Origin of the sequence: Methylocella tundrae (assembly GCF_901905185.1) — a bacterium.
Lineage (GTDB): Bacteria > Pseudomonadota > Alphaproteobacteria > Rhizobiales > Beijerinckiaceae > Methylocapsa > Methylocapsa tundrae.
Genome location: NZ_CABFMQ020000076.1, coordinates 1 through 115,343 on the forward strand (window position 1 = coordinate 1; position 115,343 = coordinate 115,343).

A 115,343-nucleotide genomic window follows, 5' to 3' on the forward strand; every position below is an offset into this window, starting at 1 on the left:
GGATGGGGCGGCGTGGTGGCGGCGGGAGAAGGCGCCTCCGCGGCGCCATGATGCGCGGGGGTTTGCGGCGCAGCCTCATCGGCCGCCGCAAAGGATGCGGCGGCGAGGGCGCTGAAAAAAAAGGCCGCGAAGAGCACAGCAGGCGTCCCCGCACGCCGAGGCGCGACTAAAAAAGAGAAAATCACGATTGGCTGTCTCCTCTTGCGGTCTGCTCCGGGCGATCAGATCCGGCGCCGCGCAATGAAATCATGCGCGACCTTTGTTGGATATTTTGCCGGACGGGCGTCGAAGAGCGGCGACGCTTGAAGAAATCCGATGATCGCTCCGGCCAGCCGGGCGGCTGCCAGCGACCCCTTGCCGTTCCGCCGCGACGGCGCCGCCGTTATTGTCGCTTTTATCCGCGCCTCGCGCAAATGGCTTTGCACAAGACCGTGACGCAGGGCTCAAAGCCACGACGGCATGAAAACTCTTTCGAGCGATTGGAAACCGGCTCAAACTCGACAGTTCAAGACTCATGTCGATCAGATCGAACCGATCTTACCGGAACATTCCCTAAGCTGCCGAATGCGCCTCGCGCCGGGCGCGCCGGCGCATTCTGGCGGCGGTGAGTTCGGCCTCCGGGCTGATGCTCGGCTCAATGACCCGCCCTGGTGGAAAAATCACGATAACCTCGGTGCCTTCATGCACTTTTGATTTCAGCGTGAATGTGCCGCCATGCAGTTCGACGAGGCCCTTGACGATCGGCAGACCAAGGCCCGAGCCTTCCTCGGCGTTCTTTTGTGCGAGCGCGCCGCGGCCGAACGAGGACATGACGATGGGAATTTCCTCATCTGGAATGCCTGGGCCTGTGTCGCGGACGGCGAGATATTGGCCGCCGGTCGTCGTCCAGCCGATGCGGATCTTGATGGAGCCGCCATGCGGCGTGAATTTGATGGCGTTCGAGAGCAGGTTCAGCGTCACCTGCCGCAGCGCCCTCTCGTCCGCCCAGATGCGGGGCAAATTGGCTTCGATGGCCTCGTGGATTGCGATGTTGCGCTTTTTGGCGCGCAGCATCAAAAGGTGGCGGCAGTCCTCGACGATATGATCCAGCGCGACCGGCTCTTCCTTCAGTTCGAACCGGCCGGCCTCGATGCGCGACAGATCGAGAATCTCGTTGATGAGCATCAGAAGATGATGGCCGCTGGAATGAATATCGTTTGAATATTCCTTGTAGGACGCGACGATGTGCGCGCCGAAGAGCTCGCCCTTCATGACTTCCGAAAAGCCGAGGATGGCGTTGAGCGGCGTTCGCAGCTCATGGCTCATCGTGGCGAGGAAGCGCGATTTGGCGAGATTGGCCTCTTCGGCGCGCCGCCGCGCGAGATCGCTGTTGGCTTTTGACTGTTCGAGTTCAGCGATCAATTCGTCCTTTTCGCCCTGGAACGACAATGCTTCAACCGCGGCCGCGTAGAGTTTTCGCGCCAGCAGGATGAAGTAGAGCTGCGCTCCGCAGGCGAGGATGATGAGCTGCATGGTTCCGTCGGCAAGGCTCGCCTGACGCGTGAAGGTGAGGATCGTCAGGGCGATCGGAGCCATGACGCCGAAAGCTGCGGCGGGAATGCAGGGGCTGATGGTGGCGGCCATGGCGGCGACGAGAAGCCCCATGACAACCGCGCAGGCGACGGCGGCGGGATCGCCCGATTGACCGACGAGTTCGACCAGCATCGCCCAGATGACGCCCTGCACGGCTTCCGCGACGATGAAGTCGCGCCGCCAGCGTAGCGCCGAGGCGCTTGAGCGGGCGGTCCGCGGAAATCGCCGGGCGATCAACTGGGTCACGGTGAGCGCAGTGAGGTTGAGGCAGAGCCAGATGATCACGGCGTCGACCGTGAGCCACGCCAGCGCGATGGCGGCGAAAATGGCGCCGAGGGCGGCCATTGCGACGGCGCAGGATCGCTGGCCCTCGGCGAACAGCCCGAGCAAATCGGCGTCGAAGTCGCGCGGATCGGCCGCGCTTGCGTCGGGCGCGGCCCGGCTGCCACGAAATCCGACGGACAGAGCGCGGGACTTGGCGGCGATAGGGGAATCGCCTGAGCCCATCGCGATCATATCTGCGGAGATTTCTGTCATCGTTGGCCGGATCCGCGCTCGTCTCGCGTCGATTTGGTGTCTGGTCGTCGGGAACGGTGCCCGAAAAAGATTAATGACAGCCTCATTCAGCCTGTCGCATTGTTGGTGTCTGGAGCTGGATCGGGGCTGACCAGGCGCAGGCCCAAAACGGTGGAAAGCGCGGGCGCTGGCGCGGCGACGACACCTCTGTGCGCCAGCACACATTGCGGACCGGCGCGCCCACTTAGCGTTCCGCCCATGTCGATTTCAGGCGTTCCCTATCGGGCCGTTCCATCTTTCTTGACGAACGAGTATTCAAGCTTGCGAAGATCGGCGCATCCGTCGCGGGGCCGCGGCGGCGCAACAGGACGCGCAGGCCATCGCCTTCGCCGCAAAGACGAGCAGGGAACTGCGCAGTGACGGAAACGGGCCGCCAATGAAAGTTACGGTTGTCGGATCAGGAGATGCGTTCGGAACGGGCGGACGGTCTCATACCTGCTTCAAGATCGACTCCGGCGAAGCCGGCGCGCTGGTCGATTTTGGCGCGACCTCGATCGCCTCCTGGAAGAAACTCGGCCTCAGTTTCGATTCGATCGACGCGATCGCCATCTCGCATCTTCATGGCGATCATTTCGGAGGTCTTCCCTTCCTGCTGCTCGATTGCCAATTCGTCGAGCGCCGGACCCGCCCGCTGCTGCTCGCAGGGCCGCCGGGGCTAAGGGAAAGGCTCTACGATACGCTCGACAACTTCTTTCCAGGGGTCAGCAAGCTGAACTGGAGCTTTGCATGGCGCGTCGAGGAGATTTCGCCGGGCAGGCCGACGAAACTCGGCGGCTTCAGCCTCGAGACTTTTGGCGTCATCCATTCCGCCGGTTCGATTTCGACGGGACTGCGGCTCAGCGACGGTCAAGCCGTCTTCGCTTATTCAGGCGACACCGCCTGGACAGAAGCCTTGTTTGAGATCGGCGCGGGCGCCGACCTTTTCGTCTGCGAATGTTACTCTGGCGTTGAGCCTATCACCGGTCATATGGATTGGCCGACCCTCAAGTCGAATTTGGGCGCATTCTCGGCGAAGCGCATGGTGCTGACGCATATGGGCGCATCGGCTTTGGCGCGGCGCGCCGAGATGGAGCTCGCAGGGCTGACGCCCGCCTATGACGGACAAATTTTTGAGGTCTGACGTTATGGCGGAGTTCGCGGCGGATTCCGCCGATGTGGCGGCCCGCATTCGAGCATGCCGCCTCTGCCGCGATGCGCCCCGCGGCGCAAGCCTGCCGCACGAACCGCGTCCGGTGCTGCGGATCTCGTCCACCGCGCGTCTTTTGATCGCGGGCCAGGCGCCGGGCGTGCGGGTGCACGTCAGCGGGCTGCCGTTCAACGACCCATCGGGCGATCGGCTGCGCCAATGGATGAATGTCTCGCGCGACGTTTTCTACGATGAGCGGAAAATCGCCATCGCGCCGATGGGATTTTGCTTTCCCGGCCATACGCCCGACAAGGGCGACCTGCCGCCGCGCCCCGAATGCCGCGCCAATTGGCACGACGAACTTTTTCACGCGATGCCGCAAATCGAATGCATTCTGGCGATCGGCCGTTATGCGCAGGACTATCATTTTGCGCGCCTCGGGCGCCCTTTGCCGAAAGGCGCGCTGCTCCACGAGCTCGTGCGGCGCTGGGCGGAGTTTTCCGGCGGGCATCCAAAAATCATCGCGCTGCCGCATCCCTCCTGGCGCAACAGCGGCTGGCTGAAGCGCAATCCCTGGTTCGAGGCGGAGGTCCTGCCGGCTCTGCGCGAGGAAGTCGCGCGAATGATCGTCTGAGCGCAGGCCGAGGCGAAGGGAAGGCGGATGCGCCTCTTCATTCCCGGAAGGCGACAAGGCGCGGCCTCGCGCATCATCGCAATCTCCGCGTTCAGCCAATGTTCAGCCGCAATGCTCCTCTCTAAGGCGGAGGTCGCTCAAGCGTTGCTGAGGTTGGTTGATGCTCAGATCGGTCCTGTTTCGGTTGTTCGTCGTGGCCGTCGCATTTTGCGCCGGCGCGGCGCAACCAGCCAGCGCCCAGGGCGGCGAGCCCCGGCTCGCGCTCGTTATCGGTAATGCGCAATACGCCGATCCGCTGGCGACCGCCGCCAATGACGCCGGGCTCGTCGCCGAGACGCTGCGCGGAGCCGGCTTTGATGTCGTCGGGGCGGCCAATCTCGATCAGGACTCGCTTCGCCGCGCGTTCCGCGACTTTCTAGAAAAGGCGACTGAGGCGGGGCCGAACGCTATCGTCTTCGTCTATCTCGCCGGACGCGGCCTTCAATATGAGGGCGAGAATTATATCGCCCCGATTGACGCGGTGATCGCGCGTGAGGCGGATATTCCCTTGCAGGCGCTACGGCTTTCGGATTTTACGCGGGCGCTGGCGGGTCTGCCTTTGCGCGCCCGCATCATCGTTGTCGACGCGGCGCGAGCCAATCAGTTCGCGCCCGGCGGCCATCTCGCCGGCGGCTTCGCGCTGGTCGACGCTGAGCCCGGCTCGCTTTACGCCTTCAACGCGGCGCCGGGCACGATCGCGCCGGACGAGCCCGGCCCCTATGGCGCCTATGCGCAGGCGCTATCGGAACTGCTGCGTCAGGGCGGCGTTCCGGTCGAGGTCGTGTTTTCGCAGGTGCGGCTGCGCGTCAACGAGATCACCAAAGGCGCCGTCACGCCCTGGGACGCCTCGAATATCACCCCGCCGCTGGTTCTTCTGGAGGGCGCTCCGAACGCGGCCGCGGCGCAGGATTATGCTGCTCTACAATCCCGCCCGGTCGGCTCGTTTCCGGCGAGCGAGGCCTATGCCGCGGCCCTGGAGCGCGACACCCTCGAGGGCTATCAGGAATTTCTCATCGCCTATCCGCACGATCCGCTCGCCCGTCGCGTCCGCGCGCTGCTGGCGGCGCGGCGCGAAGCGCTGACCTGGCGGCGCACGATCGAGGCCAATACGCCGGACGCCTACTGGAGCTATCTGCGCCGCTATCCCAAGGGACCGCATATCTATGATGCGCGCCGGCGGTTGAGCCTCATTTCGGCTCCGCTGGAGCCGTCGCCGCGCTTTGAGCTTTATGATTTCGGCGGCCTGCCGCCGCCGCCGCAGCCAGAATATGAGATCATCGACCGGCCAGCGATTATGTTCGATCGGGATGATTACCCTCCGCCGCCTCCGCCGCCGGTCTATTTTCTGCCGCCGCCGCCGCGGGAGTTTGTCGACTTGCCGCCCCCGCCCGCGCCGAGCGGCCCCGGTTTCCTGCCGATTCCCATTCCTGTCCCTTTGCCTTTCGGTCGTCATGAAGGTCCGCAGGGGAGATTCAATCAGCCGAATTTCGGCCAGCAGGGGCCGGTCGGACCAGGCGGCGGCGCCCAGGGCGCTCCAGCTCAGGGCGCACCTCAAGGCGCGCCTCAGGGCGCTCCAGGCCAGGGGATTTCGCCGCAGGGAAGGCCGGGTCAAGGCGCCGGGCAGCCGGGCCAGCCAGTTCCAGCCCGCCCGCTGCCGGGTCGGGCGGCGCCTGTTCCCGCGGCTCCGGGCCAGCCGACGCCGCAGGGGCATCCCGCGGCGCCGCTGAATGCTCGTCCCCAGGGACCAAATGGCGCCCCCGTGGGCGCGCCCACCCCTGCGCCGCCTCCAGCCGCCGCTCCTGTCGCAGCTCCCGGCCACGCATTGCCGCAGGGCCAAAGCCTGCCGCCTGTTCCGCCAGCCGCCCGGCCGCCGGGAGCGCCAGCAACGCCGCCGGCGCCCGCTGCGCCCATTCATCCAGCCCCCGGCGCAGCCCCGCCCCATCCGGCTGCGCCCGGCGCGCTCGCGCCGAAAGCCCCGACGCCCGCCGCGCCTGCGCTGGTTCGGCCCGAGACGCCGCATCCGGTCGCGCCACCGCCGCAGCCGCAGCCGCAGCATCAGGCGCCGCAACCACGACCGCAGCCGCAACCTCAGAGGCCGCAAATACAACCGCAGCGGCTGGCGCCGCCCCCGGCGCCGCAGCAGCCTCAGATCCAGAGGCCTCAGCCGCCGCAGGCCCCGCAACATCAAGCGCCGCCGCAGCCCCCAAGGCCGCAGGCTCCCCCGCAGAGGCCGCAGGCGCCGCCGCCCCAGGCGCAAAAGCCTCAACCGCAGCAAAGGCCAGCGCCAGGCAAGCCGGGCGAGGAACAAAATCACCCTTGAAAGCAAAGGCGCCGCGCCGCGTCCTGGCTGGCGGCGCTTGGCGTTTGATCAAGCCATTGTTACACTGTGCGTCAAAGCAGCGGAGTCACTCCGGCCGCATGGGGAGTGGGCAGTGGGACCATTGGAAAGTTCGGAACTGGCCCTGACTTGCACAGGCGGCGCGCCAGGTTCCAGCGCTTGCGGCCCTTACGCCGCGGCGGCAGATGACGGAAACGGCGGCGGTAAGAGGCCCGATCGCGGTGCGCAATGGCGCGGGGAAAGCGGGGCGCGGATCAAGCCGTCGGAGCAGGAGCAAAAGACGTTGCGCGACGCGGTTTACGCCGCGCTTGACCTTGGAACCAACAATTGCCGGCTCCTCGTCGCGCGGCCGGCGCCGGCTGATGAAGGATCCGCCGGGTTTCGCGTGATCGATTCGTTTTCGCGCATTGTCCGCCTGGGGGAGGGGCTGTCCCGCACCGGCCGGCTCAGCGCGGCGGCGATCGACCGGACGATCAGCGCGCTCAGGATATGCCGCCACAAGATCGAGGCGCGCGGGGTGACGCGCGCGCGGCTGATCGCAACGGAAGCCTGCCGCTCGGCCGAGAACGGCGCTGAATTTCTGCAACGGGCGAGGGACGCGACCGGGCTCGAACTCGAGATCGTCGATCGCGAGACAGAGGCCCATCTCGCCGCGGCCGGCTCAGCCTGCCTCGCGGACTCGGCCGCCGCGAGCGTCGTTTTGTTCGACATCGGCGGCGGTTCGTCCGAGATCGTCTGGCTTGGGCGATCGGGCAGAAAGCCGTCCGGCGCGACGCACCACCTTGATGGCGCGCTGCGGGAGCGGGTGCGGTTCTGGGTGTCGCTGAAACTCGGCGTCGTGACGCTGGCGGAAAAATTCGGCGGCCTTGAGGTCTCCGACGCGATCTTCGAGGCGATGGTGGAGCATGTTTCTGAGGCTTTGATGGAGTTCGTCGCCAAGGTCGGGGCCGAACACCGTTGTCGCAATTTTCATTTGCTCGGGACGTCTGGAACGGTGACGACGATCGCCGGCGTCTACCTCGGCCTTGCCCGCTATGACCGGCGACGCGTCGATGGTCTTTGGATGTCGAGCGAGGAGGTCAATGGCGCCGTCGCTTCATTGCGGAAAATGAGCTATGCCGAGCGGGCCATGAATGGTTGCATCGGCGCTGGCCGCGCCGACCTCGTGCTCGCCGGCTGCGCCATCCTCGAGGCTATCCGGCGCGCTTTCCCCGCTGACCGCGTGCGCATCGCCGACCGGGGCCTTCGCGAAGGAATTTTGATGCAAATGATCAATGCGGACCGGGCTTTTTCGCGGGCTTCGCGATGACCGGAACCAAGGCGGCTTCGGGCCGCGAGGGCGGCCGTTCGCTGAAGACGCGCGTCAAGACGGCGCGCAAGCGGTCGCTCTCCTCGACGCTCTGGCTGCAAAGACAGCTCAACGATCCCTATGTCGCGCAGGCCAAGCGCGAAGGATTTCGGTCGCGCGCCGCGTTCAAGCTCATCGAGATCGACGAGCGTTATCATTTTCTCAAAGCCGGCCAGAAAATCATCGATCTTGGCGCCGCGCCCGGCGGATGGTCGCAGGCGGCCGGCGCGCGGATCGGCGCCGCCGAGGGCAAAGGCAAGATCATCGGCATTGATCTTCTGGCCATCGATCCAATGCCCGGCGCCGAGTTCAAGGTGATGGATTTTCTCGACGCCGAAGCGCCGAAGCTGCTGATCGAATGGCTGGGAGGCAAGGCGGACGTCGTGCTCTCCGACATGGCCGCCAATGCGACGGGCCACAAGAAGACCGATCATCTGCGCATCGTCGGGCTTGTCGAACTTGCCGCCGATTTTGCCTGCGAGGCTTTGGCGCCCGGCGGCGCCTTTCTCGCCAAGGTTTTTCAGGGCGGCACGGAAAATGAGGTCCTCGCGCGGCTGAAACGCGATTTCGCCGTGGTGCGCCATGTCAAGCCGCAGGCGAGCCGCGCCGATTCGTCCGAGCTCTATGTTCTGGCGACAGGGTTTCGCGGCCGGCCGGGGGCTTGATCAGACCCGGTGCGCGGGTTCGGCGGCGGGAGCTTTCTTTACGGGCCGCGCGGTCAACTCCGCTCCGGCGTCGGCCGGCAGGCGCAGGAAGATCGCGCTTGATGCGATGCACAAAAGCCCCATCAGGATGAAGGCAAACCGGAAGCCTTCCGGCGAAAACACGCCCTCGCCCGGATTGAGGCGGCTCCATCCCTGCAGCGCCGCCGCCCCCGCCGCGATGCCAAGGCTCAGCGACAATTGCTGTGCGACGGAGGCGAAGCTCACGGCCCGGCTCATATCCGGATTGTCGATTTCCGCATAGGCGATGGCATTGAGACCCGTGAACTCCAGCGAGTTGACGAAGCCGCTGACGAGCAGGACGCCCATTATGACGAGGCCCGGGGTCGCCGCGGTGAAGAAGCCGTAGCTCGACAGGAGCGAGCCGCTCAGCATGGCGGCGAGCGCAAGCACCCTGCGAAAGCCGAAGCGGCGCAGGATCGGCGCCGCCGTCGTCTTCATCAGGAGCGCTCCGGCCGAGGCGACGAAGGTGATCGCGCCGGATTGAAATGAATTCCGCCCGAATCCCATCTGCAGCATGAGCGGCAAAAGGAAGGGAATCGAGCCTATGCCGATACGAAACAAGGCCCCGCCGGCGACGCTGGCGCGAAAGGTATGCAGCGACAAAAGCCGCAGGTCGAGGAGCGGAAAGGCGATCCGGCGCGCGTGCCGGACATAGGCCGCGAGAGCCAATGAGCCAAAGCCGATCAGGGCGATCGTCACGCTCAAGGGCGCAAGGCCGCCGCCCGCGACGGCGAGGCCGAAGAGGAGAGTCGACAGCCCGACCCCGGACAGGACAAAGCCGGCGACGTCGAGCGGCCCTGGATTGTCCTCCCTGACGTCGTCGATGAAGATGGTGGCGAGAATGATGCCGATGACGCCGATCGGCGCATTGACCCAGAAGATCCAGCGCCAGTGGAAATAGGTGGTGATGAAGCCGCCGACGAGAGGGCCGACGACGGGGCCGAAAAGCGCGGGAACGGTGAGATAGGACAGCGCCCGCACGAGGTTGCCGCGCTCGACGGAGCGCATCAGGAGAAGGCGCCCGACGGGCACCATCATCGCGCCGCCGAGGCCTTGCGCCAGACGGCCGGTCACCAGTTCCGGCAAGGTGCTCGAGAGGCCGCAGCCGATCGAAGCGAGTGTGAAGATCGAAATGGCGACCCGGAAAATCAGCCGCGCGCCATAGCGGTCCGCGACCCACCCGCTGGCTGGAATGAAAACGGCGAGCGAGACCAGATAGGAGGTCAGCGCGAGCTTGAGCGAAATTGGATCTTCATGAAGGTCGAGGGCGATGGCGGGCAGGGAGGTTGCGATCACCGTCGCGTCAAGCGTCTCCATGAACAGGGCGCAGGCGACGATCAGGGCGGTCACTACGTAGCGGGGCAAATTCATGTTCCTGGCGCAACCGCCGGCTTCGCCCGGCGAACGCCGCGATTGATTTCGCTTTTTTTTCGGGCGGAATCAGCGCCGCGGGACCCGCGCCGCCCCGAGCCTTGAATGTCTGACTGAATCTTCCGCCCGTCGCGCGGTCCGGCGTGCGTTCAGAACACGAGCTTATAATCGCCTTTGTTCGCCGGCTCCAACTCCCCTTCGCCGGCGGCGGCCTTCCGCTGGCTTTCGACCGCCTGTTTCGCCGCGCGCAACACAGCGTCGAGCTTTGCCTTGATAAAGTCCGCGTCCGGGACGGCGGCTCCGGCCAGATTCTCCATTGTCTGGAGATGCGGCTGAAATTCGATGCGGCAGGCAAGTTCCGAGCCTTCATCCGTTTCGAAAACCTGCAATTCGCCGTGATAGGACTCGCGTTCGAGCGAGCCCCAGGACATTTGCATCGCATCCGCGTCGATGTGCAGCCGTCCGTCGACCGCATAGGGGCGTCCATTCGCTGCTCCCTCGAGATGCACGCGATCTTCGCCGCTCCAACTGGCTTTCTCCACGGTCGGCAGATAGCGCGGCATATCGTTAACGTCCGAGATAAAGGCGAAAACCTCCGCCGCGGGGGCTTTTATCCCGATCTGAGCTGAAAATCCTGGCATGGCGCCCTATATCTCCGTGAACGCCGTCGGCAACGCGTCAAGCGGGCAGGGGTTGCAGCTCTTTATGATCGGCGCGGCGCCCCTTTGTCCAGCCGCCGCCGCATTTGATGGTCTCCCGCCTTTGCGCCGGACGATCTCCGTGCTAAGAGCCGCCCGCAACTCTTGGTCGATGCGAATCTTGAACTTCGAGGTTCGCTCCCGCAGGAACTTTCGCGGCTTTGCCCTGGCGGCAATTTTGGAGTTGGCACTTTGGCCCTTATTACGCGTCCCGCGCTCAGCGAGGCCCTTACCTTCGACGACGTATTGCTTTTGCCCGGCCATTCCGAGGTCATGCCGAGCGGCGTCGATCTGCGCACCCGCCTGACCTCGACGATCAGCCTGAACATCCCTGTCATCTCGTCGGCGATGGACACTGTGACCGAGGCGAAGCTCGCCATCGCGCTGGCGCAGGCCGGCGGCATCGGCGTCATCCATCGCAATCTCGAGCCGGCCGAGCAGGCCGAGGAGGTCCGCAAGGTCAAGCGCTACGAGAGCGGCATGGTGGTTGATCCGATCACCATTTTCCCTGACGAAACGCTGGCCGACGCGCTGGCGCTGATGCGCCGCCACGGCATTTCCGGCATTCCCGTGGTCGAGCGTGGCCCCGGCGGCAAACCGGCGCGGCTCTGCGGCATTTTGACCAATCGCGACGTGCGTTTTGCCGACAATCCGCTGGAGCCGGTCTCGCATCTGATGACCAAGAGCCTGATCACCGTGCGGGAAGGGGTGAGCCAGGATGAGGCGCGCCGCATGCTGCACCAGCATCGTCTCGAAAAGCTGATCGTCGTCGATGAGGATTTCCGCTGTGTCGGCCTCGTCACCGTGAAGGACATGGAAAAGGCGACCCTGCATCCGCTCGCCTGCAAGGACGCCGAGGGGCGGCTTCGCGTCGCGGCGGCCTCGACCGTCGGCGACAAGGGGTACGAGCGCGCCGAAATGCTGATCGACGCCGGCGTCGACTGCGTCGTCATCGACACCGCGCATGGCCACTCGCAAGCCGTGCTCGATCAGGTTACGCGCCTGAAGCGCATCTCGAACAAGGTATCGCTGATCGCCGGCAATGTGGCGACGGCGGATGGAACGAAGGCGCTGATCGACGCCGGCGCTGACGGCGTCAAGGTGGGCATCGGCCCCGGCTCGATCTGCACGACGCGCATCGTCGCCGGCGTCGGCGTGCCCCAGCTCACCGCCATCATGGATTGCGCCGAGGTCGCGCGCGGGCAGAACATTCCCATTATAGCCGATGGCGGCATCAAATATTCGGGCGATCTCGCGAAGGCGGTCGCGGCGGGCGCCGAGAGCGTCATGATCGGCTCGCTCTTCGCTGGCACCGATGAGAGCCCGGGCGAGGTCTATCTCTACCAGGGCCGTTCTTTCAAATCCTATCGCGGCATGGGTTCGGTCGGCGCGATGTCGCGCGGCTCGGCTGATCGTTATTTCCAGCAGGACATCAAGGATCACCTGAAGCTCGTGCCGGAAGGGGTCGAAGGGCAGGTGCCCTATCGCGGTCCGGTCAATGCGATCGTGCATCAGCTGGCCGGCGGCCTTCGCGCCGCCATGGGCTATGTCGGCGCGCCCGACATTCCAACCTTTCAGGCGCGCGCGAAATTCGTGCGCATCTCGGCGGCGAGCCTGCGCGAAAGCCATGTCCATGACGTCGCGATCACGCGCGAGAGCCCGAATTATCCGACGGGGACATGAGCCGGCGCATTTTGCAGCGATGCAGGCGCCGGTTCGCGTTGAAGAGAATGCGCTAAGACAATAGACAAAGATTGTTCCGGGTCCCTCGACAGCGCGAGGCCCGGCGCTCTTTTCGGTGAGGCCTTGTGTCCATACCTTCGATCCTTCTGCCCGTGTTCGTTCAGGTGGCGCTCATTTTCGCGCTCGGCTTCTGGATGATTTTTGCGCGCGACTCGCGGCTGAACGGCGGCGTCGACGCCGGGCGCGCAGATCTCGCGGGGGATTCGTTCAAGAATCAGTTCGAGATTCCGGTCCTGTTCTTCGCTCTGATCCCGCTCGCCATTTTGACGCACAAGGCGGACTATCTGTTTATCGTCATGGAATGGATTTTCGTGCTGTCGCGGCTGGCCCATGCGGCGATCCATACGACCACGAACAGGCAGCCCGCACGCGGCGCATTCTGGTTCGTCGGCGTGCTGACGTTGCTGCTGATGTGGCTGATCTTCGCCATCCGCATCCTGTTCCCGCCGACTCTGAGTCCGCTATGATCGCCGGCGCGCGCATCGCCGCGGCGATCGAAGTTTTGGAGGATATCGACGAGCGTCGCCGTCCCGCCGCCGACGCCCTGAAGGATTGGGGCCTCGCGCATCGCTTCGCCGGATCGAAAGACCGCTCGGCGATCGGCTCGCTTGTCTTCGACGCTTTGCGCCGGCGCGCGTCCTCCGCCTTCGTCATGGGCGAGGCGGGTCCCCGCGCCGTCATCCTTGGCGCTTTGCGCCTTGTGCGCGGATTGAGTCTTGAGGAGGCGTCCGCGCTGTTTTCCGGCGAGGCCCATGCGCCGGCTCCGATGAGCGAAAAGGAGCGGGAGCTTTTCGCATCGGCGAGCCTCGAAGGCGCGCCCGCCCATGTCGCGGGCGATTTTCCGGCCTGGCTGGAGCCCTCATTCGCCGCTGTTTTCGAAGATCGCCTGATCGCCGAGACCTCGGCGCTTGCTGAAAGAGCTCCGGTCGACGTGCGCGTCAATACGCTGAAGTGTTCGCGCGATAAGGCGCTTTTGAGCCTTGCCCATCTCAACGCCGCGGTGACGCCGCTGTCGCCGCTCGGGTTGCGCCTGCCTCTGACGCCGGAGGGCCGCAATCCGGCGCTCGCCGCGGAGCCGGATTATGTCAAGGGCCGCGTCGAGGTTCAGGATGAGGGCTCGCAGCTCGCGGCCATGCTCGCCGCCGCCAAACCCGGCGAGCAGGTGCTGGACCTTTGCGCCGGAGCAGGCGGCAAGACCCTTGCCCTCGCCGCGCTGATGCAGAACAAGGGCCAGATCTACGCCAGCGACAGCGACGGGCGCCGGCTGATGCCGATCTATGCCCGGCTCGAACGCGCGGGCGCCCGCAATGTGCAGGTGCGGGCGCCACGGCGGGGGGAGGGTGGCCTTGCCGATCTCGTGGGGGCCTGTGATCTCGTGATGATCGACGCGCCCTGCACCGGCACGGGCGCGTGGCGGCGTAATCCCGACGCCAAATGGCGGATGCGGCCGGGCGCGCTCGAGCAGCGCATCGCCGACCAGGATCAAACGCTCGCGGCCGCCGCGCGCTTTGTGAAGCCGCGCGGACGCATTCTTTATGTCACCTGCTCTTTGCTGCGCGAAGAGAATGAAGACCGCATCGCGGCTTTTCTGGCGATCCATCCAGATTTCCATGCGGTCGGCGCGCAGGAGATGGCGGAGAATGCCGGGCTGCCCCAGCTTGGCGCTTTTGCCTCCAGCATGGGGCCGGGTGTGCGGCTGTCGCCGGCGACAACGGGCACGGATGGATTTTTCATCGCGCTGCTGACGAGGAGCAATCTTTCATAGCCAAAATCAGGCCGATTCCGTGCGCAGCCTGTCTCGCACGAAAAGGACGGCGAATCGCCGCCGGCGCCTGTTGTTGCATGATTGAGGCGTTGCAGTTCTAGCCCAAAAGGCCTATTTCGCCAGCGGCGGCGACGGGCTATTGCGAAAGACGCTGGCGCCGACTTTGCTTTGTTCCCATTCCGGATGAAAATTGCCTAAGCTTGAGCTTTGTGCGCCGGGATCAGGATTTGAGGAGACGCGAGACAAGTCGAGGACGCACAAACTCGAGGAAACGAGAAGCTGATGGCTTACGCGCAAATCGGAAAGATAAGCGTTGCGACCGTTCTGAAGGACTTCATCGAGACTGAAGCCTTGCCCGGCACGGGCGTTGCTCCGGAGCGGTTCTGGACTGGACTTGCGGGACTGATCCAAGATTTCACGCCGCGCATTCAGGCGCATTTGCGATTCCGCGACGAATTGCAGAGCAAGATCGACGCCTATCATAAACAGCAAGCGTCGAAGCCGATCGACATGGCGGGCTATGAGGCCTTCCTGCGCGAGATCGGCTATATTGTTCCGGAGCCGGACGATTTCACGATCCGCACCGAAAACACGATGGAAGTCGCGCGCGTGTCCGGACCGCAGCTCGTCGTTCCCGCCTCCAATGCGCGATTCGTGCTGAATGCCGCCAATGCGCGTTGGGGCAGCCTCTATGATGCGCTTTACGGCTCCGATGTAATCCCCGAGGCGGACGGCGCGGAGCGCGGCAAGGGCTACAATACGGTGCGGGGCGCGCGCGTCGTCGAGTACGCCCGCGTCATCCTCGACGAGATCGTGCCTCTCGCGAAAGGGAGCCACAAGGACGTCATCAGCTATAAGGTGGCGAACGGGGAGTTGGTGGTCGAGCTCGACAACGGGATTCAGACGCGCTTGCGCCATCCCGGCCGTTTCGCTGGCCACAGAAAAACGGGACCCGGCTCCTTCGTCGTGCTGCTGCGTCAGAACGGCCTGCACATTGAACTTGAGATCGACGCTTTGACCCTGGTCGGCGCCGAGAGCAAGGCGGGGCTCTCCGATGTCATTCTCGAAGCGGCGCTGAGCGCTATCGTCGATCTTGAAGATAGCGTCGCCGCGGTCGACGCCGAGGACAAGGTCGGCGTCTACGGCAATTGGCTTGGGCTGATGAAGGGAACCCTCAAGGCGACCCTTGAGAAGAAGGGTCTCATCATCGAGCGGCGGCTCAACCCCGACCGCGCCTATATCGACCGCGACGGCGCGCCGATGTCTTTGCATGGCCGCAGTCTGCTGCTCGTGCGCAATGTCGGTCATCATATGTTGACTGATGTCGTGCTCGACGCCGAAGGCCGCGAAGTTCCCGAAACGATCGTCGACGCCGCTATCACCGCCCTGATCGCCGTCCACGACCTCAAAAGCTCGGGCCCGCTGCACAACAGCCGCAGCCATTCGATCTATATCGTCAAACCGAAGATGCACGGACCAGATGAGGTCGCGCTCGCGAATGATCTGTTCGCGCGCGTCGAAGATATGCTGGGCCTGCCGCGGTTTACGATAAAGATGGGGATTATGGACGAGGAACGGCGCACCACCGTCAACCTCAAGGCCTGCATTCACGCCGCGGCCGACCGGGTCTTTTTCATCAATACCGGATTCCTCGACCGCACAGGCGACGAGATCCATACCTCGATGGAGGCGGGCGCCATGATCCGCAAGGACGAGATCAAGGGCACGCCCTGGATCGCGGCCTATGAGAACTCCAATGTCGATGTCGGCCTCGCCTGCGGTCTGCCCGGACGCGCGCAAATCGGCAAGGGCATGTGGGCGGCGCCGGACAATATGGCCGAGATGGTCGAAAAGAAGATCAACCATCCATTGGCGGGCGCCAACACCGCCTGGGTGCCTTCGCCGACCGCTGCGACCCTTCATGCGCTGCATTATCACTGGGTCGACGTCGCGGCGAGGCAAGCCCTCTTGCGCAAGCGTCCGCGGGCGAAGTTGAGCGACATATTGACCATTCCGCTCGCCAGGACCAATTGGGCGCCGGACGACATCAAGCAGGAGCTCGAAAATAATTGCCAAGGCATCCTTGGCTATGTGGTGCGCTGGATCGATCAGGGAATCGGCTGCTCCAAAGTGCCTGACATCCATGACGTCGGGCTGATGGAGGACCGCGCGACCTTGCGGATTTCGAGCCAGCACCTCGCCAACTGGATCCATCATGGCGTCGCGACGAAAGAACAGGTGCTCGAGGCGCTAAAGAGCATGGCGCTCGTGGTCGACCAGCAGAATGCGGCGGACCCGCTTTATCGGCCGATGGCGCCCGATTTCGGCGGGCCGGCGTTCAAGGCGGCGTGCGATCTGATTTTCAAGGGCCGCGCCGAGCCGAACGGCTATACCGAGGCGCTGCTCACGGGATGGCGCCGCGAGGCGAAGGCGCTGCACGCTTCCTAAGGCGGAGCAGCCGCCCACTCGGTTGGCCGCTTCGGCGCGCGCCAGAAGAACCGGCCGAACAGCGGTCGCGGAGCTTAAGGCGCGCCGCGATCGCGTTTATTGCGGCTTCCAGAGCGCCGGGATGATGCTAGACTGGCTGCGGGAGCCGCCGTCTGGCGGCGGGAGGCAGTGTCGAAAGGAGCGCTTCATGGTCGAGCGGGTCGTCGCGACTGAAAAGGCCGTTGAGCTGATTGGCCGTCTCAAGGCGGCGCATGGCGCGCTTTTATTCCATCAATCCGGCGGCTGCTGCGACGGCAGCTCCGCAATGTGTTTCCCGCTCAATGAATTCCGCACGGGGCCGAGCGACGTCCTGCTTGGCGAAATCGCCGGCTGCCCGGTCTATATCGGGGCCGAGCAATTTGAGCTCTGGTCGCATACCCAGCTCATCATCGATGTGGTCAAGGGCCGCGGCGCCGGCTTTTCGCTGGAATCGCCGGAAGGCGTGCGGTTTTTGACGCGGGGTCACGTTTTCACCGAGGCTGAAACGAAGGAGCTTGCCCCGTTGCAGCCTCACGCCGCGGCGTGAGGCAAGCCGCGGCCCGTCCCGCACTGCCAGCGGGAGAGCATACGCTGCGCAGGCCGGCCGGCGCTGATTTTGCTTAAGGCTGAGCTGGCTCCGGCGCAAGAATTGAGAAAGATCTAGCTTGGTCCGCCCCCGCCTTTCCCCGGCGCCGCGAATCCCATGAAGTGGCTCGCCCATTCGGCGGCGCGCCATCTCATTCTTGGCGTCGTCTTCGTTCTGCTCGTCAGTTGCTTCGGCATCCTTGGCTACATGCACAATGGATGGAGCTTCGGCGACTCTCTCTTCATGGTTGTGCTGACGGTTTACACGGTTGGCTATCAAGAGGTCCATCCGCTCGATACGGTCGAACTGCGCGCGATCACCATCGCGGTCATTGTGCTCGGCTGTACCGGCATCATTTATCTCACCGGCGCGCTGGTCCAGTTCCTCACGCTGACGCAAATCCAAAAGATGCTGGGATTGACCCGCATGCACAAGCAAATCGAAGATCTGCGCGACCACATCATCATCTGCGGCTTCGGCCGGACAGGCAGCATGCTCGCCAAGGAGCTGCAGACCGCCAAGGCTAAATTCGTCGTCATCGAGCCCGAGCTGAACCGTTTTACGGAGGCGAGGGAGCTTGGGTATCTCTGCATCCATGCGGACGCCGCCGAAGAATCGGTTCTGAAGCAGGCCGGCATCGAGCGCGCGCATGCCCTCGCCACCGTCGTCTCCTCGGATCCCGTCAATGTCTTCATCACCTTGAGCGCGCGCAGCCTCAATGGCGCGATTCAAATCATCGCGCGCGGCGAGGAGCCGTCGACGGAGAAAAAGCTGTTGCAGGCCGGCGCCAATTCGGTCGTGCTGCCGGCCCATATTGGGGCTGAGCAGATCGCCTCGATGATCCTGTTTCCATCAATCGCCGGGGTTATCCAGTCGGCGGAGCGCCGGCGCCAGATGGACCTCGATCTGCGTACGCTCGGCCTTGAAATCGAAGTCGTCGTCGCGGCCGAGGGCAGCCTGTTCACCGGGCTCACGGTTGAGGAAATCGAGAGGAAAGCCGAACGCAGCTTTTTCGTCATCGCGGTTGAGCAGGCCGGCAGTGGAAGAGCCGAGCGCCCGCTGCCCGGCACACGGATCGCCGCCGGCGACGGCGTCACGATTTTGGGCCGGAGCGGGCGCGCCAATATATTGAACAAATTCGCGGAGGCGGCGCGGTAGATCCTGCCCGTTGCATATTTCCCGCCAAAGCTGAAACGAAAAGAGAGCCAAGATAAAGATCAGGGCTGCGTAAGTTTTCGAGTTTAATGGCTTCATTGCCCGGCGCGCCTGCGCTGATCGTCAGACGCTCATCGCGCGGCAAAGGATGGATCATGGAGCTCAATCTCAGCTTCCCGCAGCTTCGCGCCCTGATCGATGGGCTGCCGAACAAGGTGGCCGCGGCGGCTCTGCCCATCATGGCGCTCGCCATTCTCGCCGAAATGCTCGTTATTCAGGCGCGCGGCGGACGCTACCCGTGGCAGGGCAGCCTCGTCTCCGTGACGATTGCAATAGGACACGCCATCGCACAGGCCATCATCAATGGTCTGATTTTGGGAGTCATCGCGGCGACGGTCTACCAGTTCCGTCTTTTCACCATCGACGTCTCCTTCAATAACGCGCCGGCGCTTGTCTCGCTCTTCCTGTTGGCCGATTTCGCCTTTTACTGCGAGCACCGCTGCGCGCACCGGATTCGCTTCCTGTGGGCCTCGCACAGCGTGCATCATAGCGTCGACCATATGGTGTTCACCGCCGCTTTCAGGCTGGCCTGGACGCCGGTGCTCTCCGGCGTTTTTCTCTTTTATCTGCCGATCGTCTGGCTGGGCTTTGCGCCGCAGTGGGTCTTCGGCATGGCGTCGGCGAGCCTCACCTATCAGTTCTTCATTCACACCGAATTGGCGCCTCGGATCGGCTGGCTTGAATGGGCGCTCAACACGCCTTCGGCGCACCGCGTGCATCACGCCTGCAACAAGGAATATATCGACAAGAATTTCGGCGGCGTCCTTTTGATATGGGACCACCTCTTCGGCACCTATCAGGCCGAGCGCAAGGACATCGACATCATCTATGGCGTACTCCCCGCGCGCTCGAAGCCGGCGAATCCTTTGGTCATCGCCTATGAGGAGCTGTGGGATATGGCGCGGGACGTCCTGCGCGCCCGCAGTTGGCGCGAGCGCTGGGGGCGCATGTTCGGGCCACCGGGGTGGACAGCGTAACGCGCCTCTTTTGATCGGCGCGCGCCTATTGGTTGTCGCGTTTGGCCTGCATGTTCCTGGTGTGCTGGCTGACCGCGCCCAGCTTGGCGCGGTCGCGCTGTTTCGTCCGGGCGCTGTCCTTCGCTTGCATGCCCTCGTTCGGCGTGCGGCCGGCGGCTGGGCGCGCGGCCCGCGCTTCGCGCTTGCGGCGCAGTTCAAGCGCGCGGGCGACGCTGTCTTTCATGGCGTCGCGCGCCGCCCTCGATTCGCGCCGCGCAGCCTCCTTGTTGATCCGCTGCATGGCGCCGGCGAGCACGTCTCTTTTCGCGCGCGAGCCCGCATCCTGCGTCACGGCGCGCGCGCCCCGTGGGTCGGCCTTGCCGCGAATTTCGCGTCTCTGGCGGGCGGCGATGTCGCGCGCGCGATCGCGCCTATCGCGCACGAGCTTGCGAAGCTCTGCGAGATCCTTGTCCGACAGGGCGGCGAGGCCTGGATGGTGGGAGGCCTCGACGAGCGAGATCTCGTCCGTATTCAGGACCTGCCGTTCGTGCCGAAGGCTTCGACCCATGTTGTCCTCCCAGAAAAAAGACGGCTCTCGACGCAAATTGAGCCAAGGCGATCTTTGCCGCGCTCCGATCGCGCTGGCAAGACCGCTCCTTGTGAAATGGATCGGTCCAACTTCGCATCAGGCTCGCGACAGGCGAATCAGGCAGCGAAGGCGACATGGCGCTTTTTCACGGCTCCCCTCTCCTCGGTCTCGCCCTCGTTGCGATCGCGGTTTCGGCCTCGGAGCCGACGCCGATGGTTCACTATGCCCCGGCGGAAAATCTTGAGCGCATCGACGTCGCGCTGATCGATCAGGCCAAAACCAGCGTCGATATGGCCGCCTATGTGCTGACGGACTGGCCGGTGATGCAGGCGTTGAGCCGCGCGGCGCGCCGCGGCGTCAAGGTCCGTCTTTACCTCGACAGTGGCCGCATCGGCGAGCGCGAGCCAACGCCCCCCTTCGACGATCTGCTCGATAATCCCGACGTCGAGATCGGGCTGAAGCGCGCCGGCGCGCCGCTGATGCATCTGAAAAGCTATCAGATCGACGGTCGTATTTTACGAACGGGCGCGGCGAATTTCTCGGCGTCCGGGCTAAAGCGGCAGGATAACGACCTGATCATCATAGAAAATCCGGAAGCCGCCGCCGCTTTCACGCGGCGCTTCGAAGCGATCTTCGCGCAGAGTGAGCCGCTGCCGTTCGACGGCAAGATGCGGAATAGACCAGTCCAGTCTCGAGGAGACTGATGTCTAATGACAATGCAATCAAAATAAAAGAAGATATTTATGGTATTGTGATCTATAAATAATCAAGCAGTGTTGCATTTTAACACGCATTAATTAAATTATTATCTAATTATTATAAGAGCTTATATTGTTATTTTATTTAAGATAATTGGATTATCCCGTCCGCCAGTTCTTCGCTGAGTTCTCCGATGACGACGCTTGCCTGAAGCGAGTCATGGAGGTTCGCTACGGCCTTCGCCCTACGTGCGGCAAGTGCGGCGTCGTTGACGTGACCTTTCACAAGATCAGCGGTCGCCGCGCCTATGCCTGCGCCGCCTGGCGATCACGTTTATCCCTGCGCCGGAACGATCTTTCGGGATAGCCGCACGCGCTGCAATCATGGTTCTATGCGATCTATCTCTTTATCGCGATGAGCCACGGCGTCAGCGGCACGGAGTTTCAGCGGTCGCTTGGCGTGACCTATAATAGGCGAGACGCCCCGCGCTTCCTCTTGGACGATAAAATCGCCTAACTGTCCTTCCCGCACAGCGTCCGACAGAGATCGAAATTCTATCATCCTGTTTTGACCAAAAACCGGCGGAACTGGTCATTAGCGGCGTCCATTTCGATGATCGAAGAAGTCGATGGGGATAGGACGCCCAAATAGTTGCCGAGCAACGCAGTTTTTCTTACTACCGCAATGCGGTTCGGCGCTTCTTCAAGCCGGGCTATATCCCCCAATTTTGCCGCAGCCCCTACAACCGAAATGTAGTGCGGCGTAACCGCCTCAAAAATAGCGCCATTAGATTTGTCCCCGACAAGGACGGAAACCTTCCACCGGTGCGTTGAAGCACCAGCAAACGGGGCGTCCTTCTCGACGCTCTCGCCAGCGAAAATTATGCGCAGCCGGTCAAATAATTCTTGCTTAACATCATCATCCTGACGATCAGAAATCCTCAAGAAGACCGTTGCGGCGGCGCGTTGTGAGCAATTTGCAACGGCGACCATCGCGGCTGGCAGCTTAGACCGAGGAATATTTTCTAGGTAAAATGATCGCCCGTTGCAAAGAACTGATGAGGCGCTTGCCATCTCGGATGCGATCTTCTCGAATTGCCGCGTAGCGCCAACCATATCGCTCTCCTGATATGCAAATCCCATATCAGAAATGACGCAAAGATCAGCCGCCGCCTCAGTAATTTGTACTACCACGGACGCGCCACTAGGGTAACGCAACGGCAGATTGACCAAGGATGCCCCGGCAAAATGCTCTGAGCAGGCGATACGGCGAGTCGCCGCGTCAACCGCTTGAGCCAGCGTGAGTTCTTGCGTCTCAACCATCTTAAACCTGGAATAGGTCGCCTTGCCACTTTGGTGGGGGTATCAGCCCCATATTCGCAATATTAAACCGTTTTGAACATAAATCAAGGAAATCTTCAAAAGAATTAGGGTCTGGATCAATAGGTCTAGCTACAGGTAGGTTGCCAGACCGCATCCGATTTTCTTGCTCTATGAAGTTAAACTCAAATGGATGATCGTGAGTTCCTTTAATTTCTAGCCAATGCAACTCAGGTGGCCCGAAATCAAGATTGTGATGTGTCCTAAATGGTCTGTATTCAATCCTGAACAGCGGGGTTCGTTTCTTTCCAATTGGAAAATGCTCAAGTTGGAACATAACATTCCGATTTTCTACAGTTTTTGATGCGGCTCCTCTTAGTTCTAGGCCACCGATCACGACGCCGCCTATACTTAATTGCGCCAGAAATTTTAATAAAGTTGGGTGCGCATCTCTGTCCCACTCAGGGCGAGATTCCAGCGCCTTGAAAGACGTTACGAGCGCGTTCCATTCTATCGACATGCACGATATTCACGCACATCGAACGGCCCCGATCAAGGCCGGGAATGCCGAAGTTGTCTCAAGAGATAATTCCCTAAGCGCTTATCTGGATTGAGGGGATGAGGCCAACGTGAAATCCCTGCGTGTGAGACAGTGCACAAGACCGGGTGCGATCAGCGGAAAGTCTTCGACATTCGGGCCATACTCTAGCCTTTGATTTCCAAGACCCCGCCATGGGCGGCTGACCATTCGGCAGGCGCGCCCAGGAATTTTTCAACTTCGTCCAGCGTCTGCGATTTGAAATAGGTGTTTTCGCGCGCGGCGGCGAGGACATCGCGCCAGGTGACAAGATAATGCAAGGTGACGCCGATATCCGCCATGATCGAGGCCGTTTGCGGAAAGATATCGTAAAAAAAGAACACGAAGGCATGGTCGCAGCTCTGGCCGGCTTCGCGCAAGGCCTCGCAAAAGCTCACCTTGCTGCGCCCGTCGGTGGCGAGATCCTCGACCAGCAGGGCGCGCCCGCCCTCATGCAGGTCCCCTTCGATGCGGGCGTTGCGGCCAAAGCCTTTCGGTTTTTTTCGGATATATTGCATCGGCAGCATGAGGCGGTCGGCAAGCCAGGCGGCATAGGGGATGCCCGCGGTTTCGCCGCCGGAGACGACGTCAAGGCGCTCATAGCCGATCTCGCGCTCGATCGTCGTGACCGCGAAATCGATGAGCCGCGTGCGAAGGCGCGGATAGGAGATAATCTTGCGCATGTCGGTGTAGACGGGGCTGGCCCAGCCGGAGGTAAAGATGAACGGCTTTTCCGCGTTGAACAGAATGGCCTCCACCTCGATCAGCATTTTGGCGGTTTCCCGGGCGATGATTTGCTTTTCGGGCGAAGGCGCGTTCATCAATTCCATTCCTTTGCGGTCGATCGGACCGCCCTGTCCTAATTTATTTGCGCTGATTGGCAAGGGCGAGGTCCTGCGAAAGGGCCGCCCGCCGCGTCTCATAGAATAAATCTAATATCACATGCTGAAACAAAGAGATGCGTTATGTGATGACATAAAAATTGCGGTATTTCCGTCGCATTTATGCGTTGAATCAAATTAAAACTGGCGTAATGGGTCGAAAGAAACGGGCGGGATTTGCGCTTGGCCTTGGCCGCGGGATAAACGGAAGGACAAACTATGATGACGCGCCTTCAAAAGGATGCACGACGTGACTGAGTTGAATGGCTCCCTGCCTTCGTGGCTTCCGCTTTCTGTTCTGACCTTTGCAGTACAGATGGTCGTCTATCACGGCGTCGGCCTCTGGTTCGAATGGTGCGACCGCACGGGCCGGATGCGCGCCTTCAAGATGCGCGCCGTGGAGCGGCAAAGCTATTTCGAGCTTCTGCCGCGCGTGCTGATCAACCAGTTCTTCATCCTGCTGCCGTCGATGATGCTGGTGCAATTTGCCGGCCTTGCCTTCGTCGGCGCGCCGCATCTGGGCGTCCTGCATTTCCTCGCCGCCATGATCTTGATGGGGGTCGGCCACGACATCGTCCAGTATGCCGCCCATCGCTTCCTGCTGCATCGGCCTGGCATGATCCGCAAGCTCGGGCATAGCGTGCACCACTCGACGGGAGCGAGCAGGGCCATCAGCGCCTGCTATATGGGCTATGCCGATTTCTTCCTTGAGATCGTACTACCTTATCTTCTGCCGCTCATTGTCGTCGCGGCCGGCGCGGACGTCTCGTTTCACCTCCTCGTCGCGAGCCTTGGCGCGATCGGCGGCCTTTACGAACATTCAGGCTATGATTTCTCGGCCCGTCTGCCGCGCGGCGTCAGCGGCCTCAAGGGGCGACTGATCGACGCGCTCGCCGCCGCGATCACAAGTAAGGCGCATGCGGAGCATCATCGCCGCAGCAATGTCAGCTTCAGCGACGGTTTTGGCAGCCCCGGCATCTGCGATACGTTTTTTGCAACTCGCTGGGATCTTGTCGGCGATCGCGGTCAGCCGAAGCAAAACAGCGGACAGGCGCAGAACGAGGCGGCGCACTAACAGGCTGCTGAAAAGCGCCCTGATTTCGGGAGCTGCTTGGCTCTCGACGGAAATTTTCGGGAGCGATCAGGGGATTTTCTCCGCCGGTTGGGCTGGGGTGGCTGTTTAGCTTCCTGGCGCGCGGGCGCGCCGGGACGGCGGCGAGAAACTTCGCGCCGCTATGGCCCCTTCCAGCAGACGGTCGCGGTTTTTCGAAAATACCGTCGGGCGCCACATCGGATCGTCGACGCCGAGCCCGACGAACCAGCGAAACAACAGGTCGGTGTCGAGCCGTTCCATCAATTGCCGCTCGGAGCGCAGGGAATAAAAGGCTTGCAGCAGCATCGCGCGCAACCAGCCGTTCTGGCGCGACCAAAGGCTCTCAGTCCTAGAGACTGACCGCACGAACAACCATTCAGGCGGATGTCAACGGACGAGCAAAGGCGATCCTGGACACTAACGCAGACAAAATCCAAATGTTTTCAATGATATCTGGCCAATTATCGACGCAGCCGGATGATAATGTGGTGCCCAGGGGCGGAATCGAACCACCGACACTGCGATTTTCAGTCGCATGCTCTACCAACTGAGCTACCTGGGCGTCGCGCGGCGGGCCGCTGACGAGAGGCGTCTTATAGAGGAGCTTTCCCGCCGTTGTCCAGCGCCTCGACGCCGGAATTTGCCGGTCTGGCGGCGGGCTGCTCAAGACGGCTGCTGTTCGAGGCGATGAACGGCGGAACCCCGCGGGCGCAGCCGGGCGGCTCTGGCTCAGGGGCGGCAGGTTCTCAGGAGGCGCACCCCTCGCGACGACTGGACAAAATGCCGGAGCAGAGATCCGAGATCCCATACGGCTTGCCATCACGAGATCAGACGGCCTTGACGTGGATGCGTGCGCGGAGAAAGCGAGATAGCCCTTGAAATTCCAGCGGCCGTCCGGAAGCGCCGGCCGCGTTTGCCCGGCGGGTCCGAGGCGCGAACCGCCAGCTCGTGATTGCCTTTGGGCAACTCGATGTCAATTTCCCAGAATGTCCAACTCGATCGCGTCTCGGGGTCATGCTCCAACCCGGCTTGCGCCCGGTTCCTTCCGGCGGCCGGAAACCGCGAAATTCGAGCAACGTTCCAGAGCCGGCGGAATCAAAAAGGCCTCCTCGCAAGCCGTTGACATAGGGCGCGGGGGACGGCGGCGTTGAATGTCCGAAATCGGACAAAAGCGCTGCGCGATTCCAGACGATCAGCGCCGCCGCGTCAATGCAACGCGATTCCCCTTGCGGCGCGGCGAGGCGGCTCCCCTGACTGGCATGCTTCCTGCTGTATTCATCTTGATTTCGGAACATCCAGCCGCTCGGCGCAACATTGTCGATTGGCCTGTTGCATTCATGACAAGGGCAAACATGACCTTCGATCTCAAGCAAGAGTGGTCCGCGGCCGAAGTCAGCGCGCTGCTTGCGTCCGTCGAGGACGATCGGAGCTGGCGCCTCGAAGTGACGGCGGACGGGATTGCTCAACTGAATGATCTTACCACGGTTCCTGACTTGGCCTACGAAGACGCTCTCCATTGCTGTTTCGAGGTCTGGGATCAGGGAACCGATTTCGTGGGTCCTGGAGCAGCGAGCGACAAGAGCCTGTGCAAGACGCTCGAGCGGCGCCTGCGGGAAAATTATCCCGCACTCCAGGGAGCAAAGACTCTTTCGGCGCTCTGATGAGCGGAAGTTGATTTCCTGGGATCGGGCTCCGATCGGATGACGCGGACGCTTGAAACGAAGAGGCAAGAGACATGGCATCAAACGACATCGACGTCTTCGTCATCTGCGAGGCGGAAACCATCGCGCCAGGCGCCGCCAAGGCGTTCAGCCTGTCCCGCATCAATGACGCCGGCGACCCCGAGACGTTTCCGATCTTCGTCATCCATACGGCTGCGGATGAATATCTCGGCTATGTGAATGCCTGTCCGCACAAGGGCGTGCTCCTCAACAAGGGCCCGGGAACCTTCTTTACTCAGGATCGAAAACTTCTCGAATGCGGCCAGCATGGGGCCATGTTCGACATCGACACGGGCCTGTGCGTCGACGGACCCTGCAAGGCGCAAAGCCTCGAGCCCGTCGCCCTCGCCGTGATCGACGGGGACATCTGCCTGTGCGGCGTGAAGCTGGTCGAGGATGACGGAATTCCTAATCCCTTTGAAATGCCGGACGACGGCCCTGTCGTGCTGATCGATTCCGACTGATTGCTTCCAAACCGTTGCTTAGCCGCACTCGTCAGGAAAGCATATGCGGCCAGACTGTCGTCGAGACAAAGGCGGCGGTTTGATCGCGGCGTTGTGACGCCGATGTCTGACAGGCAATAGAGTCATGAGAAGCGCGCATCAAAAGGCGCGACAAGGAGTAAATGATGGCGGCGGAAACGCACCATAACCATCGGTTTTTTGTTTCCTACAGTGGCGTCAAGCTGCCGCTCAACCTGGTCAATCCGATTCCTGAAGCGGGGCTGTCAAACCGCAACACCTTCATTCACGCCTATTTCGATGAAGCAGGTTTGTTGATTGGCTTCGACAAAGTGGTCTATGGAGAAGTGGAGCTCGCCCACCGCTATGAATATCACGACAATGGCCTGTTGAGCCGCGCGGAGATCAACATGCTTGACGAAGACGCTGTGACCCTGCGCTTCGATGCCGCCGGGGTTCAGATTTCTGACGCGTGATAATTGGGCCATCGGATATGACAGTTGCTCAGCTCCTCGAACAGCTCGCCAGAATGCCGGAGGACGCCGTCGTCCTGATGGAAAATGGCGCGGGGCTGTCGCTCGTAAGCGGCTTGGATTTTTTTGAGAGCCAGGGTCCCGGAGCGCCCGCCGAGGTGGTCCTCCTGCCCAATATGAATGAATAGATTTCGGATTGGTTCGCGGGGCCGGGAAGCTCGTAGCGCTGCAAATTGAGGAGCAATGTCATGAGAGAGCGTATGCCCTTCCGGCGAATTGGCGTCGAAGACGCGCAGGGTCTCCTCACGCAAGGCGCCCTCGTCCTCGATGTTCGCGACGCGGACAGCTTTCGCAGAGCCCGCATCGACGGCGCCCATAATGTCTCGACCTTCAACCTTTCAACCGTGATCGAGACCACGCCGAAGAACAAGCCGGTCCTGATCTATTGCTATCATGGCAACGCCAGCCAGGAATATGCGCGGATCCTCTCCGACTTTGGATTTCTTGACGTCTATAGTCTTGATGGAGGATATGAGGCGTGGAGGGAAACCCTGCGCGCGTCGCCCGGCGTTCCCCTCGATGATGCGGTGCGGCTCTGGCTCGCTGAAAATGGATTTCCGGCTGGCGGCGTGAATGCCGCGATCGACAACGGCTCCACGCCGCTGATGAAGGCAAGCCACAAGGGTCGGTGCGACATCGTGCGCCGGCTGATCGCTACTGGCGCCGAACTCGGCCTGAAGAATAACGATGGCAATAACGCGCTGTGGCTTGCATGCGTCGGCGCGCATCTTGATGTCATCGACGCGCTGGTCGAAGCAGGCGTTGATATCAACAACCGAAACGACAATGGCGCGACGTCGCTGATGTATGCCTCATCGACGGGAAAGGCGCCCGTCGTCGAGCGCCTTCTTCTGGCCGGCGCCGACATTGCTGTCGAGACGCTGGACGGCTTCAGCGCGCTCGACATGGCGGCGACGGTCGAATGTCTTACCTTGCTGCGGGCGGCTGCGCGTCTGCGTGACGCCGGCGCCGCGACCCTGGCGGCGGGGCATCGCGCGTAGCGTAATGGTCCAAACGACGGGACGCTGCAGCGGGTTGCGCCGGCTCTCGCTTCAGTGAACCTTGCGGTAGAACTCGATGGCGTCGTCGAGGTCGCCGAAGGCGATCAGCTGGCCGCGGTGAAGCACCAGCCCTCGTTCGCAATAGGCTTTGACGGTGCCGATATCATGCGACACCATGATCATGCTGCTGCGGCCGCGCTTTTCGTCAAAGGCCTGGCGCGCCCGCAACGCGAAGCGCGAATCGCCGACGGCGGTGATTTCATCGACGAGATAGCACTCGAAGTCGATCGCCATCGAAAGGCCGAACGCCAGCCGCGCGCCCATGCCGGACGAGTAGGTGCTGACAGGCATGTCGAAATAATTGCCGAGTTCGGCAAAGTAATCGACGAATTCGATCACGCGCTGCGTGTTGGCGCCATAAATTCGGCTGACGAATTTAACGTTCTCGCGGCCCGTCATCGCTGGATGAAAGCCGCCGCCAAAACCGAGCGGCCAGGACACTGTGATGTCGCGTTTGACATGGCCGGAGTTGGGCAGCTCCGTGCCCGCGATCAAGCGCAGAAGCGTCGACTTGCCGGCGCCGTTCGGGCCGAAAATGCCGTAGGAGTAGCGCGTGTCGAAGGTGTAGCTCACATTGTCGAGCACAATCTTGCGGTGGTTCTCCGTCTTGTAGATTTTTGTGACGCCTGCCAGCCGGATCATCTGCGCCTCATACTCCATATTTGCGCTGCGCCGCGCGCCACGCAGCCATTCCGCCGACATAAAGCAAAGCCGACGCGGCGAGGCTGAGGAGACTGAAAAGGAATCGGTGCGGATAGGTCGTATCGCGCGCGAGAACCGGATGGACGAACGTCGCGAGATAGACCTTCTTTCCTTCAGCATTGACGCGCGCTCGTTCGAGGGCGGCCGCGGCCAGGGTATATTGCTTTTCGGCGATCTGACGTTCGAGCTCCAGCTCGTCGAAGCGGGTGATCTTGCCGGACAGCGTTTCGCCTTGCGATCCGTCCTGCGACGTCACTTTTTCCTCAAGGCTGGCGATCTGCTCGCCGATAATGTCGAGGCGCGCCCGCATGATCTGCACCTGCGGCGCATTGGCGTTGACATTGCCGCGTTCGGCGCCCGTTATATCCTGCTCGAGATGAATTTTCTCAAGCCGCAGCTCCGACACCAGTTTGGCGATCCCCTCGGCTGTGCGGCGCGGATCGAGGGTCGCCTGCGTGTTGCGAAGATCCCGCAGCGCCACGCGCGCCGCGCTGAGGCGCCCTTCCGCGCGCGCCAGTTCGCTCTCGGCCTGGCCGACAGCGTCTTTAAGCGCGCGAGTGGAAAGCCCGTTGACCAGACGCTCGCTCAAATCGACCGTCGCATTGGCGATCTTGAGCGTTTCGTCCGGCGTGAAGGCGCTGATCTTGACGGTCACAATGCCGGATGGCGCTTCGACCGAGACCTTCATGTGAGAGAGCCAATATTTGACAAAGTCTTCGATCGAATCATCGGCGTTGAAGCGAGAAAGCCAATCGATCGAATGGTTGGAATAAAGAGCGCGAAGATCGACGTCCTGTTCGAGCGCCTCGACGATGGCTTGGCTTTTCAGATAATTGACGACGATCAGGGAATCCTGGACCTGCGTGAAGGAGGCAAGCCCGGTCAGCGCGGAGATGGCGTCGGTTGAGACGCGCTCGCCTCCCCTCACCGCAAAACGCGCCTCGGATGTGTATTCGCTGGACGCGATCAGCGAGAAATAGGCGACGGAGGAGACCGCGGGCGCGACGAACAGAACGAAAAATCCGATGAGCGCGCTGCGCGACCGGCGCACCTGAGCGAAGCTGTGGTAGCCGATTCGTGCGCCAACGGCCCAAGACGGCCGGGCGACCCGTCTGCCTTTGGCAAGACGAAGGCTTCGCGCTGCGCGCCGCCATTCCTCCGAAGCGCTCGCCGCCTTCTCGAGAGCGGCGGCATGCGCCTTTGCGAGCGCGCCGGCCTTGATGTCGGCGGCGTCGGGATCCGCGGCGCTCAACTTAAGCTTGCTCCATAGGGTGTTGGTTTCGCCTTCTGCGATGGCCTGGACGTTATCCTGCCGCGAATTCCCCGCACGACATCGGGCGTCGCTAGCAGATCAATTTGTCCAAACAGCGTCGACGGATACAGGAAAACGAAGCGCCAAGCCAGCGTCAAGCCCCCGGAAAGCCGGCGAGGATGGCCGGGATTCACGCGCGCGCATCAAGTCGAGGAGCAATGCGAGCAAAATCCTAAAATTTATATTTGACGCCAACCTCGGCGCCGGAGCCGAGAGACTGGCCGTTCACGGTCTCGTTATAGCGCTCGATCACGCCCGATGTGCTCACGCCGCCATAAATTGGCTCATTGTTCGCCTTCCAGTTCATATCCACGCTGAACGGATCGTCTCGCCCGGAGGAGTCCTTTTTCGATAGGCTGGGCTCTGCCGGATCGGCAGGACGAGACGGACCGGCGATCGCGGCCGCGGGCGTCGCTGCTTTGTCTTTTGACGCAATTCTTTTGGCTAAATGAGGCTTCTTGATAACCGGCTTTGGCCGGGAAGGCGCAAAAGCCCCGTCGATTTCCGGCGGCGGCTGGATCAAATCGCGGGCGAGAGCGGGCTCAAGCGACAGCGCCGCCATAATCAGCCCGGCGAACAGTCCTCCTTTGGCCACCGCGCGCTCCTCCATCACAATGCGACTCGCAGGGTGCAAGCGAATTGCAGCACCATCTTGACCGGCGCCATCTCCGCGGCGATGTGATCCGGCTGGGGGAGCGCCGTGCGCGGCTTGGAAAAATGCGATATGCGAGGGGAGACACCCGAGGACCCCAAGCGGAGAAAGCATATGTACATCGCGATGAATCGCTTCAAAGTTCTTAAAGACGAGCAAAAGGCCTTCGAAAATGTGTGGCTGACGCGTGATTCGCGTCTCGACGAGGTTAAAGGCTTCATCGAATTTCATCTGCTGCGCGGTCCGGAGCGCGAAGACCACGTGCTCTATTCATCGCACACGATCTGGGCGAGCCAGGAGGATTTTCTAGCCTGGACAAAATCCGAACAGTTTCGCGCGGCGCATCAGAACGCTGGCGAACGCAAGCCGCTCACACTGGGCCATCCCGAATTCGAGGGGTTCGAGGTGATCCAGACGGTCGAAAACCCGAAATTGCGCGGCTGATCAAAGGGCGGCGCCGGCGCCCGTTGGCGCGCCGAACGCCGCTTTCGTGTTCGTGTTGGCGCATGATGCCGAAAAGTTGGAGACTTTTCGGACCCGCATCATTCGTTAAAACAAAAGCTTAACTACAGACGATCCAATTCGGTCGGTTTCGGTGCGGACACACCGAACTCTGATCTGGTCAGCGCTTCGACAGTTTGATGCCCCGTTGGCAAGGACGCCGTCGTTACCGCGCGTCGCGCGCGCCGATGAGCATAGGTCCGTAGCTCAGAACGAACCCTCCGAAGGCGGCGATCCAGAAGCATGCCGAGATGATGAGAAGCGGCATGGTCCAGCCCGCATGGAAGGCGGCGGCGACGCGTGTGATCGCGGCGAGGCTGACAAGGATATATATCAGGCGTGTGGCGCTATCCGCCGCCAGATCGCGTCCGGTGTGGCCGCGCGTGGCGCGCGTCATCACCGCCAGAATCATTGTGCCGATCGCCCCCGCCGTGAGGGCGTGAATGGCGGCGCTTTGCGGCAGATCGGCATCGAGCATGGAAAGACCGAGCAAGGCGGCGCCGAGAACCAGCCACGCATAGCCGATATGGAGAATGAACAGCAGCGGCTCCCCGCTCGTCGCGCCGCCGCGCCAGCGCAGCAGACGCCAGAAATTGAGCGCCGCGCCGAGCAGAAGCACAAGGCCGATCGCGCCGAAAGTCGGAAACAACGCCCAGCCGAACAGGCCCGCATGCAGGACGCCGAGGGAGGCCCGGTCGATGCTCTTGGAGACGGCGGGGAGGTTGGCGCCCGGGCGCTTGGCCAGCCAGTTGCGGGTAAAGCTCGGCACGATCCGGCCGGCCACCACTGAAACCAGCACGATCACGGCGGCAAGTCCGAGACGCCATCCGAGCCCTGTCGGGACGGCGACGCCGGCAGCCTCAAGGTGCATCAAGAGATTGGCGACGCCGAGAACGGTCACCGGCGCGACCATCGGCAGATTGCGCCAGTTATGGCCGGCGACGATCTCGCGAGCGGCGACCCCAACCAGAAGCGCCGGGAAGGACAGATCCGCGGTGATGGCGACCCACGCCGGAACGAGCGATGAAACCAGACAGGCGATGCGGCCGAGCAGCCACAGCGCGGCCAGCAGCGCCAGCGGCGCGCCGCTGACGGGAAGCCGCCGGGTCCAGTTCGGGATGGCGGTGAGCAGGAAGCCTGCGATGGCCGCCATCACGAAGCCGAAGAGCATTTCATGAATGTGCCAGTTGAGCGGATCGAAGCGGCTCGGCGGCGCAGATCCCGTGACAAGCATGACGATCCAGAGCGCGAGCGCTACCGCCGACCAGAGGCCGGCCGCCAGAAAGAATGGCCGGAAGCCTTGCGTCAGAAGGGCCGGCGTCGCGCGATTCACCGGGTCTTTTGCGGCGACGTTCATGGCGCGTCTAGAGGTGCGATTTTGAACGGCTGCCAGAAGCAGTTCTGCCGGCTCATCGTCAGGCCTTCCTGTCTTGAAAAGGCTTGATCGGCTCAGGACCGTCGATGAGCGGATCGAGCGGGAAGCGGGCGCGGGCCGCGGCCGCGTCTTCGATGTGCAAGACGTCGCCGCGGATGAGCATTCCGAACTTCGCCATCCCGGCCAGGGCGCGCGAGAACGTCTCGCGCGTCATGCCGAGCTGCGAGGCGATGAGGCGCTTCTCGAGCGGTAGCCGGACGGCGATGTCTTTATGAGATTGTCCGAATAGCGCGACGAGATAGCAGCCGACCCGCTCTTCCGCGGAGCGCAGCTTCAGGTTTTTCTGCATGCGCACCTGGCGCCGGAACTGCGCGGCCTGCCGGCCCAGAATCGCGCGGCAGAAGGCGTGATCCGACGCGATGGCCTCCCGGAACGCTTCCGCGCGGATCAGAAGAAGGTGGGCTTCCTCATAGACGCGCGCCCGCATCAGATAGGGCTGATCGCCGATGACGGCGGCGGGAATGACGAGATCGACCGGCAGCAACAGTTCGATAAGGGTCTCGACCTGATTGCGTATGCCTAAAAGCTCGATGCTGCCGGCGAGGAGAAACTGCGCAAAGACCGGCGTCTCCGCTTGCTCGAGCAGCACGCTTCCGGCTGGCACGCGATGCAGCAAAGCCTCCGCCGCCAGCGCATCCAGCGTTTCAGGCGGAACCTCATGCAGCCAGGCAATCTCCTGGAGCGCCTCACGCGCGGAAGACCAAGACGCCAGATCTGGAGCATTTGCGGGCGCGACAGTCGGGGCGACGCCGTGCGGTCGATTGGATGGCAGATCCATTTCCATTCGGCTGTCTTCCTTCCCCTGCCGGGGCCAGAATGCATTCTAATGTGACTTATATCACGTTAGTATCGAAATTAAATCATTTATTGCATTGATCGAAATCAATGAGATCATGCATCGGGATCTGCAGGATCGTCCAGCGGCCGCCATCCCTGTCTTGCGCAGGACCGGACATCACAGAGAAAACCATGAGTTGCTTGGTCGCCACCAAACAGCAAGCGTATGTGCGCAAACATGAGAGGGTCCTGTTCGCATTGAGGCGCTGGGGCGGCCACTCGCTGACGCCGCAGACGACAGCGGTGGCGCTGGCCGAGCACGGCGAACGCGGCGCATATCTGCGAGCCTCTGAGACGCCAGCCACCGACTTCGGCGCGCCAAGGAGAAGCTGTGCGTGCGCGACGCCGCGCAGGTGGCGCTCGGGCGTCCGAAAAGTCGCCTATGACCTCCGGTCGCGCGCGTCCGCGATGAGAATAACGTCCAGCCCCAGGGCGTCGCCGGTTGGCTGGCGGGCGGCGGACGCCGGAGGTCTCCAAATGGCGTCAGCCGGATGTGGCGCCGAGCAGCGTATTGCTCCGCGCGCCCCCGGCCAGCGCGAGGCGGCCGACTATCTCACCGGCGAGACGCTGCGCCTCCGCCACGACCCGCTCGTCGTCCGCCCGCTCAACGATCATGGCGTACCGGTCGAAGCTTTCCTCGAGCAATCGCAGCCCGTCCGCGGCGCTGCGCAGTCTCGGTACGGTCGCGGCGCCGGCATTGTCGCCGCCCTCCTGTTCGGCAAGGCGCCGGAAAATTTCCGCATCCGCACTCTCGCCGGCCTCGTCGAGGGCCTTGGCGAGCGCCGCGTGGGCTGCCGAGGCCTCACTATCCCAACGCCTTGCGAGAATACGCAGGGCGTCCACGCTCGCCACATGTTCGATGAAGACCGGGCGGTCGGCATGGAAGGCGCGGCGCCGGCAATGACGCAGCAGGGCGGCATGCTCCAACTCGTCGCGCGCCAGTTCCTCGGCCAGCGCGCGGAGGTCGGGATGTTCAGCCTCGGCGGCGACGTAGGTGTAGAAGGCGAAGGCGCGCTCCTCGTTGCGCACGGCGAAGGCAAGCGCTTGATAGGCGCTAAGCGAGGCGCCGCTCGCTTCTTCCTCGTCGTAACCGGTCGGCAGTTCCCAGCGCGCGCAGGCGGGGTCGGGCGCGTGACCCAGCATCGTTCTGCCCCGATCTGCGACATGGGTTGCATGGCGCTCCTCGATCCCGGCGAGAAAATCGAACCGCGCAGCCATCTCGGTGTCGCCCTGCCGCGCCATGCGCGCCGAAAGGGCGCGGTAGCGCGTCGCTGCCTCCTGCTCCAAAGCCTCAGCCACCGCCAGGAGTTCATCGACCGACTTTACCGGCGCGGGCAGCTGTCCCGTTCTGCTCATCTTCCATCCCCCCGAAACCGATCCGCCATGCCATTATCGGCGCATCCTAAGCTAGATCAAAATACGCGCTCTGTTTGTGTCATAATACGGAGCACGGAATATTATAAATATTATAATGGTAGAGTAGCCGTTAATCGGGTCGCCAGCGTCAAGTTTATGTTTTCTCGCACGGGGAATATGCTTTGCTAATACCAGCAATCCGTTCGTGCATGGTGCTGTTGTTGCTTTCGATAGCGGCTGCGATCGGACCATGCCGCGCCGCCGACAGCCGCCTGACAGAGTTCATGAGCAAGGTGCCAGCAGGCGAACTAGTGCCCGGCGCGGATCACTATGCCTTGCCGCAGGGAAATCCACCGGTCGCGAAGGTGCTGGCGGGCGAGCGGCTTGTCGGCTACGCCTTCGTCAATGCCGACTGGGTGAACTCCACCGGATATTCCGGCCAGCCGATCCAGATCCTGGTGGGGCTGACGGTAGACGGCAAGATCGCCGGCGCCCGGTTGATGGCTCATCACGAGCCAATCGTGCTGATCGGCATTCCGCCAGAGCGCATCGCCGCCTTCATTCAAGGCTATGTTGGACGTGACGTGCTGCGCCTCGCCACGGGGGGGCCATCCGAGCGCCCGCCCGTGGATATCGTAAGCGGCGCGACCGTGACGGTGACCGTGATCGCCGAGAGCATGATCCGCTCCGGCATCAAGGTGGCGCGCGCGGAGGGCGTGGGAGGACCGGCGCAGGCCACGGCGGCGGCGTTGCGTGAGATCGATCCGTCTCACGAGGCGCCGGCGGACTGGACCGGGCTCCTCGGCGACGGATCGGTGCGGCGGCTGTCGCTCACGGTCGGCGATGTGAATGCCGCGTTCGGCCGCGCTGGGAAGCAGCACGCGGAGGATAATCCCGAGTCCCCCGATCCGAATGACAGTTTCATCGACATGTATTTTGCCCCCGTATCGGTGCCCGCGATCGGGCGGCGCCTGCTGGGGGATGTCCGCTACGCGGACCTGCAACGGAGCCTCAAGCCTGGCCAGCAGGCGATTCTTATCGCCAGCAACGGCGCTTATTCCTTCAAGGGCACTGGATATGTCCGCGGCGGCATCTTCGACCGGATCGAGGTGGTGCAGGGCGATTCCAGCATCCATTTCCACGACCGCACACATCAGCGGCTCGGAGAAATCAAAGCGGCGGGGGCGCCGGAGTTCCGCGACATTGACCTGTTTGGCGTGCCCGAGGGCAGCACGCTGGACGTGACGCAGCCGTGGCGACTGCAACTCCTTGTGCAGCGCGCCTTCGGCGCTCGCGACAAATCGTTCCTCACCTTCGACGTGAATTACGAATTGCCGCAGGCCTATCTGAAACCGGCGCAGGCGTCAGCGGCGATTGCCGCCGCGGCGGCGGCGCCGTCGATCGCCCCGGAACCATCCGAACCGCCGATGTGGCATATCATGTGGCGCGCCAAGATGGTTCAGATTGGGATTCTGCTGGGCGCTCTCGGGCTGCTCACGCTGATCTTCTTCTTCCAGGACTGGCTGGTGCGCCGGCCGATCTTCTATGACCGGCTACGCCTGGGTTTCATGGTGTTCACCCTGGTCTGGATCGGCTGGTACGCTCAGGCTCAGTTGTCCGTGGTTAATGTGCTCGCCTTCCTCAGCGCCCTGCGCACGGATTTCCGCTGGGATTACTTCCTGATGGCGCCGCTGATCTTCATCCTGTGGTTTGCGACCGCCGCTTCGCTGTTGTTCTGGAATCGCGGCGCCTATTGCGGCTGGCTGTGTCCATTTGGCGCCTTGCAGGAATTGACCAACCGCGCCGCCAGACTGTTGAAAATACCGCAACTCAAAATTTCCTTCGGTGTTCACCAGCGTCTGACCGCGCTCAAATACATCGTTTTTCTCGTGCTATTTGGCATCTCGCTCAGCGCCCTTGGCACGGCCGAGCAGGCCGCCGAGGTCGAGCCGTTCAAAACCGCGATCATTTTGCGTTTTGCGCGTGGCTGGCCGTTCGTGCTGTATGCGGGCGCTACCATCGCGGCGAGCCTGTTCGTGGAACGCGCGTTCTGCCGCTATGTCTGTCCGCTCGGGGCCGCGATGGCGATCCCGGCGCGACTGCGGCTGTTCGACTGGCTGCGCCGCTACCGCGAATGCGGCAATCCGTGTCAGCGCTGCGGCAACGAATGTCCGGTGCAGGCGATTCATCCTGAAGGGCATATCAACCCGAACGAATGCATCCAGTGCCTGCATTGTCAGATGCTCTACCACCATGATCAGAAATGCCCGGTGATGATCCAGCGCCGACTGAAGCGCGAGCGGTACGCGCCCGCCTCGCCGATCGATCTTCCCCCGCGACCGAAGATTTCGGCGCGAGCACCAGACGAGAGCGCGGCCCCATGACCGCGTCTTGGCCGCATCCCCAGCAACCCAGCCCCGCAGTGCGGAGCCGCGCATCAGGAGAGACACCATGATTGACGAAACCGACGACGGTTTACGCGGTAAGAACGCCGAGCCAAATGGCAAGGGTGAGGCGACAGACGGACTCAGCCGCCGTGGCGTCCTCGGCGCCACAGCGACCGTGGCCGGACTCGCTGGTCTGGCTGGCGGCGGCGCATCGGTCGCCGCGATGCGCGAGGCGCTCGCACAGAGCCGCTCGACTGTGGCCAGCACCGAGGTCAAGCCCGGCGACCTCGATGAATATTACGCTTTCAACAGCAGCGGCCAGACCGGCGAGGTGCGCATTCAAGTCCTCCCGTCCGGACGCGAGTTGATGCGCATCCCGGTCTTCAACCGCGACAGCGCCACGGGCTGGGGCCTAACCAATGAGAGCAAGAAGATCCTCACCGAAGGGTTGCTGCCCGAGACCCGCAAATTCCTGGAAAGCCGGGGCGGCGTATGGCAGAACGGCGATCTGCACCATCCGCACATGTCGTTCACCGACGGCACCTATGATGGGCGCTTCATTTTCGTCAATGATAAAGCCAACTGCCGGATCGCACGCATCCGCTGCGACGTGATGAAGACCGACAAGATCATCGAGATTCCAAACGCCTCCGACATTCATGGCTTGCGCCCGCAGAAATATCCGCGAACCGGCTATGTATTCGCCAACAGCGAGCACGTGATCCCTATTCCTAACGATGGTCATGTGCTGGACGACCCGAAGAACAACTACTGGTCGGTCTATACGGCGGTCGACGGCGACACGATGAAGGTGGCGTGGCAGGTTCTGGTCGACGGCAATCTCGACAACACCGACTGCGACTACCAGGGCAAGTACGCATTCTCGACCTGTTACAACCCGAACAAGGGCGTCACGCTGGCCGAAATGACCGACCATGAGCAGGCCTGGGCGACGATCTTCAATATCAAGCGGATCGAGGAGGCGGTGAAGAACGGCGACTACAAGGAGATGAATGGCGTGCCCGTGGTCGATGGCCGGCACGGATCGAAATACACCCGTTACATCCCCATCCCAAACTCTCCGCATGGCGTCAATACCGCACCGGATGGCATTCATGTCGTTATCAACGGGAAGCTATCACCCACGGTCAGCGTCATGGACGTACGCAAGCTGGACGATCTGTTCGACGACAAGATCAAGCCCCGCGACGTAATCGTCGCCGAACCAGAAGTCGGCCTCGGCCCTCTGCATACCGCGTTCGATGGCCGCGGCAACGCCTTCACCACTACCTTCATCGATAGCCAGATGGTGATGTGGAACATCGATAAGGCCAAGCGCGCCTTTGCGGGGGAGAAGGTAGACCCGATCCTGCAGAAGATCGATGTTCACTACCAGCCTGGTCACAACCACACGTCGATGGGCGAGACCAAGGAAGCCGATGGCAAATGGCTCGTATCACTCAATAAATTCTCCAAGGACCGATTCTTGCCTGTCGGGCCCCTGCATCCAGAGAATGATCAGCTGATCGATATCTCTACTGGCAAGATGATCCTGGTGCATGACGGTCCAGCCTTCGCCGAACCGCATGATGTGCTCATCGTACATCGGTCAAAGGTCAATCCCATCCCGATCTGGAAACGCGACGATCCGATGTGGGAGGATGCGCGCAAGCAGGCCGAGAAGGACGGCATCAACCTGGAAGAAGCGGCCAACGTCATTCGCGACGGCAATAAGGTAAGGGTATATATGCACTCCAACGCTCCAACTTACAGCCTCGACCAGTTTGAGGTGAATGAGGGCGACGAGGTCACCGTCGTCGTCACCAATATGGACGACGTCGAGGATGTGACGCACGGCTTTACCATCGTGCGCTATGGGGTGATGATGGAGATCTCGCCGATGCAGACGTCTTCGGTCACCTTCATTGCTGACCGGCCCGGCGTGCACTGGTGGTATTGCCAGTGGTTCTGCCACGCCTTGCACATGGAAATGTCAGGGCGGATGATCGTGCATCGGAAGACGGCCTGACCATGCGCTCGGCCCGCGCGCTGCTTATGTTTCTGCTGGCGATCATGGTCTGCGAGCCAGCGCGTGCGGCTATGCTCGACGTGGCGGCAGGGGACGGGCTGGGCGAGGCGATCGCCCACGCCGCCCCCGGCGACACATTGCTGCTGGCGCCGGGCGTGCATCGCGGAAGCGTCGTGATCGCCACTCCGAATCTGACCCTGCAAGGAGCGGCTGGCGCTGTCATTGAGGGCGGCCGGGCGGGCAGCACGATCACGGTCAGGTCGCCTGGAAACGTCCTGCGCGGGCTGATTATTCGCGGCTCCGGTCTCAGTTTGATCGACAAGGACTCGGCGGTGTTTCTCGATGGCGGCGCTGACCGCGCCGTGATCGAGGACAATGTCTTCGAGGACAATCTGATCGCGATTTATCTGGACGGCCCGCGCGATGCAATGGTGCGGCGCAACCACATCCAGGGCCTGCGCACGCTACGCATCAGCGAGCGCGGTCCGGCGATCTCGCTGTGGCGCACCCCCGGCTCGCAGATCGTGGACAATGACATCCGCTCGGGCCGCGATGGCGTGTTCTCGGTGACCAGCAGCCACAATCTTGTGCGAGGCAATAGCTTCCACGACCTGCGGTTCGCGGTGCACTTCATGTATACCAACGATAGCGAGGTTGACGACAACTTCTCGGCCGGCAACGGCGTCGGGTACGTACTGATGTACTCTGATCGGCTGCGCGTTCACGACAATGTCTCCGAAGATGATCGCGATCACGGCCTGCTGTTCAACTATGCCAATGACTCGCGCATCGAGGACAATGTCGTGCGTGGCGGCAAGAAGTGCGTGTTCATTTACAACGCGAACAAGAATCGCTTCGCGGGCAACTGGTTCGAGGGCTGCGAGGTCGGCATCCATTTCACCGCCGGCTCCGAACGCAACGAGATTACCGGCAACTCCTTCGTCCGCAACCGCATCCAGGTGATGTATGTCGGCACGCGTCGCCTTGACTGGTCTGTGCAGGGGCGCGGCAACTACTACAGTGACAACCCCGCCTTCGATCTGAACGGCGACGGGATCGCCGACACCGCCTACAGGCCAAACGATCTTATGGATCAGATTTTGTGGCGCGCGCCGGCCGCCAAGCTGCTGCTGAACAGCCCCGCCGTACAAGTCGTGCGCTGGGCGCAGTCACAATTTCCGGCGATCCATCCTGGCGGCGTCGTTGACACTGCGCCGCTGATGGCGCCGCCGCGTCCGTCGGCTTTGGCGCGGCTGGCTCAGTGATGGACGCCGCTGTCGTCATTCGCGGCGTCAGCCGCCGCTACGGCCAGCGTGAGGCGGTGCGCGATGTTGACCTGACCTTGCGAGCCGGTGAATGCGTCGGCCTCGTCGGTCATAACGGCGCCGGCAAGAGCACCTTGATTAAGATCATGCTCGGGCTGGTGCGCCCGAGCGCTGGCAGCGTGCAAGTCCTGGGCGAGGACCCCTCCGCCGGCCCGGGCGGGCGCGCCCGGCGCGAGCTTGGCTATCTGCCCGAGAACGTCGCCCTGCAACCGTCGATGACAGGCGCCGAAACGCTTGCGTTCTATGCGCGGCTGAAGCGCCAGCCGGTCGCCGGCAATGCGGCGCTGCTCGAACGCGTGGGCATCGAGGCGGTGGCGCATCGCCGCGTCGGCGCCTATTCCAAAGGCATGCGCCAGCGCCTCGGTCTGGCCCAGGCGCTTCTCGGCAGGCCGCGCGCGCTGCTGTTGGATGAACCAACCACGGGACTCGACCCGGCGCTACGCCAGAGCTTCTATGATATCCTCCGCGATCTCAGACGCGACGGCGCCATGGTGCTATTGTCCTCCCATGCGCTCGCCGAACTGGAGGGGCAGGTCGACCGGGTGGTGGTGATGAACCAGGGCCGCAAGGTCGCTGATGGCGGCATCGGCGATCTGCGCCGCCTCGCCGCCATCCGGCCACGTATCCGGCTGCGCCTGCCGCGCACGCCGCCCGCAGTGGCGAATCGAGCGGATGCCTGGGCTGGCTGGTCTCCTGTATCCGACGGCCTACTCGAACTGTCCTGCGAGGAAAACGAGGTCGCATCCGTGCTGCGGGGGCTGCCTGAGACAGCGCGTGAGATCGAGATTATCAGGCCGTCGCTCGACGACCTGTATGCCGCGTTCCAGAGCGGAGTCGCATGAGACAGGTGCTCATCATCGCGGGCAAGGAGTGGCGCGACGGCATGCGCAACCGATGGGTGCTGGCCACCACCGTGCTGCTGGCCGCTTTGGCGCTTACGCTTGCCTTCCTCGGCGCGGCGCCAACCGGCACGGTAGGGGTCAGCACGCTTGCCGTCACGATCGTCAGCCTGTCCAGCCTCACTATCTTTCTCGTGCCGCTGATCGCCCTGCTGTTATCCTACGACGCCATCGTCGGCGAGGTGGATCGTGGCACGATGGCGCTGCTGCTCGCTTATCCGGTGGCGCGCTGGCAGGTCATGCTGGGCAAGTTCGCTGGCCACCTTGGCATCCTGAGCTTCGCCACCGTGACCGGCTATGGAATCGCCGGGCTGGCGCTAGAATGGGCCGGCAACGCCGATCCCGGCGCATGGCGCGCGTTCGCGGTCATGGTCGCGTCTTCGGTGCTGCTTGGCGGCGTGTTCATCGCGATTGGCTATCTGGTGAGTACGCTCGTGCGCGATCATGGCACGGCAGGCGGCATCGCCATTGGCGTCTGGCTTATCTTCGTGTTGCTCTACGATATGGCGCTTCTCGGCGTGCTGGTGGCTGATCAGGGCCGCGCTGTGACGTCCAAGGTGTTGAACGTGCTTCTGCTGCTCAACCCGGCCGACGCTTACCGGCTGCTCAATCTGACTAGCACTACCGATGTCAGCGGCTTCGCTGGCGTCGCCGGCCTCGGCGCTAGCACAGGGCTCGGTCCTGCTGCCCTGCTCGGCGCGCTCGTCGCCTGGGCGGTCGTGCCGCTGGCCGTGGCCATCGCCCTTTTCTCGCGGAGGCAGGTGTGAGGCATATATTTATCGTGCTTGCTCTATTGTCCCTAACCGCCTGCAAGGAGGACAAGGCCGCCGACTTGCCGCGCCCGCGCGAGGTGACGGACGCCTCCGTCGCCCAATTTTGTGGTATGGCGCTGCGCGAGCACGCCGGACCCAAAGCCCAGATTTTCGTCCGTGGCGTGGCCGATCCGTACTGGTTCTCGACCGTCCGCGACGCCTTCGCCTTCGCCATGCTTCCTGAAATGCCGAAGTCGATTTCGGCAATTTATGTCAACGACATGGCGCGGGCAAAGGACTGGGACCAGCCGGAGCCCGGCATGTGGGTGGAGGCGCATCAGGCGTCCTATGTGATCGGCAGCCGCCGCCTCGGCGGCATGGGCGCCGACGAGACGATCCCCTTCGGCGATGAAGCCGCAGCAAACCGCTTCGCCCAGGCCAATGGCGGCCGGGTCGTGCGCTTCGCCGACGTGCCGAGCGACTACATACTTCCCGCAACTCAAGGACGCCCGTGATGGGAACCACCCGCCGTAGATTTATCGCCATTACTGCCGCCGCCGGCGGCCTTCCATTGCTACCCTGCGCGCGCTCGGCGCCGGCCACTCCGCTTCTGCGTATTTGGACCGGGTCCGCCCTTGGCGCCGACGCCACCTTGCAGATTCATCACCCCGATCCCGCGACCGCGGACCGTCTGATCGCGGCGAGCCTTGCGGAGGTGGAGCGCCTGGAGCGCATTTTGAGCCTGTATCGGGCGGACAGCGCACTGTGCCGCCTCAATCGTGACGGTGTGCTCCTGGATCCTCCTTTCGATCTTGTGCGTGTGCTCTCCGAGAGCCGCCGCTACGGCGCGATCAGCGGCGGCGCCTTCGATGTGACGGTGCAGCCGCTGTGGGATCTCTACGCCAAATATTTCTCTCGGCCCGAGGCCGCGCCCGGCGGCCCTCCGTCCGGCGCCATCGCCGCGACCATCGCCCGTGTTGACCAGGGGGCTTTGGAGATCGATCCGGCGCGGCTGCGGCTCGCGCGGCCGGGGATGGGCGTAACGCTGAATGGCATTGGTCAGGGCTATGTGACCGACCGGGTGGTGGAGGTGCTGCGCGGCGCCGGGGTGGAGCACGCGCTGGTGGACATGGGCGAGACCCGGGCGCTCGGCGCTCATCCCGACGGCGGTTCCTGGTCGGTTGGACTGGAAGACCCGCGCGCGCCCGGAAAGATCGTCGAACGCATCCCGCTTGTCGATCGCGCGGTCGCAACCTCGGGCGGCTACGGCGCCGTGTTCGACGCGGGAGGCAACTTCAACCACATCTTCGAACCCTGGAGCGGCCGAACCAGCTGGCGCTGGCTGTCGGTCTCGATCGAGGCCGACACTGCGACCGAAGCGGACGCACTCTCCACCGCCTTTACGGTGATGCCGCCGGAAGCAACGGCGCCTGTGGTGCGCGCGCTCGGCCTCGTCGCGCATTTCGTGCGCCCCGACGGCTCGCGGTTGGTGCAGCGAGCATAATTGTATCTTCGCCAGGAATAGACGATGGAACGTACGTGTTCTGTCATGCCGCGGTAGCAAACTCGATTACGTTTCGAGCGCTCGCCACAAGTCAGAAAACGAAGGAATGACGCCAAGCGTCACGCAATCGGCGCCAGGATGAGGATCTTGTGCATGCTCATAATTTTATTCTAACGCACGCGGGGTTATTCCAAATTGTTTTGTGTCAAACCAGCGGCGCTTCAGCCAAAGGGCGACCGAGACCAGCGAGATCAGAACCGGCACTTCCACCAGCGGGCCGATGACGGTGGCGAAGGCGACGGGCGAGGCGAGTCCGAACGTCGCGATGGCGACCGCGATGGCGAGCTCGAAATTGTTGCTTGCCGCCGTGAAGGCGATCGCCGTGGTGCGGGGGTAGTCCGCCTCGATCAGCTTGCCCATCCAGAAGCTGATCACGAACATGATGACAAAGTACAGTGCGAGCGGAATTGCGACGCGGAGCACGTCAAAGGGCAGTTGCAGCACCATGCCGCCCTTGAGGCTGAACATGGCGAGGACGGTAAAGAGCAGCGCGACGAGCGTGATCGGACTGATCTTCGGCAGGAACTGCTTTTCGTACCAAATGACCCCCTTGCGCCTGGTCAGGATGAGCCGGGTCAGGAAGCCGGCGGCGAAGGGCGCGCCGAGATAAATCAGCACCGCTTCGGCTATCGTCCAGAAGCCGACGTCGATGACGCTGCCCCCAAGACCGACGAGGGGTGGAAGCACGGTCAGGAAGAACCACGCGTAAACGCTGAAAAAGATGATCTGGAAGATCGAGTTGAGAGCGACCAGCCCCGCCACATACTGGTTGTCGCCGCCGGCGAGCTGGTTCCAAACGATCACCATGGCGATGCAGCGGGCAAGCCCGATCAGAATGAGCCCCGTCATGTATTCGGGATAGTCTCGCAGGAACAGCACCGCGAGCGCGAACATCAGGACGGGCCCAATCAGCCAGTTCTGTACAAGTGAGAGGGCCAGAATCCGCCAGTCCTTGAAAACCTCGGGCAGCTCCTCGTAGCGGACTCTTGCAAGCGGCGGATACATCATGAGGATCAGACCGATGGCGATAGGTACGTTGGTGCTGCCGAACGAAAGGCTATTGAGAAAGCTCGGCAAGCCCGCGAAAAGCGATCCGAGGGCGATCCCGCCGGCCATGGCGGCGAAAATCCAGACCGTCAGGTAACGATCGAGGAACGACAGTCTTTTTGATGGGATCTGAGCCGCCATCGCGGGATCCTTTCTTGTATCTCTTTGATCGAATATCGTCGAATATCAATATTATATTATAGCATGGCGACGGATATCGCTCGCTTAGGCTTTAACCAGCAGGCGGGTCAGGTAAAATGGCTCGACGGGGCCGATTTCGACGCCGGCTCCCACAGGACCGGCGGCGGCCTGAAAGCGTGGATCGAGATGGGAGTTTTCATGGTCCCAGACGGATTCCCACACACCGTGCATGAGATAGGCGCGTAGGTCGCCATCCGGCAAGGCATTGCGAAGGATCTCGGTCGACAGCGCCTTACGGTAGAGGCGATTGGACTTGCTGCCCGGCTGACCGACGCCATTGGGATCATCACTCGGCTGGTGGGTCTCCTGCGCTACCTTGAGGAGCGGGAGAACCAGTTTTTCCCATTCAATGTGTCCGGCATCGGCGACCATGACGTGGTTCTCGACCGTCAAAGTGTTGCTCTCGGGGGCTTCGACCGGATGACGCAAGAAGTCCGCCATTTCCGCGGCTGTTGTGTAAATGCCTGCACGGTTGCCGGCGGCGATGGTTTGAAGCACACCGCGATAGACGCTCATGAGCTGGGTGGATTTGGCGAAGCCGGTCGGCGTCTGCTTTACGGCATGGAGAAAGGGTAGAACCGTGCGGTCGAATTCCTCGTTGATCTGCGATGCTTGAAGTTGCGCGTAATCAGCGAAGCGCACGAAGAGCGAATAGAAATACGGCTGAGAGTGATCTCTGACGCCGTCGAGATAGGCTTCCGCGAGAACTCCCTTGTAAGCTTCAGGATAGTTCTTCACCATGGTTGAGTCGCCGCTCATCTGCTTGAGCATCAGGCTCAAAAAGCCCGGCGCTTGGCGCCATGCCGAGGCGCAATCCGTCAAAGCCGCCATGGCTGCTTCATGTTCCGGATCGGCAACGCGAAACTCGAAATAGAGCGTCACCGGCCCTTCCGGCACGGCCGGCGCAGCCGACGCTGTTGACTGAGCCGCCGCTGGCAGGAAGCCGCCGGCGCTCAGTCCCGCTGCGGCGGCTAACGTCTTCGAGAAAAATTGCCGCCGACGCATTTGACCTACTCCTTGAAGTCAGACAGATGTTCCAACTGCGCAGCCGATCGCGGCCGCTCCGCAAACGCAGTCCTTGCGTCAGCGCGTAAATCAATGCTGGCTGTATCCTTCCAGAATTTCGATATAATTGGCGCGCTCCAGGGCCTGCGGGTCCTTCAGCTTGCGCTGGCTCATGAGGCCTCTGACATGGTCCAGTGAATTGAACTCCCGTGACGCGAGCCATTTTTCCAGCCCGGCGAGCAATGTCGCCATATGGCCGGGGCCGTGCCGCAGCAGCGCCGAAGTCGCCATCACAACATCGGCCCCGGCCAGAAGATATTTTATGACCTCGTTGGAGCTGGCGACGCCCGTGCTGGCGGCAAGAGAGAGCTTCACACGGCCCGCGAGGACGGCGAGCCAAAGGAGAGGGAGGCGGATCTCGCTCGGCTCACTGAGCTTGAGGTCGGTCATCACTTGCAATCGCGTCAGATCGAGATCTGGCTGATAGAAGCGGTTGAACAGCACCAGGGCGTCGGCGCCCGCGTCCTGCAACGCCAACGCCATATTGCCGATTGAACTAAAATAAGGACTGAGTTTGACGGCTATCGGGATCGACACCGTCGCCCGCACCGCGGCAAGGATGTCGATATAGCGTTGCTCGACCTCACGCCCCGTTTGCGTGAGATCGGCGGGAATGAAATAGATATTGAGTTCGAGCCCCTTCGCGCCGGCCTCCTCGATCAGCTTGGCGTAGGAGATCCAGCCCTCATTCGTGACGCCATTCAGGCTGGCGATGACCGGAACATCGACCGCCTCGCTCGCGCGGCGAATGAGGCACAGATAGTGATGCGGGCCGTGTTTGGCCTCAACCAACGCTGGAAACTGGCTGGTCGCCTCTGGCCAACTATCCTCGTTGGCGCTGGTCAGACGATCGTAACGGGCGACCTCGGCCTCGATCTCTTCCTGAAACAGCGAAGGCAGCACGAGGGCGGCCGCGCCTGCGTCCTCAAGCAGCCGGAGGCCGTCAAGTTCGCGGGTCAACGGCGAAGCGGACGCCACCAATGGATTTTTGAGATGAAGTCCCATATAGCGCGTCGTCAAATCCATCGGCCTCTCCTCCGTTAAGACGCCGGTTTCACGACGACGCCGACGCCGGGCACGAACCGGCTGCCGTCTCGCGCGGCAATATCCTCATACTGCTGATATTTGTCGATCACCGCGGCCTGGGCGTCGAGAAGCAGCGCCGCCGCTTCATCGGGCAGCGTCCGGGCGAGAGACGAGTAGCGGATCTCATTATAGGCATAATCCTTGAACGCGATCGTCGGGCGCGGAGAATCAAGCTGGAATGGGTTTTTGCCGGCCGTCCGCATGGCGGGGTTGAAGCGGAGCAACGGCCAATAGCCGCTGGCTACAGCAAGGTCCTGCTGCTTCATGCCAAAGCGCATGTCTATGCCATGCGCGATACACTGGCTGTAAGCGAGGATGAGCGAGGGCCCATCATAAGCCTCAGCTTCCCGAAAGGCATCCAGCGTTTGTTGTGGGTTGGCGCCCATGGCGACTTGCGCCACATAGACATTGCCGTAGGCAATCGCCTGCAGCGCGAGATCCTTGCGCGCCACACGCTTGCCCGCCGCGGCGAATTTCGCGACCGCGCCGAGCGGCGTCGCTTTCGAGGCCTGGCCGCCGGTATTAGAATAGACCTCTGTGTCAAGCACCAGCACATTGACGTTGCGTCCGCTCGCCAGCACATGATCGAGGCCGCCATAGCCTATGTCGTAGGCCCAGCCATCGCCGCCGACAATCCAGATGCTGCGCCGCACGAGATGGTCGACCACCGACAAAAGATCTTGCGTGGCCTCGCCCTCGAGTTTTAGCAATCGCGTCTTGAGTTCGGCGACGCGGATGCGCTGGGCGCGGATTTCATATTCATGGATTTGCGGCGCGCTTAGTATATCCGCGGCGAGATCTTCACCCACCGTCTGGGCGAGCTCTGTCAGCAGGGTCCGGGCGATTTCGAGATGCTTGTCGGCGGCCAGCCGAAAGCCGAGCCCAAACTCCGCATTGTCCTCGAACAGCGAATTCGACCAGGCTGGCCCGCGCCCCTCGTGGTTCTTGGTCCAGGGCGTCACCGGGAGATTGCCGCCATAGATCGATGAGCAGCCGGTGGCGTTGGCGATCTGCGCCCTGTCGCCGAATAATTGCGAGAGCAGCTTGAGATAAGGCGTCTCGCCGCATCCGCCACAGGCGCCGGAAAACTCGAACAAAGGTTCGAGAAATTGCACGCCTCTAACATTGGCGAAATCGACGCGGGCCCGATCATTGACCGGCAATTTCTCAAAGAACGCGATATTGGCGCGTTCCGTTGCGACCAATGGCTCCTTGGTCGCGAGGTTGATTGCCTTGACGCCCGGTTCGCGCGGGCTGATCGCCGGGCAGGCTTCAATGCAAAGACCGCAGCCGGTGCAGTCCTCCACATAGAATTGCAGGGTGAAGCGCGCTTCAGGGTAGCCGCGCGCATTGATCGGCGCCGACTTGAAGCTGGATGGCGCCCCCGCGAGCGCCGCCTCATTGTAATATTTGGCGCGAATGACGCTGTGCGGGCAGACGAAGCTGCATTGTCCGCATTGGATGCAAAGATCAGTCTCCCAGACCGGTACGGCCTCGGCGATATTGCGCTTCTCATAGGCGCTCGTCCCGGAAGGAAAGGCGCCGTCCGCCGGCATCAGGCTCACTGGAATGTCGTCTCCGCGTCCAACCAGCATCCGGGCGGTGAAGCGCTGCACGAACTCGGGGGCTGAGGCCGCAACGATGGGGGGCCGGTCTTTCGGATTGGTTGCGAAAAGCGGCGTCGTGACCTCGAAAAGGCGCTCCAATGTCTCATCGACCGCGGCAAAATTCTTGGCGACGACCGCTTCGCCCTTGCTTCCGTAGCTGTGCCGGATGGATTCCTTGATATGCTTGATCGCCGTCTCGCGCGGCAAGACGCCGGATATAGCGAAGAAACACGTCTGCAGAATAGTGTTAGTGCGCGCGCCAAGGCCGACTTCGCGGGCGACCTTTGAGGCGTCGATGACAAAGAAGCGCAATCGTTTGTCGATGATCTGCTGCTGCACCGAGCGGGGCAGCGCATCCCAGCTGTTGTTTTGCCCATAGGGGCTGTTGAGGAGAAAGACGCCGCCCGGCGCCGCAACGCGCAGCACGTCCTGCCGTTCGAGAAAGCTGAACTGATGGCAGGCGACGAAGCTCGCGGAGGCGATGAGATAGGGCGCCTTGATCGGGTTTGGGCCGAACCGCAGATGCGAAACCGTCTGCGCGCCGGATTTGTGGGAATCATAGACAAAATAGCCCTGCGCGTAGCGCCCCGCGTCCTCGGCGATGATCTTCACGCTGTTTTTATTCGCGCCCACAGTGCCATCGGCGCCAAGGCCGTAAAAGACCGCGCGGGTGGTGTTGTCTGGCTCGATCGAAAAGCCTGGGTCCACCGCGAGACTGCTGTGGGAGAGGTCGTCATCAATGCCGAGGGTGAAGCTGTTGCGTCCTGCGAACCGGCCCCCCGCGTCATGCTTCGCAAGTTCGTCGAGCGCCGCCTTCGCCATGGCCGGCGTAAAATCTTTCGACGAAATGCCATAGCGGCCACCGATGACGCGCGGCATCGACGATCGCTGGCCGTCTCCAACGCCCTGCGCGAGCGTGGCGATGACGTCAAGGTAGAGCGGTTCGCCTGTGGCGCCGGGCTCTTTGGTCTGTTCGAGAACCGCGATCGCGCCGACCGACGGCGGCAGCGCGGCAAGGAAGTGCTCCGCTGAAAACGGGCGATAGAGCCGCACCTGGAGCGCGCCGACTTTCTCGCCGCGCGCGACCAGCGCCTTTACGGTTTCCCGGGCCGTTTCGGCGCCGGAGCCCATCAGGATAAGGACCCGTTCGGCGTCGGGCGCGCCTTCGTACTCGAAGAGGCCGTAGCGCCGACCGGTAACAGCCGCAAAGCGCGCCATGGCGTCTTCGACGATCTTCGGCGTCCTGGCGTAGAACGGGCTGACCGCTTCCCGCGCCTGGAAATAGGTGTCGGGATTTTGCGATGTGCCGCGAATGAATGGGTTCTCGGGGTTGAGCGCACGGGCCCGATGGGCGCGCACGAGATCGTTGGAGATCATGGCGCGGATGTCATCGTCGCCGACAAGCTCAAGCGTATTGAGTTCATGCGAGGTGCGAAAGCCGTCGAAGAAATGCAGGAAAGGGACCCGCGCTTCAAGGGTCGCGGCCTCGGCCATGAGCGCCGTGTCATGAGCCTCCTGCACATTGGCGGAAGAGATCAGCGCGAATCCTGTGGTGCGAACGGTCATCACGTCGGAGTGGTCTCCGAAGATCGACAGAGCGGAGGTCGCAAGAGAGCGCGCCGCGACGTGAAACACCGTGGATGTCAGCTCGCCGGCGATCTTCAGCATATTGGGCAACATCAGAAGCAGCCCTTGCGAGGCCGTGAAGGTCGTCGTCATGGCGCCCGACTGAAGCGCGCCGTGAACGGCGCCAGCGGCTCCTCCCTCGCTCTGCATCTCCTGCACCACAGGAACAGCGCCCCAGATGTTCTTGCGCCCTTCCGCCGCCCACTGGTCAGCGAGTTCCGCCATGGTCGATGAGGGGGTGATCGGGTAAATGGCGCATACCTCATTGATGCGATAGGCGATATGCGCCACCGCGGTATTGCCGTCCATTGTCGTTCTCGCGCCCATCAGGCTTCTGGCTCCAACAATTTAGATTGATTTCCTCAGCCGCGTTCAGGGACCATTTCCATAGCGTGGCACGGACATTGTTCAACGCAAACCGCGCAGCCGGTGCATAGAGCATAGTCGATCGCATAGCGTTGTCCGGGACCCAGCTTGGCGATGGCGTCTTCCGGGCAGGCGGCGAAGCAATTGTCGCATTCAAAGCAATTGCCGCAGGAGAGGCACCGCTTGGCCTCGTGCAGCGATTCAGCCTCGCTAAGGCCGCTGACGACCTCGTCGAAACCCGCGCCCCGCGCTGACGCCGGCAATTCCTGCTGCGTCGAGGGAATGGCGTCGGCATAGATTGGCAGATTCAATGCGCCAAACTCGATGATGGGATGCTTGGCGGGATGTGCGCAGTCGGCTCCTCTCAGCCAGGCGTCGATGTGACGGGCAGCCTTCTTGCCATGGCCCGTCGCCACCGTGACGGAACGCTCGCCCGGCGCCATGTCGCCGCCCGCGAAGACGCCCGGCCGGCCGGTCATCATGTTTGGCGCGACGACGACGGTTCCATCCGCTCCAAAGACAATCTCCGGGATCTTCCTGAGAAAACCGCTGTCGGCGTCCTGGCCGAGCGCCAGCACCACGGAGTCGGCGTGCAGCGTCTCGATCTGTCCAGTCGGCTGGGCGCGGCCCGCCTCGTCGATGCGCATCACTTCAACGGTGAGATCGCTCCCGTCGATAGCCTTTATTGAAGTCAGCCATTTGATCTTGACGCCTTCCGCCAAGGCTTCGTCTGCCTCGAACTCGCGCGCCGGCATGTGCGCCCTGTCGCGGCGGTAGACGATCAACGCTTCCTCGGCGCCGAGCCGTCGCGCCGTGCGGGCGGCGTCCATGGCGGTATTTCCGCCGCCGTAGACCACCACGCGGCGGCCGAGGCGCGGAGCGGCGCCGGACTCCATATCACGCAGCATGGAGACGGCGTCCAGCACCTTGACGGCGTCGCGCGCTGGAATGTCTACATGTTTTGAAAGCTGGGCGCCGATGGCGATGAAGATGGCGTCGAACCGGCCGGCCTGTTTCTCCGCCAACACATCATCCACACGATGATTGAGGACGATCTTGACGCCCATCTGCTCGATCCGTCCGATCTCCTTCATCAGATCCTCACGCGGCAGACGATAGGCAGGGATGCCGAAATGCAGCATGCCGCCCGGCAACGGTCCCGCCTCGTGGATCTCTACCTCATGGCCGAGCCGCGTAAGGTGATAGGCTGCAGACAGGCCGCTCGGGCCGGCGCCGATCACCAGTACGCGCTTGCCGGTGGCGGCCTTGTCGCTCGGCATCGCCCAGCCTTGTTCTGCGGCAAGATCGCCGAGGAAACGCTCTACCGAATGAATGTTCACCGCGGAGTCGAGATCCTTGCGATTGCAGTTCGTCTCGCAAGGATGGTAGCAGACCCGCCCGTGCACCGCCGGCAAAGGGTTGTCGCGGATCAGCGCTTCCCAGGCCGCCTGGAACTTGCCTGCCTGCGCCAACGCCAGCCAGGCCTGGATATTCTCGCCAGCGGGGCAGGCCGCGTTGCACGGGGGCAGCATGTCGACATAGATCGGGCGCTGGCGACGCACCGGGCCCGTCCCTCTCTCTCGCGTCAAGTCGACGGTCGGCGTCATGTCGCGGGCAAAGGCTGTCACGGGACCTCTCCAGATAATTGGGCGGCCGAATAGTTGGGCGGCGGAGGCGAACTCCGCGATCGAGCGCAGCCGCCTTCATCTCCGGGACGAAGAGGACTGCATCTCCGGGACGAAGAGGACTGCGGACCGGGCGCCCCACTATAGGCGGCCGATCTTCAGCGCCGCTCCCCACCCGAAAAGAGCCGCGCCGCCGCAACCATCATGATCCCTGCGGGCAAAACATATTTGGCGCTGGCGAGCCGGCGCCGATCGCTGACAGCCTAACGCCGAATGCCAACTCTGGCTTCATGTCTTCCGGCACAAAGCGAAATCCGTATTGCTCAAAATAGAAGATAGAGAAACTGGCCGATGGGTGTTTGAAAATGCTTCAACTAAACGTCGCAGACCGCTTCTGCTTACGCCCACGCCGGAGCGGGAAATTCCAAGGCCTTTCCAGCCGATTTCAAACCGCGCGCATGCGCTGCATGAAATCAATGCTGCTTGCATGCCATAACCCCTATGCTGACGCCTTGACTCAGATCAATGGGGTGGCGGCATTGGGGCGGTGGAGGCAGCGAGGCCGCATCGCGTCGCGACCTCGCCCGGGCGGAAAATTTCAGGCAAATGATCTCGCGCGCATGGCGCATCGCAACTCTCTCCGCTGGCGTCGCTGCTCCAAGGAACGATGTGAAAGTCTACGCGGACAAGGTCATCCGCAGTTACAATAGCATCATCCTTCCGTTTGAGCGACGAAAGCCGCAATCCTTTGAATGGATGGAGCGTCGATAAGGAGCGGCGGATGACCCTGGCCTTCAACGATATAGGTCTCGCAATTCGGGTGGCGGCGCGCCATTTCCGCCAGCGTCCCGGGCGAAAGAAGGTCGGAATTGCCGCCGCGGATCGCCAGCAGTGGAACCGCGCGCAGGCCATCGAATTGCGCCCAGAGCGCCGGCGCCGGCTGTTCCAGATCGATGCTTTCGATCGTCTTCATCAGCTTTTGATCATAGCGCCCGCCGAAACGTCCCGTTTCATCGGCGAAGGTCAGTTTGGCGTAGAGCGCCCAATCGGCCTCGCCGAGGCCCTTGAAGTGTGCGCTCATCAATCGCTTTAGCAGATCGACGGCGTCGGCCTCCGACTTTGGCGGCGGCAGCTTGCCGACATAGCTGCGAATGCGCGCGAGTCCCTGCGGCTCCAGAACCGGGCCGATGTCATTGAGGACGGCGCCGGCTATGATGGACGGCCGCGTCGCGGACAGCAGCATGACATGGAGGCCGCCGCGCGATGTTCCGACGAGAACCGCGCGTTCGACGCCGGCTGCGGTCAGCACAGACAGTATGTCGTCGTTCTCGACGGGCAGGCTGTAGTTTTTCCAGTCCCGATCATAGCCGGAGAGGCCGCGGCCGCGATAATCGAGCGCCAGAACGCGCCGCCGCCTGTTTCCGGCAAGGCCGCCGGCGAGAGCGCTCGCGAGCGGGCCGAAATCGGCCGCGCTGCGCGTCAGTCCCGGCAGGCACACGACAGGCAGGCCGGGGTCGAGCGGCGAACCATAGTCGCGAAAGTGAAGCCTTAGTCCATCGGACGCGGAGATAAAGCAGCTCTCAAAGGAGGGCTCGGCAAGGGGCTCGGCAAGGGGCATGAAACATCCACGCGTCTGGTTGCGGCGCCATCTGCGCGCGCGGCGGTAGCAACGGGAAAGTCCGCAGTTAAATCATTTTTTTACCTTAAAATGATCAAACCGGAACTGATCCAGATTAGGCCTGTTAGTGAGGCATGGAAAAGCCCGGCAATCAACAGTGCTTCGCTCTCGTCGTTGAAGATGAACCCCTCGTGCGCATGCTCGGCGTCGATGTTCTGGAGAGCGCCGGCTTTGTCGTGATTGAGGCCTGCAATGCCGATGAGGCCCTGGCCGTGCTGGCGCGGCGGTCCGATATCAGCGTCGTCTTTACCGATGTCGACATGCCAGGCTCACTCGATGGCCTCGACCTTGCCTGGCGCATTCATGAATGCTGGCCCGGAATAGGCGTGGTTCTGACCTCCGGCCGCTATACGATCGAGCCCCGATTGATGCCGCGCGAGGACGCTTTCGTGCCAAAGCCCTATGCCGTCTCTTCCTTGCTGGCGCAGATCGAAAGGGTGGTGGCGCGGGCCTCGGCCGAGCGAGATCGCTGAATTAAGGATTTGCTTCGGCTTCGGCCCTTTGCATGGGCGCGGCGGTGAAGCGGATGCGATAGATGTTGAGATTCTCCATGACGCGCTGGACATAATTCCGCGTCTCGGTGAACGGAATGCGCTCCACCCAATCGATTGCATCGACGCCCGGCTTGCGCGGATCGCCATAAGCGTCGAGCCATTGCTTCACTCGCTTGCCGCCGGCGTTATAGGACGCGAAGGCGAGGATGTAGGAGCCGCGGTTCTCGGCGAGGAGCTGGCCGAGATGGGCGGCGGCGAGCTGCGCATTGAAGGCGGCGTCGGCGGTGAGCCGGCTCTCGTCGAATGCGACGCCAGCGCGCTGGGCCGTGGTTCGCGCGGTCGCGGCGATCATCTGCATCAAGCCCTTGGCGCCGGCGCTCGAAACCGCGCTCGTATCGAACGCGCTCTCCTGGCGCGCAATCGAATAGACGACGGAAGGGTCGGCCGAATTCGGCAAAGGCTGAAACGCCGGAACGCCATAGGTCGGAAAGGCGAGCTCATCGAGAGCAATGCCGCGCTGGCTCGCAATCTTGCCGACAGTGAGCGAGACATGCGCGTCCTGCTGCCGCGCGACGACTTTCGCGAGCGCGGCGACTTGCGCGGGGTCCTCGAGGTGGCGGGCCGCCTCAAGGACGAGCGGATAGGCGAGGGCTTTCTCGCCGACGGCGTAGAGAAGTTCGATCACCTTGACGGATGGGTCGCGCGCCTCGCCCGCCGCCTCTGTCGCCGGCATACGGATCGGAGCCGCGCTCAGCCCGAGTTTTTCGCGCGAGAGTTGCCCGTAATAGGTCGCGGGATGCGTTGCCGCCTGCTGATAGAAGGCTTTCGCCGTCCCGGCCGCGTCCGGGTTCGCGGAGGCCTCGGCGGCGCGGCCGCGCCAGTAGGCCGCCCGCGCCCTGGACATTGGCGTCGCGGCAAGCTTGATCAGCGTGTCGAAATGCGCCGCGGCGCGGGCAGCGTCGTTGAGGAAGCGCAGCGCGATCCAGCCGGCGTGGAACTCGGCCTCGATCTGCATCTCCCGCGTCATCGCGGAATGTTCCGCGCATATTTTGTACGCGGTTTTCGCATCGCCCCGGTCGAGGAGCTTTCGCGCCAGGAGACGGCGCTCGACCCACCATTCATCGCCATTGATCAGGACAATCGGGTCGCGCGGCGCCGCCAGCATGAGGGCGACGGCTTCGCTGATCTTGTCCGCCCGCCGCAGTTTTTGAATCATCGCGAATTTATAGCCCGCGTCCGCCCGCAAGGGGGCAGGCACTGCGGCGAGAAGTTTGTCGCTTGGGGCCTCCGCGATGACAGCCGCGCGCGCGCGGGCAAGGGCGACGACATCCGGCCCCGCGAGGATCGCGGCGCGCATCGCATTTGCCGTCTGCTCCTTGTAGAGCAGGCGTTCGGCGCGATATTTGTGATCGGCCTTTTCGAGATAGGAGCCAAAATCGGCTCTGATCTTTGCTTCGAGCGCGGCGTTGAGGTCGGCCTCGCGCCAGACGCCGCGCACGAGGGCGGCGGCCTCAGCGCTCTTGCCATCGTCTTTCAGCGCGCGGGCGAGGGCGAGCTTGCCCGCCGGCGTCTGAGGCTCGGATGTCGAGAAATAGGATTTGATCAGAGCCGATTTCTTGCGGTCGCCGAACAGGGCCTCTTCGCTGAGTTTGCGCAGCCAGCCCTGCGCTGGCCAGGAGGGATGCGCGGCGATGAAGGCCTGCATGCGGTCGAAGCCCGATTCGCGGGAAAATGTCCGCAGCGCAATCCATTCGAGCGCCGTTTGAACGATCGGGTCCGTAGCGGCCTTCGCGGCGGCGTCGCCGCCCGCCAGATCGCCGGATTTATAGAAGGAGATCGCTTCCTTGAACCCGGCGAGGTCGCGTCCGAGTTCATGGGCCGCCGCGGTCAGATTGACCGGCGGCGCTTCGGGGCGGGCGCCAATGTCGGCGTCATCCTCGTCGGGCGCCTCTTCGCGCAGAAATGGCACGGCGGGCGGCGCGAATCGCGGCTCGGGGGCAAGGAGGGCGCGGATTGGCTCCGGCCAGTCGGAAGGGGAGAGGCCAACACCCTTCTGCTTGACATAGGCCCCGCTGAGGCCGAGCGCGAGGGCGCCGATCCCGATCGCCAGCCTCGCGCCATTGAGCCTTGGACCGGAAAGGCTCGAACCGATGAGCCGGACGCGGGGCGGGCTGAAGAGATATGACCTCGTGAGCATGCCTCGGTCAATCCTGGTCATCAATGCTCCAAACGATGAGTCTGAACCCTTCCTTATTAACAAAGGACGAATTATCGCAGTCAGCGCAGAGGGTTTGTCGTCAGGCGGGCCTTTTCGAAAGGCTCATTGACGTCTATGTGTCTGGTCCGCGCAGCTCAAACAGCGCCAGAAACTCAGCCTGTAAAATGCGGCCTTGATCGGGCGGATTGGTGAAAGGTTAGCGATAATGACGAAAAAGGCGGCATTTAGGGGATCCATCACCGCACTCGTCACGCCTTTCAAGGATGGCGCCTTCGATGAAGCGACCTATCGGGCGTTGGTCGATTGGCAGATCGAGAGCGGCACGCATGGCTTGTCGCCCGCGGGCACGACCGGGGAAAGCCCGACTTTGTCGCACGCCGAACATCGCGAGGTCATTGCGACCTGCATCAAGGAGGCACGCGGCCGCGTGCCGGTGATCGCCGGGACGGGCTCGAACAATACGCATGAGGCGATCGAGCTGTCGCGTTTTGCCGAGAAGGCGGGCGCCGATGGCCTGCTCATCGTCGCGCCCTATTACAACAAGCCCTCGCAGGAGGGGCTTTATCAGCATTACAAGGCGATCAACGACGCCGTCGGCATCCCGATCATTCTGTACAATATCCCGCCGCGCTCCGTGGTCGACATCTCGGTCGAAACGATGAAGCGGCTGTTCGAGCTGAAAAACATCGCCGGCGTCAAGGATGCGACGGGCAATCTCGCCCGCACGGCGCAGCAAAGGGAGGCGCTTGGACCTGATTTCATCCAGCTGTCCGGCGAGGATCTGACGGCGGTCGCGGTGATGGCGCTCGGCGGCCACGGTTGCATCTCGGTGACGTCGAACATTGCGCCGAAGATCTGCGCCGACATGCAGGACGCCTGCCTCAGCAATGATTTCGCCCGCGCGCTGAAGCTGAACGATCGGCTGAGCCCCTTGCATCAGGCTCTTTTCATCGAGCCAAATCCGGCCGGGCCGAAATATGCGCTGGCGGCGCTTGGCAAGATCACGGAAGAGGTTCGCGCGCCTATGTTAAAGGCGAGCGAGAAAGCGCATGCGCCGATCAACGCCGCCCTCATCCATGCCGGGCTTCTTGTCGATGCCTGAGCTTTCCTTGATGCGTGAGGCGCTTTGAGTGGCCCCAAAAAAAGAGAGTCTTTTCAAGATAGCCGCGGACAATCGACGGGCGCGGTATAATTATGAGATAGGGGAAACCTTCGAGGCGGGCATCATGCTGACGGGCACCGAAGTCAAATCGCTGCGCACGGGCAAAGCGACCATCGCAGAAAGCTACGCCTCGATCGGCCGCTCCGGTGAACTCTTTCTCATCAATGCGAACATCCCGGAATATCTGCAGGCCAACCGGTTCAACCATGAGCCGAAGCGGCCGCGCAAACTGCTTCTGCACGCGCGCGAACTCGCCAAGCTGGCGCAGGGGACCGAGCGCGAAGGCATGACGATCGTGCCGCTGAAGATCTATTTCAACGACAAAGGCCGGGCGAAGATCGAGATCGCCCTCGCGCGCGGAAAACAATTGCATGACAAGCGCGAGACCGAGAAGAAACGCGACTGGAGCCGCGAAAAGAGCCGCCTCATGCGGGAGAAGGGCTGATGCTCGCGATCGCGTTTTTCAGTCCCGATTTAATTGCGGGCTAATCCATGTCTCACAATAGTTTCGGCCATCTTTTCCGCGTCACCACCTTCGGCGAGAGCCACGGGCCGGCGATCGGCTGCGTTGTCGACGGCTGTCCGCCGCGCATCGAACTGGTCGAGGAGGATATTCAGATCTTCCTCGAGCGCCGACGCCCCGGCCAGAGCCGCTTCACGACGCAGCGGCAGGAGGCCGACAAGGTCAAAATTCTCTCCGGCGTATTCGACGATCCGCAGACGGGGCGGCAGGTCACGACTGGAACGCCGATCGCGCTTTTGATTGAAAACACGGACCAGCGCTCGAAGGATTACGACGCCATCAAGACCGTTTATCGGCCGGGCCATGCCGACTACGCCTATGACGCCAAATATGGCGTCCGCGACTATCGCGGCGGCGGCCGCTCCTCTGCGCGCGAGACGGCGACGCGGGTCGCGGCGGGCGCCGTGGCGCGCAAGATCATCCCCGGCGTCCTCATTCGCGGCGCGCTGGTGCAGATGGGTCCGCACAAAATCGACCGTGCGAACTGGGACTGGGACGAATGCGCGAAGAATCCGTTTTTTTGTCCCGACGCCAAAGCCGCGGCCTTCTTTGAATCCTATCTCGACGGCGTTCGCAAAGCCGGTTCCTCGATCGGGGCCGTCATCGAGATCGTCGCCGAGAATGCGCCGGCAGGGTGGGGCGCTCCGATTTATGGCAAGCTCGACGCGGAGCTCGCGAGCGCCCTGATGTCCATCAATGCGGTCAAAGGCGTCGAAATCGGCGAGGGTTTCGCCAGCGCTGAACTGACCGGCGAAGAAAACGCCGATGAAATGCGCTTTGGAAACGACGACAGGCCGCTTTTCCTGTCGAATCATGCCGGAGGGGTTCTGGGGGGCATTTCCACTGGCCAGCCGATCGTCGCGCGCTTTGCCGTGAAGCCGACATCCTCAATCTTGCAGCCGCGCCTCACCATCGATCGCAGCGGGGCCGAGGCGGAGATCGTGACCAAGGGACGCCACGACCCTTGCGTCGGCATCCGGGCCGTGCCGGTCGGCGAGGCGATGGTCGCCTGTGTCCTCGCAGACCAGTTTTTGCGCCATCGCGGGCAGGTCGGCGAAAGCTCGGCGTGGCCATCGCGGCCATGAATTTATTTACGCTAAACCTTGATGCGGAAAGAAGTTTAGTCTAACTAAACGCGCAGGCAGACTCGTAAAGGCGTTGGCTTCGGCATGAAGCTCGGTGATTGGCTGAAGCACAACAATGTCAGCAAAGCGGAGTTCGCGCGCAGGACCGGGCTGTCCAAAGCTTCGATTTCACAGCTCTGCAACCAGGGCGACGCCTGGGTATCGCGCGAGACGGCCGAGCATCTCTTGCGTGAAACCGGAGGCGCGGTGACGCCGAATGATTTTCTGAAGATCGCCGAAATGAAGGAGATTGCGGCCATGGGTCAGTCCGTCTCGCAGGCCATCGAAGCCATTGCGCGCGGCGAAATCGTCATCGTCACGGATGACGACGACCGCGAGAACGAAGGCGACCTTATCTGCGCCGCCTCGCTCTGCACGCCGGAGAAAATGGCCTTCATCATCCGCCATTGCTGCGGCATCGTCTGCACGCCGATCACGCTGCGTGACGCCAAGCGCCTTAGCCTTCAGCCGATGGTGGCGATGAATGATGCGCCGCATGGGACCGCTTTCACCGTCTCGGTCGATGTCAAGCACGGGCTGACGACGGGAATATCCGCCGAACAGCGGAGCAATACGGTTCGCGCGCTCGCCAACGGCAACATGGGCGCGGCGGATTTCGTGCGCCCGGGCCATGTGTTTCCGCTGATCGCCAAGGAAGGCGGCGTGCTGATGCGCTCCGGCCATACCGAAGCCGCGGTCGATCTCGTACGCCTCGCCGGGCTGCCGCCGGTCGGCGTGATTTGTGAACTTGCCAATGACGACGGAACGGTGATGGCGGGGCAGCAGATCGAGGCTTTCGCGCAAGAGCACGGTCTCAAACGGATCTCGGTCGCGGATTTGATCGCCTATCGGCAAGCGCGCGAAAAAATCGTCGAGCGGGTCAATACCTTCCACGTCGAGGGCCCGAGCGGTCCCTTGACCGGCTACGCCTACATGACGCCCTTCGATCAGGTCCAGCATTTCGCCTTCGTGCAGGGCGAGATTGGCGACGGCCGCGATATGCCGACGCGTCTGCACAGGGTCGACATCATCGCGGACGTCATAACCGGCGGCGACAGCATCAAGCGTACTTTCGCCGCCTTCAAAAAGAACGGGCGTGGCGTGTTTATCTATTTGCGCGACGGCGCGGCGGGCGTCCCCGTGACGATCGCCGACGAGCAGCCGGCCGATTCCGAGGCGCAGCGGACAAAGGCTTGGCGCGAGGTCGGTCTTGGCGCCCAGATTCTGCGCGATCTCGGCGTTTCGTCGATCCGGCTGCGCACCTCGCGGCCGATGACTTATGTCGGCCTCTCCGGATTCGGCATCGAGATCGTCGCCAGCGAAGGCGTGGAATAAAGCCGAGGTTGAGCGGCGCCGCCCGAGATCATCGTGTGTTAGGCGCCCATCAGCGTCTGCACATGCGCAGAGGCGCAACGGGCGAGCGCTTCGAGATCATAGCCGCCTTCGAGGACCGACACGATGCGGCCGTTGGCGCGGCGCTCGGCAATGTCCATGAGCCGGTTCGTGATCCAGGTGAAATCCGCAACCTCGAGATGAAGCCCGCCGACCGGATCGAAACGGTGGCCGTCGAATCCGGCCGAAATGACGATGAGATCCGGCGCAAAGGCCTCGACCCGCGGCAGAATCCGCGTCTCCATCGCTTCCCGGAACATTTTGCTGCCAGCGTCCTCTGGCAAAGGCGCGTTGACGATCGTGTCGCAGGCGCCGCATTCACCGAGCGCGCCGGTGCCGGGATAAAGCGGCATTTGATGCGTCGAAGCATAAAGAACCGATGGGTCGGACCAGAAAATCTGCTGCGTTCCATTGCCGTGGTGGACGTCGAAATCGACGATCGCCACGCGTTCGGCGCCATGCGCAGTCTGCGCCCGCCGCGCCGCGATCGCGGCGAGATTGAAAATGCAAAAACCCATCGGCCGGGCTGTCTCGGCATGGTGGCCAGGTGGGCGCATCGCGACGAAGGCGTTTTTCGAAAGGCCGCGCATCACGTCGTCGACCGCCGCCACCGTCCCGCCGACGGAATGCGACAAGGCCTCCCAGGTGCCGGGGCTGATCACGACATCCTCGGCGATGTCGACCAGCCCCTCTGTCGGCATCGCCGCCCTGATCCGTTCGATATATTCGGCGGGATGAACGCGAAGCAGGGCGTCGTAATCGAGTTCGGGCGCTATATCGCGATGCAGCATTTGAAAGATCTCGCTTTCAAATGTGCGCTCTATGACGCGAATGCGGTCCGCGCGTTCAGGATGGCCAGGACCTGTGTCATGGTCGAGACACGACGGATGACTCATAAAAAGCGTCGTCACGGAGGCGGCTCGCTCCAGTGCGGGTTACGCTGCGGATGCTTGCGAAACAGGGCGCAAAATCTCCCATATTGCCTTCGGCGCGCTCTGTCCATTGAAACTCGGCGAGGAATGAAGCCGGGCGATGAAAGCGACCTCGCCTGCGGCGTCCGGCCGCCGCAAAAGGCGGTTCAGGAATCGCCGTTGGGCGCCGCCGCGCTGATCGCGACTTCGACGAGTTCCGGCGGGCGCATGAAACGCACCGGGACGTGCGATGTGCCAAGGCCGCCGGAAATGATCAGATTGCGATTTTGCTCTATGATATGACCGTAGACCAGATTGCTGAAGGCGCGCGCATATCGCGCCTGGACATGCGGGAGATTGACCTGGCCGCCATGCGTGTGTCCGCATAAGGTGAGGTCGACCCGCGCCGGCATGCGCCGAAATACGAAGGGCTCATGCGCGAGCATGATCACCGGGGCGGCATCGGTGATCAAAGCTAGCGTTCCAGGCAAATCATCGACGCCGCCGCCAAACGGCCGGTCCTTCGGTCCCGCGAGTTGATCGCCAAGGCCTGCGAGCCAGAACGGGTGACCGTCTTTGGTCAGGCGGACCGCGTCATTTTCAAGCACCCTGATATTGGCCGCCCTCAAGGCGTTGCGCACGCCGGCCGCGTCGTCGCCTGGCATGTTGGGCAGCGGCCCATGCAGCCAATCATGATTGCCGAGAACGGCGTAGACCCCGAGCGGAGCCTTGAGCACCGAAAGCGCCTCGCCCCATTCGTCGGGCATAACGGCTTCGGTCAAAATCGTATGGCCGCCGCTGAAATCGCCGAGCAGGAAGACAATGTCAGGCTGCAGCGCATTGGACAGTTCGGCAATCGAGCGGACGCGGGCGGCCGGCATCCAGGGATCGCAAGCGTGAATATCGGCGAGCACCACAGCCCTCAGCTTCAGCGCCGAAGGCCAATTGGGCGGCGTCACCTCATAAGGGGTCACCTTGAGTCGAAGGCCCGGCTCGAACGCGAAAGCGTAGGAGCCAAAGCCAGCGGTCGCCCAAGCCGCGCCGCCGACGGTCTGGAGGAAAAGCCGGCGGCTGAGATGAGTCATATAAAATCTATACCGCACATGGCCCAAAGAGCCAACCCGGAGCCAGAGCCGGCGCTTTCCATTCCGGCGGTACGCGCGTCGCCGCGTTGCTTTTACGCAGCTTTCTCTTCGCGCAGCACGGCCGGATTCTTGGCTGATTCAATCTCCTTCGCCTTTGGGCGCTTGTTGGATTCAAGGGCCGCGGCGACCGCGGAAATCCCGATTTCGCGATAAAGCCTCGAGAGGAGGTCGCGTGCGCCGCTTTGAGGGGCCGGGGCCGGTTGAGGATTATCCTGGTGGGTCATCGACTTTGCTCTTCTGATGCGAGGAGAATGAAGTTTCCCGAGATCGATCAAAAGATCATGAAACGGGAAAGTTAACGCCCTCTAACGCTTTCGACGGGACGGGGAAAACCGATCGCCGTTTGCTGATGAAAACCGCTTTTCCACGGCTGCGCTGTGCGATTACGCTCCTCGCCCAACGCTGAATCTCGTCTCGAGTCTTTACATATCGGTCGCCGGGCCGATTTTTTAAGGCCGGGAACGAAGCCGAAGCCCGCAAGTTTTGCGGTTTGGCAGGCCTGATCCGCGCATCCCGGCATATTCAATCAGCCGAGCTTCGGTTTGAATGCGACGAGGTTAGGCTTTGGGCGCTTGCGCGACGGTTAACAAGGTTTTCGCACTTCGTCCCGAATTTGGGCGCAAAATGCTGGAAATGGTTGCGAAAAGCCAAGCAAACGAAGATCCCGGCCTTAAATTAGGACGTGATCACGGTCAGTTGAGATGTGTATCAAGAATTGTCTTGGAGCGACGAACAAATGACGTCTTCATGGCGAGGCCTTGCTAGTGTCGCGTTCGCGCCGCATAAGCACGCCCATATGACCCCCGCGGCGCCTTCTTATTGATCCGCGAGGCGGGTCAGAAGCGAGGATCGCCAGGGACCAGAAGTTTTGGATCAGGGACTTATGCATAACAACGTCCGGCCTCAATCCGACGGCGGGGGGGCGGCTGGCTCGCCGCGAGAGATGGCTCCGCTCTTTTATGAAGCTCCGCTGGAAGACGCCCATGCGCGGAGCGTGCGCGGCGTGGCGGCGCATCACCGCTCCTTCGGAAAAAAGCTGGCCGCCGGCTTCAGCGTTGCGATTGCGGCCTTCTCGATTTACGTCCTCATTCGCACCCTTTCCGGCGTCAATCTCGCCGATTTGCAGCGGGCCATCGCGGCGACGGGCAATGATCAGATCGCCTGGGCGGCCTTGCTGGCTGGCGTGTCCTTCCTCGCCTTGACCGGATATGACGCGCTGGCGCTGCGCCAATTGCGCGTTCGCGTGCCTTATAAAACGACGGCGCTCGCTTCTTTCACCAGCTATGCAATTTCCTTCGTGCTCGGCTTTCCCTTGATCACCGCGGGTACGGTCCGCTACTGGATTTATTCCCAGGTGGGGCTTGCGGCGAGCAAGGTCGCGAGCCTCACGATCATCGCCGGAGTGACATTCTGGATCGGCATGATTCTCGTGATCGGCGCGGGGCTCGCCTTCCGGTCGGAGGCGATCAGCGCCATCAATCATCTCACCCCTGCGTTGAATATGCTGATCGGCGCGGGGCTGATCGGCGGCATCCTTTGCTATCTCACATGGGTGACGGTCCGTCGCCGCACTGTCCGGATCCAGGGTTTCCGGCTTGAGCTGCCGGGCCTTGCATTGTCGCTTGGCCAGATCGTCCTTGGCGTCGTCGACCAGTGCGCCGCCGCCGGGGTGCTTTATGTGCTGCTGCCTCAGCAGCTCCATATCGATTTCTTCACTTTCGCCGCGACCTATGTGTTTGGCTGCATTCTTGGCGTCGCCAGCAATGCGCCGGGCGGCATTGGCGTATTCGAGGCGACCATGCTGAAGGCCTTGCCTGGAATCGCGCAGGAGCCCTTGCTGGCTTCTTTGCTGCTGTTTCGCGCTATTTATTATATCGCGCCCTTCATTCTCGCCCTGGCTCTTCTTGGCGCGCATGAGGCCTTCCGGCGCTGGAAAAGCCTGCGCGAAGCGATGGACCGCACTGAAGCGCAGGTGGACGATCTCGGCTGACCGGAAGGGCGTCGCCGACGCAGCGTGGCGAAGAGGAGGCGCCCCTCGCGTCTTCCGTTGAGGGCGCCTTGGCGGCGGAGCGCGGACGGCAAGCTGATTCGTGCGGCGGCGCCTCTCGCAAGGGACGCGGCGACTGTCAAAAAAGAGTTTTAATCATCTGTTTCAATTTACATTCGATTCGCGCTCCGTTACAGGCCGCGCGTCTCGCAACCAAGGCTGAATGAAGCTTGACCAGATTTCTCGCGCAAGGCGCTGAACGCGCCGCCAATGACAGAGGATCATGAAAACTCTCGCCGCCGTCAGGAGCTTGCCGGCCCGGGACCGCCTGATCGCGGCGCGGCTCATCGACGCTTTGCCGGAAGGCGTGATCGTCATTGACGCGAGCGATCGCGTCGTCGCCGTCAATGCCCCGGCGCTGGCCCTTTTCCCGGCGCTGCGGCCTGATCTTTTGCTGGCGCGCGGTCTGCGCGCGCCGGATGTTCTCGACGCCGTCATGCGCGCGCGCGCCTCTGGCCGGCCGGAACGCGCCACGTGGCTCGATCGCGTGCCGGTCGAACGGTTCTTTGAACTCAACGTCGCTCCGATGGAGGGCCCGCCCGGTTCGGCGACGATGATCTTGACCTTGCGCGACCTCAGCGAGGCGCGGCGGGTCGAGCGCATGCGCGTCGATTTCGTCGCCAACGCAAGCCATGAGCTGCGCACGCCGCTCGCTTCGCTGCTCGGCTTCGTCGAAACACTGCAAGGCCCGGCGCGTCACGACGAACAGGCGCGGGTGAAATTTCTAGGCATCATGCGGGAGCAGGCGAGGCGCATGACGCGCCTTGTCGATGATTTGCTGTCGCTGTCCCGCATCGAACAGAATCTGCATCTGCTGCCGCAGTCGCCGGTGGATCTTGTCACAATTCTTCGTCACATCGCTGACACACTCGCGCCGATGGCGCTGGAAAATAACACCGTCCTCCATGTCGACGCGCCGGCGTCGGTGATCGTCCCGGGCGATCGCGACGAATTATTGCGCGTTGTCGAAAATCTCGTCGAAAACGCGATCAAATATGGCGCGAGCGATCCTGGCTGCGAGGATCGAGACGTCGAGATCACGCTGCTTTCCCAGGAGCGTCACTGCGTGTTCAGCGTCCGCGATCACGGTCCTGGCATTGCGCCGGAACATTTGCCGCGCCTGACCGAGCGCTTCTATCGGGTGGACGCCGGCCAAAGCCGAGCTAAAGGGGGGACAGGGCTTGGCCTTGCCATCGTCAAGCATATCGTTGCGCGCCATCGCGGCCGTCTCGGCATTGAATCACTGCCCGAGCAGGGTTCGACGTTCAGCGTGACCCTTCCGCTCTACGTGAGCTGAATTTAAGCGGCCACTGTCATGAAAGTGTCATGTAAGCTTCATACGGAGCTCTTGAAGACCACTTAGTTTCGGCTGGCGGGCTGATTTGGAAAACCCTGCCTTCGGCCTTCCACGGAGCGATGACGTGCGGGATTGGCGATTTACAGTTCGGCGTCCTGGCGCTCTCCATACATTCAGCCAACGAAGAGGCATTCGATGAATTTCTCGTTCCTGCGAACGGCGCTCGCGGCCGCCGCGATAGGGCTCGCCGGCGGTGCGGCCGACGCGGCGGATATCTCCGGCGCCGGCGCCACATTTCCGTATCCGATTTATGCCAAATGGGCGGATACCTATAAGAAGGAAACCGGTCTCGGACTGAACTATCAATCGATCGGTTCGGGCGGCGGGATCAAGCAGATCAAAGCCAAGACTGTGACGTTTGGCGCATCTGACATGCCGCTCAAGCCTGAGGAGCTCCAGGAAGCGGGCCTTGTGCAGTTTCCGACCGTGACTGGCGGTGATGTGCCGGTGGTCAGCCTCGACGGAATCAAGCCCGGTGAATTGCTGCTCGACGGCCCGACGCTCGCCAGGATTTTCCTCGGCGAGATCAAGACCTGGGATGACCCGGCGATCCAGAAGTTGAACCCAAAAGTGAAATTGCCGTCAATGGCGATCGTGGTCGTTCATCGTTCGGATGGGTCCGGAACGACATTCATCTGGACCGATTATCTCTCGAAGGTGAGCGCTGACTGGAAGTCCAAGGTCGGAGCCAGTACTGCTGTCGAATGGCCCGCGGGCATCGGCGCCAAGGGCAACGAAGGCGTCGCCAATAACGTCATTCAGACGAGAGGCGCAATCGGCTACGTGGAATACGCCTACGCCAAACAGAACAAGATGACATTCGTCAATATGATCAACAAGGACGGCAAGTCCGTGGCCCCCGAGGCCGAGAGCTTCAAGGCCGCCGCCGCGAATGCCGACTGGGCTAAAGCGCCGGGATTTTATCAGATCCTGACAGACCAGCCGGGCGCGCAGTCCTGGCCGATCGCGGGCGCCACTTTTATCCTGATGCACAAAGCGCCCCAGGACGACGCCGCCGCCGCCGCGGCTCTGAAGTTCTTTAGCTGGGCCTATGAGAAGGGCGATAAGGCCGCCGAGGAACTTGATTACGTACCGCTGCCTGACTCGGTTGTGGCTCTGATCAAGAAGGAATGGGCTACCGAAATCAAGGGCGCCGACGGCAAGCCGCTTCTGAACTGAGACTTGCGGGAAGAGCGATTTCATCGACCTTCTTTGATCGGCTCGCATGGCGGGCGCCGTGACGAATGACCCGGCGCCCCGGACGGTTCTTGGTGGAAACGAGAGTGAAAGACCTCAAGGAGAAGGCCGTGGTGGACCTCGCAGTCGACGGCGCCGTGTCCGGCAGGGCGCTGAGCCGGATCAAGATTCTAAACTGGCTGAAGCTCAAAGACCGAGGCTTCCGACTGCTGACGCTCAGCGCCGCGCTCGCGGTTCTACTCATTCTCGGAGGCGTCATCGGCTCCCTGATCGTCGGCTCCATTCCCGCCCTCAAGGCATTTGGATTCGGCTTTCTCGGCACGCAGACATGGAACCCCGTGACGGAAAAATTCGGCGCGCTCGCGCCGATCTACGGCACGCTGGTGACGTCGGCCATCGCCATGATTTTCGCGGTGCCAATTGGCCTTGGCGTTGCGATCTTTCTGACCGAACTCTGCCCGCAGCCGCTGCGCCGCCCGATTGGCATTGCAATCGAGCTTCTGGCCGGAATCCCATCGATCATCTATGGCATCTGGGGCCTTTTCGTCTTTGCGCCCTTTCTGCAAAGGCACGTTCAGCCGGCGCTCATCGACACATTCGCGAACGTGCCCGTGCTCTCATCGCTTTTCGCGGGGCCGCCCTACGGCATCGGCATTCTGACAGCCGGCTTCATCCTCGCCATCATGGTGCTTCCCTTCGTCACTTCCATCTCGCGCGATGTGTTTGAAACCGTGCCCGCGGTGCTCAAAGAGGCGGCCTATGGCTGCGGCTGCACGACCTGGGAAGTCATCCGGTCAATCGTTCTTCCCTACACGCGCATCGGCGTCATCGGCGGCGTCATGTTGGGCCTTGGCCGCGCGCTCGGCGAAACGATGGCCGTCACATTCGTCATTGGCAACGCGCATCGCATCTCGGGCTCGCTGCTTGCTCCCGGCACCACGATTTCGGCGAGCATCGCCAATGAGTTCACCGAAGCGGTCGGAGACGTTTACACCTCCGCTTTGATCGCCCTCGGCCTCATCCTCTTCATCATCACGTTCTTCATTCTCGCGATCGCGCGCTACATGCTGATGCGGATTGAACGTCAGGCGGGGACTTGATTCATGTCGCTTTACGGCCGGCGTCGGCGCACCAACAATATCTATCTGGGACTGTGCTATGCCTCGACCGTGTTCGGGCTTGGATGGCTGGTCATTATCCTTCTCGAACTCTTCATTCAGGGCTTTGGCGGTCTGTCTCCGGCTGTCTTCACGCAGATGACGCCGCCGCCGGGATCGGCCGGCGGCCTTCTAAACGCTATCGCGGGCAGCCTCGTCATCACCTTTCTTGGCGTCGCCATCGGCACGCCGCTCGGCCTCCTCGCCGGCACCTATATGGCCGAGTATGGGCGTCATACCAAGCTGACCTTTGTGGTGCGCTTCATCAATGACATTCTGCTCAGCGCGCCGTCCATCGTCATCGGCCTTTTCATTTATGAGATCATGGTGGCGCGCGTCGGCCATTTCTCCGCCTACGCCGGAGCCTTTGCGCTGGCGGTGATCGTGGTTCCCGTCGTCGTGCGCACGACCGAGGACATGCTGCTGCTCGTTCCCAATCCATTGCGGGAGGCGGCCAGCGCGCTTGGATTGCCGCGCTCCATCGTCATCAGCAAAGTGTCCTATCGCGCGGCGCGCGCCGGCCTCATCACAGGCGTCCTTCTGGCGGTCGCCCGCGTCAGCGGGGAAACGGCGCCATTACTCTTCACCGCCCTCAACAATCAGTTCTTCAGCACCGATCTGAACGCGCCAATGTCGACCCTTCCGGTGGTCATCTTCCAGTTTGCGCTCAGCCCCTACAAGGAGTGGCAGCAGCTCGCCTGGGCCGGCGCTCTCATCATCACCCTTGCTGTGCTCGCCCTTTCCATCATCGCGCGCGTGCTCGGCGCCCAAAGGACCGCGAAATGACTGCGACGAACAACATCGCCAATCTGCCGCAGAAGGTCAGCGTTCGCGACCTCGATTTTTTCTACGGCGAGACTCACGCTTTGAAGAGCGTCAGCCTGCCGCTTTACACCAACAGGGTGACCTCTTTCATTGGACCGTCCGGCTGCGGAAAATCGACGCTGCTTCGCGTGCTGAACCGCATGTATGATCTCTATCCAAAGCAGAGGGCCGAGGGCGAAGTGCTGCTCGATGGCGAGAATATCCTGAAGCCGGATCAGGACCTCAATCTTCTGCGCTCCCGCGTCGGCATGGTGTTTCAAAAGCCGACGCCGTTTCCGATGTCGATCTATGACAATATCGCTTTCGGCATCAAGCTCTATGAGAAAGTCAGCAAATCCGAGCTCGACGACAGGGTTGAGGCGGCCTTGAAAGGCGCCGCGATCTGGACGGAGGTCAAGGATAAGCTGAAGGCCTCGGGCCTGTCGCTCTCCGGCGGCCAGCAGCAGCGGCTCTGCATCGCCCGCACCGTCGCCATTCATCCAGAAGTGATCCTCCTGGACGAGCCTTGCTCGGCTCTCGATCCAATTTCGACGGCCAAGATCGAGGAGCTGATGGACGAGCTGAAGGAAAACTACACTCTTGCGATCGTCACGCATAATATGCAGCAGGCGGCGCGCTGCTCTGACTACACGGCCTTCATGTATCTTGGCGAGCTTATTGAATTCGGGGTGACCTCGCACGTGTTTACCTCGCCCGAGAAAAAACAGACGCAGAACTATATCACCGGCCGGTTCGGCTGATTGCTCGCCAGGGCTTCGAGGAACACGACATGTCCGATCATATTGTGAGAGCTTACGACGCGGAACTTGAGGGCCTCGGCCAAAAGATCGCGGAAATGGGCGGCATCGCTGAAAAAATGCTGTCCGACGCGATGGACGCCCTCGCCGATTTCGACACGCAGCTTGCGCATGCGACAATCGCCAGCGATCCGCGCCTCGACACGCTGCAACGCGAGATCGAGGAGCAGGCGATTTTAACGATCGCGCGGCGCCAGCCTCTCGCCGTTGACCTGCGCGAGATCATCGCGACCATCAGAATATCGAACGATCTCGAACGCGTTGGCGATCTCGCCAAGAATATAGCCAAACGCGCCATCAAGGTCGCCGCCGACGTGCGTATTCCGCGCGCCATCGTCGGCCTCAAATCGATGCACGACTCCGCCGCGATCCTGTTGAAGGACGTGCTCGACGCCTATTCGCAGCGCGACGCCGCCCGCGCGCGCGAAGTCTGGACCTATGACGCCGATCTCGATTCTCTTGAAGACTCGGTCTTTCGCGACCTGCTGACCTTCATGATGGAGGATCCGCGCAATATTTCATTCTGCGCGCATCTTTTGTTCTGTTCAAAAAACATCGAGCGCATAGGCGATCACGCCACCAATATCGCCGAGACGGTGGTCTATCTCGTGACCGGCGAAACCATGCCGGCCGATCGGCCGAAGGGCCGCAGTGTTCTTTCCGAATTGCCGACCGCAGCGGGTTGAAATCCATGAGCGAAATTCAGACTTCCGTTGAAACCCGGACCGGCGCGGGACGCAGCCTCTCCGCGACGCCGGCTCCCCGCATTCTCGTTGTCGAGGACGAGGCCGCTTTGAGCCTGCTCCTCGCCTACAACCTCGAGGCAGAGGGTTTTGTCGTCGATCGCGTCGAGCGCGGCGACGAGGCCGAAATCAGGCTGAGTGAAGTCATCCCCGATCTCATCATTCTCGACTGGATGTTGCCAGGCGTCTCCGGCCTCGAGATCTGCCGCCGGCTTCGCGCGCGGGAGGTCACCCGCACGCTTCCGGTCATCATGCTGACGGCGCGCGGCGAGGAAAGCGAGCGCGTTCGCGGCCTTTCGATCGGCGCCGACGACTATGTGGTCAAGCCGTTTTCAGTGCCCGAACTCATGGCGCGCGTTCGCGCTCTGCTGCGGCGGGCGCGGCCGGACCGCGTCGCTGGCGTCCTTTCGGCGGGGGATCTTGAGCTCGATCGGCAGAACTGGCGCGTTCATCGCGGCTCGCGCGACGTCCACCTCGGACCGACGGAGTTTCGCCTGCTTGAACATTTGATGGAAAAGCCCGGCCGGGTTTTTTCGCGCGCGCAATTGCTGGATAGCGTCTGGGGCCTTTCGGCGGAAATCGACGAGCGCACGGTCGACGTGCATGTCGGGCGTTTGCGTAAAGCTCTGTCGAACACGGGTGAAAGGGATCCGATCCGCACCGTGCGGGGAGCCGGCTATTCCTTCGATGAGACGTTCAGCAAGGCATAGCCACGATCTCGAACGCGCGCCGGTTTTTCGGTTTTCAGACAAGATCATGCGGCGGTTGCAGCGCGCATGATCGCCAAAAGAAGCGCCGGGAGCTGGCCAAAAGGCAAGCTGGCGGAACCGGCTCTTTTGCACATCGGACTGCGATCGGCGGAGAATGGGCCTCGCCGCTCCTGCGGGCAAAGGCAGCTTATCGGCGTGCAAAAGACCGGTGCGCCGCGATGGAGCGCCCCGAGCCGCAGGTGTGGCCTTGCGCGTAAAACCAGCGGAGCGCTGCGCCTTCAGCTTGACTTCTGCGGGCGCTGGCGGCGGCGATCCTGCTGCGGCTGATAGGCGATAGCGGCGTGGCACCCGCAATAGGGGCCTTCGCCCGGCGTCTTGCGCGCGCCGCAAAAGCGAAAGTCCGCCTGTGTCGGATCGCCGATCGGCCACCTGCACATGGACTCGCGCAATTCCAGCATCGTTACCGGCTCAGCGATCGGAACGACGACGTCGCGGCTTGGCGCGGGCGCCGGCGTTGCAAAAGCCACGGGCTGGACGGCCAGGGCCGTATTGCCGCGAATGAAGCTTGTGTTCGGCGAGATCTGGGCCTGCGCGAGATGGCCTGAAACGCCGTGTCCGTGGCCACCCTGCGTTGGACCGCCCCGGCTTTGCGCCGGATGCGGCGCCGGCCGGCCGGCGTGTGGGCGCACGGGCGGTTTCGACGCCTGTTGCGTGGCGGGCGGAGCGTCAGCCTTGGTCCGGCCCGAAAGCCCGAGCCGGTACACCTTGCCGATGACGGCGTTGCGGGTCAGTCCATTTGCGAGTTCGCTCGCGATCTTGCTGGCGCTCATGCCTTGGAGCCAGAGCTTTTGCAGCAACTCGATGCGTTCATCGGTCCAGGACATCACGGTCTCCTAGATTTGAGGCGATCTGAAATTCGAAGGTCTGACAATGCATTTGAAGCGAGCGCTCATCGAAAGAATCCGTAACAACAAGTTCGATCTTGGGAGCATTTCCCAATGGCGTCGTCATCGCTGCGACCTGAGACCGGCGCCAGTCGGCCTTACATCGCTCGAACGAAGTTCGAGGCCGCTTGCCCGCCGCACGACATGTCGTAGCTCTTATGCCGAACGCTACACTAGGTGTTGAATCTCACGCAAGCTTCGCGACAGTCCTCAAAACGTTTTCAACAGATGTTCCGCCGGACGCGTAGAAGAACCCGGGATTTGGCGCTTATCCATCGGCGCCGGAGATCGGCGGAGCGTCAGGTTTATTCCTCATCCGAGGCGCGTCGAACTCTGCGTCCCGCCGCCCGGCCAAAAGTGGTGGAGGCGGCTTGCGCCGGGCTGGCCCGGCGGATGCGCGAAGGCTTGCGCCGTGAGCGCCCATTCGATTTGACAGACCGGAGGGAATGCCTAGATTAAAAGGAGCAGTTTTGCCGCCCGCTGGGCGGCATTTGATTTTGAAGGTCGCAATCGAACCTTCGAGCCTGTAACCCGGAGCGAAACCGTGACTTCGTCGCTGCTTCCCACCTATGCCCGCGCTGATCTTGCCTTCGACCATGGAAATGGCGTTTGGCTGACCGCGACGACGGGTGAGCGATATCTCGATTTCGGCGCCGGCATCGCGGTGGCCTCGCTCGGCTATTCGCATCCCCATCTTGTCGAAGCCTTGGTCAAACAGGGCGGCAAGCTTTGGCATACCTCGAACCTCTTTCAGATTCCTGAGGCCGAACGTCTCGCCGCGCGCCTCACCGAGGCGACGTTCGCCGATTATGTGTTCTTCACCAATTCGGGCGCTGAAGCGGTCGAGGGTGCGATCAAGACCGCGCGCAAATATCAGTCGGCCTGCGGCCATCCGGACAAATATCGCATCATCACCTTCAAGGGCGCTTTCCACGGGCGCACCATCGCGACGGTCTCGGCCGGCGGAAACCCAAAGTACATGGAGGGCTTCGGCCCGAAGCTCGAGGGCTTCGACAACGTCGAGTTTGGCGATCTCGAAGCGGCGAAGGCCGCCATCGGTCCGCACACCGGAGCCATATTGGTCGAGCCGATCCAGGGCGAGGCGGGCATTCGCGTCGGCTCGGCCGAGTTTTTACGCGGCCTGCGCGCGCTTTGCGACGAGCACGGCCTCCTTCTCATCCTCGATGAGGTGCAGACCGGCGTCGGCCGGACCGGCAAATTCTTCGCTTGCGAACTTTCGGGGATCAAGCCGGACATCATGGCGATCGCCAAGGGCATCGGCGGCGGATTTCCGCTTGGCGCCTTCCTCGCGACGCGCGAGGCCGCCAAAGGCATGGTCGTCGGCACGCATGGGACGACCTATGGCGGCAATCCGCTCGCAACCAGTGTCGGCAATGCTGTTCTCGACGTCGTTTTGAAGCCAGGCTTCCTTGCTGATGTGGCGTCGCTCGGCGCGACGCTGAAGCGAGGCCTCGTCGGCCTGCAAGATGCGCATCCCGGCGTCGTCGCCGAGATTCGCGGCGAGGGTCTGATGCTCGGGATCGCCTTGCGCGTCCCCGTCGCCGATTTCGTCGCCGCCGCGCGGGCCGAAAAGATTGTGGTCATCCCCGCCGGCGACAATGTCGCCCGCGTGCTGCCGCCCTTGATCATTACCGAGGAAGAGATCGCCGAAGGGCTGAGCCGTCTCGACGCCGCGTGCAGGCATTTCGAAAGCAGCCAAGCTGCCGCCCTGAGCGAGGCTGAGGGATGAGCCGCTCCAACCCCGACGACAGGGTCGCGATCCGGCATTTTCTCGATCTTTCGGAAATCCCGGCGTCCGATCTTCGCACTATTCTCGACGTCTCCGCCGCCATCAAATCCACGCGGCGCAAAGGGCGGCGCGCAGCGGAGCAGCCGCTCGCGGGCAAGGTCCTCGCGATGATCTTCGACAAGCCGTCGACGCGCACGCGCGTGTCGTTCGATCTCGCCATGCGCGAACTCGGCGGCGAGACGATCATGCTCACCGGCAAGGAAATGCAGCTCGGCCGCGGCGAGACGATCGCAGATACGGCGCGCGTCCTGTCGCGTTTTGTCGATGCGATCGTTATCCGCATCCTCGAACATGACGACATGATCGAACTTGCCCGCTACGCCGGCGTGCCGGTGGTGAATGGGCTGACGAAGCGGTCCCATCCCTGTCAGGTCATGGCCGACGTCATGACCTTCGAGGAGCACAAGGGGCCCATCAAAGGCCGCACGATCGCCTGGTCTGGCGACGCCAATAATGTTCTCGCCAGCTGGGTTCACGCCGCGGAGCGCTTCGACTTTTCGCTGAACGTCGCGACGCCGGCGGAGCTGGAGTTGCCGCGCGACCTCATCGACTGGGCGCGTCGTTCCGGCGCGCGCCTCAACGTCACGCGCGATCCCTTCGAGGCGGTCGACGGGGCGGACGCGGTCGTCTCCGATTGCTGGGTGTCGATGGGAGACAAGGACGAGGCGTTCAGACACAATCTGCTGGCGCCCTATCAGGTCAACGCCAAACTCATGGCCGCCGCCGCCGGCGACGCGATCTTCATGCATTGCCTTCCGGCCCATCGCGGCGAGGAGGTCACGGACGAGGTCATCGACGGGCCGCAATCGGTCGTGTTCGATGAAGCCGAAAACCGGCTGCACGCGCAAAAAGGGATTCTCGCCTGGTGCCTTGAAGATATGATGCTGCTGCAGGACGGGAAGACGCCGGGAGGGGCGAGAGCATGACCGACCGGCCGCAGTCTGCCGGTTCGGCGTCGCGTCCTGTATCGGATTTCGGGCTCGACGACTCGGTGCTTCCATTCGCCGTCGAGCAACTCGACGTGCGCGGCCGCGTCGTGCGGCTCGGGGCGAGCGTCGATCAGATTCTAGGCCGGCACGCCTACCCGGCGCCTGTCGCGCGATTGCTCGGCGAGGCGCTGGCCTTGACCATCCTGCTCGGCTCGTCGCTGAAGATTGACGGCCGCTTCCAGCTGCAGACGCGCAGTGACGGCGTCGTCGATATGCTGGTCGTGGATTTTGACGCTCCCGGGCGCCTGCGCGCCTTCGCGCGCTTTGACGCGGCGGGACTTGCCGACGAGGCCAGGGGACAAGATCTTCGACAGGATCTCCTCGGCCGCGGCCATCTCGCTTTCACCGTCGATCAGGGCCATGAAGCGGCGCGTTATCAGGGCATTGTCGCGCTGACCGGGCAGGGCTTGGAGGAGGCCGCGCACCAGTATTTTCGCCAGTCGGAACAAATTCCGACCTATGTCCGGCTCGCCGTCGCGCAGAGCGTGACCGCTCAGGGCGTCAGCTGGCGGGCGGGCGGACTCATGGTGCAATTTCTGCCGAGCGCCAGCGAGCGGCGCCGGCCGATCGACCTCCATCCGGGTGATGCGCCGGAGGGGACGTCTCTCGAAGCGCCGGCGGAAGACGACGCCTGGACCGAGGCGAAAGCGCTCGTCGCAACCATCGAGGATCACGAACTCGTCGATCCGACCCTGTCCAGCGAGCGGCTGCTCTATCGTTTGTTTCACGAGCCGGGGGTCAAGGTTTTCGAGCCGCAAATGGTGCGTGACGCCTGCCGCTGCTCGGATGACGGCGTCAAAGCCATGCTGCGCGGATTTTCCGCGGAAGACCGCGACGAAATGGTCGGCGACGATGGGCTGATCGGCGTCACCTGCGAATTCTGCTCGACCTTTCGCGTCTTCGATCCGAAGGACTTCGACGCGTAGAAAAAGTTCATTTCTGCCGGCGGTCTCCCGTTGAATGTGAGGCCTGCCTTGTAAAGTAAAGGACGCGATCCCGGATTTCGGGTTTGGCGCGCGGCAGTCCCAACAGACGCGCGACGGCGGCGACGAGATCGGCCTCGCCGGTTTGCGGGGCCTCTGATCGGGCGAGATCGATCGCCGCTTTTATCTCGATCGGCGCGATCATTTCGAGGCTCTGCAGGCGAACCGGGGCGCTGCTTCTGCACCGGACCGGCGGCGCTTTTTTTTGCCGTTTGGTGAACCAGAATTCTTCCTGCCGGCAGAACTCCGGGGCGCTCGTCGCCAAAGAGTCGAGCGCCTGCGTGATCGCAGCGATGGCGTTGGCGCTCTGCCTGCCGCGGCCGAAGAAGGACGCGACGCGTCTGATGATCTCGTGCTGGTGAATGGGCCCTTCCTGTTCGATCACCGATCGCGTCAGCTCGGCGAGACGGCGGGCGTCAATTTCATCGATCCTTTCCCCGCGCGGAACCTCGCATTTCGCCAGCTCGTAAACGGTGGGCGCATTCGGGGGGCCATCCTGCGGCTGTTCGCGACCGCGGTCATTCGGCGGCGCGGCGACGGCGGGCGCCGGCTTTTGTATTTCGCCGCGCGCCGCTTCGAGCGCCGCTTTCAATTTGCGCAGCTGTTCGTCCCGGCGATAGAACCAGTCGGTGCTCCAGATCCGATGGATCCGCCAGCCGAGTCCTTCGAGCACCTCCTGGCGAAGGCGGTCGCGCTCGCGCGCCCAAAGAGCGGAATGGTAGGTCGCGCCATCGCATTCGACCGCGAGCATGAAGCGGCCGGGATGTTTCGGATCGCGCACGGCAAGGTCGATCTTGAACCCGGCCGAGCCGATCTGCGCTTCGACATTATAGCCAAGGCTTTCGATCGCCGCTGCGACATTGGCCTCGAAGGGCGAGTCGAAATCGGCGCCGCTTGGCTTCGCCTCTTCGAGCACGCCGGTTTCCGCGAACTGCAGAAAGCGCTTCAGCACGCGCGGTCCAGCGCCTGTCGCGCGCTCGAGATTGATGTCGCCGGCGCCGAAGGATGCGAAAATCTCGCAGCGCACCCGGGCGCGCGTGAAAAGCACATTGAGCCGCCGCTCGCCCCCCTCGCTCGAGATCGGGCCGAAAGCCATCCTGTCGAGCGGTTTGCCCGGCTCGCGCGGACCATAGCCGATGGAGATCAGGATCACGTCGCGTTCGTCGCCTTGCACATTCTCCAGATTTTTGACGAATGCGTCCTCGCGTCCGCGTTCGCGCAGAAAAGCGTCGAGGAGCGGATCGCTTCGCCGTTTGCCGTCGAGGCAATCGCCGATGAGATCGCGTTGAGCGGTCGAGAAAGTGACGATTCCAAGGGACAGGTCGGGGCAGAGGCGGGCATGTTCGGCCGCGGCCGCGGCGACCGCTTCGGCTTCGATCAGATTGGTGCGCAAGCCGCCGCGATCATATGCGCCGGCGACCCGGCGCATGAGGAGGCCCTTGTCCTTGCGTTCTGTCGACGGCGCCGGGGGCATGACAAGGCGCCTGTAGAATTCAGCGTTGGAGACCTCGATCAGGGAAGGATGGCGCGAGCGGTAATGCCAGCGCAGCATCTGGCTTTCGAGGCCGCGCGCCTCGCACAGGGAGAGGATGCTTTCAAGGTCGCTGACCGGCGCGACGCCGGCTCCAAGGCGGACCTTCGTCTCGTCCTCGTCCATCGGATCGACCTCATCGGCGATCATGCGATCAAAGAACTGCGTCGGCGGCAGTTGCTTTTTGTCGCCGACGACGACGATCTGCCCGCATCGGGCTATCAGGCCGAGGGCGTCGCCGGGCCGAACCTGGCTCGCCTCGTCGATGATAAGAAGGTCGAAATGAACGGCGCCCGGCGGCAGATACTGCGCGGCCGACAGCGGGCTCATGAGAAACACCGGCTTGATCTGCTGGATGGTTTCTCCCGCCGCCTTCATCAGCTTGCGGAGCGGCATATGATTGCGCTTGCGGCCGATTTCGCCGCGAATGACGCCCATCGCGCCGAGCGCCCCGCGCGGGATGGCGGCCTGATGGCGCGCGCGCACGCTCATGGCGGCTGCGCGCCGCCGCCTGATCTCGAGGGTCTTGAAAACGGCGATCAGCGCGTTGTGCCGTTCGCCGTCGAAAGCGGCGAGCTGTGGATCGGCCTCGATCGCCCGCTTCCAGGAGGCTTCGGCAAAAGCGGCCTCGATCGTCGCTTGCGCCCTTGCCGGCTGCAGCGCGCCCGAGGCGAGGGCGTCGGCGATGGAGACAGGGCCGATCGCGCGCAGCAGACGGTCGGCCTTGGCGAGACGCGCCCATTCTTCGAAGCGGGCGGGATGAGCCGCCCATTGTCCGGCGCGCTCGGCAAGCCGCTCGAGATCGATGGCGCCTGCGGCCTTGACGTGGAAGATCGCCGCGACATTGAGGTCAAGCGCCTGAATGGCCCCGGCGAGCGACTGACCCAGCGCCTTGAGGCTGCTCTCGAAGTCATCGGCAAAAGTCGAGGCGACGCCCTGGCGCGCAAGATCAATGATGCGCTCAAAGTCGAGATCGGCGCCGAACGCCGCGAGGTTTTTGAGCGTTTGAGCTGTCTTGTGCAGGAAGACGAAGTCGGTTTCCTTTCCTTGCCAGGCTTCGCCAAGGAGTTCGTCGAGGAAAAGCGATTCCGCCGCAAGCGACAGGGAGAGCTCCTGCCCTCTCAGCAGGGCGTCGAGCAGCGCGAGGCGTTCGGCGGCGCGCCGCGGCAAGGGGGCGGTCGCGAGACTGCGCAGCAGACGTTCGGCCTCGCGATAGGAGCGGCGAAATCGCGCCGGCCAGAACGTTGCGCCTTTGGCGAGGGCGGGGCGCAGCCGCGCGAGCGGCGCCTGCCAGACGGCGGGGAGGAAGGCGCTCCCATATCGCGTCCGCCGCCGGCGCCATTCAATGCCTTTCGCGGCGGCCTCGATGACCCTTTGCAGCGAGGGCGCTCCAGCGATGGCGGAGGCAATCGGGACGCCCTCGCGCGGCAGCTCGGCGACGACCCTCAGCATAGCGACCAAAGTCTTGATGCTGGAGAGCGTCGGGCTTTGCTGAAAGCCGAGATAGCGTGAAATTCCGGCCGCGGTCGCGGCCAGCGCCGTGGCGGATTCCGCAAGGCGTTTGAATTGCGGAACGAGACGCTGGAAATCAGCCGGCTGCAAGGCGATCTCGCCGACGCCGAAATAGACATGGCGGTTGAGCTGTCCCGCGCTCGCGGTCAGTTTGGCGAGCCGCTCGACCCTTCGCGCCTTCTCTTCATAGTCTTCGCGCGTCCAACGAGTCGCGGCTTCCACGAGGCCGAGATCGGGCGTTATCTGGCGAACAGTCGCAGCGATTTGAATCGAGAGCGCCTGATAGGGCGTCATTCCCGTTTCTCCGATCGGCGCGTGCAGACGGCCTGCGACGTGATTCAACGCGTCGCGCGCAAGGGCCAGTTCGTCGGCTGAGCTTTCGTCTTCGAGATCGAAGTCCGCCGATGATTGCAGCGTGCGATCGAGCCGGTCGGCGACGAGCCGCTTGTTGGCTGTATGGCTATGCAGTTCGAGGCAAAGATTTTCGAGGCCGGCTTCGCGCAGGCGGTCGTGCACGACATTCAGCGCGGCCATTTTTTCAGCGACGAAAAGCACCGACTTCCCCGCATGCGCGGCGCTCGCGATGATGTTGGTGATGGTTTGCGATTTGCCGGTGCCAGGGGGCCCTTGCACAATGAGATTGCGTCCCGCGCGCGCGCTTTCGATGACCCTGGTTTGCGATGAATCGGCGTCGACCACATGGATAAGGTCGCTCGGTTGCAAAATCGCGTCGAGCTTGGCGTCATCCGGCAGAAGCGGCGGCTCGCTGGCGAGGCCATCGCGGAGGAGCCCGCGCACGAGAGGGTGTTCAACCAGCGCATTGCCGGGCCAGTTGGCGGGATCGAGATCGCGGACGATGAGGAGTTTGGAAGAGGAGTAAAAGCCGAGTTCGACGCCGTCGGCGTCGACCGACCACCGGCGTTTTGAGGCGATCGCCGTGGCGACGGCGCTGAAATAGGCGCCCGGGAGCCAGTTGTCGCTGTCTGGAATGTCCGGCAGGCTGATGCCAAAATCGCCGCGCAGGCGCTCCTTCAGCGCCTGATTTGAGGTGATGTCCTCGTCGCGGAAGGCGAGGTCGAAGGTCGATCGCTTGAGGTCGCGCACGAGGCTGACCGGCAGCAGGATCAACGGCGCTTGACGTAGCGTGTCGGACCTCTCGTCCTCATACCAGCGGAGGAATCCGAGTGCGAGGAAAAGTATGTTAACGCCGCGCTCCTCCTCAGCCGTCTTGGCGTCGCGCTGGATCGCGTGAAGGCGCCTTTGCAGCAGATCAGGCGCAAGCATCGTCTGCAAACCGTTGCGGTTCGCATGGCTTGGCTTTGGCGCCGCGTCGGGCTCCCGGTCGGCGAGACGCGCGACCCGTTCCCCCGGAAGATCCTGCGCCGCTTCGTCGGAGCCGTTCGCAGCCAGAAACCGAAGTAATTTCCCTTCGCGAACGAGGTTTACGAAAATGGCGTCGGGCTTGGCGCTGGCGATCGGCAAGCACCGCGTACGCTTAGTGCCGCGCGGCGTATGGATCAGGCGATTGCGGGTTCCGGTTTCGATAAGTTTGAGGCGGGCGTCCTCGAGAAGCTTTTCGATATGGCCTTCAATCGCCGCGGTTCTGTGTTGTTTACGCGCCGCTGTGATCGAAGTAACCGCGCCCATTGAGATGCCTTCGCCTCGCTGCGATGACCTTTAAAAAACCCTTATTGCAACGATTACGGTTGATATGTTTTAACGTAAAGACATTTATCATTTATCACTCGCAACATGATAAACGCGGTATTACCGGGCAAATCTATGCCGCGGCCGCCGCCCGGCGAGATGATTTCAGATGCAAAAAAGCGCATGATCGAAGCGGCGGCCGAAGCCTCTGGCCGCGCGGGAGGCGCCTCTTGAAATCAATCCTGATCCCGGTCGAGGACCATGCTCACATGGAGGCGGTGATGGAGACAGCGCTGCTTCTGGCGCGCGCATTCAACAGTTACATGGAAGGGATCGCGGTCGGCCCTGACATCGCCGAATTCGTCGCCGCCGACTTCGCCCTGAGCGGCATTGTTCTCGACGATCGGACGCGCCGCGATTTCGTCGATCACAGCCGCAGGATGCTCGAGAGTTTCATGGCGCGCCGCCATGTCGAGCGCCCGCGGGACGAGGGGGATCGCCCGACCTTCGGCTGGACCGGCGACGCGCTTGTGTCCGATTCCGGGGTTGGCGAATATGGCCGTATCTTCGACGTCATTACGGTCGGGCGGCCGGGGCAGGGACCGCGATCGCCGCGCAAATCAACGTTGGAAGCCGTGCTGTTCGAGAGCGGGCGGCCGGTCCTGATCGCGCCGCCCGAGCCCCCTCAAACGCTGGGCGAGCGGATCGCGATCGCCTGGAACGGCACCACGGACACGGCTCGCAGCATCGCCTTCGCCATGCCATTGCTCACCCGCGCCCAGGACGTCGTGATTCTGACGGTGCCGGGTCCGGCGCTGCCGGGGCCAAGCGACGAACAATTGGCGAAGAGTCTTCGCCGGCACGGCGCGCAGGCGCGCGTCGGCATCGTCGGCGAGGCCGAGAATTCACCGGCCGCCGCGCTTCTTGAGGCGGCGGCGGCGCTCGGCGCCGATCTTCTCATCAAGGGCGGCTACACGCGCAGCAGGCTGCGTCAGCTCATTTTCGGCAAAGTGACGAGCGAAATACTGGCGGAGGCCAATCTGCCGGTTTTTATGGCGCATTGAAGGAAGGCGGCGCGGGATCGAGCCGAGAGCGCTTTTTCCCGCGGCGCTTCAGAAGGTCATTTTGGCGGTGAGGACGGCCGATCGCCCCGGCCCCGGCGTCGCCGAGCCGTAGCCTGAAATCGTCTCGAAGTTTTTCGTGTCGGCGATATTGTAAATGTTCGCCTGCACCGAGAAATGTTCGTCGATCTTATATGATCCGAACAGGTCGAAGCGCCAATAACCCGGGACCCACCCGGTATTGGCGGAATTGGTGTAGCGCGAGTCGACGAAATAGGCGCTGGCGCCGGCGGTTAACGCGGCGGTGATGGCGTAGCTGCTTGTCACTGTAAAGGTGTTGCGCGGCACGTTGGGAAGCTTGTTGCCGGGAGGCGAGATGAAGGCGCCGGCGGCTGTCGTTCCGCTGGCGAGCACCCTGCCGTCCATATAGGTGTAGCCGCCGAAAATGCTCCAGGCGTCGGTGATCTTGCCGGCGACGCCGATCTCGCCGCCCTGAACCCGCGTTTTGCCGATCTGCGCATAAAGGCCCGCCGCGGCGTTGACGGTTTCGACGGCGTTTTCCTGCGTCACCTGAAACAGAGCGCCTGTCAGGCTAAGGCGGCTTTCGAGCAGGTCGATCTTGGCGCCAAGCTCCATGTTTTGATTGGTGGTCGGTTGCAGGTTCTGCTGGCCGCCCGAGAGGGTCAAAAACTCGCTCGAAGGGTCGAAGGACGTTCCATAGATGTAATAGATACTGGCGTTCGGGACCGGATGGAACACGCCGCCGGCGCGCCAGCTCAGAAAATTCGTGTCACTGTTTATGTTGTAGGGGGTCGCCGCATTGACTTGCGAGATGAAGACCTTGCTGCCGGTGTTCACCGTCCCGTAATTCTGCCAGATTTTGAAATCGTCGAAACGCAGGCCTCCGAGAACTTCAAAATATGGACCGATCTTGACCTGATCATTCGCGTAGACGCCGATCGTTCGAGCGAGAGAGTATTGATCTGTGCTGGTCGGATTGGGGTAGCCGGGATTGACCGGGTAGGGATTGGGTTCGCCGATGTTGACGCGATCGCCGCCGATGATGTTGGTGCGATATTGATCCCGCGTCTCCTGCGACAGTTCGAGGCCGGCGAGGATCGTATGGCGCAGGAAGCCTGTATCGAAATGCCCGACGAGATCGCTTTGATTGGTGAGCAGCGAATTTTGTGTGTGGTTCTGAAAATCATTCGTATTTTGATAGTAAAGACTGTCGAGCGGGAAATTGAACAATTGAGCGCTGGTCAGCGCGCTGCCGCCGACGGCGGTTGCATATGGAACGCCGGTGTTGGTTTGCACGCCGCGGATGCGGACGAAGCGGTCGACGTAGGAATAGCGCGTGACGTTGCTGCCCTGCCAATCGGCGTTGAAGTCATGTTCGATGCGGGCGGTGACGATGTTGACGCTGACTTTTTCGGCGTCGGAAAAGCCGCTGCTCAATCGGCCATAATAAGTGTTGGCGGCAACCGGCGCCGGCTTGCCGTAGGGCGTGCCGAAATAGGCCGCCGGCAGGAGGGGAATGCCGTAATCGGGGATATTGTCGTCCCGCTGATAGACGTAGCTGAGCGTGACCCGCGTGTCCTGGGTCATGTTCATCGTGATCGAAGGCGCGACGCCGATGCGCTTCGTATTGATATGGTCGCGACCGGCGACATCGGTGTCGTTGCCGAGCAGAATGATGCGCGCGGCCGTATCGGCGAATGTGCGGTTGATATCGGCGGTGACGCGGGCGCCGGGAGCCGTATAGCCCGACATTTCGACGGTCGTGAAATTCGTGAAGACCGGCAGCTTGCTCGTCATGTTGATGACGCCGCCGGTTGAGCCGCGGCCGAACAGGAATGACGCCGGACCTTTTAGCACCTCTATTTCCTGGATGCTGAATGTGTCGCGCGTGTACCAGCCCGGATCGCGCACGCCGTCGCGGTAGAAATCATTGCGCGCCGTATAGCCGTGGATCGAGACATTATCACCCTGCGTGCCGCCCTCGCCGCCAAAGAAGGTGACGCCCGGCACATTGTGCAGCGCCTCGACCACGGTGGAATCCTTCTGGTCCTGAATGAGCTGCTGCGGGACGACGGTGATGCTTTGCGGGGTGTCGAGGATCGGCGTCGCAATGCGCTTCAGGCCGAGCGTGCGCGGATTGTAATCGGAGCCGCCGCCCTGGCCCTGGCCGCTCACGTCGACCTGTTCAAGCGCAATCGGGTCTCCCTCCGGGGCTGCGGCGTCCTGCGCGAGCGCCGCGTCCGCGAGCATGACTGAAGCAAGGCTGACGGCGGCGTGCGCGATGGGCCGCCGCGCCTTGGCTAGAATGAATCCAGAAGTAGAACTGGATTGGGGCTTGCGCTGGGAGCCGGATAATTCAGATGCAGGCCCTGTGTTCATGATGAAGACTCCCATATATCCAGTTTAGATTTAATCTAAGGTATATACTGATAAATATTACTATCATCTAAGCAAATGAGTCGCAATAAAGCCGCGTAACTTTCAAATTAGAACAATTGTAAACAACGAGTAGCTTGATTTTCGACATAATAAACTGATACTGAGTCCGTATTGATTTACAGGGACTCGCGACAACATCATGGTTCGTCCATTTCTCAGCCGGTCGATATGGCGCCAGATCCATCTTTGGTTCGGTCTTGGATTGGCCTTTCTGATGGTTCCGATCGGCCTTACCGGCGTCATCCTCGTTTTTGCGCCGGAGGTGGATCGCTGGGCCTTTCCATCCCGCTACGCGGTGACGGGCGCAGTGGCCGGTCAGCCGGCCGGCGTCTATCTCGGCAGCGCGGCGGCGGCCGCTTCAGGCGCGCGCGTCATGGGCCTGCGCTGGCCTCGGATGGAGGGGGCGCCTGTCACCGCTCTGTTGCGCGGCGGCGCTTTTCCGGAACAGGCGCGCCTCGCCTATCTCGATCCGCCGACCGGCCGCGTTCTCGACATTGCCGATCTCCGCGGCGGCCTTATTGGCCTCGCGCATGCGCTGCACGCCAATCTGATGCTTCCCCCTTCCTTCGGGAGGCAGATTGTCGGCTGGGCAGGCGCCGCGCTTCTGACGATGGTGCTGACCGGCCTCTGGCTCTGGCGTCGGCCGTCTGTCGGCTTTCTCCGGCTGCTGCGCTGGCGGCGCGGTCCAGCGCTGAGTTCAAACCTCCATCATATGATGGGCTTCTGGATCGCCGCGCCTTTGGGGGCGATGGCGCTGACCGGCGTCACGCTCGGCTTTCCGCTGGCGACGCGCGCGACGATCGGCCTTTTCGCCGAGGTCGCGCCACGGGCGCCGCGTCCAGCCTCCGGGGGCTCGATGCGCCAGCCTTCGCAGGATCCGCAGCGCGTGGTGGACCTTGCGATGCAGACCGGCGAAGGATTGAAGCCGGTCTCGCTGACGCCGCCGACGCTTCAGGGAAAATTCTGGCGCGTGACGGCGGCGACGCGGACCGGCGCGACGCAGACCGTGCTCGTCGATGACGCATCCGGGGCCGTCACCGTTCAGGCCATCGCGGCGGGCGACGGGCTCCTCGCCTTGCTGCGGCGCATCCATGAGGGCCGATCGCATGGCCCGGTCTGGAGCTTGATCGTCGTCGTTTGCGGCTTTGCGCCGACGCTGTTTTTTGCGACCGGGCTTTTGATGTGGCTGCGCCGCTGCCAGCCGAAAACGCAAGCCCTGCTTTCCGCGCAGAAGGGCGCGCGCCGCGCCGCGTCCGACCTCTCCTCCCTCGAACCGCGAGGCTGACATGATCGTTCACATCGAAAACGTTCTCGACAAGGATCAACTTGCGCGCTGTCGCGAGGCGATGCAGCGCGCCGCCTGGGTCGACGGGCGCGTCACGGCGGGTCACCAGTCGCGGCAGGTGAAAAACAACCTGCAATTGCCGGAGGGCGGCGCCGAACATCAGGAACTCGGCGTCATGATCCTGCGCGCCCTGCATCGTTCCCCTCTTTTCATCTCGGCGGCGCTGCCGCATACGGTCTTTCCGCCGTTGTTCAACCGCTATGAGAGCGGAATGGGATTTGGGCTTCACGTCGATAACGCCATCCGGCAATCGGCGGATGGCGGGGTCCGCATCCGCACCGACATATCGGCGACCTTGTTCCTCAGCGACCCGGACGAATATGACGGCGGCGAATTGATTATCGAAGACACTTACGGCAATCACTCGGTCAAACTTCCGGCCGGCGATCTCATCGTCTATCCCGCCGACAGCCGGCATGAGGTCGCGCCGATTACACGGGGAGGGCGCGTCGCATCCTTCTTCTGGATTCAGAGCCTCATTCCCGATAAGACACGGCGCTCCATTCTGTTCGAACTCGACGCCGCGATCATTCAATTGACGCGCGACGTCCCGGGAAATCCGGCGCTGGTCTCATTGACTGCGACTTATCATAATTTGCTTCGGCAATGGTCCGAGGTGTAAGTTTATCGCCCGCTCCGCAAGGATGGCCGGGTCATAGCTTCGCATTGTTATTTGGGAGTCTGCATGATGTGCTGGCTTGGGATGTCCGCCGATCCGACCAGAATTGGATCATGCGCCTTCAACCGGGAATTATTCTATACTCTGGGAGGAATTATTCTATGATGTCGGCCGAAAATAACATGAGGCTTAGATCAGCAGCTTGGCCCTCCATTGATCGTTCCCGCAAGATTCTCGCAGCGGCGGCCCTGACTTTAAGCCTGTTCGCAGGATCGGCGCTGGCGCAAACGCCGGCCGGGACGATCGATCCCGTGGCGGCCGTTCCTGCTCCAACCGTGGAGTCTCCGCCTTCGGCCGCCGCGGCGGTGGAATCCCCCCAAGGCGCGAAGGCGGCCGACGAATCCGTCAGGCTTGCGCCCCCTGCCGATGCATCTTTGCCGTCGGCCCTGCCGAACGATCTGTCGCCATGGGGCATGTTCCTCCACGCTAATTTGATCGTGAAGCTGGTCATGTCGGGGCTCGCCTTTGCTTCGCTCGTCACCTGGACGATCTGGCTGGCGAAAACCCTCGAGCTCTGGACCGCCCAGCGATCAGCGCGGCGCGACCTCAAGACGCTCGCCGGCGCCGCGAGCCTTTCCGCCGCCGAGGCATCCTTCGCAGAGTCCGCCACTCCGGTCGCCCGGTTCGTTCGCGCCGCGGTTGGCGAAGAGGAGCGTTCAAGCGGTCTGCCGGCCGAAGGCGTGAAAGAGCGCGTCGCCGCCTTGCTGTCGCGTCTTGAAGCCCATGCCGGGCGCAAGATGGCGCGCGGCACGGCGATCATCGCGACGATCGGTTCGACCGCGCCTTTCGTCGGACTTTTCGGCACGGTCTGGGGCATCATGGACAGCTTCATCGGCATATCAAAGACGCACACCACCAATCTGGCCGTGGTCGCGCCCGGCATCGCCGAAGCCTTGCTCGCAACCGCGACCGGACTTGTCGCCGCCATTCCCGCCGTGATGATTTACAATGGCTTTGCGCGCGCCATCACGGGCTACAAGGCGCGGCTCGGCGACGCCTCGGCGGAGGTTCTCCGCCATGTGTCCCGCGATCTCGACCGCCGCGACGCCGACCGGACGCCCGCCGCGCCCGCAAAAGATGAGGCGCATGTAATCGCCATGCGCCGTTCGGCGGAGTAAGCCGATGGCTGTGCGGCTGTCCTCCAGCGACGATGATCTCGAGATCAATCACGAGATCAATGTCACGCCTTTTATCGACGTCATCCTCGTCCTTTTGATCATTTTCATGGTCGCCGCGCCGCTGTCGACAGTGGACGTCAATGTCGATCTGCCGGCCTCCACGGCCGAACCTGCGCAGCGGCCGGACAAGCCTTTGTTTCTGACGATCAAGCCCGATCTGTCGCTCGCGCTCGGGGAAGACCCCGTGACGCGGGACGGGCTCGCCGCCGCCCTCGATGCGCAGACGAAGAGCGAAAAGGACAGCCGCGTATTCGTGCGCGCCGACAAGAGCGTCTCTTACGGCGACGTGATGGGGGCTATGAATCTTCTTCGGGCCGCGGGCTACCTGAAGATCGGTCTCGTCGGCCTCGAGGCTGATTCGGCCGCGCCTTCTGACGCAAAACCAGCGGGCGCCCATTGATGACGATGCACGTTCATCTCGTTTTGCCGCCGGATGAGAAACCCTCCCGCTGGCGGTGGACTCTCGCGGCGGCGGTGATCGTTCTTGTTCATGCGGGCCTGTTTTACTGGCTGAGCCGGAGGTTCGAGACGCCGGACCTTGGCGGGACGCCGGAATCCGCGATTCTGATCGAGCTTCCGCCGATGGGGGTGGCGCAGCCGGCGCCCGTGGCGGAAGTCCCGCCGGGGCCGGAAATGAAGGAGGCGGAGCCGGAGCCGACGCCGGAGCCCCAACCCGAGGCGGCCGAGCCGCCGCCGGCGCCGCCGGTTCCTGATCTTGCCCCCGCGCCAAAGGCCGACGCGGTGCTGGTTGCGCCGGACAAGCCGGAGCCAAAGCCCATCGTCGAGCCAAAGCCCAAGGCCGAACCGAAACCGAAGGTGGAGGCCAAGCCCAAAGTCGAAGCAAAGCCCAAGAAGAAAACCGAGGAGCGTCCAAAGCCGGAGACGAAGCGGGAGCCGGGGCCTCGCGCCGCGCGCACCAGCGCGCCCGCCCGCCAGAGCGCCGGCGCCCCGGGCCAGGCCTCGCAAGGGGCGGCGGGCTCGACCATGTCGGCCGGCGCGTGGCGCAGTCTCGTCTCGGCGCAACTCAATCGCAACAAACGCTATCCGCCCTCGGCGCAGGGCGCGAGCGGGGCGGCGACGATCAGCTTTTCCATCGACCGGTCGGGGCGCCTTGTTTCGGCGAGCCTCGTGCGGAGTTCTGGCTCATCCGCCCTCGACTCGGAGGCGGTGGCGATTGCCCATCGCGCCAGCCCCTTTCCGCCGCCGCCGGCGGACGTTTCCGGGAGCCGCATCACGCTGACCGTGCCGGTCAATTTCCGTCAGCAATGACGGGATTGGCTCAATCTGCGCGTTGCTATAGTCTCCGATACGAGGCTGACCCTCGGCTGAAGGCGGTGTCGATCCTGCCTGAATGCATCGTAAACGGAGTAGTAAGAATGCTGGATAAGAGCTCGATTTTCGCAAAAATCTCCTGCTGCGGTCTGTTGGCGGCTGTGCTTGTCCTGCATTCGGCGCCGGCTGCATTGGCCGCCTCCGATGTGGTGTCGAAATATGACAAGGATAGCGACAAAACCCTCGATCTCGCTGAGGTGAAGGACGCTGCGGGCGCGCAATTCGACAAACTGAACAAGGATTCCGACGACACGCTGGACAGCAAGGAAGTCAAAAGGGTGATCGGCAAGAAAGAGTTCAAGGCGGCGGACCCCGACAATGACGGGACGCTGAGCAAGGACGAATATCTCGCCATCGTCGAAGATCTGTTCAAGAAGGCGGACGTCGATAATGAAGGCACGCTCGACGCCAAGGAAATGAAATCAAAGGCCGGGCGCGCCCTGAAGCGCCTCATCGACTAGTTTGGCATTGTCCAGACGGCGTTCACGCCGTCTGGCTCCGTCTCTCCAGATTGTCGCGTTGATCAGAGCAAAGGCCCGCAGCCGCCGGCGCGCGTTCTGGATGTTGTCTATTTGTTCTCAATTTTTTCATTTACAGACGTTGAACGTGTGATAGCCCATAAAATGGCCGTGTGCGTCAACGACCGGTCGGCTCGCCAAAGCGCAGCGGCTGTCGCCCGCCGGATTTGGATATCCTTCATTCTCCTGGGTGAGAATGGTCGCCCACCTCTTGCCATCAGTGGGGATAATGCCGAAAGCCAGGGCGTGCGGGGACGCTGCAGCGAAGGCGAGTTCAATCATGGCGACGGCGAAGCCGCCAGTGGTGATTTTGCGCAATCCAATCATAATTTTTCTCCTGTTCGCGACTCGCTTGAACACGGCAAAAAGGCGCGTGATTTCGGCGAGTTGGGCTATGGGCGAGAACGCTAATTCTGATCGGGATGGGTTGGTTCCACCCGTTTCATGACCAATAAATAGGGCGGGAAATCCAATCTGTATAATTCATTGTTCTTCTGAAATTGATCGATTAATTAAATGATTTTCCGGGCGGCGCTGGCCGGTGTCGCGGACTTCGCGCCGGAGCGGAGCCGTCTTCCTCAAGCGGCGTCTCTCGCCGCGATCAGCGCCAAAGGAGAGCCGCCGTGATGCGCCTTGATCGACGCCTTCTTTGTGTTTGGCCATTGTCAAACAGGCGATGCGCTCGAAAGAGCCTTGCGATATAAAGCGTCTATTCAAACGCCTGCGACATCGGAAGGCCAATGCCCTCAAAGCTCGATCAACTGAAAGCCATGACCACGGTTGTCGCCGATACCGGCGACATGGAGGCTGTGCGCGCCTTCGCGCCCGTGGACGCGACCACGAATCCAACCCTTATTCTGAAAGCCGCTCAGCTCGAGGCCTATGCGCCGCTGCTGTCCGAAGCGATCGTCTGGGGACGCAGCCACAATCATCTGACAAGCGAGGTGGCGGATCGGCTGGCGATCAATTTCGGCGAGGAGCTGACCAAAATCGTTCCGGGCCGGGTCTCGACGGAAGTCGACGCGGACCTCTCCTTCGACATAGAAGGCACGGTGGCGAAGGCGCGGGAGATCATCGCCGAATATGAGAGGCGCGGCGTCGGGCGCGAGCGCATCCTCATCAAGATCGCCGCGACCTGGGAAGGCGTCAGGGCGGCCGAGATCCTTCAGGCCGAAGGGATCGACTGCAACATGACCTTGATCTTCTCGCTGGCGCAGGCGGCCGCGTGCGCCGACGCAGGCGCATTCCTAATCTCGCCTTTCGTCGGCCGCATTCTCGACTGGCACGTCAAGACCGAAGGCAAGACCTATACGGCCGAAACCGATCCCGGCGTTCTCTCGGTCAAGCAGATTTATGCTTATTACAAGGCCTACGACGTCAAGACCGTCATCATGGGCGCTTCGTTCCGCAACAAGGGCGAGATCGAAGCTTTGGCAGGATGCGACCGATTGACCATTTCGCCGCAATTGCTCGACGATCTCGCGAGGGATCACGGGGAAATGCAGCGTCGGCTCGATCCCGCGAGCGCGGCCGGCCGGGCCCCGGCGAGACTCGATCTCGACGAAAAGACCTTCCGCTTTCTCCTGAACGAAGATGCGATGGCGACGGAAAAGCTCGCGGAGGGGATCAGGCTGTTCTCGCGTGATCTGCGGTCATTGCGCGAACTCGTGTCGCAGCGGCTCCTCGCCGTCGCCTGAGCCTGCTCAGGCGATCAACGGGCGAGCGATTCATTCGTAGCTTGAGATGAATCGCGGCCCGTCCTGTGAAAGCGGGCCTGCCTCAGCATTGCGCCGCACGTCCTTGAGACAGCCGCTCGGCGCTTCGCCCCGCCGTGCCAGACAGCGGTAGCGGTCTGGCGCCGGCGCGGTAGAAAAGAAGCTCAGGCTTCCTTGTTTTTCGGCGTCAGAATCTGGCGGCCGCGATACATGCCGGTCTTGAGATCGACGTGGTGCGGACGGCGCAGCTCGCCGGAATCCTTGTCTTCCACATAGGTCGGGGCCGCGAGCGCATCGGCGGAGCGGCGGAAACCGCGCTTCATGGGGGAGGTTTTGCGTTTCGGAACGGCCATGGATCAGTCTCGATAAAGCTGTTAAGCGAACCTTGCGGCTCGACGTGAACTCAGGTGTTAACGCGCCTCATACAATGAAAAAACCGCGCTGGCTATCTCAAATCGCCACGAGAGCGCCACTCGGTTCGATCCGGGGCCTCAATTGACGCAGGCCGTGTCCGTGCTCCGAGTGCGGGCGATGATGGTCGCGGCGCGCCGGCTCAGCTGCCGGCTGGGACGCGCTGGGTCGCGCAGCCGGGGATTGGGCAGCGCGGAGGCGAGCAGGGCGGCCTGGCGGAGGTCAAGTCTGTCGGCGCTTTTCTGAAAATAGCGCTGCGCCGCCGCCTCGGCGCCGAAAATGCCATCGCCCCATTCGGCGATGTTCAGATAAATTTCGAGCACGCGCCGCTTCGGCCAGACGAAATCAATGAGCAGCGCCAGCGGGATTTCTATGGCCTTGCGGATGGCCGAGCGCCAAGGCCATAGAAACAGGTTCTTGGCCGTCTGCATCGTGATCGTCGAGGCGCCGCGCGAGGGGCCGTCCGCGTCGGCGTCGTCGATCACTTCCCGCAACGCCCCCCAATCGACCCCGTGATGGCGGCAGAACAACGCATCTTCGGACGCGATGACCGCCGCGCGCAAATTGGGCGATATCTGAGCAAGCGGAACATAGAGGCGCTGGACCGGCTCGCCTTCAATCTCCCGCGCCAGCATCAGCGTCGACGTCGGCGTCACATAGCGGTAGGCGAAGGCCAGCGCGACGACGCCCAGCGCGAACGCCAGAGCGAGCCGGGTGAGGATGATGAACAATTTGCCGACAAAACCAGCTCGGCTGAACCGCGACGCCATGCGCGAGCCTTGACCGATCTTCTCCGATCGGGCAAGCCGAGCCTGAACTTTATTGGTTTGGCGCGATTGGTTTGGCGGGGTTCGCCCGGCCAGCGAGTGGGATGAAGCGACGATGACTGAGGGCGCGGCGGCGGAATTCGAGACGCGGTTGAAGACAGTCGCGGAAGGCGCTGAGGATATTCTGGATCGCCTGCTTGGCGCGGCGACGCTTCCCGGTGAGATCGCAAGGCCCGCGCGTCTCCTCGACGCAATCCGCTATTCGACCCTTGGCGGCGGCAAGCGCCTGCGCCCCTTCCTGCTCGTCGAGACGGCGCGGCTGTTCGGAGTTGAGGGCGAGGGCGTTTTCCGCGCCGCCGCTGCGGTCGAGATGATCCATTGCTATTCGCTGGTTCACGACGATCTCCCCGCTCTCGATAATGACGATCTGCGACGTGGACGGCCGACGACGCACAAGGCTTATGATGAAGCGACCGCGATCCTCGTCGGCGACGGCCTTCTGACCTACGCCTTCGACGTGATCGCCGATCCTGCGACCCATCAAGATGCGGCGATCCGCGCCGGGCTTGTGCTGGAGCTTGCCCGCGCCGCCGGCTTCGGCGGCATGATCGGCGGACAGGTGCTCGATCTCGAGGCCGAACAATCGCAAGCGGCGCATACAACGGAGGCCGTGATCAGGCTTCAATCCATGAAGACCGGCGCCCTTTTGCATTTTTCGGTGATCGCCGGCGCCATCATCGGCAACGCCGACGCGAGGGCGAGGGCCGCGCTTTCAGCCTATGGCCTCGCCCTCGGCGCGGCCTTTCAGGTTGCGGACGACATTCTCGACGTCGAAGCTGATGAGGCGGTGCTTGGCAAACGCGCCGGCAAGGACGCCGGGCGCAACAAGGCTACTCTTGTCGCGGCGCTCGGCCTTGAAGGCGCGCGTGAGCGGCGCGACAGACTTGCGGCCGAGGCAATCGCCGCGCTGGACTGCTTCTCGCAAGGCGCGGACGCTATGATCCTCAAAGAGGCGGCGCGCTTTGTCGCCCGGCGCGCCAGCTGAAGGCTGTCAAGACGTCCGATGCTTCAGGAAGAGGCGGGCCATGGTGCGGATAGACTATCCCTATCTCACAGTCCGGGGCCATCCGCGCCTTTTCGCCGGTCTTGCGCTGGGCATATTGGTCGCTTTTCTCCTCCCATCCGATTTTCGGGTGGCCACGCGCCTTTTGATCGCGTGGAATATCGGCACATGGCTTTATTTTATTCTTTCGGCCGTGCTTGTCGTCACCTCTACCCCGGAGTCCATGCGCCGGCGCGCCAAGGCCAGCGATGAGGGACGATTCCTCGTCCTCGTTCTGACCAGTTTAGCCGCGATCGCTTCCATGGGGGCGATTGTGGCGCAGCTTGGCGCCACCAAGGACATGTCGGGGATGACCAAAAGCCTGCATGTCACGCTGGCGGCCGCGACCATCATCAGCGCCTGGACCTTCATCCATCTGACCTATGCCCTGCATTATGCGCATGAATATTTCGACGAACTCGACGCTGAGCCGGGCAAGGAGCCGCATGAGGCGGGCGGCCTGAAGTTTCCGGGAACCGATGACCCCGATTACTTCGACTTCCTCTATTTTTCTTTCATTATCGGCGTCGCGTCGCAGACCGCCGACGTCGAAATCACGGCGAAGGAGATGCGCCGCGTGTCGCTGTTGCATTCCATTTTGTCGTTTTTCTTCAATAGCGCGGTGCTTGCGATCACGATCAATATAGCGGCGGGGCTCATCTGAACGACGGCGCGCTTCTGAAGCGCCTCATTCTTCAGCGGCCGCCAAAATGGTAGCCGATCTGCACGAACGCGCCATAGAGGCCGGATTTGAAATCCATTCTTTGGATCGTGGTCGAATTTGGAAACTGCGTATAGCCTGTTGGCGTGCGAAGCGACCAATAACGGCCGTCGACGCCGATGCTTACGCGGTCGGTGACAAAATAGGATAGCGAGGCCTCGAGCTGAAGGCCGTCGCCTTTCCACCCCGTTTCGGTCATCGGATTGATATCGGGACGCAGCCAATGATTGTCGACGCCGCCGAATTTTGTATAGGGCAGCCATGCCGCCTCGGCGGCGAGCTTGACGCGATCGGTTAGCATGACGTCGCCGGCGAGGCCGAGACGAATCGAGTTCCAATGTTCCGTTTCGCTCAATATGAGTTGGCCGGCGGGAATATTGTCCGATGGGGCGCATATCGGCGAACTCGCAACCTGAGCGCAGCCATAGGCATTGAGCGCCTGCTGGTAGTAACTGTATCCGACGAAGCCGCCGATCTTCCAGCCCTCGCCGCGCAGCGCGCTATAGCCGAGATCAGCGACGGCGGAGAAATTGTTCCCTTTTTGCTGCTGCGAAAGCGTCCTCGAATAAGGCTCCGTAACCGGCGGATAGTCCTCGTCGGTCATATGGCTGCCGAACAGGCTGCCGCCGCCAAGAAATCCTTTCACGAACACGCCCGAGCTATGGTCGACGCGAGCGAAGCCCTCGATCGACCCGGCGCTGAGATCATTCCACGCAAGGCGCGAGACCAGGATCGGCGAGTACGCGAAGAGGTTTTTCTGGAAATAGCCGGTCGTTACGCCGAATCGGCCGCCGAACTCGCCAGTGACGTCGCCAAGTATCGGCAGCATGGGCGCGGATATCTCGGGCCCCTCGTCGTTGAACCGATAGTTGAGGCCGAGCTTGAACAGTTGCACGCTGTGGCGAATGCTCACATGCGAGACGTCGCCGTAATAGGGATCATAAAGGCCGATCTGTCCGGGCCCGAAGTCATAATAGTCGAACTCGCCCTTGACCGACCAATGCGGCCATAAAGCGTATTCGACGCCGGCGCCGACGACCCAGCCAAAACGGGTCTGGCCGCCTGCCGGGCGAACGCCGTTGTGGTTTTCGACGAAGACAGGAACGGCGAAAGCCTCGTTGGCAATGGCGGCGCCCGCCTTGCCGAAGATCAACGCGCGTCCGACCGCGTAGCCAGCACGTCCGCTCACGTCGCCAAGCGCGCGGAGGTTCGATTCGCAGGTCCAGCCCAGGCCATCCGGCGCGCCAAGAGCGCCGCCGCATATGGCGTGGCCAAAGAGATTTGAAGCTGCGCCCGAGCCCTCAAGGCCGGCGACCCACGAGCCGACGGTGACATTGTAGCCGATCTGTCCGCCGCCGAAGAGGCCGTTCTGGCCGGAGGAAGCCGGGTAGCGTGGCGTGCGCGCCGCAAGAATGCCGCCCGGATCAGACCATTTGGTCTCGCCCGTCGCGACGCCCCAGTTCACGCCGCCATAAAAGCCCTGCCACAAAGCGGCCGGCGCCGCCTCGCCAGCCGATGACGGCGCCGGCGGCAATAATGACGACGCGGCGACTGCTGCGACGAGAAGCGCGCGATTCATGTATCACCCCCGATGATCCATGACGACAATCGCCAACGATCAGCGCGAGCGCAATGGAAAACGCACGAGCGTCTCCTCGCGTCGGCTCCAATCGACCAAGCCGCGATGTGTTCGAGTCTATTCCGCCGCGCTTTTCGCGCCGCCGAAGCGGCGTTCGATATAGGTGTCGACGATCGTCTTGAACTCGGCCGCGATGCCTTCGCCGCGCAAGGTCATCGCCTTCTGACCGTCGATGAAAACCGGGGCGGTCGGCGTTTCGCCCGTTCCGGGCAGGGAGATGCCGATATCGGCGTGTTTCGATTCGCCGGGTCCGTTGACGATGCAGCCCATGACCGCGACGTTCAGCGTCTCGACCCCGGGATAACGCGTCTTCCAGAGCGGCATTTCATCGCGGATGTAGGTCTGGATGTCGCGCGCGAGTTCCTGGAATACGGTCGAGGTGGTGCGCCCGCAGCCGGGGCAGGCGGCGACCAGCGGCACGAAAGTGCGAAAACCCATGGTTTGCAGGATTTCCTGACCGACCTTCACCTCAATCGTGCGGTCGCCGCCGGGCTCCGGCGTCAGCGAGACGCGGATCGTGTCGCCAATGCCTTCCTGCAACAGAATCCCGAGGGCGGCGGAGGAGGCGACAATGCCTTTCGAGCCCATACCGGCCTCGGTGAGGCCAAGGTGCAGCGTGTAGTCGCTGCGGCGGGCCAGCGTGCGATAGACGGCGATCAGCTGCTGTACGGCGGAGACCTTGGCCGAGAGGATAATTTTGTCTCGCGGCAGCCCGATTTCCTCAGCCCTCGCGGCGGAGAGCAGCGCCGATTGCACCATCGCCTCGCGCATCACGGCGTCGGCTGGGACGGGGGCGGCTGTTTTTGCGTTCTCATCCATCAGGGCGGTCAGAAGCTCCTGATCGAGCGAACCCCAATTGGCGCCGATGCGCACCGCCTTGCCGTGCTTGATCGCCATTTCGACGATGGCGGAGAACTGGCGGTCCTTTTTGTCCTTGAAGCCGACATTGCCCGGATTGATGCGGTATTTGTCGAGCGCCTCGGCGCAGGCCGGATGGTCGGCGAGAAGCTTGTGGCCGATATAGTGGAAATCGCCGATGAGCGGGACATAGCAGCCCTGACGCGCGAGCTTGTCGCGAATATACGGCACGGCGGCGGCCGCCTCGTCGCGATCGACCGTGATGCGCACGAGTTCGGAGCCGGCTCTCGCCAGCGCGGCCACCTGCGCGGCGGTCGCGTCAATGTCGGCCGTATCGGTGTTGGTCATCGATTGAACGACGATTGGGGCGCCTCCGCCGACGCGCACGGCCGCCGCGCCCGATCCGACCATGACGCCGACGGAGTTCCGGCGCGGCGCCGGCCCCGCCTCCTGCGCGTCAGCGTAGCGGGAGGAGGCCGATGCTGTTTCGAAGGGCGTTTCTTGAAGCAAGCTCATGCGGGGCGGTTTCCCGAAGTTTTCGAAAGCGCCTCAAGGCGCGATCATCCGCCGGCGCGGCGCGATCCTAACCGACGGAGCCGCGACAGTCGTGGCGAAAAATGGATTTGGCGTCAAGGCTGGATGCGCCGCAAGGCAAGGTCAAAGCGTTCTTGTCCTTAGCCATTCGCCTTTGACACGCTGTGTCGCGGCAGTCATCTTCGATACCGTGCTGTAAATTTCAGAGATCACCAGTTCTGGCGCTTATCTGGGGTCTCCAAGGGGTCACAAAGCATCTTCGTACCCTCAAGGACGATTTTATGGAATCCGAATGGCATCTTAGCGATAAGATCGCTGCAATAACAACGATTGCTGCGCTCCTTCAGTTTATTGCACTAATCTTCACTCTGTTTGTCATGGTACGAAACGGTCGTCGCCAATTACGGGCCTATGTCTTTCCAAATGACGCGTGTATCTACGAAGGGACGATGTTGGAGCCTCCTATAATGGTACATAAAAACAAGCCAGGAGTACTTCTAAACTTTCGGAATTGTGGCCAAACCCCAGCTTACAATGTCGTGAGCTGGGCAGATTTGGAAATTGCTGAGCCGCTCAACGAAGAAAAATTGGTGGCGCCTAAACTGGAGCAAAAGTTTCCGGCTAGCTTAGGTGCCAATAGCGTGATGTCAAAGACAATATGGTATCGTCGGTCGCTAACCGAAAATGAAATTAGCGACATAAATAATGGAGCGAAGGCAATTTATCTGTTTGGTCGAATAGAATATCAGGATGCCTTTAAGAAGAAACGAGCTACGAATTTCCGCCTTCGTTACAATGGCCCGTTTCCGCCACCCAAAGGCGTAATATTTCTTCATTGCGAAAAAGGGAACGACGCCAATTAGTGTCGCTGTTGTTGTAGTCGGCGCCGCGCTCACGTCCCCGCGCAGGCCCGGCAAAGGCCTGTCACTTCCATGACTTGCGCGCGCGGAAAGAAATGCGCCTCGCTGGTCAGCTCCGCGATACTGCCGCGCAGCGCGCCGGAATTGGCCTCGACCACTTCGCCGCAGACGTCGCAGATCAGAAAGGCGATCGGCGTTTCACGGGCGTGGCCGTGGCCGCAGGCGAGATAGGCGTTGCGCGAGGCCAGCCGGTGAACGAGGCTGTTTTCAAGCAGGAAATCCAGCGCGCGATAAATTGAAATCGGCGCGGGGCGTTTTCCGGTAAGATCCGCGACGCGGTCGATGAGATCATAGGCGCCGAGGGGGCGTCTCTCGCGCGCCAGAATTTCGAGGATGCGGCGCCGGCTCGGAGTCAAAGCGATGCCTTCCTGGCGGCATAGTGTCAGCGCCGCGTTCAAGGCGGCCTCGCCATCGGGCTTTTTCGAATGGTCATGATCCTGATGGTCGAGGCGGGGGGGCGATGCGCGCAAAATTGTCATCTCCGTAATATATCGCAATTATGCAGGTAAGGCGACCGGCTGCCCCCGGGGCGACTCCGCGCCGGAGCGCGCTTGGTAAGATCATCTTCGACCCGGTATAGATTTATTGTCAGCCCGGCAGTCCCGCCAGTCCATCCGCGCCCATTCACCACGGAGTTCATCATGACCCTGCAAACGCGCAACGCCATCGTCACCGGTTCGACCAGCGGCATCGGGCTCGCCATCGCGCGCGCCTTCGCCAAGGAGGGCGCCAACGTCACGATCAACGGCCTTGGCGACGCGGCGGCGATCGAAGCCGAACGGGCGGCGATCGAGAAGGATTTCGGCGTCAAGGCGCGCTATTCGCCGGCGAACATGACGAAGCCCGAGGAAATTCGCGCGATGGTGACGGACGCCGAGAAAGCCTTCGGCAGCGTGGACATTCTGGTCAATAACGCAGGGATCCAGCATGTCGCGCCGATCGAGGAGTTTCCGATCGACACCTGGAACCTCATCATCGCGATCAATCTGTCCGCCGCCTTCCATGCGATCGCCGCGGCGATTCCGGGCATGAAGGCGCGCAAATGGGGCCGCATCATCTCGACCGCCTCGGCCCATTCGAAAGTCGCCTCGCCCTTCAAATCGGCCTATGTCAGCGCCAAGCACGGCATCGACGGCCTGACCAAGACGGCCGCGCTGGAGCTCGCCAAATTCGGAACCACGGTCAATTGCATCTCGCCCGGCTATGTCTGGACGCCGCTCGTCGAGAAACAGATCCCGGACACGATGGCGGCGCGCCATCTGACGCGCGAGCAAGTCATCAATGACGTGCTTTTGACGGCGCAGCCGACCAAAGAATTCGTAACCGTCGAACAGGTCGCCGCGCTCGCGGTTTTCCTCACCTCCGATGCGGCCTGCCAGATCACTGGCGCCAATATCTCGATCGACGGCGGCTGGACGGCCGAATAAGCTGAATCGAGGAAGCCATGACTGAATCCGTCGCGCCGGACGATTGGAACGGCCAGAAAAAAATCAGCCTGGCCCTGCAGGGCGGCGGTTCGCATGGCGCCTTCACATGGGGCGTGCTGGACGCCATCCTCGAAGACGAACGGCTGGACGTGGAGGCGATCACGGGAACGAGCGCCGGCGCGATGAACGCCGTCGTTTTTGCCGAGGGTTATCTCGAAGGCGGCCGCAAGGGCGCGCGCAAGAGCCTCGCCAAATTCTGGCGTTCGATCAGCGACGCGGCGGCGTTCTCTCCCGCGCAGCAAAAAATCATCCATATGTTCTTCCGCGATCTGCCGCTGCAGCGCAGCCTTGCCTTCTGGTGGACGGATTTCCTGACCCATTATGCGAGCCCTTACGAGTTCAATCCGCTCAACATCAATCCGCTGCGCGACCATCTGATCAAAATGATCAATTTTGAAAAAGTGCGCGCCATGACCGAGCTGAAGCTGTTCGTTACGGCGACGAACGTCCATAACGGCAGGGTCACCATCTTCGAAGGCAAGGATCTGACTGCGGATCATGTGATGGCGTCGGCCTGCCTGCCGTTCCTTTTTCAGGCGGTGGAGATCGACGGCGTCCCCTATTGGGATGGCGGCTACATGGGCAATCCGGCGCTTTTTCCATTGTTCTACGAGACCGCGTGCCCCGATATATTGATCGTGCAGATCAATCCCATCGAGCGCGATGAAACGCCGAAGTCCGCGCGCGACATTCAGGACCGCCTGAACGAAATCACATTCAACGGCGCGCTGATGGGCGAACTCCGCGCAATGGATTTCGTCAACAGGCTGATCGACAAGGGCAGACTGACGGGCGACCAATATATGCGCACGCTCGTGCATCGCATCGACGGCGGGAAATTCCTTGAGCCCTTCGCGGCCTCGACCAAAATCGACGCCTCCTGGTCCATGATCCAGAAGCTGCATGGATTTGGCCGCGAGGCGGGCAAACAATGGCTCGGCGCGCATTACGAGAAGATTGGCGTCGAAGCGACGCTCGATCTGCGCATGGCGTATAGGTAGCGCTTCAGGAATTGAGCAGGGCGACAGCGCCGTTCAGCGCCGCCGCGAAGCTGATCCAGGCAAGGTAGGGCGCAAGCAGAAAGGCGGCGATCCGATCAGCCTTGGCGCTCTGCCACATGGTCGCCGCGAGCGTTCCGACCAGCAGCAGGATAATGGCGAAGCCGGCCCATATGGCGTGGAGCCCGAAAAAGACGGGCGACCAGCTCGCGTTGAGAGCCAGCTGAACAAGGAATAAAATCAGGGCGCTCCGGCGCGCCGCCGATGCCGGGGCGCGGTCCCAAAGCCGCCAGAGCGCAATCGCCATCAGCCCGTAAAGGATGGTCCAGGCGATCGGAAAAGCAAGGTTCGGCGGCGTCCAGGCCGGCTTTGCCAGCGTTGCGTACCAGCCTGCAATCTGCGGCGCAGTGGCCGCGCCTTCGATCGCCGCGATCACATAGCAAAGCGCGAAGCAGGCGACCAAACGAAACAGCGAGCGCGCGGCGCCTGTCAGAAGCGGCGCGTCTTTCATGGCGCGCCGGGCTGCTTCAGAGGGTGAGCGGCGCTGAACGCCTCGAGTTGGAAGCAGCGATCGATGATTTCAGCAAGCCTTGGATAGGCGTCGAGCGCGCCGCCGAAAAGCTGATGGCCGACGGCGACGCTGACGACCGAAATATCGGCGATGGTCACCGTGTCGCCGTGACAATAGAGGCCGGTCTCGCTCTCGCGAGTCAGATGTTCTTCAATTGATTGCAGGCCGAGCCCCAGCCAATGATGCGCCCATTTCGTCTGGCCGGTTTCATCGACGCCGAATTCAGCTGCGAGATAGCCGCGCACGCGGGGCGTCACCAGCGAATGCGCGTCTCCCGCCGCGATTTGCGCGAGCGCGCGCGCCCTTGCGCGTCCGCGCGGGTCGGCTGGCAGGAGCGGGGGAGATGGATGCGTCTCGTCGAGATATTCGAGAATGGCGAGGGATTGCACCAATGGCGGCCCCTCGCCCTCGATGAGCGCCGGAAGCAGGCCCTGCGGATTGATCGCCAGATAGGCGGGCGCGCAATGCTGACCCTTGAAAAGATCGACGAAGACCTGCTCGGGCGCCAGGCCCTTGAGATTAAGCCCGATGCGGACGCGAAAACTCGCGAGTGAGCGCCAGAATGTGAATATCTTCATAAAGCTTCTCCGCCAGCGGCTCCATGCTGCCACGAAACAGCATGGAGCTCCAGTGAGCGGCGGCGAACGCTGGAAGCTTACGCCGGCTGGATGGCGTCGCGATCGCCGCGCCGTCTTTCGCCCTGCGGCCTTGCGCTATTATAACGCGGCCTTGACGCCGACGGCCCATTCGAGCCCGGCGCGCCGGCGCTTCGCGCGCCGAAACCGCGTTCTTGCGGACGCGAGGGGCCTGCGCCCGGACGCCTGTCCTGCTGCGGCCGCGGCGAGGTTGCGCTCCGCGCGGGCGGCTTTGCCTCCGGCGAGCCGGGCGCCGCGCGGCGGTCTTGCGTCGGCAGGTTAAGGCGTGTCAGCCTTTCGATATTGCGAAGAAGGTCGCGCTCGGCGCCGTCGCAAAGCGAAATCGCGACGCCTTCCGCGCCCGCCCGGGCGGTGCGCCCGATGCGATGAACATAGGCTTCGGCAACTTCCGGCAGGTCAAAATTGACGACATGGGTGACGCCGTCGATATCGATGCCGCGCGCGGCAATGTCCGTTGCAACGAGAGCGCGCACGCGCCCGGCGCGGAAAGCCGCGAGAGAGCGTTCGCGCTGATTCTGGCTCTTGTTGCCGTGGATCGCGACCGCCGCGATGCCTGTCGCGTCGAGATGCTGGGTCACCTTGTCGGCGCCGCGCTTCGTGCGGGTGAAGATGATCGTGCGCGCCATTCCGGCGTCGGACAAGAGATCGACGAGAACGTCGCGCTTGCGATGGGTCTCGACGAAAAGCACCTGCTGGTTGACCCGGTCGGCCGTCTTTGCCACCGGCGTGACCGAGACCTGGACGGGATCATTGAGGAGTTCGCCGGCGAGCTTGGCGATTTCGGTTGGCATCGTCGCCGAGAAGAACAGATTCTGGCGACGCTTCGGCAGTGTGCCGACGACGCGGCGGATCGATTTGACGAAACCGAGGTCGAGCATCTGGTCGACTTCGTCGAGCACGAAAAATTCAGTCTTGCCGAGATGCGCGGCGCCGGCGTCAAGATGATCGACGAGACGGCCGGGCGTTGCGACGAGAACATCGAGACCGCGCTGCAGCGCCCTGATCTGCGCGCCATGCGGCACGCCGCCGAACACCACCTGGACGGAAAGCTGCATTTCAGAGCCAAGGCTGCGGAAGCTCTCGGCGATCTGGCTGGCGAGTTCGCGCGTCGGGCTCAGCACCAGAACGCGGGCTCCGCCACGCGGCGCCTGTTGCGGATGAGTGATGAGATGATGAAGGATGGGGAGGGCGAAGGCGGCCGTCTTGCCCGTGCCCGTTTGAGCGATGCCGACGAGATCGCGGCCCGTCATGAGATGGGGGATGGCTTGCGCCTGAATGGGCGTCGGCGCCGTGTAGCCGAGTTTATTCAGGGCAAGGAGAAGGGGCGCGGCCAAGCCGAGTCCGGAGAAATCTTGCAATGGGGGATCTTTCGATGAGCCCGTGGCCGCCTTTTGGGCGGAGCGTGGGCTTCAGATAGGTTGGACGCCCTGCGTGCCTGGGCTGTCGAGCGGAGTGCGCTGGTGCGCCCGACAGGAGAATAGCAAGCTATCCTTCACGCAACCGGAGCGCCAACATCTACACTTAGGCAGATGATGCTCTATCGCTGGTTTGCAGAGAAAAGTCAAGCCAGATCGGCTTACCGCGGGAGTTTACAGGATTCTCTTAAAGATTATCCACGCCCCCCGGCGCTTTCCGTCGCGTAGCGCCTCTATTATAAAATGCCGCCCGCTCAGGTAGTATTTGAAGTATATATGACGAAGCAGCCGTCTGCCCGGAGCGATGCAGCCTGAAGCCGAAGCTGCGGCTCGCGTAAAGCTCATGGAGCGGCCAACTGATTTGCTCTCGATTATTTGACTTGAAGAACGAACTCGGGCAGCCTTCCTCGCGCGCCCCAGCCCTCCGGCTGAATCGGCGTCATCAGAAGGGGGGCTCAGACTTCCGGCAGAAAAAACCCCGGAGCGTTTCTTGCTTCAGGTTCGTTCGCGGAGATCGCCGCGCCAACGGACATTGCTCTTCGGGGAGAATCAAGGAGAACATTGAGATTGATGGACGACCGTACGATCAAAATTGGCAAGGACTTAAAGCACAAGATTTGGGCGGGCGCCGAAAAGGCGTCGACATTTGATCTGCCTATGGTCAGCGTGATCGTCGTCAATTACAATTATGGGCGCTTCCTGCGCCAAGCCGTCGATTCGGTATTTGCGCAAAACTATCCGAACATCGAGTGTATTATCGTCGACAACGCCTCGACGGATGAGAGCGCAGAGGTTCTCCTTGAGATCGCCGCGGATTATCCGAGCGCCGTGGTTCTAAGGCGCGCGCGCAATGAGGGGCAATGCGCCGCTTGTGTCGACGGCTTTGCGGCGAGTTCTGGCGAATATATCGTCTTCCTCGACGCCGACGATGTTCTGGTGTCGGCCTTTGTAGAAACGCATGTCTTCGTGCATTTGTCTCTGCGCCTTCCCGTCGGCCTCACATCCTCGGACATGATGCAGGCCCTCAATTCACGGATTGTCCTTAGCACGATCCGCGGGGACAATGCGCAGGCGCTGGAAAAAACCAAAAACGCCGCTGATCTTCTGCGAAATTTTGACTCGATCTGTCCCGAATTCTGGCCCTTGCAGAAAATGGACGCATCGATCAAGACGCAAGTCCGGCTTATCGAGCCCATGAACGTCGCGTCATGGGTCTGGTCGCCAACTTCGGGCAATTGCTTTCGCCGCGATGCGCTCGATCTATTTATCGGCGATCCAGCGTTGCCCGGTTTGCGCTATGCGATTGACACTTACCTTATTCGCGGGATCAGCGTTTTGACGGGAAGCGTGCTGATCGACCGCCCCTTGTCGATTTACCGGATGCATGGCGGCAATGGCTTCACCAAGCATCCTCACCTCCATGGCGTTCTGAACTACGACAGGTTCGGCCCCAATGATCTCGACTTGCGCTCGCGCGAGATGATCATTGACCATTGCGTCGCCAACGCCCGCATGTTCAATAGCCGCCTCCCTGAGGCCTCCTGCTTTATCCGGGCTCTCGAGGCGATCAACGATATTTGGCCGCCCCTGCGTTCGCGCAATAACGCCGCTAAAAGCTATCTCGCTGAAAGGCTCGAGACCGAAGCTGATGCGCTTGCCGATGTCTTCGGACGCAAGCTCGTTGCTTATTGGCGGGCCCGCCAACGTCATTCGATCATCCGGGCGTTGAAGGCCTGGAGCGCGCGATTGCTCCCGCGCAAATAGTCAATCCCCGACGTCCCAACGAGACCGGGGGCGCATTGCTCGTTGCGTGGCGTCCGGGGGCAGGGGTGGCATGGATATTATTTTCCTGGACAACGGGCTGATCGGCCGTGGCGAGCACAGCTACAGCCTGATCAAACAGGTCGGAGAGGCGCTGACGCGCCGGGGCGTTCGTCACCTGGGGTTCGGGACGAAGGTCATGCAGGCCTCGGTCGCTGAAGAACTCGGCGTTCTTCCACACTTTAACTATCCACTCTATTTCGGCGTTGTCATTTCCGAGCGCGAACATGATCGCCGGCGAACGCTTTTCGCGAAAATCCTCGGCCTCAAGGCAGATCCGACACAGCCGTCGGAAATCGACACATGGCGCGTCTTGAACGCTTCTTTCGAAAAGGATCTAAGGGCGCTGCCGCCTGACGCCTGGAGCGCGGACAATCTTATCGTTGTTCCTGCTTGCTCCCAGAATGAGATTCTTGGACTGGTCCGCGCTCTGCTGGCAAGGCCCGAAGGAGCGCGGCCACGCGTTCTCTGTCAACTCATGTTCGGGCCGAACTGGACGGCATGGGGCCGCCCGGCAAAGCTTGGGACCAAACTCTATCGCAAAGCCTTCGCTCTCGCCCGGCCGCTGATCGGAAAGACGCTTTTCTTTACGACCGAGAACGAGGCGATGCGACGGCTTTATCGCACGACGTTTCGCGTTGAAACGGACATTCTCCCCGTGCCATTTGGCGATGTCGCGCCGGCGGCGGCGCCCGCGGAAAGGCCGGTCTTTGGTTTTTTCGGCAATTCCAAATCCGATAAGGGATTTCACCTGCTGCCGAAGACCATAGAGATCTGTCGCGCGCGGGGGCTGGCGGCTGATTTCACCGTCCAGCTGCAACATTGCGGTTGGGAGCCGGCGACGGTTGCGGCCGAGGCCGAGCTGCGGCGGATGCAGGGCATAAGGTTGATCGAGGGCGTTCTGAACGGGCAAGACTACGTCGCCGAAACGAGCCGGATCGACGCGATGCTTTTGCCCTATGATCCCATTCTTTTCGGTCTTCGAGGATCGGGCATCTTTACGCAATCCGTCGCCGCCGGCCGGCCTGTCGTCGCCTCAAAGGGAACTTTTGCCGGAGACAGCATCACGCGCGGCGAAGCCGAGGGCGAGATTTTTTCGCCCTACGACGCGCCGGCGTTCGCCGACGCCGTCGAGCGGCTCGCCGGACGCTTGCAGGGGAGCCACTGCCGCGCGGCGGCTCTCGCTAAAGCCTTCAGGCAAAGCCACAGCGCCGACGCCTATGTCGACGTTGTTTTGGCGCATGCGCCGCGCAAGCCCGAATGAGACGGCCTCACGGCCTCGGCGGCGCCGTCCATGAAGCCCGCTCTAGACGTCCGTGCTGTTGTCGTCGTCGCCATAGTCCGAACTGTAGTCGGCGGCGTCCTGTACGTCGTCCTGATCCTGATCGGCGTCCTGCTGGGCGTCCTGCTGGCGAACCGCGTCATCGCCATAGTAATTATTGACGACGGTCTCGCGGCCGCCGCCAAGCCCCGCCAGCCCCTGATCGACGCCGGGCACGCCGGCGCCGATGCCGAGCGCATTATTGTGGCCGCCGAACAAGCCTTTGATTGAATCGGCGAGAAGAACGCCGCCGGCGACGCCAGCCGCGGCTCCGAGCGCTCCCTTGAGGAAGCCGCCGCCTTGACCACCCATTGGACCACCCATTGGGCCACCGCCAAAGCCGCCGCCCATCGGTCCGCCTTGCGGCGCCCCCCACGGTCCTCCTACGGGCTGCTGTTGTGGCGGCTGCTGCCAGCCGCCCTGCTGCGGCGGCTGGCCCCAGCCGGGCGAAGGCGCGCGCGGCTGTTGCGGCGGGGGAGAAGGCTGCGGATTGCCGCCGCCAAACAGGGAGCCGAGGCCGCCGAGGAAGCTGCCGCCGCCCTGTTGCGGCTGTGCGGCGCGCTGTTCGAGGTCGCGCACCTGCGCCTCTAGCTGCTGCAGGCGGTCATTGGCCGCGCGCAGCGCCTGATCCTGAACAATGGTGGTCTGAGCGAGGAGATAAGGCGCATAGGGAAGCGCCTTGACGGCGTCCTCAATGAAGGTCTCCGCTTCCCTGTCGCGCGGATTGGCCCCTGCGCTCTGGATGCGGTCGAACAGGCCTGTGAGCAACTGACGTTCCTCGGGTGACATTGCCTTCTCCGGTGCAAAATCGGCGAATTCCATATCGCCGCACAAGACATAAGCTTTTTTCGGCGCCCGCCAAGGGGGCTCCTTGAAGGCATCCCTTGCCGCTTCGCCTCGCGCCTCGTAAGAAGCACGGGAGTTACGAGGATTTAATGAACGACGACACGAAAATTACGCAACGCGCGAGCGCAAAACTGCCGCGCGGCTTTGGCGACCGTGGGCCGGCGGAGATCGCCGCGACCGAAAAAATGCTCGCTGCGATCAAAGAGTCTTATGAACTCTATGGTTTCGAGGCGGTCGAGACGCCGTTCATCGAATTCACCGATGCATTGGGAAAGTTTCTGCCCGATCTCGACCGACCGAACGAGGGCGTCTTTTCGTTCAAGGATGATGACGAAAGCTGGCTGTCGCTGCGCTATGACCTGACGGCGCCGCTCGCCCGCTTCGTGGCTGAAAATTTCGATCGTCTGCCAAAACCCTATCGCAGCTATCGCGCGGGCTATGTGTTTCGCAACGAAAAGCCGGGGCCAGGGCGGTTTCGCCAGTTCATGCAGTTCGACGCCGATACGGTCGGCTCCGCCTCCGTCGCGGCCGACGCCGAGATGTGCATGATGGCGGCGGATACGCTGGAGCGCCTTGGCGTCAAGCGCGGCGATTACGTCATCAAGGTGAACAACCGCAAGATTCTGGACGGCGTTCTGGAGGCGATCGGGCTCAGCGGCGAGGCGAACGCCGCGCGGCGGCTGATCGTGCTGCGCGCCATCGACAAGCTCGACAAGTTTGGGCCAGAGGGTGTGAAACTGCTGCTCGGGCCGGGGCGCAAGGACGAGAGCGGCGATTTTACGAAGGGCGCGGGACTGGATGCTGGCCAGCAAGAGTTTGTGGTTGGCCTCATCGACCCACAAAAGGCGTGGGAAGATCATATAGCGTCAATAGATATCCGATTGGCCGACAGTGAGATCGGCCAAGAAGGCCGCACGGAACTTGAACAGATCGCCGAACTGATTTCTCAGGCCGGCTATGACGACGGTCGCATCCGCATCGACCCATCCGTCGTCCGCGGCCTTGAATATTACACCGGCCCCGTTTTTGAGGCCGAACTCACCTTTGAAATCGACGGCGAGGACGGCAAGCCGATCCGCTTCGGCTCGGTTGGCGGCGGCGGGCGCTATGACGGTCTCGTTGGTCGCTTCCGCGGCGAAAATATCCCGGCGACAGGCTTTTCCATCGGCGTCTCGCGGCTTTATTCAGCGCTGAAGGCGGTTCGATCGCCGATCGTCTCCGCCAAGCCGCAGCAGGGCCCGGTGGTGGTGCTCGCGCTCGATAAGGGCGAGCTTCCGCGCTACCAAAAATTTGTCTCCGCGTTGCGGGAGGCGGGCATTCGCGCCGAACTCTACCTTGGCCAGTCCGGCATGAACGCGCAGCTGAAATACGCCGACAAGCGCGGCTCGATCTGCGCCGTCATTCAGGGGTCCAACGAGCGCGAAAGAGATGAGGTCGCCATCCGAGACCTTGCGCTCGGCGCCGAACTCGCCGGCTCCAGCAAGGATCGCGCGGATTACCTTGAACTGCGCGCCAAGGCGCAATTCGCCGTTCCCGAATCCGGGCTGGTCGCGGCGGTCCAAGAGGTGTTGGCGCGCCATTGAGCCTCGGCAATTCACATTTTCCAGCAAAAGCAGTCGCAACCAACGCTTCCGCCTGCTAAACAGCCCTCGCTTGCAAAGCGCCCATTTAGAGACACGACCGCCTCTTCCGCGCCGCGATGACGCCCCTTCAGGCGCTCCTCGCCATGAGGGCTTGATGTTGCGTTGCGTGTCCAGCGGGACTTTAGGAGCAAAGCCAGTTTCGAACCATCCTGTGAGCCGCGCGCTGTGACCTCCGTCCAAAATTCTTCCGGCGTCGTCGCGACGCATCTGATCCGCGCGGGCTATGCGCGCTGCGAGCCGCCGATCCTTCAGCCGGCCTCGATCTTCTTCGATTCGGGGGAGGATCTGCGCGGGCAGCTCTATCTGACGAGCGATCTTTCCGGCGCCGAATATTGTCTGCGCCCGGAATATACGATTCCCGTTTCAAAGCACTATCTCGCCTCGGGCGCCGCGGGCGAGACCGCCGCTTTTTCCTATTGCGGCCCGGTGTTTCGCTACGCCGCCGGCCAGAGCTGTGAGTTCACGCAGGCTGGCGTCGAAAGTTTCGGCCGCGCCGACCGCGAGGCGGCGGACGCCGAAATTCTGACTCTTGCGCTCGACGCCGCCTCCGCCGGCCACGGCCTTGACCTCAGCGTTCGCATCGGCGACGCGGGGCTTTTTTCGCGCCTTCTGGCGGCGCTTGATCTGGCGCCGCAATGGCGCCGCCGCATCGCCCGTGGGCACAGCCAGGGCAAGTCGGTCGAGGCGATCCTCAACGCCTCCCAAAACGGCTCGGGTCATGACCATTCGGGCGTGCTCGGCATGCTGGAAGGCGCCGACAAGCAGGGCGCGCGCGCCTTCGTCGAGGATCTTCTGTCGATCGCGGGAATCGTCGCCGTCGGCGGACGCACGGCGGGCGAGATCGCCGACCGTTTTCTGGAACAGGCGGCGCTGAAGCGGGGTGTCGGCGTTTCGGATGAGAAGGTCGCCATCATCGAGGCTTTTTTTGCCATCGAGGGCAATCCGGACGCGGCCTCGGTGCGAATGCGCCGGCTGGCGCAAGAGGCAAGTCTCGATCTCGACGCGAGTCTCGACGCTTTCGACACGCGGCTCGGCTTCATCGCGGCGCTCGGCTTCGACGTCGCGGCGCTCAGTTTCGAGGCGAGCTTTACGCGCAATCTCGACTATTACACGGGCTTTGTGTTCGAGGCGCTCGACCGCGCCCGCCCCGATGAGAAGCCGATCGTCGCTGGCGGACGGTATGACCAGCTGCTGCAAACGCTCGGAGCCGATCGCGCCATCCCTGCCGTTGGCGCGTCGATCTGGGTCGATCGCCTGCCGCTGGCTTTAGAAGGAGACGCGGCATGAGCGAAACGCTCGTTCTCGCTATTCCGTCCAAGGGACGCCTGCAGGAAAACGCCGCCGCCTTCTTTGCGCGGGCGGGGCTTGAGATCGTGCAAGGGCGCGGCGCGCGCGACTATCGCGGTTCGCTCGCGGGCCTGAAAAACGTCGAGATCGCGTTTTTATCGGCCTCCGACATTGTCGCGCAGCTTGCGAGCGGCAATGTCCATCTTGGCGTTACAGGAGAGGATCTCGTCCGCGAAACGATCGCCGACGCCGATGAAAAAGTGGCGCTTTTGACGCCGCTCGGATTTGGCGGCGCGAATGTCGTCGTCGCCGTCCCGCGCGCGTGGATCGACGTCAAGACCATGTCCGACCTCGAAGACGTCGCGGCGAGCTTTCGGGCAAGGCGCGGCGAGCGCATGCGCGTCGCCACCAAATACGTCAATCTGACGCGGCGCTTTTTCGCGAAGATGCATGTCGCCGATTATCGCATCGTGGAAAGTTCGGGCGCGACGGAAGGGGCTCCCGCCGCCGGGCAGGCCGAACTCATCGTCGACATCACGACGACGGGGGCGACGCTCGCCGCCAATGCGCTGAAAATTCTTGACGATGGGATCATTTTGCGTTCGCAGGCCAATCTCGTCGCCTCGCTGAGCGCGGACTGGAGTCCGCCGGCGCGGGAGAATGCGCGCGTCATACTTTCGCGCATCGCGGCGGAGGAGGAAGCGCGCACGACGCGGGAAGTCTCGACCGTACTCGCCAACCCGTTCCCATCCCTGATCGCGGACGCCGAGGCGCTTTTCGCCGCGCGCCCGCGCTTTCGCGCGGCGGACGGACGCCTGACGTTGAATTGCCCGACCGACAAGGTCGCGCCGCTCGCCGACTGGCTCATCGCTCATGGCGCCGATCATGTGGGCGTCGCAACGCTCGACTATGTTTTTTCAGCAACCAATCCGCTCTACGAGAAACTTGTCGGGCGGCTTGGCTGAAGCGCATCGCGCGGCGGGAGTCGATGTTATAAGGAAATGACTGAGATTATTTCTCAACTCGGGAATATGCCGCCGACCGGCGAAATGGAGACTGCTATATGTCAGCGCGTATGATCGTGGATTTGGCCGAGGGGAATATCGTGCTTTTCGGCGGCGCTCCCGAGCCGGGAATGCCTGACGCCGGCCTGACGAATGGCTTTTCAAGGGCGAGCGCCGAGACTTTTCAGGCAGCGCTCGGCACGATCGGCGCGCTGGTCAAGACAGTTGAAGCCTCGATCGACACCATGTCGCAAAAACCGGAAGGAATCGAGATCGAGTTTGGCGCCACTCTCAGCCAGGACTGCGATTTGTGGATCGTCTCGCCCGACTCCGCGCCGGAGTTCAAAATCAGGCTGTCCTGGGGCAAGAACGGCTGACGAGCCGCCCCCAACACCGGCGAGGAGCTGGCGCCGGGCCGGGAGCGGCCGCCTACATGCAGGTTTCCTCGAGTTCTTCGAGGAACTTCAAAGGCGCATCGCCGCGCAGATCTTCAAGGATCCCGCGCAAAGTCGGCAGGAAATTGTGCAACACCCGCAAATCGTTGAGCCCCAAGCTTATGGGCAAGCTCCCTCCGGCGGGTGAAATAGGCCCAGAACGGGCCGTCTTCCGGTCGTGGCCGCGCGCGCGAAGGCGGATGGTGAGGCGCGGCCAAATGCTCTCGCGCGGGACGGGCTGCTTCCCGGATCAAAAGCCGGGAGACAGGGAAACGTCTGTTTTGACCAAAGCGGGTTTCTCGGAGGGCGTAAACACGCCATCGTCGTCGCTCCGCATCTCAATATGCCGGTCGTGCATGTCGATGAGGCTTGAGCGATGTCCGATCGAGACAATGGTCGTCGCGGGTAGATGCTTGAAGAGAATCTCATAGATCCTCGCCTCAAGCGTCTCGTCCATGGAAGCGGTCGCCTCGTCGAGGAAGAGCCAATCCGGTTTTGCAAGGAGAGCGCGGGCGATGGAAATGCGCTGCTGCTCGCCGCCTGAAAGGCGCTGGCCCCAATTGTCGTCGACGTCAAGCTTGTCGACCAGTTCAGGCAGATGCGCGGCGAGAAGCGCGCTGCGGATCGCTTCCTCGCCATAGGTCTCGGGCGCCGCCGGATAGGTGACGGCCCCGCGCAGCGGGCCATTTGGAATGTATGGCTTTTGGGGCAGCAGCATCACCCGTGTGTCGGCGGGCGCCGTGACGGAGCCGTCGCCGTGCGGCCATATGCCGGAGATTGCGCGGAACAATGTCGATTTGCCGGAGCCCGACGGTCCCGTGAGAAGCGTCGACTCGGCCGGCGAGAGACGGACATTGGCGTCCTTGACGATGACGCGGCCATCTGGAAGGTGCAGCGTTACGTCCTCGAGGTGGATGTGCTGGCGCGCATCGATCGCGGCTTGCGGCGCGGGTTTTAGGCCGGGGCGCTTCTGCGCTGCCTCGATCGAAGCGTCGAACGAGATCAGACGGTCGAGAACGGCTTTGAAGTCGGCGAGAGAGACATAATAGGTCACGAAGAAGGTCAAGGCGTCGTTGACGCTGCCAAAAGCGCGCGCGGTCTGGGTCATGACGCCGAGGGTGATCTTGCCGGCAAAATAGAAGGGCGCCGCGACGATATAGGGGATGATCGGGCTTAACTGGCCGTAAGAGGCGGTAAAGCCGATCAGATTCTTGCGGACGGCGACGATCTGAAAATAATTGCCGATGATCGTGTTGAAACGTTCCCGCAGAGAGCGCTTTTCGGAATCTTCTCCCGAGAGCAGCGCGACCTGTTCGGCATATTCGCGCAATCTTGCCAGCGAAAAGCGGAAATCGGCTTCGTAACGCTGCCTGGCGAAAGAGAGCGGCACCAGCGAGCGGCCGATGAGATGGGTGATCCAGGTGCCGAAACCGGCATAGATCAAAGCGACCCAGAACAGGAATCCTGGCACCGCGATCGCCGTGTAAGGCAAAGTGAAATTCGCGGAAAGAGACCAAAGCACGATCGCGAAGGAAACCAGCGAGCTGAGGTTCGAGATCAAAAGGATCGAGAAGGTATAGATGCCGTAGCCTTCCTGGCCGCCGTTGATGAAGCGGTTGACGTCCTCCGATATGCGCTGGTCGGGGTTGTCGGCGACGCCGCCCTCGAGCGACATCCGGTAATGAGTGTGGCTGTCCAGCCAGCGGCCGACGTAATTCTCCGTCAGCCAGCGCCGCCAGCGGATGATCAGCGTCGAGGCGACGATGAACTCCAGGATGGCGGAGGCGATGTAGGTGAAGGCCCAGGGAGTGAATACAGTGAAGAGTTGCGACCAGAAAGCGGCCTGGTCCTTGTTCTGAATGGCGTTGAACCAGTCGCGCGAGAAGAAGGAGAGCCGGACCTGTATGCCGACCTGGGTCTGATTGATGACGACGAGAAAAACGATCATCGCAATGGCCAGCTTGTGCTCTTTGAGCCCAAACGAGGGCAGCGGCCAGATCTGCGCTCTCGTGTCCCCGTTCGAATCGAAATAGCGATCGCCGATGCGGGTCATCGACTGCACGACGGGAATGAAGGAGATGCCGTAAACGAGAATGGCGAAAATCGCGACGGTGAGCGGCAGGCTTTCCGGCAGAACGTAGTCTTCGAGCGAGGCCGGCCAGAAGCCGACTTGCGCGACCATGAAGACAACGCCGAAGATAACCGTCTCAATGGCGAAGATCGCGGCGAAAATCTGCAAAAAGCTGGAGATTTTGGGCGCTTTGTAGGTGGTATAGGCGCAGACGAAGCCCGTTGCGGCGAGGAGCAGAATGGTCGCGTCCCCGTGCATCGCTCCGATCAAAGCGGTTGCAAGCGAGAAAACGGCGACGACAGCGGCGAGAAAATGCATGGCTTGCCTTATGCTCATATCCCTTCGCAAAGGGCGTTTAGGGGGCTTTCGTCGAAGACTAGTGGGATTTCGGGCGGCGTGAAATCAACAAAGCTTTTGTTTCAAAGACTGGCCGGGAAGGTGAGCGCCGTTGCACCCATCTCAAGCCGCGGAAGGAGTCTGCGCGCACGATCGCATTCTGCCGCCATATGCTTGTTTCAACGCATTATTTCACCTTAAATATGCGTAACTTTCACCGCGGCCTGCGCCCGCCGCAAACGCGGCCGAAGCTTGCATGGCCGCCGCCCGCGTCGTCGAAGCATTCCGCGATGGCGGCTGCTTCGCGTCATTCCTCCGCTTTTTTGGCTTCTTCGGGAGAGAGGCCGTTGACGCAGGCCGACAGCACCGGCGACGGTTTGAAGGTGAGAACGCGGCGCGATTTGATCGGCGCCTCGACGCCGGTGCGCGGGTTTCTGCCGATGCGCTCGCGTTTAGAGCGGACAGCGAACATGCCGAAGGATCGAAGCTTGACGCATTCTCCGCGCACCAGCGCTTCGGCGATTTCCTCAAGGGCCATTTCAAAGATTTCCCTCGCCTGCGCGCGCGAAAGCGCCGGACACGAGGCGTAAACCGCGTCCAGAAGGGCCGCCCGCGTCGCCGTTCTCCGATTGACGGCCGCATCCGATTGCGGCTCCGACGCCTGTCGCACGTCTGTCCCCCCAACTGCTTTCAATTGCGATAGTTGGATTAGAGCATATTTCAGGCCTTTGAAAAGCAGTCGATTCTTTGACCGAACAAGATCGCGCGCCGCCGCGCCGCGGTTCAGCCTGGCCGCAGCCAAAAAAAGAGCCCCGGATTTTCTCCGGGGCTCTGTAGCAATTGATCAATGC

General features: G+C 62.3%; 100 protein-coding genes, 1 tRNA gene and 2 pseudogenes. 64 read left to right on the forward strand and 39 right to left on the reverse strand.

Annotation, left to right across the window (positions count from 1 at the left end; genetic code table 11):
• Positions 1–552 precede the first annotated feature (552 nt).
• Positions 553–2,109, reverse strand: coding sequence for a sensor histidine kinase (locus MPC4_RS21475; RefSeq protein ID WP_174512034.1), 1,557 nt, complete (start codon positions 2,107–2,109; stop codon positions 553–555).
• 415 nt (positions 2,110–2,524) lie between these two features.
• Between MPC4_RS21475 and MPC4_RS07875 the strand changes: the two genes are divergently transcribed.
• The 5 genes from MPC4_RS07875 (at position 2,525) to MPC4_RS07895 (ending at position 8,298) form a co-directional block, all read left to right on the forward strand.
• Entirely contained in the window at positions 2,525–3,268 is a 744-nt protein-coding gene (locus MPC4_RS07875; RefSeq protein ID WP_174512035.1) for an MBL fold metallo-hydrolase, read from the forward strand.
• A gap of 4 nt (positions 3,269–3,272) precedes the next feature.
• Complete coding sequence (locus MPC4_RS07880) at positions 3,273–3,908, forward strand: uracil-DNA glycosylase family protein (RefSeq protein WP_174512244.1); 636 nt, start codon at positions 3,273–3,275, stop codon at positions 3,906–3,908.
• Positions 3,909–4,068: 160 nt separating this feature from the next.
• Positions 4,069–6,267, forward strand: a complete 2,199-nt coding sequence (locus MPC4_RS21480; protein ID WP_174512036.1) for a caspase family protein — start codon at positions 4,069–4,071, stop codon at positions 6,265–6,267.
• A gap of 271 nt (positions 6,268–6,538) precedes the next feature.
• Positions 6,539–7,594, forward strand: coding sequence for a Ppx/GppA phosphatase family protein (locus MPC4_RS07890; RefSeq protein WP_174512245.1), 1,056 nt, complete (start codon positions 6,539–6,541; stop codon positions 7,592–7,594).
• Positions 7,591–8,298 carry an RlmE family RNA methyltransferase gene (locus tag MPC4_RS07895; protein WP_174512037.1) on the forward strand — a complete coding sequence of 236 codons (708 nt, stop codon included), beginning with the start codon at positions 7,591–7,593 and terminating at the stop codon, positions 8,296–8,298. The genes MPC4_RS07890 and MPC4_RS07895 overlap by 4 nt, the downstream gene beginning before the upstream one ends.
• On the opposite strand, the gene MPC4_RS07900 is transcribed toward MPC4_RS07895, so the two are convergent.
• A complete protein-coding gene (locus tag MPC4_RS07900; RefSeq protein WP_174512038.1) occupies positions 8,299–9,729 on the reverse strand; it encodes an MFS transporter in 1,431 nt (476 codons plus the stop codon).
• 149 nt (positions 9,730–9,878) lie between these two features.
• Positions 9,879–10,370: an SRPBCC family protein gene (locus MPC4_RS07905; protein WP_174512039.1), complete on the reverse strand. Its 492-nt coding sequence runs from the start codon at positions 10,368–10,370 to the stop codon at positions 9,879–9,881.
• 249 nt (positions 10,371–10,619) lie between these two features.
• Here MPC4_RS07905 and guaB point away from each other — a divergent pair, with 249 nt between their 5' ends.
• From guaB to MPC4_RS07940, 7 genes are all read left to right on the forward strand, one after another.
• A complete protein-coding gene (gene guaB / locus MPC4_RS07910) occupies positions 10,620–12,110 on the forward strand; it encodes an IMP dehydrogenase (RefSeq protein ID WP_174512040.1) in 1,491 nt (496 codons plus the stop codon).
• Between the two features lie 125 nt (positions 12,111–12,235).
• Positions 12,236–12,637, forward strand: a complete 402-nt coding sequence (locus tag MPC4_RS07915) for an MAPEG family protein (protein WP_174512041.1) — start codon at positions 12,236–12,238, stop codon at positions 12,635–12,637.
• On the forward strand, positions 12,634–13,935 hold the full coding sequence (locus tag MPC4_RS07920) for an RsmB/NOP family class I SAM-dependent RNA methyltransferase (protein WP_174512042.1): 1,302 nt from the start codon (positions 12,634–12,636) through the stop codon (positions 13,933–13,935). The genes MPC4_RS07915 and MPC4_RS07920 overlap by 4 nt, the downstream gene beginning before the upstream one ends.
• A gap of 282 nt (positions 13,936–14,217) precedes the next feature.
• Positions 14,218–16,383: a malate synthase G gene (locus tag MPC4_RS07925; protein ID WP_174512043.1), complete on the forward strand. Its 2,166-nt coding sequence runs from the start codon at positions 14,218–14,220 to the stop codon at positions 16,381–16,383.
• Between the two features lie 187 nt (positions 16,384–16,570).
• Positions 16,571–16,948, forward strand: a complete 378-nt coding sequence (locus MPC4_RS07930; RefSeq protein ID WP_134491832.1) for a DUF779 domain-containing protein — start codon at positions 16,571–16,573, stop codon at positions 16,946–16,948.
• Positions 16,949–17,104: 156 nt separating this feature from the next.
• The gene (locus MPC4_RS07935) at positions 17,105–18,145 is read left to right on the forward strand and encodes a potassium channel family protein (protein WP_174512044.1); all 1,041 of its coding nucleotides are present in this window, start codon (positions 17,105–17,107) and stop codon (positions 18,143–18,145) included.
• 152 nt (positions 18,146–18,297) lie between these two features.
• Positions 18,298–19,179, forward strand: a complete 882-nt coding sequence (locus MPC4_RS07940) for a sterol desaturase family protein (protein WP_174512045.1) — start codon at positions 18,298–18,300, stop codon at positions 19,177–19,179.
• A gap of 25 nt (positions 19,180–19,204) precedes the next feature.
• Here MPC4_RS07940 and MPC4_RS07945 read toward each other — a convergent pair whose 3' ends face one another.
• Positions 19,205–19,726, reverse strand: a complete 522-nt coding sequence (locus tag MPC4_RS07945) for a hypothetical protein (protein WP_134491837.1) — start codon at positions 19,724–19,726, stop codon at positions 19,205–19,207.
• A 155-nt stretch (positions 19,727–19,881) separates the two neighbouring features.
• Here MPC4_RS07945 and MPC4_RS07950 point away from each other — a divergent pair, with 155 nt between their 5' ends.
• Both MPC4_RS07950 and MPC4_RS07955 read left to right on the forward strand, forming a co-directional pair.
• Positions 19,882–20,451, forward strand: coding sequence for a phospholipase D-like domain-containing protein (locus MPC4_RS07950; RefSeq protein WP_174512046.1), 570 nt, complete (start codon positions 19,882–19,884; stop codon positions 20,449–20,451).
• 148 nt (positions 20,452–20,599) lie between these two features.
• Positions 20,600–20,914: pseudogene (locus tag MPC4_RS07955) on the forward strand (transposase); the annotation flags it as partial.
• A gap of 89 nt (positions 20,915–21,003) precedes the next feature.
• Here the strand turns inward: MPC4_RS07955 and MPC4_RS07960 are convergent.
• From MPC4_RS07960 to MPC4_RS07970, 3 genes are all read right to left on the reverse strand, one after another.
• Complete coding sequence (locus MPC4_RS07960) at positions 21,004–21,768, reverse strand: hypothetical protein (protein ID WP_174512047.1); 765 nt, start codon at positions 21,766–21,768, stop codon at positions 21,004–21,006.
• A 1-nt stretch (position 21,769) separates the two neighbouring features.
• Positions 21,770–22,285 (reverse strand): hypothetical protein, encoded by a 516-nt coding sequence (locus tag MPC4_RS07965; RefSeq protein WP_174512048.1) that lies wholly within the window; start codon positions 22,283–22,285, stop codon positions 21,770–21,772.
• 185 nt (positions 22,286–22,470) lie between these two features.
• Positions 22,471–23,163, reverse strand: a complete 693-nt coding sequence (locus MPC4_RS07970) for an orotate phosphoribosyltransferase (protein ID WP_174512049.1) — start codon at positions 23,161–23,163, stop codon at positions 22,471–22,473.
• A gap of 310 nt (positions 23,164–23,473) precedes the next feature.
• On the opposite strand from MPC4_RS07970, the gene MPC4_RS07975 reads away from it, so the two are divergent.
• Positions 23,474–24,298, forward strand: coding sequence for a sterol desaturase family protein (locus tag MPC4_RS07975; RefSeq protein ID WP_244628904.1), 825 nt, complete (start codon positions 23,474–23,476; stop codon positions 24,296–24,298).
• Between the two features lie 100 nt (positions 24,299–24,398).
• Here MPC4_RS07975 and MPC4_RS07980 read toward each other — a convergent pair.
• Both MPC4_RS07980 and MPC4_RS07985 read right to left on the reverse strand, forming a co-directional pair.
• Positions 24,399–24,656: pseudogene (locus MPC4_RS07980) on the reverse strand (transposase); the annotation flags it as partial.
• 146 nt (positions 24,657–24,802) lie between these two features.
• A tRNA-Phe gene (locus MPC4_RS07985) sits at positions 24,803–24,878 on the reverse strand.
• Positions 24,879–25,467: 589 nt separating this feature from the next.
• On the opposite strand from MPC4_RS07985, the gene MPC4_RS21600 reads away from it, so the two are divergent.
• The 5 genes from MPC4_RS21600 (at position 25,468) to MPC4_RS08010 (ending at position 28,032) form a co-directional block, all read left to right on the forward strand.
• Positions 25,468–25,977, forward strand: a complete 510-nt coding sequence (locus MPC4_RS21600) for a hypothetical protein (RefSeq protein WP_342343615.1) — start codon at positions 25,468–25,470, stop codon at positions 25,975–25,977.
• Between the two features lie 74 nt (positions 25,978–26,051).
• The gene (locus MPC4_RS07995; protein ID WP_174512051.1) at positions 26,052–26,501 is read left to right on the forward strand and encodes a Rieske (2Fe-2S) protein; all 450 of its coding nucleotides are present in this window, start codon (positions 26,052–26,054) and stop codon (positions 26,499–26,501) included.
• A gap of 164 nt (positions 26,502–26,665) precedes the next feature.
• Complete coding sequence (locus tag MPC4_RS08000) at positions 26,666–26,974, forward strand: DUF6156 family protein (protein WP_174512052.1); 309 nt, start codon at positions 26,666–26,668, stop codon at positions 26,972–26,974.
• A 17-nt stretch (positions 26,975–26,991) separates the two neighbouring features.
• On the forward strand, positions 26,992–27,159 hold the full coding sequence (locus tag MPC4_RS08005) for a polyprotein (protein WP_174512053.1): 168 nt from the start codon (positions 26,992–26,994) through the stop codon (positions 27,157–27,159).
• 60 nt (positions 27,160–27,219) lie between these two features.
• The gene (locus MPC4_RS08010) at positions 27,220–28,032 is read left to right on the forward strand and encodes an ankyrin repeat domain-containing protein (protein WP_174512054.1); all 813 of its coding nucleotides are present in this window, start codon (positions 27,220–27,222) and stop codon (positions 28,030–28,032) included.
• 51 nt (positions 28,033–28,083) lie between these two features.
• On the opposite strand, the gene MPC4_RS08015 is transcribed toward MPC4_RS08010, so the two are convergent.
• The 3 genes from MPC4_RS08015 to MPC4_RS08025 all read right to left on the reverse strand — a co-directional run bounded on the left by MPC4_RS08015 (position 28,084) and on the right by MPC4_RS08025 (position 30,701).
• A complete protein-coding gene (locus MPC4_RS08015) occupies positions 28,084–28,734 on the reverse strand; it encodes an ABC transporter ATP-binding protein (protein WP_174512055.1) in 651 nt (216 codons plus the stop codon).
• Between the two features lie 7 nt (positions 28,735–28,741).
• Positions 28,742–30,046, reverse strand: a complete 1,305-nt coding sequence (locus MPC4_RS08020) for a KpsE/RkpR family capsule polysaccharide export protein (protein WP_174512056.1) — start codon at positions 30,044–30,046, stop codon at positions 28,742–28,744.
• Between the two features lie 232 nt (positions 30,047–30,278).
• Positions 30,279–30,701, reverse strand: a complete 423-nt coding sequence (locus tag MPC4_RS08025; RefSeq protein ID WP_174512057.1) for a hypothetical protein — start codon at positions 30,699–30,701, stop codon at positions 30,279–30,281.
• Positions 30,702–30,872: 171 nt separating this feature from the next.
• On the opposite strand from MPC4_RS08025, the gene hmuQ reads away from it, so the two are divergent.
• Positions 30,873–31,202, forward strand: a complete 330-nt coding sequence (gene hmuQ, locus MPC4_RS08030) for a heme-degrading protein HmuQ (RefSeq protein ID WP_134491886.1) — start codon at positions 30,873–30,875, stop codon at positions 31,200–31,202.
• 223 nt (positions 31,203–31,425) lie between these two features.
• Here the strand turns inward: hmuQ and MPC4_RS08035 are convergent, their stop codons facing one another.
• From MPC4_RS08035 to MPC4_RS08045, 3 genes are all read right to left on the reverse strand, one after another.
• Positions 31,426–32,616, reverse strand: a complete 1,191-nt coding sequence (locus MPC4_RS08035; protein ID WP_174512058.1) for an NnrS family protein — start codon at positions 32,614–32,616, stop codon at positions 31,426–31,428.
• A gap of 58 nt (positions 32,617–32,674) precedes the next feature.
• Complete coding sequence (locus MPC4_RS08040; RefSeq protein ID WP_174512059.1) at positions 32,675–33,478, reverse strand: helix-turn-helix domain-containing protein; 804 nt, start codon at positions 33,476–33,478, stop codon at positions 32,675–32,677.
• A gap of 536 nt (positions 33,479–34,014) precedes the next feature.
• Complete coding sequence (locus MPC4_RS08045) at positions 34,015–34,887, reverse strand: ferritin family protein (RefSeq protein WP_174512060.1); 873 nt, start codon at positions 34,885–34,887, stop codon at positions 34,015–34,017.
• A 311-nt stretch (positions 34,888–35,198) separates the two neighbouring features.
• On the opposite strand from MPC4_RS08045, the gene MPC4_RS08050 reads away from it, so the two are divergent.
• The 7 genes from MPC4_RS08050 (at position 35,199) to MPC4_RS08080 (ending at position 43,783) form a co-directional block, all read left to right on the forward strand.
• Positions 35,199–37,271, forward strand: a complete 2,073-nt coding sequence (locus tag MPC4_RS08050; RefSeq protein WP_210253615.1) for a NosR/NirI family protein — start codon at positions 35,199–35,201, stop codon at positions 37,269–37,271.
• 67 nt (positions 37,272–37,338) lie between these two features.
• The gene (nosZ, locus tag MPC4_RS08055) at positions 37,339–39,303 is read left to right on the forward strand and encodes a TAT-dependent nitrous-oxide reductase (protein ID WP_174512061.1); all 1,965 of its coding nucleotides are present in this window, start codon (positions 37,339–37,341) and stop codon (positions 39,301–39,303) included.
• A gap of 2 nt (positions 39,304–39,305) precedes the next feature.
• Complete coding sequence (locus tag MPC4_RS08060) at positions 39,306–40,568, forward strand: nitrous oxide reductase family maturation protein NosD (protein ID WP_174512062.1); 1,263 nt, start codon at positions 39,306–39,308, stop codon at positions 40,566–40,568.
• A complete protein-coding gene (locus MPC4_RS08065) occupies positions 40,568–41,470 on the forward strand; it encodes an ABC transporter ATP-binding protein (RefSeq protein WP_174512063.1) in 903 nt (300 codons plus the stop codon). The genes MPC4_RS08060 and MPC4_RS08065 overlap by 1 nt, the downstream gene beginning before the upstream one ends.
• Positions 41,467–42,294: an ABC transporter permease gene (locus MPC4_RS08070; RefSeq protein WP_174512064.1), complete on the forward strand. Its 828-nt coding sequence runs from the start codon at positions 41,467–41,469 to the stop codon at positions 42,292–42,294. The genes MPC4_RS08065 and MPC4_RS08070 overlap by 4 nt, the downstream gene beginning before the upstream one ends.
• Positions 42,291–42,794 carry a nitrous oxide reductase accessory protein NosL gene (locus MPC4_RS08075; RefSeq protein WP_174512065.1) on the forward strand — a complete coding sequence of 168 codons (504 nt, stop codon included), beginning with the start codon at positions 42,291–42,293 and terminating at the stop codon, positions 42,792–42,794. Before MPC4_RS08070 ends, MPC4_RS08075 begins: the two co-directional genes overlap by 4 nt.
• The gene (locus MPC4_RS08080; protein ID WP_174512066.1) at positions 42,794–43,783 is read left to right on the forward strand and encodes an FAD:protein FMN transferase; all 990 of its coding nucleotides are present in this window, start codon (positions 42,794–42,796) and stop codon (positions 43,781–43,783) included. The genes MPC4_RS08075 and MPC4_RS08080 overlap by 1 nt, the downstream gene beginning before the upstream one ends.
• A 165-nt stretch (positions 43,784–43,948) precedes the next feature.
• Here the strand turns inward: MPC4_RS08080 and arsB are convergent, their stop codons facing one another.
• From arsB to MPC4_RS08110, 6 genes are all read right to left on the reverse strand, one after another.
• On the reverse strand, positions 43,949–45,031 hold the full coding sequence (gene arsB, locus MPC4_RS08085; RefSeq protein WP_174512067.1) for an ACR3 family arsenite efflux transporter: 1,083 nt from the start codon (positions 45,029–45,031) through the stop codon (positions 43,949–43,951).
• 84 nt (positions 45,032–45,115) lie between these two features.
• On the reverse strand, positions 45,116–45,973 hold the full coding sequence (locus MPC4_RS08090; RefSeq protein ID WP_210253616.1) for a hypothetical protein: 858 nt from the start codon (positions 45,971–45,973) through the stop codon (positions 45,116–45,118).
• A 213-nt stretch (positions 45,974–46,186) separates the two neighbouring features.
• On the reverse strand, positions 46,187–47,182 hold the full coding sequence (locus tag MPC4_RS08095; protein WP_174512068.1) for a dihydroorotate dehydrogenase-like protein: 996 nt from the start codon (positions 47,180–47,182) through the stop codon (positions 46,187–46,189).
• 14 nt (positions 47,183–47,196) lie between these two features.
• The gene (gene nifJ / locus MPC4_RS08100; RefSeq protein WP_174512069.1) at positions 47,197–50,784 is read right to left on the reverse strand and encodes a pyruvate:ferredoxin (flavodoxin) oxidoreductase; all 3,588 of its coding nucleotides are present in this window, start codon (positions 50,782–50,784) and stop codon (positions 47,197–47,199) included.
• A gap of 53 nt (positions 50,785–50,837) precedes the next feature.
• Positions 50,838–52,469, reverse strand: a complete 1,632-nt coding sequence (locus MPC4_RS08105) for an NAD(P)-binding protein (protein WP_244628905.1) — start codon at positions 52,467–52,469, stop codon at positions 50,838–50,840.
• Between the two features lie 709 nt (positions 52,470–53,178).
• Positions 53,179–54,084, reverse strand: a complete 906-nt coding sequence (locus MPC4_RS08110; RefSeq protein WP_174512070.1) for an alpha/beta fold hydrolase — start codon at positions 54,082–54,084, stop codon at positions 53,179–53,181.
• Positions 54,085–54,218: 134 nt separating this feature from the next.
• Between MPC4_RS08110 and MPC4_RS08115 the strand changes: the two genes are divergently transcribed.
• Positions 54,219–54,617, forward strand: a complete 399-nt coding sequence (locus MPC4_RS08115; RefSeq protein ID WP_174512071.1) for a response regulator — start codon at positions 54,219–54,221, stop codon at positions 54,615–54,617.
• Between the two features lies 1 nt (position 54,618).
• On the opposite strand, the gene MPC4_RS08120 is transcribed toward MPC4_RS08115, so the two are convergent.
• Complete coding sequence (locus tag MPC4_RS08120) at positions 54,619–56,835, reverse strand: lytic transglycosylase domain-containing protein (protein ID WP_174512072.1); 2,217 nt, start codon at positions 56,833–56,835, stop codon at positions 54,619–54,621.
• 226 nt (positions 56,836–57,061) lie between these two features.
• Between MPC4_RS08120 and dapA the strand changes: the two genes are divergently transcribed.
• The 4 genes from dapA (at position 57,062) to ribB (ending at position 61,000) form a co-directional block, all read left to right on the forward strand.
• Complete coding sequence (gene dapA, locus MPC4_RS08125; protein ID WP_174512073.1) at positions 57,062–57,958, forward strand: 4-hydroxy-tetrahydrodipicolinate synthase; 897 nt, start codon at positions 57,062–57,064, stop codon at positions 57,956–57,958.
• 28 nt (positions 57,959–57,986) lie between these two features.
• The gene (smpB, locus tag MPC4_RS08130) at positions 57,987–58,463 is read left to right on the forward strand and encodes an SsrA-binding protein SmpB (protein ID WP_134491916.1); all 477 of its coding nucleotides are present in this window, start codon (positions 57,987–57,989) and stop codon (positions 58,461–58,463) included.
• A gap of 47 nt (positions 58,464–58,510) precedes the next feature.
• A complete protein-coding gene (gene aroC / locus MPC4_RS08135; protein ID WP_174512074.1) occupies positions 58,511–59,626 on the forward strand; it encodes a chorismate synthase in 1,116 nt (371 codons plus the stop codon).
• A gap of 84 nt (positions 59,627–59,710) precedes the next feature.
• Complete coding sequence (ribB, locus tag MPC4_RS08140; RefSeq protein WP_174512075.1) at positions 59,711–61,000, forward strand: 3,4-dihydroxy-2-butanone-4-phosphate synthase; 1,290 nt, start codon at positions 59,711–59,713, stop codon at positions 60,998–61,000.
• 38 nt (positions 61,001–61,038) lie between these two features.
• Here ribB and MPC4_RS08145 read toward each other — a convergent pair whose 3' ends face one another.
• Both MPC4_RS08145 and MPC4_RS08150 read right to left on the reverse strand, forming a co-directional pair.
• Positions 61,039–61,968, reverse strand: coding sequence for a histone deacetylase family protein (locus MPC4_RS08145; protein ID WP_174512076.1), 930 nt, complete (start codon positions 61,966–61,968; stop codon positions 61,039–61,041).
• Between the two features lie 167 nt (positions 61,969–62,135).
• Positions 62,136–63,053, reverse strand: coding sequence for a metallophosphoesterase (locus MPC4_RS08150; protein WP_174512077.1), 918 nt, complete (start codon positions 63,051–63,053; stop codon positions 62,136–62,138).
• A 1,003-nt stretch (positions 63,054–64,056) separates the two neighbouring features.
• Here MPC4_RS08150 and MPC4_RS08155 point away from each other — a divergent pair.
• From MPC4_RS08155 to phoB, 8 genes are all read left to right on the forward strand, one after another.
• Positions 64,057–65,103, forward strand: coding sequence for a lysylphosphatidylglycerol synthase domain-containing protein (locus MPC4_RS08155; protein ID WP_174512078.1), 1,047 nt, complete (start codon positions 64,057–64,059; stop codon positions 65,101–65,103).
• Positions 65,104–65,383: 280 nt separating this feature from the next.
• A complete protein-coding gene (locus tag MPC4_RS08160; protein ID WP_174512079.1) occupies positions 65,384–66,457 on the forward strand; it encodes an ATP-binding protein in 1,074 nt (357 codons plus the stop codon).
• Positions 66,458–66,652: 195 nt separating this feature from the next.
• A complete protein-coding gene (pstS, locus tag MPC4_RS08165) occupies positions 66,653–67,696 on the forward strand; it encodes a phosphate ABC transporter substrate-binding protein PstS (protein WP_174512080.1) in 1,044 nt (347 codons plus the stop codon).
• Positions 67,697–67,785: 89 nt separating this feature from the next.
• Positions 67,786–68,814 carry a phosphate ABC transporter permease subunit PstC gene (gene pstC / locus MPC4_RS08170; protein WP_425312443.1) on the forward strand — a complete coding sequence of 343 codons (1,029 nt, stop codon included), beginning with the start codon at positions 67,786–67,788 and terminating at the stop codon, positions 68,812–68,814.
• 3 nt (positions 68,815–68,817) lie between these two features.
• On the forward strand, positions 68,818–69,657 hold the full coding sequence (pstA, locus tag MPC4_RS08175) for a phosphate ABC transporter permease PstA (RefSeq protein WP_174512082.1): 840 nt from the start codon (positions 68,818–68,820) through the stop codon (positions 69,655–69,657).
• The gene (pstB, locus tag MPC4_RS08180) at positions 69,654–70,436 is read left to right on the forward strand and encodes a phosphate ABC transporter ATP-binding protein PstB (RefSeq protein WP_174512083.1); all 783 of its coding nucleotides are present in this window, start codon (positions 69,654–69,656) and stop codon (positions 70,434–70,436) included. Before pstA ends, pstB begins: the two co-directional genes overlap by 4 nt.
• 29 nt (positions 70,437–70,465) lie before the next feature.
• The gene (gene phoU / locus MPC4_RS08185) at positions 70,466–71,179 is read left to right on the forward strand and encodes a phosphate signaling complex protein PhoU (protein WP_134491934.1); all 714 of its coding nucleotides are present in this window, start codon (positions 70,466–70,468) and stop codon (positions 71,177–71,179) included.
• 5 nt (positions 71,180–71,184) lie between these two features.
• Positions 71,185–71,946: a phosphate regulon transcriptional regulator PhoB gene (gene phoB, locus MPC4_RS08190; RefSeq protein WP_174512084.1), complete on the forward strand. Its 762-nt coding sequence runs from the start codon at positions 71,185–71,187 to the stop codon at positions 71,944–71,946.
• Between the two features lie 278 nt (positions 71,947–72,224).
• Here the strand turns inward: phoB and MPC4_RS08195 are convergent, their stop codons facing one another.
• On the reverse strand, positions 72,225–72,830 hold the full coding sequence (locus MPC4_RS08195; RefSeq protein ID WP_174512085.1) for a GcrA family cell cycle regulator: 606 nt from the start codon (positions 72,828–72,830) through the stop codon (positions 72,225–72,227).
• 604 nt (positions 72,831–73,434) lie between these two features.
• On the opposite strand from MPC4_RS08195, the gene MPC4_RS08200 reads away from it, so the two are divergent.
• From MPC4_RS08200 to MPC4_RS08210, 3 genes are read left to right on the forward strand one after another with little or no spacing between them, the layout of a single operon-like run.
• Positions 73,435–74,640, forward strand: coding sequence for an aspartate aminotransferase family protein (locus MPC4_RS08200; protein WP_174512086.1), 1,206 nt, complete (start codon positions 73,435–73,437; stop codon positions 74,638–74,640).
• Positions 74,637–75,626: an ornithine carbamoyltransferase gene (argF, locus tag MPC4_RS08205; protein WP_174512087.1), complete on the forward strand. Its 990-nt coding sequence runs from the start codon at positions 74,637–74,639 to the stop codon at positions 75,624–75,626. Before MPC4_RS08200 ends, argF begins: the two co-directional genes overlap by 4 nt.
• On the forward strand, positions 75,623–76,615 hold the full coding sequence (locus MPC4_RS08210) for an Hsp33 family molecular chaperone (RefSeq protein WP_174512088.1): 993 nt from the start codon (positions 75,623–75,625) through the stop codon (positions 76,613–76,615). The genes argF and MPC4_RS08210 overlap by 4 nt, the downstream gene beginning before the upstream one ends.
• 7 nt (positions 76,616–76,622) lie before the next feature.
• On the opposite strand, the gene MPC4_RS08215 is transcribed toward MPC4_RS08210, so the two are convergent.
• Positions 76,623–81,362 carry a DUF3320 domain-containing protein gene (locus MPC4_RS08215; RefSeq protein ID WP_174512089.1) on the reverse strand — a complete coding sequence of 1,580 codons (4,740 nt, stop codon included), beginning with the start codon at positions 81,360–81,362 and terminating at the stop codon, positions 76,623–76,625.
• Between the two features lie 230 nt (positions 81,363–81,592).
• On the opposite strand from MPC4_RS08215, the gene MPC4_RS08220 reads away from it, so the two are divergent.
• Positions 81,593–82,426, forward strand: a complete 834-nt coding sequence (locus MPC4_RS08220; protein WP_174512090.1) for a universal stress protein — start codon at positions 81,593–81,595, stop codon at positions 82,424–82,426.
• A 48-nt stretch (positions 82,427–82,474) separates the two neighbouring features.
• On the opposite strand, the gene MPC4_RS08225 is transcribed toward MPC4_RS08220, so the two are convergent.
• Positions 82,475–84,823 carry a TonB-dependent receptor gene (locus MPC4_RS08225; protein ID WP_174512091.1) on the reverse strand — a complete coding sequence of 783 codons (2,349 nt, stop codon included), beginning with the start codon at positions 84,821–84,823 and terminating at the stop codon, positions 82,475–82,477.
• Positions 84,824–85,022: 199 nt separating this feature from the next.
• Between MPC4_RS08225 and MPC4_RS08230 the strand changes: the two genes are divergently transcribed.
• From MPC4_RS08230 to tal, 8 genes are all read left to right on the forward strand, one after another.
• Complete coding sequence (locus MPC4_RS08230) at positions 85,023–86,168, forward strand: PepSY-associated TM helix domain-containing protein (protein ID WP_174512092.1); 1,146 nt, start codon at positions 85,023–85,025, stop codon at positions 86,166–86,168.
• 1 nt (position 86,169) lies between these two features.
• The gene (locus MPC4_RS08235; RefSeq protein WP_174512093.1) at positions 86,170–86,850 is read left to right on the forward strand and encodes a Fe2+-dependent dioxygenase; all 681 of its coding nucleotides are present in this window, start codon (positions 86,170–86,172) and stop codon (positions 86,848–86,850) included.
• A 179-nt stretch (positions 86,851–87,029) separates the two neighbouring features.
• Positions 87,030–88,025: a tonB-system energizer ExbB gene (exbB, locus tag MPC4_RS08240; protein ID WP_174512094.1), complete on the forward strand. Its 996-nt coding sequence runs from the start codon at positions 87,030–87,032 to the stop codon at positions 88,023–88,025.
• Between the two features lie 4 nt (positions 88,026–88,029).
• Positions 88,030–88,485 (forward strand): TonB system transport protein ExbD, encoded by a 456-nt coding sequence (gene exbD / locus MPC4_RS08245; RefSeq protein ID WP_174512095.1) that lies wholly within the window; start codon positions 88,030–88,032, stop codon positions 88,483–88,485.
• Positions 88,485–89,354 (forward strand): cell envelope integrity protein TolA, encoded by an 870-nt coding sequence (tolA, locus tag MPC4_RS08250; protein ID WP_174512096.1) that lies wholly within the window; start codon positions 88,485–88,487, stop codon positions 89,352–89,354. The genes exbD and tolA overlap by 1 nt, the downstream gene beginning before the upstream one ends.
• Positions 89,355–89,461: 107 nt before the next feature.
• Positions 89,462–89,878, forward strand: a complete 417-nt coding sequence (gene lanM / locus MPC4_RS08255; RefSeq protein WP_174512097.1) for a lanmodulin LanM — start codon at positions 89,462–89,464, stop codon at positions 89,876–89,878.
• 111 nt (positions 89,879–89,989) lie between these two features.
• Entirely contained in the window at positions 89,990–90,346 is a 357-nt protein-coding gene (locus tag MPC4_RS08260) for a hypothetical protein (RefSeq protein ID WP_174512098.1), read from the forward strand.
• A gap of 329 nt (positions 90,347–90,675) precedes the next feature.
• Positions 90,676–91,632, forward strand: a complete 957-nt coding sequence (tal, locus tag MPC4_RS08265) for a transaldolase (protein ID WP_174512099.1) — start codon at positions 90,676–90,678, stop codon at positions 91,630–91,632.
• Positions 91,633–91,814: 182 nt separating this feature from the next.
• On the opposite strand, the gene rpmF is transcribed toward tal, so the two are convergent.
• Positions 91,815–92,003 (reverse strand): 50S ribosomal protein L32, encoded by a 189-nt coding sequence (rpmF, locus tag MPC4_RS08270; RefSeq protein WP_012589860.1) that lies wholly within the window; start codon positions 92,001–92,003, stop codon positions 91,815–91,817.
• 138 nt (positions 92,004–92,141) lie between these two features.
• On the reverse strand, positions 92,142–92,831 hold the full coding sequence (gene mtgA / locus MPC4_RS08275; protein WP_134491972.1) for a monofunctional biosynthetic peptidoglycan transglycosylase: 690 nt from the start codon (positions 92,829–92,831) through the stop codon (positions 92,142–92,144).
• 112 nt (positions 92,832–92,943) lie between these two features.
• Between mtgA and MPC4_RS08280 the strand changes: the two genes are divergently transcribed.
• Both MPC4_RS08280 and MPC4_RS08285 read left to right on the forward strand, forming a co-directional pair.
• Positions 92,944–93,873 carry a polyprenyl synthetase family protein gene (locus MPC4_RS08280; RefSeq protein WP_174512100.1) on the forward strand — a complete coding sequence of 310 codons (930 nt, stop codon included), beginning with the start codon at positions 92,944–92,946 and terminating at the stop codon, positions 93,871–93,873.
• Between the two features lie 40 nt (positions 93,874–93,913).
• Positions 93,914–94,594, forward strand: coding sequence for a DUF1345 domain-containing protein (locus tag MPC4_RS08285; protein ID WP_174512101.1), 681 nt, complete (start codon positions 93,914–93,916; stop codon positions 94,592–94,594).
• Positions 94,595–94,625: 31 nt separating this feature from the next.
• On the opposite strand, the gene MPC4_RS08290 is transcribed toward MPC4_RS08285, so the two are convergent.
• A complete protein-coding gene (locus MPC4_RS08290; RefSeq protein WP_174512102.1) occupies positions 94,626–96,230 on the reverse strand; it encodes an outer membrane beta-barrel protein in 1,605 nt (534 codons plus the stop codon).
• A 117-nt stretch (positions 96,231–96,347) separates the two neighbouring features.
• Entirely contained in the window at positions 96,348–97,664 is a 1,317-nt protein-coding gene (gene ispG / locus MPC4_RS08295; RefSeq protein WP_174512103.1) for a flavodoxin-dependent (E)-4-hydroxy-3-methylbut-2-enyl-diphosphate synthase, read from the reverse strand.
• A 299-nt stretch (positions 97,665–97,963) separates the two neighbouring features.
• Between ispG and MPC4_RS08300 the strand changes: the two genes are divergently transcribed.
• Complete coding sequence (locus MPC4_RS08300; protein ID WP_174512104.1) at positions 97,964–98,545, forward strand: hypothetical protein; 582 nt, start codon at positions 97,964–97,966, stop codon at positions 98,543–98,545.
• Between the two features lie 29 nt (positions 98,546–98,574).
• Here the strand turns inward: MPC4_RS08300 and MPC4_RS08305 are convergent, their stop codons facing one another.
• Positions 98,575–99,081: a transcriptional repressor gene (locus MPC4_RS08305; protein WP_174512105.1), complete on the reverse strand. Its 507-nt coding sequence runs from the start codon at positions 99,079–99,081 to the stop codon at positions 98,575–98,577.
• A 162-nt stretch (positions 99,082–99,243) separates the two neighbouring features.
• Between MPC4_RS08305 and MPC4_RS08310 the strand changes: the two genes are divergently transcribed.
• Both MPC4_RS08310 and MPC4_RS08315 read left to right on the forward strand, forming a co-directional pair.
• On the forward strand, positions 99,244–100,029 hold the full coding sequence (locus tag MPC4_RS08310; RefSeq protein WP_174512106.1) for a 3-hydroxybutyrate dehydrogenase: 786 nt from the start codon (positions 99,244–99,246) through the stop codon (positions 100,027–100,029).
• A 17-nt stretch (positions 100,030–100,046) separates the two neighbouring features.
• Positions 100,047–101,090, forward strand: coding sequence for a patatin-like phospholipase family protein (locus MPC4_RS08315; RefSeq protein ID WP_174512107.1), 1,044 nt, complete (start codon positions 100,047–100,049; stop codon positions 101,088–101,090).
• A 4-nt stretch (positions 101,091–101,094) separates the two neighbouring features.
• Here the strand turns inward: MPC4_RS08315 and MPC4_RS08320 are convergent, their stop codons facing one another.
• The 3 genes from MPC4_RS08320 to MPC4_RS08330 all read right to left on the reverse strand — a co-directional run bounded on the left by MPC4_RS08320 (position 101,095) and on the right by MPC4_RS08330 (position 103,672).
• Positions 101,095–101,598, reverse strand: a complete 504-nt coding sequence (locus MPC4_RS08320; RefSeq protein ID WP_174512108.1) for a TspO/MBR family protein — start codon at positions 101,596–101,598, stop codon at positions 101,095–101,097.
• Positions 101,595–102,236 carry a maleylacetoacetate isomerase gene (maiA, locus tag MPC4_RS08325; protein WP_174512109.1) on the reverse strand — a complete coding sequence of 214 codons (642 nt, stop codon included), beginning with the start codon at positions 102,234–102,236 and terminating at the stop codon, positions 101,595–101,597. The genes MPC4_RS08320 and maiA overlap by 4 nt, the downstream gene beginning before the upstream one ends.
• 77 nt (positions 102,237–102,313) lie before the next feature.
• Positions 102,314–103,672 (reverse strand): DEAD/DEAH box helicase, encoded by a 1,359-nt coding sequence (locus MPC4_RS08330; RefSeq protein WP_174512110.1) that lies wholly within the window; start codon positions 103,670–103,672, stop codon positions 102,314–102,316.
• A gap of 627 nt (positions 103,673–104,299) precedes the next feature.
• Here MPC4_RS08330 and MPC4_RS08335 point away from each other — a divergent pair.
• Positions 104,300–105,493, forward strand: a complete 1,194-nt coding sequence (locus MPC4_RS08335) for a glycosyltransferase family 2 protein (protein ID WP_174512111.1) — start codon at positions 104,300–104,302, stop codon at positions 105,491–105,493.
• A gap of 70 nt (positions 105,494–105,563) precedes the next feature.
• Complete coding sequence (locus tag MPC4_RS08340) at positions 105,564–106,814, forward strand: glycosyltransferase (protein WP_174512112.1); 1,251 nt, start codon at positions 105,564–105,566, stop codon at positions 106,812–106,814.
• A gap of 42 nt (positions 106,815–106,856) precedes the next feature.
• On the opposite strand, the gene MPC4_RS08345 is transcribed toward MPC4_RS08340, so the two are convergent.
• A complete protein-coding gene (locus tag MPC4_RS08345; RefSeq protein ID WP_174512113.1) occupies positions 106,857–107,660 on the reverse strand; it encodes a DUF2076 domain-containing protein in 804 nt (267 codons plus the stop codon).
• 146 nt (positions 107,661–107,806) lie between these two features.
• Here MPC4_RS08345 and hisS point away from each other — a divergent pair, with 146 nt between their 5' ends.
• The 4 genes from hisS (at position 107,807) to MPC4_RS08365 (ending at position 112,028) form a co-directional block, all read left to right on the forward strand.
• A complete protein-coding gene (gene hisS, locus MPC4_RS08350; protein WP_174512114.1) occupies positions 107,807–109,300 on the forward strand; it encodes a histidine--tRNA ligase in 1,494 nt (497 codons plus the stop codon).
• A 225-nt stretch (positions 109,301–109,525) separates the two neighbouring features.
• Positions 109,526–110,647, forward strand: a complete 1,122-nt coding sequence (locus MPC4_RS08355) for an ATP phosphoribosyltransferase regulatory subunit (RefSeq protein WP_174512115.1) — start codon at positions 109,526–109,528, stop codon at positions 110,645–110,647.
• Positions 110,644–111,612, forward strand: a complete 969-nt coding sequence (hisG, locus tag MPC4_RS08360; protein WP_134492001.1) for an ATP phosphoribosyltransferase — start codon at positions 110,644–110,646, stop codon at positions 111,610–111,612. Before MPC4_RS08355 ends, hisG begins: the two co-directional genes overlap by 4 nt.
• 98 nt (positions 111,613–111,710) lie before the next feature.
• Positions 111,711–112,028, forward strand: a complete 318-nt coding sequence (locus MPC4_RS08365; protein WP_174512116.1) for a CU044_2847 family protein — start codon at positions 111,711–111,713, stop codon at positions 112,026–112,028.
• Positions 112,029–112,080: 52 nt separating this feature from the next.
• Here the strand turns inward: MPC4_RS08365 and MPC4_RS21195 are convergent, their stop codons facing one another.
• The 3 genes from MPC4_RS21195 to MPC4_RS08375 all read right to left on the reverse strand — a co-directional run bounded on the left by MPC4_RS21195 (position 112,081) and on the right by MPC4_RS08375 (position 115,162).
• Positions 112,081–112,215, reverse strand: a complete 135-nt coding sequence (locus tag MPC4_RS21195) for a hypothetical protein (protein ID WP_342343619.1) — start codon at positions 112,213–112,215, stop codon at positions 112,081–112,083.
• 120 nt (positions 112,216–112,335) lie between these two features.
• Positions 112,336–114,474, reverse strand: coding sequence for an ABC transporter ATP-binding protein/permease (locus MPC4_RS08370; RefSeq protein ID WP_174512117.1), 2,139 nt, complete (start codon positions 114,472–114,474; stop codon positions 112,336–112,338).
• A gap of 325 nt (positions 114,475–114,799) precedes the next feature.
• Entirely contained in the window at positions 114,800–115,162 is a 363-nt protein-coding gene (locus MPC4_RS08375) for an integration host factor subunit alpha (protein ID WP_134492007.1), read from the reverse strand.
• Between the last annotated feature and the right edge of the window lie 181 nt (positions 115,163–115,343).

Coding starts and splice junctions, on each gene's coding strand:
- MPC4_RS21475 (WP_174512034.1), bottom strand. CDS start 2,109: ATGACAGAAATCTCCGCAGATATGATCGCGATGGGCTCAGGCGATTCC.
- MPC4_RS07875 (WP_174512035.1), top strand. CDS start 2,525: ATGAAAGTTACGGTTGTCGGATCAGGAGATGCGTTCGGAACGGGCGGA.
- MPC4_RS07880 (WP_174512244.1), top strand. CDS start 3,273: ATGGCGGAGTTCGCGGCGGATTCCGCCGATGTGGCGGCCCGCATTCGA.
- MPC4_RS21480 (WP_174512036.1), top strand. CDS start 4,069: ATGCTCAGATCGGTCCTGTTTCGGTTGTTCGTCGTGGCCGTCGCATTT.
- MPC4_RS07895 (WP_174512037.1), top strand. CDS start 7,591: ATGACCGGAACCAAGGCGGCTTCGGGCCGCGAGGGCGGCCGTTCGCTG.
- MPC4_RS07900 (WP_174512038.1), bottom strand. CDS start 9,729: ATGAATTTGCCCCGCTACGTAGTGACCGCCCTGATCGTCGCCTGCGCC.
- MPC4_RS07905 (WP_174512039.1), bottom strand. CDS start 10,370: ATGCCAGGATTTTCAGCTCAGATCGGGATAAAAGCCCCCGCGGCGGAG.
- MPC4_RS07920 (WP_174512042.1), top strand. CDS start 12,634: ATGATCGCCGGCGCGCGCATCGCCGCGGCGATCGAAGTTTTGGAGGAT.
- MPC4_RS07925 (WP_174512043.1), top strand. CDS start 14,218: ATGGCTTACGCGCAAATCGGAAAGATAAGCGTTGCGACCGTTCTGAAG.
- MPC4_RS07930 (WP_134491832.1), top strand. CDS start 16,571: ATGGTCGAGCGGGTCGTCGCGACTGAAAAGGCCGTTGAGCTGATTGGC.
- MPC4_RS07935 (WP_174512044.1), top strand. CDS start 17,105: ATGAAGTGGCTCGCCCATTCGGCGGCGCGCCATCTCATTCTTGGCGTC.
- MPC4_RS07940 (WP_174512045.1), top strand. CDS start 18,298: ATGGAGCTCAATCTCAGCTTCCCGCAGCTTCGCGCCCTGATCGATGGG.
- MPC4_RS07945 (WP_134491837.1), bottom strand. CDS start 19,726: ATGGGTCGAAGCCTTCGGCACGAACGGCAGGTCCTGAATACGGACGAG.
- MPC4_RS07950 (WP_174512046.1), top strand. CDS start 19,882: ATGGCGCTTTTTCACGGCTCCCCTCTCCTCGGTCTCGCCCTCGTTGCG.
- MPC4_RS07960 (WP_174512047.1), bottom strand. CDS start 21,768: ATGGTTGAGACGCAAGAACTCACGCTGGCTCAAGCGGTTGACGCGGCG.
- MPC4_RS07965 (WP_174512048.1), bottom strand. CDS start 22,285: ATGTCGATAGAATGGAACGCGCTCGTAACGTCTTTCAAGGCGCTGGAA.
- MPC4_RS07970 (WP_174512049.1), bottom strand. CDS start 23,163: ATGAACGCGCCTTCGCCCGAAAAGCAAATCATCGCCCGGGAAACCGCC.
- MPC4_RS21600 (WP_342343615.1), top strand. CDS start 25,468: ATGTCCGAAATCGGACAAAAGCGCTGCGCGATTCCAGACGATCAGCGC.
- MPC4_RS07995 (WP_174512051.1), top strand. CDS start 26,052: ATGGCATCAAACGACATCGACGTCTTCGTCATCTGCGAGGCGGAAACC.
- MPC4_RS08000 (WP_174512052.1), top strand. CDS start 26,666: ATGGCGGCGGAAACGCACCATAACCATCGGTTTTTTGTTTCCTACAGT.
- MPC4_RS08005 (WP_174512053.1), top strand. CDS start 26,992: ATGACAGTTGCTCAGCTCCTCGAACAGCTCGCCAGAATGCCGGAGGAC.
- MPC4_RS08010 (WP_174512054.1), top strand. CDS start 27,220: ATGAGAGAGCGTATGCCCTTCCGGCGAATTGGCGTCGAAGACGCGCAG.
- MPC4_RS08015 (WP_174512055.1), bottom strand. CDS start 28,734: ATGATCCGGCTGGCAGGCGTCACAAAAATCTACAAGACGGAGAACCAC.
- hmuQ (WP_134491886.1), top strand. CDS start 30,873: ATGTACATCGCGATGAATCGCTTCAAAGTTCTTAAAGACGAGCAAAAG.
- MPC4_RS08035 (WP_174512058.1), bottom strand. CDS start 32,616: ATGAACGTCGCCGCAAAAGACCCGGTGAATCGCGCGACGCCGGCCCTT.
- MPC4_RS08040 (WP_174512059.1), bottom strand. CDS start 33,478: ATGGAAATGGATCTGCCATCCAATCGACCGCACGGCGTCGCCCCGACT.
- MPC4_RS08045 (WP_174512060.1), bottom strand. CDS start 34,887: ATGAGCAGAACGGGACAGCTGCCCGCGCCGGTAAAGTCGGTCGATGAA.
- nosZ (WP_174512061.1), top strand. CDS start 37,339: ATGATTGACGAAACCGACGACGGTTTACGCGGTAAGAACGCCGAGCCA.
- MPC4_RS08060 (WP_174512062.1), top strand. CDS start 39,306: ATGCGCTCGGCCCGCGCGCTGCTTATGTTTCTGCTGGCGATCATGGTC.
- MPC4_RS08065 (WP_174512063.1), top strand. CDS start 40,568: ATGGACGCCGCTGTCGTCATTCGCGGCGTCAGCCGCCGCTACGGCCAG.
- MPC4_RS08070 (WP_174512064.1), top strand. CDS start 41,467: ATGAGACAGGTGCTCATCATCGCGGGCAAGGAGTGGCGCGACGGCATG.
- MPC4_RS08080 (WP_174512066.1), top strand. CDS start 42,794: ATGGGAACCACCCGCCGTAGATTTATCGCCATTACTGCCGCCGCCGGC.
- arsB (WP_174512067.1), bottom strand. CDS start 45,031: ATGGCGGCTCAGATCCCATCAAAAAGACTGTCGTTCCTCGATCGTTAC.
- MPC4_RS08095 (WP_174512068.1), bottom strand. CDS start 47,182: ATGGATTTGACGACGCGCTATATGGGACTTCATCTCAAAAATCCATTG.
- nifJ (WP_174512069.1), bottom strand. CDS start 50,784: ATGGACGGCAATACCGCGGTGGCGCATATCGCCTATCGCATCAATGAG.
- MPC4_RS08110 (WP_174512070.1), bottom strand. CDS start 54,084: ATGCCCCTTGCCGAGCCCCTTGCCGAGCCCTCCTTTGAGAGCTGCTTT.
- MPC4_RS08115 (WP_174512071.1), top strand. CDS start 54,219: ATGGAAAAGCCCGGCAATCAACAGTGCTTCGCTCTCGTCGTTGAAGAT.
- MPC4_RS08120 (WP_174512072.1), bottom strand. CDS start 56,835: ATGCTCACGAGGTCATATCTCTTCAGCCCGCCCCGCGTCCGGCTCATC.
- dapA (WP_174512073.1), top strand. CDS start 57,062: ATGACGAAAAAGGCGGCATTTAGGGGATCCATCACCGCACTCGTCACG.
- aroC (WP_174512074.1), top strand. CDS start 58,511: ATGTCTCACAATAGTTTCGGCCATCTTTTCCGCGTCACCACCTTCGGC.
- ribB (WP_174512075.1), top strand. CDS start 59,711: ATGAAGCTCGGTGATTGGCTGAAGCACAACAATGTCAGCAAAGCGGAG.
- MPC4_RS08150 (WP_174512077.1), bottom strand. CDS start 63,053: ATGACTCATCTCAGCCGCCGGCTTTTCCTCCAGACCGTCGGCGGCGCG.
- MPC4_RS08155 (WP_174512078.1), top strand. CDS start 64,057: ATGGCTCCGCTCTTTTATGAAGCTCCGCTGGAAGACGCCCATGCGCGG.
- MPC4_RS08160 (WP_174512079.1), top strand. CDS start 65,384: ATGAAAACTCTCGCCGCCGTCAGGAGCTTGCCGGCCCGGGACCGCCTG.
- pstS (WP_174512080.1), top strand. CDS start 66,653: ATGAATTTCTCGTTCCTGCGAACGGCGCTCGCGGCCGCCGCGATAGGG.
- pstA (WP_174512082.1), top strand. CDS start 68,818: ATGTCGCTTTACGGCCGGCGTCGGCGCACCAACAATATCTATCTGGGA.
- pstB (WP_174512083.1), top strand. CDS start 69,654: ATGACTGCGACGAACAACATCGCCAATCTGCCGCAGAAGGTCAGCGTT.
- phoU (WP_134491934.1), top strand. CDS start 70,466: ATGTCCGATCATATTGTGAGAGCTTACGACGCGGAACTTGAGGGCCTC.
- phoB (WP_174512084.1), top strand. CDS start 71,185: ATGAGCGAAATTCAGACTTCCGTTGAAACCCGGACCGGCGCGGGACGC.
- MPC4_RS08195 (WP_174512085.1), bottom strand. CDS start 72,830: ATGTCCTGGACCGATGAACGCATCGAGTTGCTGCAAAAGCTCTGGCTC.
- argF (WP_174512087.1), top strand. CDS start 74,637: ATGAGCCGCTCCAACCCCGACGACAGGGTCGCGATCCGGCATTTTCTC.
- MPC4_RS08210 (WP_174512088.1), top strand. CDS start 75,623: ATGACCGACCGGCCGCAGTCTGCCGGTTCGGCGTCGCGTCCTGTATCG.
- MPC4_RS08215 (WP_174512089.1), bottom strand. CDS start 81,362: ATGGGCGCGGTTACTTCGATCACAGCGGCGCGTAAACAACACAGAACC.
- MPC4_RS08225 (WP_174512091.1), bottom strand. CDS start 84,823: ATGAACACAGGGCCTGCATCTGAATTATCCGGCTCCCAGCGCAAGCCC.
- MPC4_RS08230 (WP_174512092.1), top strand. CDS start 85,023: ATGGTTCGTCCATTTCTCAGCCGGTCGATATGGCGCCAGATCCATCTT.
- MPC4_RS08235 (WP_174512093.1), top strand. CDS start 86,170: ATGATCGTTCACATCGAAAACGTTCTCGACAAGGATCAACTTGCGCGC.
- exbB (WP_174512094.1), top strand. CDS start 87,030: ATGAGGCTTAGATCAGCAGCTTGGCCCTCCATTGATCGTTCCCGCAAG.
- exbD (WP_174512095.1), top strand. CDS start 88,030: ATGGCTGTGCGGCTGTCCTCCAGCGACGATGATCTCGAGATCAATCAC.
- tolA (WP_174512096.1), top strand. CDS start 88,485: ATGACGATGCACGTTCATCTCGTTTTGCCGCCGGATGAGAAACCCTCC.
- lanM (WP_174512097.1), top strand. CDS start 89,462: ATGCTGGATAAGAGCTCGATTTTCGCAAAAATCTCCTGCTGCGGTCTG.
- tal (WP_174512099.1), top strand. CDS start 90,676: ATGCCCTCAAAGCTCGATCAACTGAAAGCCATGACCACGGTTGTCGCC.
- rpmF (WP_012589860.1), bottom strand. CDS start 92,003: ATGGCCGTTCCGAAACGCAAAACCTCCCCCATGAAGCGCGGTTTCCGC.
- mtgA (WP_134491972.1), bottom strand. CDS start 92,831: ATGGCGTCGCGGTTCAGCCGAGCTGGTTTTGTCGGCAAATTGTTCATC.
- MPC4_RS08280 (WP_174512100.1), top strand. CDS start 92,944: ATGACTGAGGGCGCGGCGGCGGAATTCGAGACGCGGTTGAAGACAGTC.
- MPC4_RS08285 (WP_174512101.1), top strand. CDS start 93,914: ATGGTGCGGATAGACTATCCCTATCTCACAGTCCGGGGCCATCCGCGC.
- MPC4_RS08290 (WP_174512102.1), bottom strand. CDS start 96,230: ATGAATCGCGCGCTTCTCGTCGCAGCAGTCGCCGCGTCGTCATTATTG.
- ispG (WP_174512103.1), bottom strand. CDS start 97,664: ATGAGCTTGCTTCAAGAAACGCCCTTCGAAACAGCATCGGCCTCCTCC.
- MPC4_RS08300 (WP_174512104.1), top strand. CDS start 97,964: ATGGAATCCGAATGGCATCTTAGCGATAAGATCGCTGCAATAACAACG.
- MPC4_RS08305 (WP_174512105.1), bottom strand. CDS start 99,081: ATGACAATTTTGCGCGCATCGCCCCCCCGCCTCGACCATCAGGATCAT.
- MPC4_RS08310 (WP_174512106.1), top strand. CDS start 99,244: ATGACCCTGCAAACGCGCAACGCCATCGTCACCGGTTCGACCAGCGGC.
- MPC4_RS08315 (WP_174512107.1), top strand. CDS start 100,047: ATGACTGAATCCGTCGCGCCGGACGATTGGAACGGCCAGAAAAAAATC.
- MPC4_RS08320 (WP_174512108.1), bottom strand. CDS start 101,598: ATGAAAGACGCGCCGCTTCTGACAGGCGCCGCGCGCTCGCTGTTTCGT.
- maiA (WP_174512109.1), bottom strand. CDS start 102,236: ATGAAGATATTCACATTCTGGCGCTCACTCGCGAGTTTTCGCGTCCGC.
- MPC4_RS08335 (WP_174512111.1), top strand. CDS start 104,300: ATGGACGACCGTACGATCAAAATTGGCAAGGACTTAAAGCACAAGATT.
- MPC4_RS08340 (WP_174512112.1), top strand. CDS start 105,564: ATGGATATTATTTTCCTGGACAACGGGCTGATCGGCCGTGGCGAGCAC.
- MPC4_RS08345 (WP_174512113.1), bottom strand. CDS start 107,660: ATGTCACCCGAGGAACGTCAGTTGCTCACAGGCCTGTTCGACCGCATC.
- hisS (WP_174512114.1), top strand. CDS start 107,807: ATGAACGACGACACGAAAATTACGCAACGCGCGAGCGCAAAACTGCCG.
- hisG (WP_134492001.1), top strand. CDS start 110,644: ATGAGCGAAACGCTCGTTCTCGCTATTCCGTCCAAGGGACGCCTGCAG.
- MPC4_RS08365 (WP_174512116.1), top strand. CDS start 111,711: ATGTCAGCGCGTATGATCGTGGATTTGGCCGAGGGGAATATCGTGCTT.
- MPC4_RS08370 (WP_174512117.1), bottom strand. CDS start 114,474: ATGCATTTTCTCGCCGCTGTCGTCGCCGTTTTCTCGCTTGCAACCGCT.